This is a genomic window from Sphingomonas sp. GM_Shp_2, from assembly GCF_026540875.1.
GTDB classification, from domain to species: Bacteria; Pseudomonadota; Alphaproteobacteria; order Sphingomonadales; family Sphingomonadaceae; genus Sphingomonas; species Sphingomonas carotinifaciens.
Genome location: NZ_JALNUQ010000004.1, coordinates 1 through 115,343 on the forward strand (window position 1 = coordinate 1; position 115,343 = coordinate 115,343).

Annotated in this window: 87 protein-coding genes, 2 pseudogenes and 1 riboswitch (1 of these 90 running past the window's edge); of the genes and pseudogenes, 49 read left to right on the forward strand and 40 right to left on the reverse strand. The window is 64.3% G+C overall.

The genetic code is table 11. The features are described 5' to 3' along the window. The 5 genes and pseudogenes from OXR08_RS02160 to OXR08_RS02180 form a co-directional block, all read left to right on the forward strand. Nucleotides 1-199: pseudogene (locus OXR08_RS02160) on the forward strand (hypothetical protein); the annotation flags it as partial. Between the two features lie 140 nt (nucleotides 200-339). Continuing rightward, a complete protein-coding gene (rfbB, locus tag OXR08_RS02165; protein ID WP_267347385.1) occupies nucleotides 340-1,410 on the forward strand; it encodes a dTDP-glucose 4,6-dehydratase in 1,071 nt (356 codons plus the stop codon). Between the two features lie 25 nt (nucleotides 1,411-1,435). After that, the gene (gene rfbA, locus OXR08_RS02170) at nucleotides 1,436-2,308 is read left to right on the forward strand and encodes a glucose-1-phosphate thymidylyltransferase RfbA (protein ID WP_267347386.1); all 873 of its coding nucleotides are present in this window, start codon (nucleotides 1,436-1,438) and stop codon (nucleotides 2,306-2,308) included. 150 nt (nucleotides 2,309-2,458) lie between these two features. Beyond that, a complete protein-coding gene (locus tag OXR08_RS02175; protein WP_267347387.1) occupies nucleotides 2,459-9,466 on the forward strand; it encodes an autotransporter outer membrane beta-barrel domain-containing protein in 7,008 nt (2,335 codons plus the stop codon). Nucleotides 9,467-9,586: 120 nt separating this feature from the next. Then, a pseudogene (locus OXR08_RS02180) lies at nucleotides 9,587-10,893 on the forward strand (IS701 family transposase). Between the two features lie 42 nt (nucleotides 10,894-10,935). Here the strand turns inward: OXR08_RS02180 and OXR08_RS02185 are convergent. Next, complete coding sequence (locus tag OXR08_RS02185; protein WP_267347388.1) at nucleotides 10,936-11,973, reverse strand: ferritin-like domain-containing protein; 1,038 nt, start codon at nucleotides 11,971-11,973, stop codon at nucleotides 10,936-10,938. A 27-nt stretch (nucleotides 11,974-12,000) separates the two neighbouring features. After that, nucleotides 12,001-12,891: a ferritin-like domain-containing protein gene (locus OXR08_RS02190; protein WP_267347389.1), complete on the reverse strand. Its 891-nt coding sequence runs from the start codon at nucleotides 12,889-12,891 to the stop codon at nucleotides 12,001-12,003. A 330-nt stretch (nucleotides 12,892-13,221) separates the two neighbouring features. On the opposite strand from OXR08_RS02190, the gene OXR08_RS02195 reads away from it, so the two are divergent. Continuing rightward, on the forward strand, nucleotides 13,222-15,996 hold the full coding sequence (locus OXR08_RS02195; RefSeq protein WP_267347390.1) for a TonB-dependent receptor: 2,775 nt from the start codon (nucleotides 13,222-13,224) through the stop codon (nucleotides 15,994-15,996). Between the two features lie 85 nt (nucleotides 15,997-16,081). On the opposite strand, the gene OXR08_RS02200 is transcribed toward OXR08_RS02195, so the two are convergent. From OXR08_RS02200 to OXR08_RS02210, 3 genes are all read right to left on the reverse strand, one after another. Further along, on the reverse strand, nucleotides 16,082-16,957 hold the full coding sequence (locus OXR08_RS02200) for a DDE-type integrase/transposase/recombinase (protein WP_267347391.1): 876 nt from the start codon (nucleotides 16,955-16,957) through the stop codon (nucleotides 16,082-16,084). Continuing rightward, nucleotides 16,884-17,258 carry a transposase gene (locus OXR08_RS02205; RefSeq protein WP_267347392.1) on the reverse strand — a complete coding sequence of 125 codons (375 nt, stop codon included), beginning with the start codon at nucleotides 17,256-17,258 and terminating at the stop codon, nucleotides 16,884-16,886. Before OXR08_RS02205 ends, OXR08_RS02200 begins: the two co-directional genes overlap by 74 nt. A 1,033-nt stretch (nucleotides 17,259-18,291) precedes the next feature. Further along, nucleotides 18,292-19,638 (reverse strand): BNR repeat-containing protein, encoded by a 1,347-nt coding sequence (locus tag OXR08_RS02210; protein ID WP_267347393.1) that lies wholly within the window; start codon nucleotides 19,636-19,638, stop codon nucleotides 18,292-18,294. A 409-nt stretch (nucleotides 19,639-20,047) separates the two neighbouring features. Between OXR08_RS02210 and OXR08_RS02215 the strand changes: the two genes are divergently transcribed. The 11 genes from OXR08_RS02215 (at nucleotide 20,048) to OXR08_RS02265 (ending at nucleotide 30,375) form a co-directional block, all read left to right on the forward strand. Next, complete coding sequence (locus tag OXR08_RS02215; RefSeq protein ID WP_149683324.1) at nucleotides 20,048-20,368, forward strand: HU family DNA-binding protein; 321 nt, start codon at nucleotides 20,048-20,050, stop codon at nucleotides 20,366-20,368. A gap of 97 nt (nucleotides 20,369-20,465) precedes the next feature. Next, the gene (locus OXR08_RS02220; RefSeq protein ID WP_149683323.1) at nucleotides 20,466-20,723 is read left to right on the forward strand and encodes a hypothetical protein; all 258 of its coding nucleotides are present in this window, start codon (nucleotides 20,466-20,468) and stop codon (nucleotides 20,721-20,723) included. A 142-nt stretch (nucleotides 20,724-20,865) separates the two neighbouring features. Then, the gene (locus OXR08_RS02225) at nucleotides 20,866-21,108 is read left to right on the forward strand and encodes a hypothetical protein (RefSeq protein WP_174236668.1); all 243 of its coding nucleotides are present in this window, start codon (nucleotides 20,866-20,868) and stop codon (nucleotides 21,106-21,108) included. A 139-nt stretch (nucleotides 21,109-21,247) separates the two neighbouring features. Next, entirely contained in the window at nucleotides 21,248-21,439 is a 192-nt protein-coding gene (locus OXR08_RS02230) for a hypothetical protein (RefSeq protein ID WP_267347394.1), read from the forward strand. 169 nt (nucleotides 21,440-21,608) lie between these two features. Continuing rightward, nucleotides 21,609-22,475, forward strand: coding sequence for a TorF family putative porin (locus OXR08_RS02235; protein WP_267347395.1), 867 nt, complete (start codon nucleotides 21,609-21,611; stop codon nucleotides 22,473-22,475). A 113-nt stretch (nucleotides 22,476-22,588) separates the two neighbouring features. Continuing rightward, the gene (kdpF, locus tag OXR08_RS02240) at nucleotides 22,589-22,678 is read left to right on the forward strand and encodes a K(+)-transporting ATPase subunit F (RefSeq protein WP_037531783.1); all 90 of its coding nucleotides are present in this window, start codon (nucleotides 22,589-22,591) and stop codon (nucleotides 22,676-22,678) included. Between the two features lie 13 nt (nucleotides 22,679-22,691). Beyond that, nucleotides 22,692-24,395 carry a potassium-transporting ATPase subunit KdpA gene (gene kdpA, locus OXR08_RS02245; RefSeq protein ID WP_267347396.1) on the forward strand — a complete coding sequence of 568 codons (1,704 nt, stop codon included), beginning with the start codon at nucleotides 22,692-22,694 and terminating at the stop codon, nucleotides 24,393-24,395. A gap of 11 nt (nucleotides 24,396-24,406) precedes the next feature. After that, nucleotides 24,407-26,443: a potassium-transporting ATPase subunit KdpB gene (gene kdpB, locus OXR08_RS02250; protein WP_267347397.1), complete on the forward strand. Its 2,037-nt coding sequence runs from the start codon at nucleotides 24,407-24,409 to the stop codon at nucleotides 26,441-26,443. A 12-nt stretch (nucleotides 26,444-26,455) separates the two neighbouring features. Further along, nucleotides 26,456-27,028: a potassium-transporting ATPase subunit KdpC gene (kdpC, locus tag OXR08_RS02255; RefSeq protein WP_267347398.1), complete on the forward strand. Its 573-nt coding sequence runs from the start codon at nucleotides 26,456-26,458 to the stop codon at nucleotides 27,026-27,028. Then, complete coding sequence (locus OXR08_RS02260) at nucleotides 27,012-29,687, forward strand: sensor histidine kinase KdpD (protein ID WP_267347399.1); 2,676 nt, start codon at nucleotides 27,012-27,014, stop codon at nucleotides 29,685-29,687. The genes kdpC and OXR08_RS02260 overlap by 17 nt, the downstream gene beginning before the upstream one ends. Before the next feature lies 1 nt (nucleotide 29,688). Next, entirely contained in the window at nucleotides 29,689-30,375 is a 687-nt protein-coding gene (locus OXR08_RS02265) for a response regulator transcription factor (RefSeq protein WP_267347400.1), read from the forward strand. Between the two features lie 30 nt (nucleotides 30,376-30,405). Here OXR08_RS02265 and OXR08_RS02270 read toward each other — a convergent pair whose 3' ends face one another. After that, nucleotides 30,406-31,752 (reverse strand): glycoside hydrolase family 27 protein, encoded by a 1,347-nt coding sequence (locus OXR08_RS02270; RefSeq protein ID WP_267347401.1) that lies wholly within the window; start codon nucleotides 31,750-31,752, stop codon nucleotides 30,406-30,408. A gap of 352 nt (nucleotides 31,753-32,104) precedes the next feature. Between OXR08_RS02270 and OXR08_RS02275 the strand changes: the two genes are divergently transcribed. Continuing rightward, nucleotides 32,105-34,900: a TonB-dependent receptor gene (locus OXR08_RS02275; RefSeq protein WP_267347402.1), complete on the forward strand. Its 2,796-nt coding sequence runs from the start codon at nucleotides 32,105-32,107 to the stop codon at nucleotides 34,898-34,900. A gap of 177 nt (nucleotides 34,901-35,077) precedes the next feature. Here the strand turns inward: OXR08_RS02275 and OXR08_RS02280 are convergent, their stop codons facing one another. Both OXR08_RS02280 and OXR08_RS02285 read right to left on the reverse strand, forming a co-directional pair. Then, nucleotides 35,078-35,230: a hypothetical protein gene (locus OXR08_RS02280; protein WP_267347403.1), complete on the reverse strand. Its 153-nt coding sequence runs from the start codon at nucleotides 35,228-35,230 to the stop codon at nucleotides 35,078-35,080. A 106-nt stretch (nucleotides 35,231-35,336) separates the two neighbouring features. Beyond that, entirely contained in the window at nucleotides 35,337-35,882 is a 546-nt protein-coding gene (locus tag OXR08_RS02285) for a sugar O-acetyltransferase (RefSeq protein WP_267347404.1), read from the reverse strand. Between the two features lie 171 nt (nucleotides 35,883-36,053). On the opposite strand from OXR08_RS02285, the gene OXR08_RS02290 reads away from it, so the two are divergent. Continuing rightward, nucleotides 36,054-37,013, forward strand: a complete 960-nt coding sequence (locus OXR08_RS02290; RefSeq protein WP_267347405.1) for a ferritin-like domain-containing protein — start codon at nucleotides 36,054-36,056, stop codon at nucleotides 37,011-37,013. A 30-nt stretch (nucleotides 37,014-37,043) separates the two neighbouring features. Continuing rightward, the gene (locus tag OXR08_RS02295; RefSeq protein WP_267347406.1) at nucleotides 37,044-38,045 is read left to right on the forward strand and encodes a ferritin-like domain-containing protein; all 1,002 of its coding nucleotides are present in this window, start codon (nucleotides 37,044-37,046) and stop codon (nucleotides 38,043-38,045) included. A gap of 227 nt (nucleotides 38,046-38,272) precedes the next feature. Here the strand turns inward: OXR08_RS02295 and OXR08_RS02300 are convergent, their stop codons facing one another. Next, nucleotides 38,273-39,085, reverse strand: coding sequence for a helix-turn-helix domain-containing protein (locus OXR08_RS02300; protein ID WP_267347407.1), 813 nt, complete (start codon nucleotides 39,083-39,085; stop codon nucleotides 38,273-38,275). A 463-nt stretch (nucleotides 39,086-39,548) separates the two neighbouring features. Beyond that, nucleotides 39,549-40,490: a replication initiator protein A gene (locus tag OXR08_RS02305; protein WP_211368549.1), complete on the reverse strand. Its 942-nt coding sequence runs from the start codon at nucleotides 40,488-40,490 to the stop codon at nucleotides 39,549-39,551. 289 nt (nucleotides 40,491-40,779) lie between these two features. Between OXR08_RS02305 and OXR08_RS02310 the strand changes: the two genes are divergently transcribed. From OXR08_RS02310 to OXR08_RS02345, 8 genes are all read left to right on the forward strand, one after another. Continuing rightward, nucleotides 40,780-41,091, forward strand: a complete 312-nt coding sequence (locus OXR08_RS02310; protein ID WP_267347408.1) for a hypothetical protein — start codon at nucleotides 40,780-40,782, stop codon at nucleotides 41,089-41,091. Between the two features lie 46 nt (nucleotides 41,092-41,137). Beyond that, nucleotides 41,138-43,009, forward strand: a complete 1,872-nt coding sequence (locus tag OXR08_RS02315) for a peptidase M61 (protein WP_267347409.1) — start codon at nucleotides 41,138-41,140, stop codon at nucleotides 43,007-43,009. Between the two features lie 98 nt (nucleotides 43,010-43,107). Beyond that, a complete protein-coding gene (locus OXR08_RS02320; protein ID WP_112384093.1) occupies nucleotides 43,108-44,256 on the forward strand; it encodes a zinc-dependent alcohol dehydrogenase in 1,149 nt (382 codons plus the stop codon). 13 nt (nucleotides 44,257-44,269) lie between these two features. Next, a complete protein-coding gene (locus tag OXR08_RS02325) occupies nucleotides 44,270-44,860 on the forward strand; it encodes a hypothetical protein (RefSeq protein WP_267347410.1) in 591 nt (196 codons plus the stop codon). Between the two features lie 64 nt (nucleotides 44,861-44,924). Continuing rightward, complete coding sequence (locus OXR08_RS02330) at nucleotides 44,925-45,821, forward strand: Gfo/Idh/MocA family oxidoreductase (protein WP_267347411.1); 897 nt, start codon at nucleotides 44,925-44,927, stop codon at nucleotides 45,819-45,821. Between the two features lie 74 nt (nucleotides 45,822-45,895). Beyond that, nucleotides 45,896-46,402 (forward strand): GNAT family N-acetyltransferase, encoded by a 507-nt coding sequence (locus OXR08_RS02335; RefSeq protein WP_267347412.1) that lies wholly within the window; start codon nucleotides 45,896-45,898, stop codon nucleotides 46,400-46,402. A 63-nt stretch (nucleotides 46,403-46,465) separates the two neighbouring features. After that, entirely contained in the window at nucleotides 46,466-46,900 is a 435-nt protein-coding gene (locus tag OXR08_RS02340) for an antitoxin Xre/MbcA/ParS toxin-binding domain-containing protein (RefSeq protein ID WP_112384095.1), read from the forward strand. After that, nucleotides 46,897-47,379, forward strand: a complete 483-nt coding sequence (locus tag OXR08_RS02345; RefSeq protein WP_162844023.1) for an RES domain-containing protein — start codon at nucleotides 46,897-46,899, stop codon at nucleotides 47,377-47,379. Before OXR08_RS02340 ends, OXR08_RS02345 begins: the two co-directional genes overlap by 4 nt. Before the next feature lie 9 nt (nucleotides 47,380-47,388). Here the strand turns inward: OXR08_RS02345 and OXR08_RS02350 are convergent, their stop codons facing one another. The 6 genes from OXR08_RS02350 to OXR08_RS02375 all read right to left on the reverse strand — a co-directional run bounded on the left by OXR08_RS02350 (nucleotide 47,389) and on the right by OXR08_RS02375 (nucleotide 52,139). Beyond that, a complete protein-coding gene (locus tag OXR08_RS02350; RefSeq protein WP_267347413.1) occupies nucleotides 47,389-48,168 on the reverse strand; it encodes a hypothetical protein in 780 nt (259 codons plus the stop codon). A 1-nt stretch (nucleotide 48,169) separates the two neighbouring features. Then, nucleotides 48,170-48,799, reverse strand: a complete 630-nt coding sequence (locus OXR08_RS02355; RefSeq protein ID WP_267347414.1) for a hypothetical protein — start codon at nucleotides 48,797-48,799, stop codon at nucleotides 48,170-48,172. A gap of 81 nt (nucleotides 48,800-48,880) precedes the next feature. Next, nucleotides 48,881-49,429 (reverse strand): hypothetical protein, encoded by a 549-nt coding sequence (locus OXR08_RS02360; protein ID WP_267347415.1) that lies wholly within the window; start codon nucleotides 49,427-49,429, stop codon nucleotides 48,881-48,883. Nucleotides 49,430-49,618: 189 nt separating this feature from the next. Continuing rightward, a complete protein-coding gene (locus tag OXR08_RS02365; protein WP_267347416.1) occupies nucleotides 49,619-50,635 on the reverse strand; it encodes a CsgG/HfaB family protein in 1,017 nt (338 codons plus the stop codon). Nucleotide 50,636: 1 nt separating this feature from the next. Next, entirely contained in the window at nucleotides 50,637-51,023 is a 387-nt protein-coding gene (locus OXR08_RS02370) for a curli assembly protein CsgF (RefSeq protein ID WP_205411697.1), read from the reverse strand. A gap of 378 nt (nucleotides 51,024-51,401) precedes the next feature. Then, nucleotides 51,402-52,139 carry an SDR family oxidoreductase gene (locus OXR08_RS02375; RefSeq protein WP_267347417.1) on the reverse strand — a complete coding sequence of 246 codons (738 nt, stop codon included), beginning with the start codon at nucleotides 52,137-52,139 and terminating at the stop codon, nucleotides 51,402-51,404. Between the two features lie 168 nt (nucleotides 52,140-52,307). On the opposite strand from OXR08_RS02375, the gene OXR08_RS02380 reads away from it, so the two are divergent. After that, a complete protein-coding gene (locus tag OXR08_RS02380) occupies nucleotides 52,308-53,078 on the forward strand; it encodes a 2OG-Fe(II) oxygenase family protein (protein WP_267347418.1) in 771 nt (256 codons plus the stop codon). Between the two features lie 14 nt (nucleotides 53,079-53,092). Next, nucleotides 53,093-54,757, forward strand: coding sequence for a putative 2OG-Fe(II) oxygenase (locus tag OXR08_RS02385; RefSeq protein WP_267347419.1), 1,665 nt, complete (start codon nucleotides 53,093-53,095; stop codon nucleotides 54,755-54,757). 64 nt (nucleotides 54,758-54,821) lie between these two features. Here OXR08_RS02385 and OXR08_RS02390 read toward each other — a convergent pair whose 3' ends face one another. After that, the gene (locus OXR08_RS02390) at nucleotides 54,822-57,776 is read right to left on the reverse strand and encodes a TonB-dependent receptor (RefSeq protein ID WP_267347420.1); all 2,955 of its coding nucleotides are present in this window, start codon (nucleotides 57,774-57,776) and stop codon (nucleotides 54,822-54,824) included. 150 nt (nucleotides 57,777-57,926) lie between these two features. On the opposite strand from OXR08_RS02390, the gene OXR08_RS02395 reads away from it, so the two are divergent. Both OXR08_RS02395 and OXR08_RS02400 read left to right on the forward strand, forming a co-directional pair. After that, nucleotides 57,927-58,496, forward strand: a complete 570-nt coding sequence (locus OXR08_RS02395; protein ID WP_267347421.1) for a hypothetical protein — start codon at nucleotides 57,927-57,929, stop codon at nucleotides 58,494-58,496. A gap of 132 nt (nucleotides 58,497-58,628) precedes the next feature. Further along, nucleotides 58,629-58,820, forward strand: a complete 192-nt coding sequence (locus tag OXR08_RS02400; protein ID WP_267347422.1) for a hypothetical protein — start codon at nucleotides 58,629-58,631, stop codon at nucleotides 58,818-58,820. A 66-nt stretch (nucleotides 58,821-58,886) separates the two neighbouring features. Here OXR08_RS02400 and OXR08_RS02405 read toward each other — a convergent pair whose 3' ends face one another. Next, complete coding sequence (locus OXR08_RS02405; protein ID WP_267347423.1) at nucleotides 58,887-59,954, reverse strand: hypothetical protein; 1,068 nt, start codon at nucleotides 59,952-59,954, stop codon at nucleotides 58,887-58,889. Nucleotides 59,955-60,005: 51 nt separating this feature from the next. Between OXR08_RS02405 and OXR08_RS02410 the strand changes: the two genes are divergently transcribed. After that, nucleotides 60,006-60,338 (forward strand): cupin domain-containing protein, encoded by a 333-nt coding sequence (locus tag OXR08_RS02410; RefSeq protein ID WP_267347424.1) that lies wholly within the window; start codon nucleotides 60,006-60,008, stop codon nucleotides 60,336-60,338. A gap of 33 nt (nucleotides 60,339-60,371) precedes the next feature. Here OXR08_RS02410 and OXR08_RS02415 read toward each other — a convergent pair whose 3' ends face one another. Further along, nucleotides 60,372-61,931, reverse strand: a complete 1,560-nt coding sequence (locus tag OXR08_RS02415) for a cryptochrome/photolyase family protein (RefSeq protein ID WP_267347425.1) — start codon at nucleotides 61,929-61,931, stop codon at nucleotides 60,372-60,374. Between the two features lie 71 nt (nucleotides 61,932-62,002). On the opposite strand from OXR08_RS02415, the gene OXR08_RS02420 reads away from it, so the two are divergent. Continuing rightward, nucleotides 62,003-63,295, forward strand: a complete 1,293-nt coding sequence (locus tag OXR08_RS02420; RefSeq protein WP_267347426.1) for an integrase — start codon at nucleotides 62,003-62,005, stop codon at nucleotides 63,293-63,295. Nucleotides 63,296-63,303: 8 nt separating this feature from the next. Here the strand turns inward: OXR08_RS02420 and OXR08_RS02425 are convergent, their stop codons facing one another. Both OXR08_RS02425 and OXR08_RS02430 read right to left on the reverse strand, forming a co-directional pair. Further along, the gene (locus tag OXR08_RS02425; RefSeq protein ID WP_267347427.1) at nucleotides 63,304-65,511 is read right to left on the reverse strand and encodes a TonB-dependent receptor; all 2,208 of its coding nucleotides are present in this window, start codon (nucleotides 65,509-65,511) and stop codon (nucleotides 63,304-63,306) included. Between the two features lie 336 nt (nucleotides 65,512-65,847). Further along, the gene (locus OXR08_RS02430) at nucleotides 65,848-66,510 is read right to left on the reverse strand and encodes an STN domain-containing protein (RefSeq protein WP_267347428.1); all 663 of its coding nucleotides are present in this window, start codon (nucleotides 66,508-66,510) and stop codon (nucleotides 65,848-65,850) included. Nucleotides 66,511-66,921: 411 nt separating this feature from the next. On the opposite strand from OXR08_RS02430, the gene OXR08_RS02435 reads away from it, so the two are divergent. Further along, nucleotides 66,922-69,372 carry a PAS domain S-box protein gene (locus OXR08_RS02435; protein WP_267347429.1) on the forward strand — a complete coding sequence of 817 codons (2,451 nt, stop codon included), beginning with the start codon at nucleotides 66,922-66,924 and terminating at the stop codon, nucleotides 69,370-69,372. A 91-nt stretch (nucleotides 69,373-69,463) separates the two neighbouring features. On the opposite strand, the gene OXR08_RS02440 is transcribed toward OXR08_RS02435, so the two are convergent. From OXR08_RS02440 to OXR08_RS02460, 5 genes are all read right to left on the reverse strand, one after another. Further along, nucleotides 69,464-70,591: an acyltransferase gene (locus tag OXR08_RS02440; RefSeq protein ID WP_267347430.1), complete on the reverse strand. Its 1,128-nt coding sequence runs from the start codon at nucleotides 70,589-70,591 to the stop codon at nucleotides 69,464-69,466. A 176-nt stretch (nucleotides 70,592-70,767) separates the two neighbouring features. Further along, nucleotides 70,768-72,363, reverse strand: coding sequence for an alpha/beta-hydrolase family protein (locus tag OXR08_RS02445; RefSeq protein ID WP_267347431.1), 1,596 nt, complete (start codon nucleotides 72,361-72,363; stop codon nucleotides 70,768-70,770). Nucleotides 72,364-72,545: 182 nt separating this feature from the next. After that, entirely contained in the window at nucleotides 72,546-73,055 is a 510-nt protein-coding gene (locus tag OXR08_RS02450; RefSeq protein ID WP_160146857.1) for an acyltransferase, read from the reverse strand. Between the two features lie 521 nt (nucleotides 73,056-73,576). Further along, on the reverse strand, nucleotides 73,577-75,229 hold the full coding sequence (locus OXR08_RS02455) for a hypothetical protein (protein WP_267347432.1): 1,653 nt from the start codon (nucleotides 75,227-75,229) through the stop codon (nucleotides 73,577-73,579). 290 nt (nucleotides 75,230-75,519) lie between these two features. Next, entirely contained in the window at nucleotides 75,520-76,113 is a 594-nt protein-coding gene (locus OXR08_RS02460) for a transglutaminase-like cysteine peptidase (RefSeq protein ID WP_267347433.1), read from the reverse strand. Between the two features lie 408 nt (nucleotides 76,114-76,521). On the opposite strand from OXR08_RS02460, the gene OXR08_RS02465 reads away from it, so the two are divergent. The 5 genes from OXR08_RS02465 (at nucleotide 76,522) to OXR08_RS02485 (ending at nucleotide 81,858) form a co-directional block, all read left to right on the forward strand. Then, nucleotides 76,522-77,112 (forward strand): polysaccharide biosynthesis/export family protein, encoded by a 591-nt coding sequence (locus OXR08_RS02465; protein ID WP_267347434.1) that lies wholly within the window; start codon nucleotides 76,522-76,524, stop codon nucleotides 77,110-77,112. Nucleotides 77,113-77,283: 171 nt separating this feature from the next. Continuing rightward, nucleotides 77,284-77,721, forward strand: a complete 438-nt coding sequence (locus OXR08_RS02470) for a hypothetical protein (RefSeq protein WP_267347435.1) — start codon at nucleotides 77,284-77,286, stop codon at nucleotides 77,719-77,721. Between the two features lie 27 nt (nucleotides 77,722-77,748). Further along, complete coding sequence (locus OXR08_RS02475; protein ID WP_160146855.1) at nucleotides 77,749-79,047, forward strand: outer membrane beta-barrel protein; 1,299 nt, start codon at nucleotides 77,749-77,751, stop codon at nucleotides 79,045-79,047. Between the two features lie 33 nt (nucleotides 79,048-79,080). Next, nucleotides 79,081-81,225: a polysaccharide biosynthesis tyrosine autokinase gene (locus OXR08_RS02480; protein WP_267347436.1), complete on the forward strand. Its 2,145-nt coding sequence runs from the start codon at nucleotides 79,081-79,083 to the stop codon at nucleotides 81,223-81,225. 15 nt (nucleotides 81,226-81,240) lie between these two features. After that, nucleotides 81,241-81,858, forward strand: a complete 618-nt coding sequence (locus OXR08_RS02485; RefSeq protein ID WP_267347437.1) for a hypothetical protein — start codon at nucleotides 81,241-81,243, stop codon at nucleotides 81,856-81,858. Here the strand turns inward: OXR08_RS02485 and OXR08_RS02490 are convergent. Then, on the reverse strand, nucleotides 81,766-83,205 hold the full coding sequence (locus OXR08_RS02490) for an O-antigen ligase family protein (RefSeq protein ID WP_267347438.1): 1,440 nt from the start codon (nucleotides 83,203-83,205) through the stop codon (nucleotides 81,766-81,768). The two genes, OXR08_RS02485 and OXR08_RS02490, sit on opposite strands and share 93 nt — an antisense overlap. Before the next feature lie 257 nt (nucleotides 83,206-83,462). Here OXR08_RS02490 and OXR08_RS02495 point away from each other — a divergent pair, with 257 nt between their 5' ends. Together OXR08_RS02495 and OXR08_RS02500 are read left to right on the forward strand one after the other, a co-directional pair. Continuing rightward, nucleotides 83,463-84,461, forward strand: coding sequence for a cell wall hydrolase (locus OXR08_RS02495; protein ID WP_267347439.1), 999 nt, complete (start codon nucleotides 83,463-83,465; stop codon nucleotides 84,459-84,461). An 88-nt stretch (nucleotides 84,462-84,549) separates the two neighbouring features. Then, nucleotides 84,550-85,710 carry a glycosyltransferase gene (locus OXR08_RS02500; RefSeq protein ID WP_267347440.1) on the forward strand — a complete coding sequence of 387 codons (1,161 nt, stop codon included), beginning with the start codon at nucleotides 84,550-84,552 and terminating at the stop codon, nucleotides 85,708-85,710. A 27-nt stretch (nucleotides 85,711-85,737) separates the two neighbouring features. On the opposite strand, the gene OXR08_RS02505 is transcribed toward OXR08_RS02500, so the two are convergent. Next, the gene (locus OXR08_RS02505) at nucleotides 85,738-86,235 is read right to left on the reverse strand and encodes a PilZ domain-containing protein (protein WP_267347441.1); all 498 of its coding nucleotides are present in this window, start codon (nucleotides 86,233-86,235) and stop codon (nucleotides 85,738-85,740) included. A gap of 416 nt (nucleotides 86,236-86,651) precedes the next feature. Between OXR08_RS02505 and OXR08_RS02510 the strand changes: the two genes are divergently transcribed. Further along, nucleotides 86,652-88,610, forward strand: a complete 1,959-nt coding sequence (locus OXR08_RS02510; RefSeq protein WP_267347442.1) for an oligosaccharide flippase family protein — start codon at nucleotides 86,652-86,654, stop codon at nucleotides 88,608-88,610. Between the two features lie 172 nt (nucleotides 88,611-88,782). Here the strand turns inward: OXR08_RS02510 and OXR08_RS02515 are convergent, their stop codons facing one another. After that, a complete protein-coding gene (locus OXR08_RS02515) occupies nucleotides 88,783-90,270 on the reverse strand; it encodes a hypothetical protein (protein WP_267347443.1) in 1,488 nt (495 codons plus the stop codon). 372 nt (nucleotides 90,271-90,642) lie between these two features. Here OXR08_RS02515 and OXR08_RS02520 point away from each other — a divergent pair, with 372 nt between their 5' ends. Next, entirely contained in the window at nucleotides 90,643-91,671 is a 1,029-nt protein-coding gene (locus OXR08_RS02520; RefSeq protein ID WP_267347444.1) for a glycosyltransferase, read from the forward strand. Between the two features lie 88 nt (nucleotides 91,672-91,759). Beyond that, on the forward strand, nucleotides 91,760-93,286 hold the full coding sequence (locus OXR08_RS02525) for a lipopolysaccharide biosynthesis protein (RefSeq protein WP_149683347.1): 1,527 nt from the start codon (nucleotides 91,760-91,762) through the stop codon (nucleotides 93,284-93,286). 20 nt (nucleotides 93,287-93,306) lie between these two features. Here OXR08_RS02525 and OXR08_RS02530 read toward each other — a convergent pair whose 3' ends face one another. The 5 genes from OXR08_RS02530 to OXR08_RS02550 form a co-directional block, all read right to left on the reverse strand. Beyond that, nucleotides 93,307-94,179, reverse strand: coding sequence for a glycosyltransferase (locus tag OXR08_RS02530; protein WP_267347445.1), 873 nt, complete (start codon nucleotides 94,177-94,179; stop codon nucleotides 93,307-93,309). A 132-nt stretch (nucleotides 94,180-94,311) separates the two neighbouring features. Continuing rightward, nucleotides 94,312-95,445 carry a glycosyltransferase family 1 protein gene (locus OXR08_RS02535; protein ID WP_267347446.1) on the reverse strand — a complete coding sequence of 378 codons (1,134 nt, stop codon included), beginning with the start codon at nucleotides 95,443-95,445 and terminating at the stop codon, nucleotides 94,312-94,314. 33 nt (nucleotides 95,446-95,478) lie between these two features. Beyond that, nucleotides 95,479-96,153, reverse strand: a complete 675-nt coding sequence (locus OXR08_RS02540; RefSeq protein ID WP_112383685.1) for a sugar transferase — start codon at nucleotides 96,151-96,153, stop codon at nucleotides 95,479-95,481. 246 nt (nucleotides 96,154-96,399) lie between these two features. After that, nucleotides 96,400-97,494: a glycosyltransferase gene (locus OXR08_RS02545; protein WP_267347447.1), complete on the reverse strand. Its 1,095-nt coding sequence runs from the start codon at nucleotides 97,492-97,494 to the stop codon at nucleotides 96,400-96,402. 59 nt (nucleotides 97,495-97,553) lie between these two features. Further along, nucleotides 97,554-98,417 (reverse strand): glycoside hydrolase family 16 protein, encoded by an 864-nt coding sequence (locus OXR08_RS02550; RefSeq protein ID WP_267347448.1) that lies wholly within the window; start codon nucleotides 98,415-98,417, stop codon nucleotides 97,554-97,556. Between the two features lie 358 nt (nucleotides 98,418-98,775). Here OXR08_RS02550 and OXR08_RS02555 point away from each other — a divergent pair, with 358 nt between their 5' ends. Beyond that, nucleotides 98,776-99,795 carry a glycosyltransferase gene (locus tag OXR08_RS02555; RefSeq protein WP_267347449.1) on the forward strand — a complete coding sequence of 340 codons (1,020 nt, stop codon included), beginning with the start codon at nucleotides 98,776-98,778 and terminating at the stop codon, nucleotides 99,793-99,795. A gap of 185 nt (nucleotides 99,796-99,980) precedes the next feature. After that, nucleotides 99,981-100,892: a hypothetical protein gene (locus OXR08_RS02560; RefSeq protein WP_267347450.1), complete on the forward strand. Its 912-nt coding sequence runs from the start codon at nucleotides 99,981-99,983 to the stop codon at nucleotides 100,890-100,892. Nucleotides 100,893-100,956: 64 nt separating this feature from the next. On the opposite strand, the gene OXR08_RS02565 is transcribed toward OXR08_RS02560, so the two are convergent. From OXR08_RS02565 to OXR08_RS02575, 3 genes are read right to left on the reverse strand one after another with little or no spacing between them, the layout of a single operon-like run. Next, nucleotides 100,957-102,471, reverse strand: coding sequence for an efflux transporter outer membrane subunit (locus tag OXR08_RS02565; protein ID WP_267347475.1), 1,515 nt, complete (start codon nucleotides 102,469-102,471; stop codon nucleotides 100,957-100,959). 54 nt (nucleotides 102,472-102,525) lie between these two features. Then, nucleotides 102,526-105,765: an efflux RND transporter permease subunit gene (locus OXR08_RS02570; RefSeq protein WP_267347451.1), complete on the reverse strand. Its 3,240-nt coding sequence runs from the start codon at nucleotides 105,763-105,765 to the stop codon at nucleotides 102,526-102,528. A gap of 2 nt (nucleotides 105,766-105,767) precedes the next feature. Beyond that, nucleotides 105,768-106,988, reverse strand: coding sequence for an efflux RND transporter periplasmic adaptor subunit (locus tag OXR08_RS02575; protein ID WP_112383691.1), 1,221 nt, complete (start codon nucleotides 106,986-106,988; stop codon nucleotides 105,768-105,770). Between the two features lie 119 nt (nucleotides 106,989-107,107). On the opposite strand from OXR08_RS02575, the gene OXR08_RS02580 reads away from it, so the two are divergent. Continuing rightward, nucleotides 107,108-107,743 (forward strand): TetR/AcrR family transcriptional regulator, encoded by a 636-nt coding sequence (locus tag OXR08_RS02580; protein WP_267347452.1) that lies wholly within the window; start codon nucleotides 107,108-107,110, stop codon nucleotides 107,741-107,743. A 19-nt stretch (nucleotides 107,744-107,762) separates the two neighbouring features. Here the strand turns inward: OXR08_RS02580 and OXR08_RS02585 are convergent, their stop codons facing one another. The 3 genes from OXR08_RS02585 to OXR08_RS02595 all read right to left on the reverse strand — a co-directional run bounded on the left by OXR08_RS02585 (nucleotide 107,763) and on the right by OXR08_RS02595 (nucleotide 113,652). Next, complete coding sequence (locus OXR08_RS02585) at nucleotides 107,763-109,187, reverse strand: PepSY domain-containing protein (RefSeq protein WP_267347453.1); 1,425 nt, start codon at nucleotides 109,185-109,187, stop codon at nucleotides 107,763-107,765. Beyond that, nucleotides 109,174-111,300, reverse strand: a complete 2,127-nt coding sequence (locus tag OXR08_RS02590) for a TonB-dependent receptor (RefSeq protein WP_267347454.1) — start codon at nucleotides 111,298-111,300, stop codon at nucleotides 109,174-109,176. The genes OXR08_RS02585 and OXR08_RS02590 overlap by 14 nt, the downstream gene beginning before the upstream one ends. Before the next feature lie 175 nt (nucleotides 111,301-111,475). Next, a riboswitch (cobalamin riboswitch) is annotated at nucleotides 111,476-111,701 on the reverse strand. A 130-nt stretch (nucleotides 111,702-111,831) separates the two neighbouring features. Continuing rightward, nucleotides 111,832-113,652, reverse strand: coding sequence for a DUF6055 domain-containing protein (locus tag OXR08_RS02595; RefSeq protein ID WP_267347455.1), 1,821 nt, complete (start codon nucleotides 113,650-113,652; stop codon nucleotides 111,832-111,834). Nucleotides 113,653-114,026: 374 nt separating this feature from the next. On the opposite strand from OXR08_RS02595, the gene OXR08_RS02600 reads away from it, so the two are divergent. After that, nucleotides 114,027-115,343, forward strand: partial view of a Gfo/Idh/MocA family oxidoreductase gene (locus tag OXR08_RS02600; protein WP_267347456.1) — the 5' portion only. It continues 99 nt past the right edge of the window; 1,317 of the gene's 1,416 nt are visible here — the first part of the coding sequence; it begins with the start codon at nucleotides 114,027-114,029; its stop codon lies off the right edge, out of view.

Below are 115,343 nucleotides of genomic sequence, written 5' to 3' on the forward strand. Positions count from 1 at the left end.
CGACACCACGAACACCCGCTCGGTCCGCCTCTCCTACAGAACCCAGTCCCCCACCACGATCCGCACATCGGCCAACACCGTCTCCACCACCAACCTACCCATTCCAGGCTGCACCAAAGCGCGACAGACGCGGTGCCCGCTGGACGCCTTCGTCAAGACGCTTGTGGCGCGACTTGCCGGTGAACGGATGGGAAATTGAGGACGGCCGCCCGCTCACGACCAATCGGGCGTTCCAATTTGATTATGTGCACACCTGCAATATGTCATGTTTGAAAATATGAACGTTGATTTAATATTCGGTCAGCAAAGAAGGCGCTTTGACATGCGAAAAGCCCCTTCATGACCGTACAACGCATCTTGATAACGGGTGGAGCGGGCTTCATCGGATCTGCGCTTGCACGACACCTGATCAACCATAGCGAACATCAGGTGATGGTTCTTGATGCCCTGACTTATGCAGGGTCGATCACCACGCTGGCCGAGGTAAAGGATCATCCCCGCTTTGCCTTTCGGCATGTCGATATCTGCGACGGACGCGCGGTCGAGCAGACCTTTGCCGATTTTCGGCCAAGCTGGGTTTCCCATCTTGCGGCCGAAAGTCATGTCGACCGTTCACTGGATGCTCCCGACGCTTTCATCCAAACCAACCTGATCGGCACCTATGAGATGCTGAAGGCGGCCCGGTCCTATTGGTCCCGGTTACCTGCCGATGCGCGTACGACGTTTCGGTTCCACCATATCTCGACCGACGAAGTGTTCGGCTCGCTCGGCGATACCGGGCGCTTCGACGAACACACGCCCTATGACCCTCGCTCGCCCTATTCGGCGTCGAAAGCCGGTTCCGATCACCTCGTCAGCGCCTGGGGCCATAGCTATGGCCTGCCGACGCTCATCACCAACTGTTCGAACAACTACGGCCCCTGGCAATTCCCCGAAAAGCTGATCCCGCTGATGATCGGCAAGGCGCTGTCGAACCAGCCGCTGCCCGTCTATGGCGAGGGGCTGCAGGTACGTGACTGGCTTCACGTCGAAGATCACGTTCGTGCGCTCGTGCAGGTGCTAGAGCACGGTCAACCAGGGCGCCGCTATGCCATCGGCGGCGAGGCGGAGCGACGCAACATCGACGTCGTGCACGCCCTGTGCGGCATCCTCGACCGCCTGGCTCCCCGGTCCGACGGGCGTCCTCATGACAGCGGCATCGTGCATGTCGCCGACCGACCCGGCCATGATCAGCGCTATGCGATCGATCCTGAGCGTATTCGCCGCGAACTGGGCTGGAGCCCGCAGCATAGTTTCGAAACGGGGCTGGAGGCGACGGTGCAATGGTATCTCGACCATCGCGACTGGTGGCATGCGCTCAATGCCGCCTATCAGGCAGACACCCGGCGCGGGCTGCTAAGCGGATCGTAACCCGACCCGGGGCATCGTCGGCCGCATGAAAGGCATCATCCTGGCCGGCGGATCGGGTACCCGCCTCCATCCCGCAACCCTTGTCGTGAACAAGCAGTTGCTGCCCATCTACGACAAGCCGATGATCTACTATCCCTTGTCGGTGCTGATGCTCGCCGGCATCCGCGATATCCTGATCATTTCCAGCAGCGACTATCTGCCGCATTATCGGCGGCTATTCGGTGACGGCGACGCACTCGGCCTCTCGATCGCCTATGCCGAACAGCCGCGGCCGGAAGGCCTGCCGCAAGCCTTCACCATCGGACGTGACTGGATCGGAGACAGCCCGGTAGCGCTGATCCTGGGCGACAACATCTTCTACGGCAACGGCCTGGTCGAACTCTGCCGGCGTGCGGCAAGCCGACCGGTCGGCGCCACCATCTTCGGCTACAGGGTCGATGATCCCGAACGCTACGGCGTGATCGGTTTCGATGAGGAAGGGTTTGTCACCAGCCTTGAGGAAAAGCCCGCGCAGCCGCGCTCCAATTGCGCGATGACGGGTTTGTACTTCTTCGATGCCGAGGTGACGCAGATCGCGCAAAGGTTGCGCCCTTCCGCACGGGGTGAACTCGAGATTACCGACCTAGCACGCCATTATCTCGATCGCGGCCGCCTTCATGTCGAGCAGATGGGGCGGGGTTATGCGTGGCTGGATACCGGCACCCATGACAGCTTGCTGGAAGCGAGCGAGTTCGTTCGGACGATCCAGCACCGGCAAGGCATCCAGATCGCCTGTCTGGAGGAAATCGCCTTGCAGCAAGGCTTCATCACGCGGGATCAGGCGCGTGTGGCGGGCGAACGGTTCGCGAAGACGCGTTACGGCCAGGCCATTCTGGCGGCTTTGGACGTGACACGCTAACCTGCCGAGCACCAGCACATATACCGAGCGGCCATGGACGAGATGCACGTGTTGCCGTAACTGCTGCATCACAATTGGGGGAAAACCAGAATGTCGGGAGTGAAGCCGCAGGGTCGGCGCGTTCGTGCGTGCGCGTTGCAGACGAGTGCGATGGTGTTGGCGATGGTCGTCGGGGGACAGGCCTTTGCACAATGCGCACCAGATCCGGCGCAGCCGAACACGACGACGACCTGCACCGGCACCGATACCGACGGACTGACCGTTGCCGCCGGCAATACGCGCGTGATCGTGACCCGCTCCGCCACGGTTCTGTCGGGCGCCGCCAACGCCGCGATCACCAATCCCGTATGGGGCGCCAGGATCACGGTCGACGGCCGCGTCGATGGCGCCGGCAAGCCGGGCATCCTCATTGCCAATCGATCCTCCTATCTGGAACGCTGCCCGGACGATCCTTATGCGGGCGCCTCGGTAATCTTCTGTCCGCCAGGCAGCTCGCAGGTGGTCTATCCATCCGCCAGCGCCTCGATCGAGGTAGGGGCCGATGCGACGATCACCGGCGCCCAGGCATTGCTGCTGCGTCGTGATCCCAATAATGCGTCGGGCGGGGTCAGTGCTACGGTGACCAATGCCGGCGCGATGATCGGCACAAGCGGGCCCGCGATCGTTGCCGATATTGCAACCCAGGGCAGCGTGTTGTCCGTCAACAATCTCGCCACCGGCAAGATCTTCGGCATGCGCGGCGCCGTCGACTGGCTGACCAATGCAGGCACGGTCGATGGTGGCGCGGCGATCGCCGTCGCGACGACGGTCTCGCGCGCCACGATCACCAACACCGGGCGCATTGCCTCGCAAGGCGGCACGGCGATCGACGCGACCGGGGCGGTGGCGCTGACCAACGGCGGCACGATCACGGGATCGGTCATCTCGCGCGCACGCAGCGGTCAGAACAGCATGATCGACACGCTGGCAGGTACGATCAACGGCAACCTCGTGCTGGGCGCAGGCGACGATACGCTGCTCGCGCGGTACGACAATGGCCGGCTGGTGACCGGGATCAGCGGCACGATCGATGGTGGCGCCGGTACCGACACCGTTCGGATGCGCATTGCTGGCGATGCGACGCTGGGGGCGCTTGCACTTCCCACCGGTTTCGAGCGTCTCGGCCTTACCACCAGTTTCGGATCGACCGTCACGCTGGGCTCGGAGTTCGGTGCAATCGGCGGGCTGGTCCAGGTTGAAGGCAGCGGCACCGTGGTGAACCGCGGCACACTGACGGGTGCCGCACCGGTGGTGTCGGACTCCTTTGCGACCGACGGGTCACCGACGTTCATCAATGCTGGTGTCATCCGCACCACTGGCGGGGCCACCGACAGCTTTGCGGTGCAGCTCGGTACCGCCCGTCGCTTCCAGAACGATGGCGACGTGGTGGCGAACGGCAACGGCGTATCGTTCAGCGCGCAAGGTGCCTTCGTCAACACGGGCACGATCACGGCAAACGGCACTGCGGTGTCCTTGTTCGGCCCTAGCTTCACCAACAGCGGCACGATCCGTTCGACCGCGGGTACAGGTGCGATCCTTAACGGATCGTCGGGATCGAACTGGACCAACAGCGGCACCATCGACGGTGCGGTGGCCGGCGTGCGGCTGTCGAGCACACTGGTCAACACTGGCGTGATCACCTCGCCCGGTACCGGCGTCGTGATCGATTCCTATGGCATTTTCGATAATCGCGCCGGTGGGCGGGTACGTGGTGGGATCGCCCCGCAATCGGCGAATGCGTCCGTGTTCAACGCCGCCATCGTCAATGCCGGCACCATCGACGGCAACGTGACGCTGCGTGGCGGGGCCTCGTTCAACGGCAATCGCTTTTTTGCGCTCGCGGGAGGCGTCCTCAACGGCAATCTGACCCTGGGGCAGGGTGGTACGCTGGTCACCGAACTGGTGAACACCGGCACCGGTGCATTTGCCGGGATCAACGGCACCGTCTCGGGCACCGGCGCGCTGCTCCGCTACCGCGTCCGCAGCGATGCCAGCGCCACGATCGCCACGCCGGCATCCTTTGCCGGCGTCGGATACGACCTGTTCGACAATGCGGTCCTGACGCTGACCGGCGGTTCCTCGACGCAATCGCTGACGCTGGCAGGCACGGGCACCGTCGACGTCACCGCCGATATCACCGCCGCGTCCGCCCCGGCGATCAGTGCCGGTTCGGTGATGGTCGCGCCGGGCGAAAGCTATGCCAGCAATGCGCTCACCATCACCAGTCGCGGTGCGCTTTCCCTGACGCGCGGCAACACGCCAATCTATCCCTATTCGGCGGTTGCGCTTGGCAGCAGCGACCGTTTCACCAATGCCGGCAGCATCACCGTGCGTGACCAGTCGGGGCAAAGCTACAGCCAGATCGCGGCCATCGCAGGCGGGCAGGAGGTCACCAACGCGGGCACGATCACGCTCGACGGTGCAGCCGGCGTGCAGGGCGCACAGCGTGTCGTCAATACCGGCACCATCACGCAGATCGCTGGCGGCCGCGCGGCAACCGGCATCCGTGCATCGTACACATCCTTGGCCCTCGTAAACAGCGGCACGATCGACGTCGCAGGGTCGGCGGTGCTGGGCGATTATTACGGCCTGACGGTCGATAACTCCGGGCGTATCGCCAGCGCGCTGGAAGCCGCCATCGCGCTCACCGCCTATGGCACTGCGACTGTCACCAACCGGGCAGGGGGCACCATCACCAGCGCCGCAGGAACGGCGATCCGGCTGTCGGGCGGCTGGCTTTCCAATGCCGGCACGATCGGCGGGACGGTCGATTTCAGCTACAATCCTTATGGGCGCAGCTCGCTCAGCAGCACCTATGTCGCCGATGGCGGTACGGTTACCGGCGATCTCCGCTTCGGCGATGGCAGCGACCAGTTCGTATCGGTGGACGGCCACATCGGCATCAGCGGCACGATCGATGGCGGCGAGGGCAACGACATCTTCGTGCATGCCCTGACCAAAAGCGGCACGATCGCCCTCGGCGCACCCGGCACGATCAATTTCGAGGCAGAGGATGTTCGCGCGCTTGGCGCCGAAACCGTGGCGACCGTCACGGCTGCGGCCCCGATCACCTCCGATCTCTACGTGTCGGGCGATGGCGCCATCATCAACCGCGCCATCGTGGAAGGCGCGGTGCTGGCCGGCCGGGATTTCTACAACACGCCGGACTCCAGCTACGCCGCGCGTAACCGCCTGCTCGCCTCGTTCACCAATGAGGGCGATATTCGTGGCGGCGTTGCCGCCAACATGCGCCGCCTGGTGAACACGGGAACGATCGGTACCGCGACGCTCGAACGGGCGGCCGTGACTATGTCGGGCCAGGGTGATCTCGCATTCGTCAATAACGGCCAGATCCTCGCTGCCGGCAATGCGGTAACGCTGTCGCAATCCGGTGCCGGTACCATCACGATCGAAAATGGCGGCACGATCAATGGCGCCGTTCTTGCGGGCGCCGGAGACTATTGGTTCGGCAGCGATCCGCTTCCTAGTGGGTCCACGGTATCGATCACCACGACCAATACGGGCACGATCAGCGCAGGTGACGCACCCACAGCGCTCAGGCTCAACCTGCGCGCCGAAGAGGGGACGATCGGCGCGATCGCGCTGAACAACAGCGGCACGATCGATGCCGGGGCAGCGGGCGCCGCGGCAGCGTCCCTGAGCGCCTATAGCTATGGCGACACCACGCCTGCCGCGACGATCACGGTCGCGAACAGCGGCACGATCCGCGCCAATGGAGGTGGCACCGAACAGAGCTATACCGACTGGTGGAGCGGGAACGAAATCCGCTACACCAATCCGGCCTCGGCATTGCTGCTCGCCGGCAACGGCGCGACGGCCACGATCACCAACGCCGCCAGCGGCGTGATCGAGGCGACGGGCCCGATCTCCACCGCCATCCTCGCGCGGGGCACGACGCTCGACCTCATCAATGCCGGCACGATCCGGGGCGGGGCAGGCACGGTGCTGGCTGCGGACGACCAATTGTCTGCGGCGCTTGGCACGCCGTATCTCGCGGGCGCCATCCAGACCTTCGGTGAAACCGAGGACCGCATCGTCAACACCGGCACGATCATCGGCTCGGTCGCGCTCGCCATGGGCAACGACCGGATCGAGAATTACGGCCGGATCGAGGGTGACGTCTTCCTCGGCCTTGGCGACGACACCTTCCTCCAGCGCGCCAGCGCAGTGCTGGTCGGCACTGTCGATGGCGGCGAGGGCAACGACCACTTCATCGTCGATGCGAGTGGTGGTGGCGCCATCAATGGCGACCAGTTCATCAACTTCGAACGCTTCAGCCAGATCGGCGAAGGCAACGTCACCTATTCGGGCAATTTCCGTTTCGATACGATCGGCGTCAGCGGGGGCACTGTCACCGTTGCAGCCGGTCAGACGCTGAACAGCGCCGGTGCCGTGACCGTCACCGGCAGCGATGCAGCCGAAACCCTCCTCAACAACGGCACCATCGCAGGCGCGGTCGCCCTGGCGGGCGGCGATGACCATGTGGTCAACATGGGCACGATCCTGGGCCCGGTCTCGCTGGGCGACGGCAATGACAGCTTCGTGGAAGGGCTGAACAGCCGCGTCGCAGGTGTCGTCGATGGCGGTGCCGGCACCGATCTCTACACCGTGCGGCTTGCCGGCGACCGCAGCGGCATCGGCCAGCGTAGCGGCTTCGAGCAACTGGCGGTGGAAGGCCGCGGCACGCTGTCGCTGACGCTCGACCAGCAGTTCGAAACGGTATCGTTGGCCGGCACGGGCCTGAATGTCGCGCTGAACGGCTACACGATCGGCTCGGTCCTTGGCTCCGATGGCGATGACAGCTTCGCCACGGACGGCGATGTCGCGCGCGTCGCGCTCGGCGCCGGCAACGACCTGCTTTCGCTCGGCACTACGCGCGCGTCCGGTCTTTATGCGGGCGGCGCAGGCACCGACACGCTGCGCTTCACCGCGACCGACCCCGTCACGCTGGCGGGTACGGCGACCGGCTTCGAACAGGTCGTGCTGGCGGGCAACGCCCTCACGGTCACCGGCACGCTCGGCACCGTTGGCGCATCGCTGGCGTTCGGCGCGGGGGATCAGCAGATATCCGTCGCCCCGACCGGGACGCTCGCTGGCGTGATCGATCTCGGCGCGGGCAACGATGCGCTGCGCCTTGCGGCTGGGGCCACGCTGAACGGCACCGTCTCGGGTGGCGCGGGCAATGATATCGCCACGCTGGAGCTGGCCGGCGACCGCACCCTCGCCAGCACCACCTTGCGCGATTTCGAGACCCTGGCGACCGAAGGTCGCGGTGTCCTGACGCTCACCGGCGCGCATGTCTATGACCAGGTGCTGGCGGGCACCGACCTGGGTATCGCCGGCGATTCCTCGCTGGCGGCGACGCAGGTCCGCTTCGGGGGCGGCGACAACCGCATGCTGATCGCCGGCCGCTTTGCCGGCGCAGTGGATGGCGGCGCAGGCCGGGACAGCATCTCGGTATCCGGTGGTTCCGCGACCACGCCGGTCGCCTTCACGTCGATCGCCGGTGTCGAGGCGTTCGGCATGACGAGCGGCTATGCGACCATCGCCGGCACCGCTGCACTTGGCGGCATCGACCTGACGGCCGGGCGGCTGGTGGGGCTGGCCGGATCGACGATTACCGCACCGCGGATCGCGGTCGGTCAGGGTGCGACCTTCGGATCGGCCGGTACCGTCAACGGCGACATCGCGGTTGCAGGCACGCTCAGCCCCGGCGCATCGCCGGGCGTCATGACGGTCAACGGCAACGTCACGCTCGCCGGCACTTCGACCTCCTTGTTCGAGATCACGCCGGCGCTCGCCGACAAGCTCGTCGTCAACGGTGCGGTTGCGATCGGCCAGGGTGCCACGCTTCAGATCACCGCGACCGGCGCGATCCGGCCCGGCACGTCCTATGATCTCGTCGTGGCCAGTGGCGGCATCACCGGCAGCTACACCAACGTCCTGAAATCCGACACCTTGTTCGGCTTCGTCGTGCAGCGTGCGGACCGCATTCAGCTCCTCGGCCAGTTCCTGGGCGACCCGCGCTTCACCCCCCAGGTCAGCCGCTCCATCGCCTATGCCAACGCCACCCTCATCACCCAACCCGCCACCAGCACCCTGTTCGCAGCCCTGCCCTCCCTGCTGACCGCATCGGGCACCTCGGACCCGCGCGCCTTCGCGCAACTCACCCCCGAACCCTACGCCTCCGCCACACAACTCGCCGTCGACCATGCATTGACGCTGACGCAGGCCGCGCGCAGCCCTGCGTTTGCAACGACACGTGACGAGCCCGGCGCTTTCACCTTCGCACAGACGGTCGGCCAGTGGCACACGCTGCAGGGCGATGCGGCGCAGGGAAGCGCAACCGCACGCACCCAAAGCTACGGCTTCCTTGGTGGTCTGGGCTATGGTGACCGAGAGTGGTCGGTCGGGGCGTTTGCCGGCTATCTCAACGGCCGGCAGCAGATCGGCGCACTGGGCGCGCGTACCCGCGCCGATGGCATCGTGGCCGGTGTGCACGGACGCTACAGCGCCGACGCGGGCTGGGGCTTCAGCGCGTCGCTGCTGTACGACGGTGGTGAAGCGTACACCGATCGTGCGCTGCCCGGTGCAGGGGGTGCAACTGCCCGTTACAACCTGCATAGCTGGGTCAGCGATCTGGCGGCCTATTACGGACTCGAGGTCGGTAACGGCTGGTCGCTGCGTCCGCGTGTCGGCGTCACCTACGTTCGGACCACGCGTGAGGGGGTCACGGAAAATGGTGGCAGCGCCTTTGCCCTTGCGGTGGCACGAGACCGGCATGTCGCAGGCTTCACGGATGCGGGTGTGACCTTCGCGCGTAGTGAAGCCTCGGACGCTCCGTTCCGCCCGTTCGTGACACTGGGTGCGCGCTACCAGATCGAGGGACAGCGCACGGATGCACGGGCGGGCTATGCCGGGGGTGGGCTTGGCCTGACCGCGATCGGCGCGTCGCGCGCCGAACTGGTTGGCACCGCGTCAGGCGGTGTCGCCTATCGTCTGCCAAGCGGGCTCGACATCTTCGCCACCGCTGCGGCCCAGACCGGGCGTGACGATCACCAGGAGACGATCAGCGCGGGAGTGCGCCTGCGCTTTTGATGCTCCAAGAACCGCATGAGCTGAGAGATCAGACCTAACACTACTTTGGCAGATTGAAGGAACTGGGTGGAATCTTTGTTGATTCCGGTGGCATGAAGGTGCTGACCGGGACGGTGTGCTATGGTGGCGGACGATAGCTGGCGGGAGGATCTGGAGACGTGGCTGGTGCCGTTTCTAGCGGACCTGACGCATCCGTCGCAGCGGCGGATGTGCCCGACCTACATTGCGGGCTTGATCGGTCCGGGTGATCGCAAGAGCATCCAGCCGCTGGCGGCCCGTACGCAGGATGCCGGCTATGACCAGCTCCACCATTTCATAGCCAGCGGGACATGGGACGCGGCGCCGCTCGAGCGCCGGCTGCTGGCGGAGGCAGACCGGCTGGTCGGCGATGCGGAGGGCTTTCTTGTCATCGACGACACAGCCCTGCCGAGAAGGGACGCGACTCGGTTGGCGTGGCGCCACAATATGCGTCGTCGCAGGGCAAGACATCGAACTGCCAGTCGCTGGTGTCGGTGACGCTGGCATCGCGCGAGGTGCCGGTGATGGTGGGACTGCGCCTGTTCCTGCCGGAGAGCTGGACCTGCGATCCGGTGCGGATGAAGCGTGCGCGGGTGCCGGCCGGGCGGCAGGAAGCGATGAGCAAGCCCGACATCGCCATCGCCGAGATCGACCGGGTGATAGGCCGCAGGCGTTCGCTTCGGATGCGTGCTGGCCGATGCGGGGTACGGCTCGGGAGCAGGGTTCCGTCAGGCGTTGAGCGAGCGGGGACTATCGTGGGCGGTGGGTCTGTCATCTCGACAGACCGTCTATCCTGCCGATGTCGAGTTGATTTTCCCACAGGCCCGCGGCGGACGGCCACGCAAATACCACATTCCCGACCAGGCGCCGGTATCGGTCGCAGACATGCTGGCCGGCGAGACGTGGCGAAAGATCGCATGGCGCCGTGGCACGAAGGGGCGGCTTACCTATCTGTTCGCTGCCCGACGCGTCCGGATTGCCGAGGGACACCGACATCGCATGGCCGACAACCGCGTTCAGGCCATGCTGGGTGAGGAAGTCTGGCTGGTCGGCGAACGTCGCTCGGGCGGGGAGCACAAATACTACGTCTCCAACCTGCCGCCCGATACATCGCTGCGCCAGCTTGCCGCCGCCATCAAGGCGCGATGGGCCTGCGAACAGGCTCATCAACAGCTCAAGGAGGAACTCGGCCTCGACCATTTCGAAGGACGATTGTGGCCTGGACTGCACCGACATGCCTTGATGACGATGCTCGCCTACGCCTTCCTGCAATCCCGCCGCCTCAAGGCCGCGGGGCGGAAAAAAAGAGTCGGCGGGCCGCCCCCGCAACCGACCCTGCCGGCCATCAGGCAAGCGATCCTCGACCGAATGGCACGACCGCCACCCACCCAGTGCCCGCACTGTCATAAGCCGCTGGCGAACAACAATAAACCAACCCTGCCAAAGTAGTGCTAGATGGTGTTGGCTCCGCTCTGGCGGATGACACCGTTTATACCGGCCGGAAAAAATCCGCCGGCCGATACGGACCGAGCGGAGGCATACAGCACTCCCAGCGCCTGTTCTGGAGTCCGCCGAAGTGCTAGCCCCTGACCATCGCTCATGGTGATGTTTGCATTGACGAAATTGCTATCGCCTGCGCCGATATCTTGATCAATGCCGCTGGGGCCATCGTATTGGTCGCGTCCCTGCTGCATAGCGGCGGCGCGGCTGAACAGGCTTTCATGCCCGGCGACTGGGGTGGCGGCAAGTGCATCCGCCCGCATGAACAGGGCATTGCGGATGATGGAGTCGGTAGCCGATACGCCGCCGGCGAACCGCAGCAACGGCGCGCGCAGCGTCTCCGTCATCAGTGCCGCCAGGGCGACCACGGCGCTCTTGGCAATGGCCGACAGAGCGGTGGCGCCGAGCAGGAAGTCGTTCTCAGACGCATAGGGATCGAAGAACACCGCGGGCGGCGTGGCATCGGCGGGGTTGGGCCGTGCGATCGCCTGGAACGGACTTCCCTCTCCACCAGCGATGCTGATGGCCGGCTGAGCCATCACCGCGCTGCCCAGCAATTGACGGAGGAAGCCGATGCGATTGACGATATCACCGAGTACCTCGCGCAGCGAGGCGATCAGAATGGGATCATTGATCGCAACCATGCGCCCGCCTGTCACCGTGCCCTCAGCGCCGCTGCCGAAGGTCAGTGATGCGGCGATCATGCCGCCCGAAAGCCCCCGCTCGATGTAGGCCGCGAGTAGATAATGCACCTGCAGCATGAAGTTCAGGCGATCTGCATCGGTGGCAACGTAGCCGGCTGGCACGCTCGTGCCGGTCGGTGTCGGCGTGGCCGACGACACAGGTACCCGTTCCGCTCCGACGACACCATCGTTTTCGCAGGCCGACAACGTCGACAACGCACCAACGGTGACGGCCGTTGAGCCGAAAAGATGCAGGAACCGCCGCCGCGATGCGGCTCCGTCAACAGAAGATGTCTCAACAGCCATTATAAATCCCCTCTATGCGTCTCAGGCTCAGTTGGCCGCGCTTCTAACTGTCGTTCCATTGATCCCGGTTGGAAAGAATCCCCCCTGCGTCACTGCCCCGCTGTTCATGAACAAGACGTTCAGCGCCTGGGCCGGAGTGCGCGCCAAGGCCAGTCCGTCGGCATCAACAAGGGCAAGGCGCGTCAACGGCGGGCTGCCTAACGGCGAGAGGCCACGATCGGTGGTGCCCGTGCCGCTGATCCGGTTGCGCCATGCCGCCAGCCGATCCATCATCGTCAGGGCGTCCGGCTGCGCCTGTGCCCAGGATTGGGACTGGATGATCGAGCGGACGGTGGCTGCATCACTGCAGGCGTTGGCAGCCAGCGCGGCGATCGTATCGCGGGCAAGTTCGTTGGTCATGGTGGGCACCAACGACAGCAGCGCCCCGGCCTGCACGTCAATCAGGCAGTTCGCCGCCAGTGCGCAATTCAGCGGTGACGCATAGGGATTGAACGTCTCTGCCGAATCGATTGCACCCGCGAGACGGAACATCGTCGTGAACGCGGCTGGCGACAGATCGATCAGCTTCTGTGCAGGCGTGTCCGCACGCAGCAGGCTGCGCAGCAGGATGGTCCTCCCCCAGCTCTCGTCACCGATCTCACGCAGTCGTGCGTTGATGCTGCGCGTCTGGCCGAGGAAGGCCACCTGCGACCCTGACGTCATCGGTACGCCGAGCATACCGCCGGTCTCGCCCGCGCGGATCAGATCGGCCGGCAGTTGGCGGCCTGCACCATAGATCGCTACCTGTAGATAGTTGGTCACCAGATACTGGAGATTCAGCGCGAACTGCAGTTGCGCGGTGTCGTAGGACGCCGAAACCTGCGCCGGCGACGCCACGGCGGCTCCCACCATGACGGCACTCGTCATGAGAGCCAGCATCGCGCGGCGCCTAGGTTCCACGCGCTCATCCCCACATTTACGCGGACAAATCGCCATTATTTCCCCTCTCCGTAAAGTTTTTTCTTGTACATTAAATACTTGGCGCGACATAAAATCCAGTGAGATCTCGTAAAAACATGTTCTATCAATTATTTAATTAGATGAGACTACTGGTATCTAGTAAATTATGACTCACTAACCAAATCTTGACAAGTGATTATAGTAGGACATTATGCCCTAAAGGATGATCGTAGGTCGGTCGGGATCAACCCGACGATCGTAGAGGGGGGATGTTTGATGCGGAAAGGCAGACTGGCGACAGGCGTCGCCATGACGGTTCTGACAACTATCCTGCACGTGGACGTTGTTGCCGCGCAGCAGAAGTCGGGTGCGACGGCCAAGGCGCAGAGCGTGCTGACCGGTGAGACGTCGAAGAAGAAGACCAATGGAGCAGCGACGGAAAGCCAGCCGCAATTGTCCAACGAGTCCGGTCGCTTGGAGGGCGACATCATCGTGCTCGGTCTGCGGGAGAATGTGAAGTCGGCGCGCAACGCCAAGCGGCGGGCGCAGCAGATCGTTGATGTGGTTTTGGCGCAGGACATCGGGAAGCTTCCTGACAAGAACGTCCCGGAAGCCTTGGCGCGGGTACCCGGCGTGCAGATCGACCGCAACCGTGGCGAGGGCGGCGAGGTAAAGATCCGCGGGCTGGGGGGAGTGATGACCACCGTGAATGGCTCGCCAACCTTCTCCACGGGTGACCGGACGACGTATCTAAACGACATTTCTTCCGACCTCGTCGCCGGCATTGAGGTGTTCAAGACCCGCACCCCCGACCAGGTGGAGGGTAGTCAGACCGGCGTCATCAATCTGACCCTGCGGCGCCCGACCGACTTCAAGGAAGGAGCCACCTACGCCTTCAGCGCACGCGGCGACTATGCCGACCAAGTCAAGCTGGTAAACCCGTATCTCAGCGCTCTAATCGCCTATAATGCCGACACTGACGTCGGTCAGGTGGGTTTTTCCGTGAACGGCACGTTCAACGACGTACGGTATCGAGAATCTGTCCGGTTCAACGAACTGCCGGTCCGTCCGGGCGACAGCCGGCAGGTCATCCTGCCTTCCACTACACCCGCCAACATCTTCCTGCCGTTCCGCGTGGGCGTGGCCGGTACAGACGGCTGGTCGAAGCGGGCGGCCTTCAGCGCGTCGACGCAATGGAAGCCGGACGACCGTTGGACGGCAACGCTCGAAGGCGGATATGCCAACCAGAAGATGCTATGGGCGGACAACTCGATCTGGATCCCTATCACCTACTCGGACTCCGCGGCCCCACCGCCCCGGCTTTCCAATCTGGTGATGAACGAGGACGGGCGGCTCGTCAGATCCGTCTCCCTCACCGGCCTCGATCCGATCGGACCAGGACGGGAATCCTGGAATCACGAGACGAGCGACTACAACGCCCGCTTCCAAGCAGATTATCGGGACGAACGGATCGAGTTCACCGGCTGGGTCAACTGGCGTAAGTCCGACAACGACTCCGACAATATATTTCACTGGACCCGGTTCGGCAGGCCACCGCAGGTCGACGTCGTCTTCAACAATACCGTCGATCCCAAAGGCGGGCCAACGATCAACTTCAACGGAATAGACCTGACCGATACGAACAACTATCTGTATCTCGACGGTTTCAATCAGAGCAGGAACTACTGGCGCAGCGCCGAAACCGAAATGAAGGGTGATCTGCGGCTGAACACGCTGATCGAGGCGATCGACTACATCAAGGTCGGCTACCGTTACGCCAAGCGCACCTACGATCGCAAGTTCGGAGCACGCGGACAGGGCAATCTACGCCTGCCGATCGCATCCCTGCCCAATTACAAGTTGACCGAAGTCGGCCCTCTGTTCCCGAACTCGGAGGACGTCACGAACGTCAACTGGCTGATGGGCGATCGTGCTTCGATCCGAAACAGTTGGAACGACATACGCAGCCGTATCGTAGGCTTCCTACCTGATTACGACACCTACTACGCGAAGTATCAGCCGTTCGATGCATTTGATGGTTCGGACGCCAGCCATGCATTCTATGGCATGCTGCACTACAACTTGAACCTGCTGTTTCCAATCGAGGGGACCGTTGGCGCGCGAATTGTCAACACACTCAACAATCTGCGCAGCATCCAGCGGACGCGTACGCCCGTCACCGTCGATGGACGTACGGAGATCAGGGAGATCGACACCTTGGTCAGCCCACGTGGCAACTTTCTTGACGTGTTGCCCAGCGTGAACGCAATCGCGCACATCACGCCCAAGCTGCAGCTTCGGTTGGCCTACACCTATGACGTCGGCCGCCCCCCCGCCCAGCAGATCAATCCTCGCCTCTTCCTGGACATTCAGAACGCGGCAGCACCGAGCGCCGCGGGCGGCAACCCGGATCTGGGACCGACGACATTGTCCAAGTACGACGCGTCTCTGGAATGGTACTTCGGTACTACGGGATCGATGTCTGTGGCCGCTTGGCAGTGGAACCAGAACGGGGTGGTATGGGATCGCATCCTGCCCGAGATCCTGCCAAATGTGACTGTGCCGGTACAGGTTAGGCGGCCGTACAATCTGGGCAGCGGCCGACATCGCGGCATCGAGGCACAGGCGACCACCTTCTTCACCTTTCTGCCGGGAGTGCTCAAGTCGTTCGGCGCATCGGCTAACGGCACGTTGAACATCACCCGACAATCGTTTCCAAATTTCGACGGCAACCAGATCGAGACGGTTGTGACCGGGCCCATCCTGAACGTGTCCAAGTACATGTTCAACGTGGTGGGGTTCTTCGAACGCGACGGTCTGAACGTCCGGGTGGCCTACAACTGGCGCTCACGTCGGCAATGGCGGGTCGATACGAACAACCCTTACAACAACCTGTTCGTCGATCCGGTCGAGCGGCTGGATGCGTCGATCAACTACGACATCAGCAAGAACTTCACCGTGGCGGTGGAGGCGAGCAACCTGACCGCCAACGGCGAGCGGAGCTTCTGGGGGACATACGACATGCCCAACGACGTACGATACTTCTCACGCAACTACAGCCTGTCTGTCCGGACGCGCTTCTGACGCTCCGGGCCGCATGCCGTAATCCGTTCGGTCGCCGGCAGCGCCGACGATGGTGCCAGGCGGCGACACGAGATCAACATCGGGCCTAGGTGTTCAGTCCTGGCATCTGGTGGATCGGGTTGACGATGAACCGGTCTGGCTCAGACGTCCAGATCTTGGCGATGTATTCGTACGATGTGAGGCCGCTGAGCGTCTTGAGCCATCGAGCGAAATTGTAGGCTGCCATGAAGTCGGCGAGGTGCGTCCGGAGTTGGTCGTGGCTGTCGTAGTGGAAGCGCTTGACGGTCGCCTCCTTGATGGTGCGGTTCATCCGCTCGACCTGGCCGTTCGTCCAGAGATGGTTCGGTTTGGTGAGCCGGTGTTCGATGTTGTGTGCCTCGCAGATCATGTCGAAGCGCATCTGACGCGACCAGGCGGTGTTGCGGTTGCGCGGCTGCTCGGCGAACTGGATACCGTTGTCGCTGACCACCAGGCACGGCAACCCGCAACGCTCGACGATGGCGGTAATCTCGCGGACGACACGCCGGTCTGACAACGAGGTATCGACGATCCACGTCAGGCATTCCCGGCTGTAGTCGTCGATGACGCGGAGCATGCGGAACCGCCGGCCGCAGGCCAATGCATCCGATACGAAGTCGAGGCTCCAGCGCTGGTTGGGCTCCTGCGGGATCGCCATCGGCGCCCGCGTTCCCAGCGCTCGTTTCCGGCCACCGCGCTTGCGCCCCGTCAGCCGCTCCGCCCGATCCAGCCGGTACACCTTCTTCAGGTTCATGCCCTTGCCTTCACGCCTAAGCAGAATCGCCAGCCGACAATAGCCGAACCGGCGACGTTCGTTCGCGATCTCGCGCATCGGCTCGCGGACAGCATCGTCCTTTCCGCGAAGCGGTTCATATTGCCAAGCCGACCGATTGACCCCGCTCAGCCTGCAGGCGCGACGCTCGGAGAAGCCGTGGTCGGCCATCAGCTTCTCCACCGCAGCGTAGCGATCCACAGACCGGGTCAGTTTTTTTCAGCAGATCCTTCGGCGCCGACACATCCAGCATCGACTCCGCCGGCAGCTTTTTCAGCCACCGGCTTTCGTCCTCCAGCATCCGTAATCGCGCCGCTTCCGATACGGTCATCCCGCCGTACTTCGCCTTCCAGTTGTAGAACGTCGCATCGCTAATCTCGTGCTTCCGGCACAGCTCGGCCGTCTCCACGCCACCCTCATGCTCCAGCAGCACGCCAATGATCTGATTTTCAGTGAAACGGCCTCGCCGCATCGCTCATCTCCGTCTGACGAGCTAATTTACCAATGGCATGATTTCCAGGGAGGACGTCATTCAGAGAGGCTCCGCAAGCCGAAAGAATCCAGTCCTGTATCCAAGCCGGAGGGCATGCAACGAGCCGGTCAGATCCTACCAGCGCCAACCGGCGGCGCAGCGGCGGCGAGATCCTGTTTGGCCGTCTGAGAGAATGACGCCGGCGCGCCACACGCACGTCACATTGTGCTGCTGCGATAGCTCGGTGCCCTCCCCCCTCGGGATTTATAGATTCAGATGCTGCAACCGCCGTGACCCCACAGCGAAGGCGTTCCAAGGGTGGCTAGCGAGGATCATGCACTTGTAGCCGCTTCTTTGACATCTGCATAATTGCCATAATATTTCATTATCGATATTGAGTTTTACGGCTGATATCGATGGTTGGCTGATCACGCCATTGCTGTTCGGCAGCCGCGTGTGCGTTGCACTGTGATGGGTAGCGGATCGCTGATCCTCGCTCCCGCCCACTGGCTTCCGTAAGAACCGAGTGCGAAAGGTACGCGGATCGCCAGTGATCTGATCGCGGAAGTTCGTGCTTTTGACGACACCGTGTAAGGGCGTCGGCGTATATCCGATGATGCGGCGTCGGCTCTGCTCGGCATAAGCCTCGCGCAAGCGGTCATCCTCCGTACGCGGCCTCTGCGGTTCGTCGACGCAGCAGAAAATCGCCATCAGTGCGTTGAACTCGTCCTCGGGCAGGTGCGGACCATGCTGATCGAGGCGGCTGGGGCCAGCCTACGGGCTACCTGCTAAGAAAGCGCAGCCCTACTAAGACCGCGTGAGGGATCTGGCGGACCATATCCTGGCAATCGGCTGGACGGCGCAGATTCGCCGGTTCCAGCAGTTTGCCGTTTGGGGCGTTTCGGATGGCAATCATGAGAGCGTACGCTGACAAAGTGATTCTGCGATGACCCCACGAACCATCCGGAAGCCGTATGCTGTGCCGGCCACAGCGTGCCTTGGCAGACACGTAGTGCGCGACACGTCGCCTGCCTCAACGCGGCGTCGCTTCCTCCACCAGCCGCAGCACGGTCGGAGCCGTGATGTCTTCGTCCGGCCGATCGCGGTGCGGCGGGCGGCTGGGCCAGGCAAGCGCCACGCCGCTGCCACTCGGGTCCTCCAGCGTGTTGAGCACCATGCCTTCGGGCACCGCGATCACGCCGCGCAGGCGATCGGCAAGACGGTTCGCCGGCCGCTCCTCGATCCGCTTGAGGCTGGCGGCATCGAGGAGGAAATCGATCGGCTTGCCGTCCCGGATGACGGACACGCGGATGCGATCGCGGCCGACCGGTACCGGCCCCTCGACAAACAAACGACTGTCGAGCGATCCTCCACCGCGGAAGTCCCAGCGAAAGCCCTGCCAGTCGCTGACCTGCTGCGTCCGCCAGCGATCGCCCTCGCGCCGTGCGACGAAGATCTGCGTGTTCCCGGCCTTGTCGAACTTGTGATAGGTGATCATCACCCGCCCGCCGGGGTCGAAGCCGATCACGGTGTTGTTGTTGATCATCCCGCCCTCGACCGGAACGGGATCGACGATTTCGGCGCTGGACAGGCGGATCGGCAGTGTCAGCGGGGTGCCGTCGGCCCGCGTCCAATGCACCAGATCGCGGCTCTTCGCATAGGACAGGTCGTGGTTCGTCTCGGCCATCGGGCTTTCGCGCCAGACCCAGGCGAGATGGAACCAGCCATCCGGGCCCAGTCTTGGCCCGACGAAATAGGCGTTGCGTCGCCCTTCCCCATCGGTCAGCGGTGTCGACAGCAGGTGGCGCCACGTCCGGGTGGCCGGGTCATAGACGTTGTAGATCTCGTTGCCGTTGCCGCTGCGCCCATCGCGATATTTCATGACGAGCCGCCCATCGGCATCGTGCAGGAATATCGGATAGGTCATGCGCTGTTCGGCCGCGGGGTCCACCATCACCGGTACGCGCGCCAGGGTACGGACATCGCCCGCCTGCGTGGTACGGTAATAGACCAGCGGATCGCCGTGCAGATTGCCGACGACATGGATCTGTCCGGCCGCATCCAACGCCATCGCGAGGTAATTGTGGCTGTCCCATCCGGTCCAGCTGTCGACCTTGTGATAGACCCAGGCCGGGGCGCCGCGCGGTCGCGAGGCGACGGTCAGTTGCCGGTTGGCATCATAATAGGCGACCACGATCATCGCATCGGTGACGACCATCGCATAGCCGACCCGGTGGCTGGACCAGACCCGGTCGATTGCAGACAATGTCGGAGTAGCGACCACGATCGGCGCCTGCATCGCACCTGTCGGCGCCCCGCTCGAAAGGACCACCCCGGCGAGGAGCACCAGGACGGAGGTGGAAAGCAGCGAAGGGGGCAAGTGCTTGATCCTCGTCAAAAGGCGACGCGTTCACCGATCTCATAAAGGTCGCCAGTTACATCCGCATACCACTGCAGGTTTATCTTGGATTTATATACTCATGCATGAGCATTATTCAGGTCTAGTGGCATAAAACTGTGAAAGCAGCGGCATAGCACCGGTCCTTGCTGGCATGACCACTAAAACTTCCAACCGCCAACGCTTTGACGGATCTATAGGAGCCAATCAGGTTCGGTTTGGAATGTGCATATGTCACACCGGAAGGCTGCCACGTCGCGCCTGTCCGTACCCTCCCCCTCGTGCCCGAAATAGGTCGATTGTAAAGCATTACACAGCGCATTGGGCATATTCAGAAATTGATCCTTATCAGGTAAACGATTGTAAAAGCTTGCGAGCAGGAGGGTGTGCCGTGTTGCGATCCGAGTTGGTGCAGATGATCAAGGAACGGCATGCCGATTTCACGACGCGCGAGGCGGAGCTCATCGTCACCGCGTTTTTCGATGCCATCGTCAGGCAATTGCAGGCCGATGGCCGGGTCGAATTGCGCGGGTTCGGGATGTTCACCACACGAGCTCGTGAAGCCCGGCAGGCGCGCAATCCGAGAACCGGCGAAGGTGTGAAGGTGCCCGCAAAGCGCGTCACCTATTTCCGGCCCGGCAAGGAACTGCGCGAGCGGCTGAACGCGGATGCTCCTGCCGATGTCGAGTATGACGACGTCCTGGCTGCCTGACCGGTCGGCATTTTCGGCATCGGCGTCATTACCGTGTAGACAATGCTGGATTTCTTCGCGACACGTGACACCGCTGTCAGCGCGAGGAAGGGACAAGGTGACGCGATCCGATCTGATTGCCCGGTTGACCCTGGACGATCGCGGATTGACGCCAGACCAGATCGATCAGTTCGTCGACCGCTTTTTCGGCCTCCTGCAAGATCGGTTGCACGGCGACACCGTCATTACCGTCTTCGGGCCCGTCCAGCACCTGCAGCTTCAGTCCACCCGCACCCATTCGGCCAGCAGGACCGGGGTCGATGTCGAGGCGTCGCTGATACCGGCGACACCACCGCCCGGTAGCCTGTTGTCATAATTCGCGCGAGAGCTCGCGAACGCCGGTAATCCCGTCCCCGATGCTTCCATGCAGCTAAATGCCTGAAAACTTTGTTCATCGTTAACGCCTCGACCTTAGCGAGGGGGCCGGGCATAGGGGCCACTCACCAAGGGAGATTACAATGATCGCAAAGTTCCTCGCCGCAGCAGCGGCCACTGTTCTGGTTGCCGCTCCGGTTGCCGCTGCTCCTGCGAACCCGGCTGCCAGCCTGTCGGTCGCCAAGTCCGCCCGCGCCTCGGCACCCGCCGCCAAGTCGAACAAGCTTGCCGGCGCCGGCATCGCTGCTGCGGCCATTGCCGCCGGCATCGCGGCGATTGGCGTGATCGCGATCGTGAAGAGCGACGACGACTCCGACAGCAACTGATCGGACCGGCATTCCTGCCGCAAGGAAGGGGGCCTTCACGGCCCCCTTTTTCGTGGTCATGTCTCAGGGGCAGCACCGAGCCATCCGATACCTCTTCTGAGTTATTATCCAGATCAGTTTCGATCGATATAACACCATAATGGTTGCAAGAGCGCGCTGGCGGCAGGCGGCATCCCTGATCGCCGATGATGCCGACCGCGATGCCATCGACCACCGATTGGCGACCGAGGTTGCGCGCTGCCTGTTCGCCGATGATGCCGTGTGTATCGAGCATTGGCGATCCATCGGGCAAATGGTGGAAACCATTCTCGCACCTGACTGTCTCTGCTGATCCGGGCGCGGCCCTGCCGACAGGCAATGCCCAGGAATATTTGCAAAACATATGCGCGCTATATGCGTTTGCCCCCGATCGATCTCGAATTGCTACGCGCACCAGGCCTAATCGCGCACCCCTGAAGGCGATCGTCACGGGACGGTCGTCGCTCCGAAGGGGTGTGACAATGAAGTTCCGACAGGCGGCCGCGATGGTCGCGTTCCTCGGCATGCCGCTCGCCGCACAGGCGCAGTCGACGCCGGATGACAAGGTCCGGGCGACCGACGCTCCCGCGCTCACCATCAGCGGCGCCGCCACGATCGCCTCCGACTACCGGTTCCGCGGCGTGTCGCAGTCCGACCGGAAGATGGCGGTGCAGGCGGGCATCACCGCGGCGCACGACAGCGGGTTATATGCCGGGATCTGGGCATCGAACCTTGCCGGTTGGGGCACCTTTGGCGGTGCCAACATGGAGCTGGACCTGATCGGCGGGTACAAGGCTTCGCTCGGGCCGAACGCCGCGCTCGATATCGGCCTCACCTGGTACATGTATCCGGGCGGTGCCGACAAAACCGATTTTGCCGAGTCCTATATCAAGCTGACCGGCACCCGCGGCCCGGCCACGCTGACCGCCGGTGCCGCCTATGCGCCCCGGCAGCAGGCGATCGGCAAATGGTACAACACCGGCGCGGATGCGGCGAACGGCACCTACACCGATCCCGGCGACCGGGGCGACAATCTCTATCTGTGGGGCGACGCGGCACTGGCCGTGTCCACTACGCCGGTCACGCTGAAGGCGCATATCGGCCATAGCCGGGGCCAGGACGGGCTGGGGCCGAACGCCACCGCCATCGCCCCGACCGGTGCCTATTGGGACTGGTCGCTCGGTGCCGACACCAGCTACCGGAACCTGACCCTGGGCGTCAGCTATGTCGATACCGACATCTCGACCGGGCGCGCAGCCTATCTCCGCCCGAGCTTCAGCAAGGGCCAGGACGGCACCGGCACCATTGCCGGGGGCACCGTCCTGGTCTCGCTGACCGCCGCCTTCTGACCCTTGGAGGACATACCCGTGCAGGACCTGCTGTGGATCGCGATCATGGTCGGATTGGTGGCGCTGACGCTCGCCTATGTCCGCCTTTGCGACAATGCGTGAGGGGAACGGCGATGACCCTCGACCTCTGGCTGGCGGCGCTGACCGCGCTCGGCCTTCTCGTCTACCTGGTGGCGGTGCTGATCCGCCCCGAACGCTTCTGAAGGAGGCGAACCGATGACCGCTCAGGGCTGGTTCCTGATCCTCGGCTTTACCGCCATCCTCCTCGCGCTCGCCAAGCCCTTGGGCCTGTGGCTGTTCGCCCTGTACGAGGGGCGGCGCACGCCGCTTCACCGCCTGCTTGGGCCCGCCGAGCGCGGCTTCTACGCGCTTGCCGGAGTCGATCCCGCCCGGGAACAGGGCTGGCGCCGCTATGCGGTGCACATGCTGGTGTTCAACGCGGGGCTGATGCTCTTCACCTATGCGGTGCTGCGCCTGCAGGCGGTGCTGCCCGGCAATCCGCAAGGGCTGGGCGCGGTCGGCGAGCATCTTTCGTTCAACACCGCGATCAGCTTCACCGCCAACACCAACTGGCAAAGCTATGGTGGTGAGGGCACCATGTCGAACCTTTCCCAGATGCTGGGGCTGACGATCCACAATTTCCTGTCGGCGGCCACCGGCATCGCGCTCGCCTTTGCGCTGTTCCGCGGGTTCGCGCGGGCAGAGACGAACACGATCGGCAATTTCTGGGCCGACATCACCCGGATCACCCTGTATCTGCTGCTGCCGCTCTGCACGCTGCTGACCATCTTCTACATCGTCAGCGGCGTGCCCCAGACCTTGGCCGGCGTCGTCGATATCCGGACGCTGGAGGGCGCGCGCCAATCCATCCTGCTCGGCCCCGTCGCCAGCCAGGAAGCGATCAAGATGCTCGGCACCAATGGTGGCGGCTTCTTCAACGCCAACAGCGCGCATCCCTTCGAAAACCCCACCGCGCTGACCAATTTCGTCCAGATGCTGTCGATCTTCGCGATCGGCGCGGGGCTGACCTGGTGCTTCGGCAGGGCGGTCGGCAACACCCGTCAGGGCTGGGCGATCCTGTCGGCGATGATGATCCTGTTCCTTGCCGGCACCACGGTCACCTATTGGGCGGAAGCGGCGGGCAATCCCGTCCTGCACCAGCTCGGCGTCGCCGGTGGCAATATGGAGGGCAAGGAAGCCCGCTTCGGCATCGCCGCCTCCGCGCTGTTCGCGGTGGTCACCACCGCGGCATCCTGCGGCGCGGTCAATGCGATGCACGACAGCTTCACCGCGCTCGGCGGCCTCATCCCCCTGTTCAACATGCAATTGGGCGAGGTCGTGATCGGCGGGGTCGGTGCCGGCATCTACGGCTTCCTGCTCTTTGCCATCCTGGCGGTGTTCGTCGCCGGGCTGATGGTCGGCCGCACGCCCGAATATGTCGGGAAGAAGATCGAGGCGCGCGAGGTGAAACTGGCGGTGCTGGCGATCGCGGTGCTGCCGCTCGTCATCCTCGGCCTCACCGCGCTTTCCTCGGTGCTGGCCCAGGGCCTGGCCGGGCCGCTCAACCAGGGGCCGCACGGCTTTTCGGAAATCCTCTACGCCTTCACATCCGCGGTCGCCAACAACGGCTCCGCCTTTGCCGGCCTGACCGCCAACACGCCTTATTATAACGGGCTGCTCGGCGTCGCCATGTGGCTCGGCCGCTTCTTCGTCATCATGCCCATGCTGGCCATCGCCGGCAGCCTGGCAGCGAAGCGCTACACGCCGGAAAGCGCGGGCTCGTTCCCGACCACCGGTGGCCTGTGGATCGGCCTCCTCGTCGGGATCATCCTGATCCTGGGCGGTCTCACCTTCCTGCCGAGCCTCGCGCTCGGTCCCATCGCCGATCATCTTGGCATGATCCGCGGCCAATTGTTCTGACGGGGGCCATCATGGCGAAACCAAGTCACAAGAGCCTGTTCACGGCCGACCTCGTCGTGCCCGCGGTCAGGGCATCGTTCGTGAAGCTGAACCCGGGCGAACTCGTCCGCAACCCGGTGATGTTCGTCACCGCAAGCGTGGCGGCGCTGATGACGGTCCTGCTCGTGATCGGGCAGGACGATCTTTCCACCGGCTTCAAGCTGCAACTCGCCGTCTGGCTGTGGCTGACGGTGCTGTTCGGCACCTTTGCCGAGGCGCTGGCCGAGGGGCGCGGCAAGGCGCAGGCGGCATCGCTGCGCGCCGCCAAGGCCGAACTCACCGCCAAGCGGCTGAAGGGCGATGGTCGGGCGTGGGACGACATCCCCGCCAGCCAGCTCAAGGTCGGCGACATCGTGCTGGTCGAGACGGGCGACCTGATCCCGTCGGACGGCGAGGTGGTGTCGGGCGTCGCCTCGGTGAACGAAGCCGCGATCACCGGCGAAAGCGCCCCCGTGATCCGCGAGGCGGGGGGCGATCGCTCGGCCGTGACGGCGGGCACGCGCGTCATTTCCGACGAGATCCGCGTGCGCGTGACGGTGGAGCCCGGCAAGGGCTTTCTCGACCGCATGATCGCACTGGTCGAGGGTGCCGAGCGGCAGAAGACCCCGAACGAGATCGCGCTGACGCTGCTCCTGGTCGGGCTGACGATCATCTTCCTGATCGCGGTCGCCACCATTCCGGGCTTCGCCGCTTACGCAGGGGGCAGCATTCCGGTCGCGATCCTGGCCGCCCTGCTCATTACGCTGATCCCGACGACCATCGCGGCGCTGCTGTCGGCGATCGGCATTGCGGGCATGGACCGGCTGGTCCGCTTCAACGTCCTCGCCAAATCGGGCCGCGCGGTCGAAGCGGCCGGCGATATCGACGTGCTGCTGCTCGACAAGACCGGCACCATCACCATCGGCGATCGCCAGGCCTCCGCCTTCCGTGCGGTCGGCGGGACCAGCGAGGCGGCTCTGGCGGAGGCGGCACTGATCGCCAGCCTGGCCGACGAGACACCGGAGGGTCGCTCGATCGTCACCCTCGCGCGCGACACGTTCGGCGTCACCACGGCCCGGCTGCCTGCGGATGCGGAGGTCATCCCCTTCACCGCACAGACCCGGATTTCCGGCGTGCGGGTGAACGGCTCGCTGATCCAGAAGGGCGCGGTGGACTCGATCCTGCGCGCCAGTGCGGGCGCCGGCGCGACCGCGGCCGCGACCGAGTTGCGCCGCATCACCGACGAGATTGCCCGCGCCGGCGGGACCCCCCTTGCCGTGGCGCAGGACGGGCAGCTGCTCGGCGCCATCTTCCTCAAGGATGTGGTAAAGGCCGGCATTCGCGAGCGTTTCGGCGAACTCAGGACCATGGGCATCCGCACGGTGATGATCACCGGCGACAACCCCCTCACCGCCGCGGCGATCGCAGCCGAGGCAGGCGTCGACGATTTCCTCGCCCAGGCGACGCCGGAGGACAAGCTGGACCTGATCCGCCGCGAACAGGTGGGTGGCAGGCTGGTCGCGATGTGCGGCGACGGGACGAACGATGCTCCCGCGCTGGCCCAGGCCGATGTCGGCGTGGCGATGAACACCGGCACGCAGGCCGCGCGCGAGGCGGGCAACATGGTCGACCTCGACAGCGATCCGACCAAGCTGATCGAGGTGGTGGGTCTGGGCAAGCAGTTGCTGATGACCAGGGGTGCGCTGACCACCTTCTCCGTCGCCAACGACGTGGCGAAATATTTCGCGATCATCCCGGCGATGTTCGTCGCGCTCTATCCCGGCCTCGGCGTGCTCAACGTCATGGGGCTCGGCTCCCCGCAATCGGCGATCCTGTCGGCGATCATCTTCAATGCGATCATCATACCGCTGCTGGTGCCGCTGGCGCTGAAGGGCGTGGCCTATCGACCGATGGCGGCCGGGCCGCTGCTCGCCCGCAACCTCGCCATCTACGGTCTGGGTGGCCTCGTCGCACCCTTTATCGGCATCAAGCTCATCGACCTCGTGGTCGGTGGCCTCGGCCTCGCCTAAGGAGTTGAATATATGGGCAAGGATTTCTCCTCCGCATTACGGCCTGCGATCGTCATGATCATCCTGTTCGCCGCCCTTCTGGGACTTGGCTATCCGCTGGCGATGACCGGCATCGGGCAGGCGCTCTTTCCGGTTCAGGCGAATGGCAGCCTGGTGCGGGATGCAGGTGGCCAGGTGATCGGCTCGACCGTGATCGGCCAGCCGTTCACCGCCGATCGCTATTTCCAGACGCGACCGTCCGCGGCCGGCAAGGGCTATGACGGGCTCGCCTCGTCGGGCTCCAATCTCGGTCCGGCCGCCCATGCGCTGGTCGACCGGGTGGCAGCCGATGTGGGCAAGCGCCGCGGCGAAGGCGTGCACGGTCCGGTTCCCGCCGATCTCGTCACCGCCAGCGGCTCGGGGCTCGACCCGGACCTGTCGCCCGCCGCGGCATTGGCGCAGGCGCCGCGTATCGCCCGTGTGCGCGGCATCTCCACCGATCGCGTCCGCGCGCTGGTGACCGGGCGGACGCAGGGCTCGGTGCTGGGCGCCCCCCACGTCAACGTGCTGGCGCTCAATCAGGCGCTCGATGCCGGTCTCCGGTAACGGCCGCCCCGACCCGGACGCCCTCCTGCGTGTCGCCGCGCAGGAGGGGCGCGGCCGGCTGAAGATCTTTCTCGGCGCCGCACCGGGTGTCGGCAAGACCTATGAGATGCTGTCCGAGGGTGCGGCCCGCCGGCGCGACGGCGTCGACGTGGTCGTCGGCATCGTCGAGACCCATGGCCGCGTCGAAACCGACGCGCTGACCCGCAACCACGAGATCATCGCGCGCCGCGCCGTGCCCTATGAGGGCCGCACGCTGCGTGAAATGGATCTCGACGCGATCCTCGCCCGCGCCCCGCGACTGGTGCTCGTCGACGAGCTCGCCCACACCAATGCCCCCGGCAGCCGCCATCCCAAGCGGTATCAGGATGTCCAGGAGCTGCTGGCGGCCGGGATCGACGTCTATTCGACGATCAACATCCAGCATGTCGAAAGCCTCAACGACGTCGTCGCCAGCTTCACCCGGGTGCGGGTGCGCGAAACGGTGCCCGACAGTATCCTGGAAGCGGCCGAGATCGAGGTGGTCGACATTCCGCCCGACGAACTGATCGAGCGGCTGAAGGCGGGCAAGGTCTATCTGCCGCAGGAGGCGACACGCGCGCTCGGCCACTTCTTCTCCAGATCCAACCTCTCGGCGCTGCGCGAACTGGCGCTGCGCCGTGCCGCGCAGGCGGTCGATGCCCGCATGCTCGACGATGTGCGCGCCCTGGGTCTGGGCGGAACCTGGGCGGGCAGCGACCGCATCGTCGTCGCGATCAACGAACTGTCCGGCGCCGACGGGCTTGTGCGTGCCGCCAAACGCGTCGCCGACAGCCTGCGCGCGCCCTGGACGGCCCTGTTCGTCGAAACCCCGCGCGCGGCCCATTTCACCGACGAACAGCATGCCCGCGTCGCCGCGGCGATGACGCTGGCGACCCAGCTTGGCGGCGCGGTGGCGACCGTTCCCGCCGCAAACGTCGTGGAAGGCATCCAGACCTTTCTTCGTGACGCGCGCGCCACCCAGCTCGTTCTCGGCAAGTCGCGCCGGTCGCGCTGGTTCGAGCTTCGCCACGGCTCGGTCGTCGATCAGGTGATCCGCAACACGCCGGACGTGACGTTCCATGTCCTGCCCGTGCCTCCCGGCAGCGATGCCGGCGGGCGCGGCCGGCGCCGCCCTGCCCGGTGGGGCACACCATTCGGCTATACGGCGACGACGGCGATGGTCGCAGCCGTCACGGGCGCCGCCAGCGCGCTCTTCCACGTGCTCGACCTCGGCAACGTCGCACTGCTCTATCTGCTGCCGGTGATGGCGGCGGCCAGCTTCTTCGGACTGCGCACCGGCCTTTATGCCGGGATCGCCTCCAGCCTCGCCTACAACTTCGTGTTCCTGCCCCCGGTAGGTACGCTCAGCATCAGCAATCCCGAAAATCTGATCTCGGTCATCGTCCTGCTCGGCATCGCCTTTGCCACCAGCCACCTGATGTCCCGCGTCCGCGCCCAGGCCGATCTCGCCGCGGCCAGCGCCAGGACCAACGCCACGCTCGCCGGGTTCCTGCGCCAGATCGCCGGCGTCAACGATGCCGAAACCGCGGCGCAGATGATCTGCGACGATGTCCGGCGCCTGCTGGGCGTGCAGGTCATCCTGCTCGGGCCGGTGCCTGGCGCGACGCTGGAAATCCTCGCCGCCAGCGACCCCGCCTACCGGCTGGGGACGATGGACGATGCCGCGGCGGGCTGGGCGTTCGAAACCGGCAGTGCGGCGGGCAAGGGATCGGCGACGCTCGCCGCCTCGGAATGGCTGTTCCAGCCGCTAAAGGCCGGCGACCGCATTCTCGGCGTGCTGGGCGTCGCCAGCGAAACGGGTGCCGATCCGGTACGGCCCGACCAGCTGCCGCTGCTCAGCAGCCTGATCGACCAGTCCGCGCTCGTCCTCGAACGGCTGCGTCTCCAGGCGGAGATGCGGGATGTCGATGCCGTCCGCACCCGCGACCGCCTGCGCGCGGCCCTGCTCTCCTCGGTCAGCCACGACCTGCGCACCCCCCTCACCGCCGTCATCGCCGCGGCCGCGCAACTCCACCACGGCACCACCCCCGACCTGATCGCCACCATCGAAAGCGAAGCCGCCCGCCTCCACCGCTTCGTCACCAACCTCCTCGACATGGCCCGCGTCGAAGCAGGCGCCATCCGCCTGAACGTCGAGGCGACCGATCTGAGTGATGCCGTGACCGGCGCCGCACATGACGCCCGGCGTGCGCTGGAGGGTCACGGGGTGCGGTTGGATGTACCGCCCGATCTGCCGCTCGTCCGGGTCGACCCGCAGCTCCTTCATCACTGCCTGCTCAACCTGCTCGACAATGCCGGCCGCTACGGCGATCCGGGCACCGAGATCGTTATCGAGGGCCGCAACCGGTTCGGCGAAGTCCGCCTCGCGGTCCTGGATCTCGGCCCCGGATTGCCAGCGGGCCGGGAGTCGCAAGTGTTCGAGACATTCACCCGCCTCGAAGGCTCCGACCGCGCCATTGGCGGCACGGGACTGGGCCTTGCCATCGTCAAGGCGTTCGCCGAGGCGATGAACATGACCGTCGAGGCGACGAACCGCGCGGACGGCATCGGCGCATCCTTCGCCCTGATCTTCCCGCCCGCCCTGATCGTTCGCGACACCCCGACCGAAGGCTTGTCCTGAAATGCCCGCAAAAATCCTCGTGGTGGATGATGAAGCCGCCATTCGCCGCCTGCTCCGCAACACGCTGGTCCGTGCCGACTACCTCGTCGTCGAGGCGGAGGATGCGAAGAGCGCACTGCATCAGGCCGCCGCCCAGCAGCCGAGCGCCATCCTGCTCGATCTGGGCCTGCCCGATCGCGACGGTCTTTCCCTCATCCCGCTGCTGCGCGCGAAAGCCGATGCCGTCATCCTGGTGGTGTCCGCCCGCGATGCCGTCGACGAAAAGGTCGCCGCGCTCGACCTCGGCGCCGATGATTTCGTCGGCAAGCCGTTCGATACCGAGGAGTTGCTCGCCCGGCTGCGCGTCGCGCTCAGGCATCATGGCCGATCGGTGACGACGCCGCAGGTCGTGCAGCGCGGCGATCTCAGCATCGATCTCGATCGCCGCATCGTCTGCCGCGGCTCCACCGAGGTGCATCTCACCCGCAAGGAACATGACGTGCTGGCACTGCTCACCCGTCATATCGGCCGGATCGTGACCCATGAACGCATCCTGTCCGCCTGCTGGGGCGGCGAGGAAGATCCGCGCATCGAATATCTGCGCATCGTCATCCGCAACCTGCGCCAGAAGCTGGAGGCGCCGGCGCCGGTCGGCAGCGTGATCGCCAACGAACTGGGGGTCGGATACCGCCTGCGCACCGACGCCTGACGCGGCCGGCCCCCGCCCCCATCACCAGCTTCAGGTCAAACGGTAGAGCGCGGCGCCATGCGAGGGCACGGTGCGCGTGACATGGCCGCTTGCGGTGCCCGCGTCCTGACCCGTCCACAGGTCCCGCAACCGGACCGTGCCGGTCTTGCCCAGTTCGCGCAGGGCGATGCCCACCTCCTTGGGTTTGTCGGTGGTATTGAACAGCGCGAGATAGCGGTCCTGGCTCCCCTCCGGCCGGGCCGACCAGATGCGCGTGCCGTCCTCGACGAAATGCGGCTGGTTGTCGGTCGAGGCCTGGTTGACCGCCAGCACCGCGCGATTGGTGAGCAGCGCCAGCGTCGGCGCATCCAGGTGGCGCAGGTCGCCCCCCATGATCAGCGGCGAGCGTGCGATCGACCACAGGGTCATCAGCGTGCGCTGCTCGTCGGGCGTGAACCTGGTGTCGCGCTTGCCCAGCGCCAGCAGGCCGAGCGGCAGCATGTCGGCATCGGGCCAGGCACCGGGGCGGCGGTGCGGGTTCCAGTTCTCCAGCCGGGTGAATTGCGCCTCCAGCATTCCCCAATCGTCCCAGAAATCGTCCGAGATCCGCCACATCTGCGCATATTGGCGGACATGGTCGCCGCGGATCACGGGCGTCTCGCCCGGTGACAGGCTCAGCATCATAGGGCGGCCGGTGTTTTGGATCGCCTTGTGCGCGCCCTCGATCTCGGGCGCGTGCGCGTCATAGGGGCGGCTCATGTCGTCCATCTTGACGAAGTCGACGCCCCAGTCGGCATAAAGCTTGAACACGCTGTCATAATAGGCCTGCGCGCCCGGCTTCGTCATGTCGACGCCGTACATGTCCGGGTTCCACGAACAGATGCTGTTCGTATCGGCGATGTCCTGCGCGCGGTACGGCGTGCCGAGCACCGGCAGGTTCTTCTTCACCGCCAGGCGCGGGATGCCGCGCATCAGGTGGATGCCGAACTTCATTCCCATCTTGTGGACATCGGCGGCCAGGGGCGCGAACCCCTTGCCGCCCGCGCTGGAGGGAAAGCGATTGGGCGCGGGGATCAGTCGGCCATAACCGTCCATCGCCGGCACCGGCTCGGCATTATATTCGTAGCTCGACGCGGCGGGCTCATACCATTGGATGTCGACGGTGAAGATGTCGTAGCCGAAGGGCAGCAGCTTTGCGCGCATGATCGCGGCGGTTTCGCGCGCCTGCGCCTCGGTGATCGTGGTCGCAAAGCTGTTCCAGCTGTTCCAGCCCATCGGGGGCCGCGGCGCCAGCAATGCACGCGACGGGTCCTGCGCTTTCCCCGTCCCCGATAGCGTCACCGATGCTGCCATTCCAGCAACACCGGACGCGAGAATATTCCTGCGGCTTATCTGCATGCCTTCATGCTCCCTCTCGGCGACGCTCGCCTGGCGACGGTCTTGTTGTTTAACGACGATCTGATTTGCTCATACATTACAGGCATACGCAACTGCCTTCCTCCGGCATGGTCTTCGCAAAATCCCGCCACGAAATTTCAAACATCTAAAATTAATCACTTTTCTGAGAGCAACGTACTTCTCCGTTGCAGGAAAGCGTCACCATTCATTATTTTCAGGAATTATATTGACCGACAATTACTCTTACAGGAAGCTGATCGCACTTGCTCGAAGAAGCGTACATGAGGAGGGGATTATGAAGGCTCGTCTGCTTGCCGGCGCGACGTGTTGGGCGTTGATTGCAACATCCGCCATGGCTCAATCAAACGCCAATTCCGTTGCGACCACCGGCACGCCGCAAGCGGACACTCCTGCCGAAGCGCGCGGACCATCGGAAATCGACCCCCAAGAAGCCGACATCGTCGTAACCGGCATTCGCAGCAGCCTGCGTTCCTCGGTCGCGACCAAGCGCAATGCCGAGAACATCGTCGACTCGATCTCCGCGGAGGACACCGGCAAATTTCCCGACAACAACGTGGCGGAATCGCTCCAGCGCATCACCGGCGTCGCGATCGACCGTTCGGGCGGCGAGGGTCAGTTCATCACCGTTCGCGGCCTGGGACCGGAATTCAACACCGTGCTGGTCAACGGCCGGATCATGGCGACCGACAATGACGGCCGCGAATTCTCGTTCGACGTGCTGTCGTCGAACATGATCCAGCGGACTGATGTCTACAAATCGTCGCTGCCGCAGTTGCAGGAAGGCGGCATCGGCGCGACCGTCAACGTCGTCACCGCCCGGCCGCTCGATGGCAAGTCCGGCTTCCACATCGCGGGTGCGGCCGGCGGCATCTACGACACGCTGGCGGACAAGCTGAGCCCCGACGTGTCGGGCGTTGCCTCGTGGACGACCGACGACAAGACGTTCGGCGTGGTGCTGTCGGCGTCCTATACCGACCGGCGCAGCCAGAACGACAACGTCAACATCGGCGGCTGGATCCTGGGGCCGGAGGGGCTCATCAACGGCACGGCATCATCGACCGGTCTGACCGGCACGTCGCTGATCAACAGCGGCGACGTCCATACGCCGCGCGACACCAACTTCAACCGTGAGGACAATCGCCGCGAACGCATCAACGTCGCCGGCGCCATCCAGTCGCAGATCAACGACAGCCTGCTGCTGACCGTCGACGGCATCTATTCCAAGTTCAACGTGTCGCAGAGGACGCGGCGCTTCGGCCTGTTCTACACGCCGCGCTTTATCGGACTGCAAACCAATGCCAATGGCACCGTGACCGGCTTCAACCGTCCGGGATCGCAGTTCCTCGCGGCGAATCCTGGCCTTACCGATCCGTCGCTGGCAGATCAGCGCGTCACGCTGTCGCAGAACGACAACATCGTCTACACCTACGACCGCGATACCGAGAGCTACCAGTTCGGCACCAACCTGGCCTGGGACGTGAGCGACCGGCTCAAGCTGAAGTTCGACGCCTCTGCCACGCAGGCGACGCGCCGCCAGCCGCACCAGTTCATCGTGGTCGGCACGCTGGCGCAGACGTCGCCGCGCTTTGACCTGACCGACAACGACATTCCGATGGTATCGAACCTGGGGCCGATCACCGACCCCAACATCCTGCGCGCGCATTATGCGCTCAACCAGCTGATCGACGTCCGCGACAAGGGGATCGAGTTCCACGCGGACGGCGAGTGGAAGGTGGACGACGGCATCTTCAAGTCGCTGATGTTCGGTGCCGCCTACAATCAGCGGCGCAAGACCCGCAACCTGGCCGACAATCAGGATACGCTCTGTACCTATTGCGGCTATGACATCAGCATACCCGCCAATCTGGTCACGCCCTACACGCTCGACGGATTTCTCGACAAGGCATCGGGCAGCGACCTGATCCCCGCCAATTTCTTTACCTTCAATCCGGCCGACATCCTGTCCTATATCTCGCAGCCATCGGTGCTGGCACAGCCGCGACAGGGTCGCACCGCAGCCGAGCAGGCAGCCGAAGCGGCGCGCATCCTCGCCATCCCCGGCGGACCCTATGGGCTGCGTAACCGCCCGAACGCACGACTGGACGTGCAGGAAAAGGTGGTCGCCGGCTATCTCAACGCCAATTTCGGCGGCGACACATGGTCGGGCAACATCGGCGCACGCTTCGTCAGCACGCGCGTCACCTCGCGCGGCTTCCAGCAGCCGATCCTGAGCATCACCGTCAATCCCGGCGACGATAACCTCAACTTCAACTTCGGCCCGGCGCAGCCGGTGGCGATCCGCAACAGCTACACCGATTTCCTGCCTTCGGCGAACCTCAAGTACGAGCTGACGCAGAACATGTTGCTGCGTGGCGCGGTGTCGAAGACGGTAACCCGGCCGACGCTCACCTCGCTGGGTGTCGACAACAGCTATGGCGGACGCATCACCAACGCGACGTCGGGTGGCGGCAACCCGCTGCTGCGTCCGTTCCGGTCGACCAACTACGACCTGTCCTACGAATATTATCTAAGCGACGTCAGCTATGTCAGCGTGTCGGGCTTCTACAAGCAATTCACCGACTTCCTTGAGAGCCAGACCCTTCCGGTGCGACTTGCAGGATTCGACTTCCTCGACACCCGCACGCGCAACGGCCAGTCCGGATCGATCGCGGGTGTCGAGGTCGGCGGGCAATATACGTTCGACCAGCTGCCGGGTGCACTGTCAGGCTTCGGCGTGGCGGGCAATTATACCTATGTCACCAGCAACGTGGAGCGCGCGCAGGGCGCCACCACCAACATTTGCGGGTATAACGGACTGTCGCCGCATTCCGCCAACGGCAGTGTCTTCTACGAACAGTACGGCATTCAGGCGCGCGGTTCGTACAACTGGCGCTCATCGTTCCAGCGCGCCTGCTTCGGCGCCGCGTCCCGGCCGGAGAACCGCGCGGCTTACGGCCAGCTCGATTTCAGCCTCGCCTACGACATCGATGAGCGTTTCCAAATTTATGCGCAGGGCGTGAATATCACCAACCAGTATGTGAACGACTATTCGGTGCTCGAAGAGCGGTTGCTGCTGCTCCAGAACACCGGTGCCCGCTACCTGTTCGGTGTGCGCGCACGTTTCTGACCTCCCCCCTCCCCGGCGATCTTTGCCGGGGATTGTTTTTCGGTCCGATGCAGGGCGGCGCGAGACAACAGGTTTCGCGCCGCCTTGACCGCGTGGACGGCACCACGCCCTTGACCTGAACCGTTCGTGCTTGGCTCAGGCCGATCGGATGGTGCAGCAGGTCTTGCGCACGATGCTTCAGTTCTGGTGGGCGAGGTCCGCTTGCGGCGCGGGTGCTGGCTCGGCGGGCACGACCGGCTTTGCCTCCATCGCGCCGATCGCACGCGCGAGCACGAGCCCGGCCGTCACCGACGCGACGATCCACGCAACCGCAAGAAGAAGGATGAGCACCGCGCTTATGCTTTCGGATAAAGTGATTACACCGCGCTTATGCCACGGATCACCTTATCAGAACATTGATAAACACGGCACTGAGTGATCGATTATGGCACTCTTTTCAGCCTCTTGGCCGTGCCGGGTTGCCCATCACCGTGGCCCCTGCGGCCACATCGCGGGTAACCACGCTGCCCGCGCCGATGATCGCGTCGTCGCCGATCGTCACGCCCGGTACGATGATCGCGCCACCTCCGATCCATACATTGACACCGATCCTGATCGGTCGGCCGAACTCCAGCATCTGCCCCCGCGTGGCGGGATCGCGGGGATGATCGGCGGTCAATATCTGCACGGCCGGCCCGATCTGCGTCCCCTCGCCGATATCGACGCGCACCACATCCAGGATCGTGCACCCGAAGTTCAGGAACACGCCCCGCCCCAGATGAATGTTGTAGCCATAGTCGCAGTGGAACGGTGGCCGGATCGTCGCCCCCGTGCCGGCGCTGCCCAGTCCCTCCACCAGCATCGCATGCCGATCGGGGGCAGGCGCCGCCAGCATCCGGTTGTAGCGCTCCAGCCAGCGCATCGCCCGCGCGGCATCGGCCGCCAGTTCGGGATCGTCGGCGGTGTAGAGTTCGCCCGCCAGCATCTTGTCTTTCTCGGTCATGCGCGCCCCGTCTCCATGGTCGTTGCTATTCCGTCCCGCGACGCGGCCGGAAAGACAATCCAGATCAAGAAACACGCTCAAAACACAAGTATTTTACGTATGCGTATCAATAACTTGGAACATAGGGGTTCGTTCGGGAGCTTCGCGACCATCCTGATGGGAGGTTCGCACATGACACAAAGCGATCAATTGCTCGAAGCGTTGGAAGGACAGGCACGACGCCGCGAAGGGCGCCGCGCCTTTTTCCGCGCCGCAGTGGGGGCGGCCGCGATCGGGGCCGGCTCGTTCCTGGTCGCCAACCGGGCGGCCGCACAGACGCTGACCGATGCCGATGTGCTGAACTTCGCGCTCAACCTGGAATATCTGGAAGCGAATTTTTATTCCTATGCGGTGTTCGGCACGCCGATCGCCGCGACCTCGGTGGGCGGCACCGGAACGCCGGGCGCTGCGACCGGCGGGCGGGCGGTACGCTTCTCCGACCCGATCGTCGCGCAGCATGCGCGTGAGATCGCGCTGGACGAGATCGCCCATGTCAATTTCCTGCGCCAGCAACTCGGCGCTGCGGCCGTCGCCCAGCCGGCGATCGATGTCGGCACCGCAGCGAGCGGCGGGTTCAGCAGCGCGGCCCGCGCAGCGGGCGTCATCACCGGCGCGGATGCGACCTTCGACCCTTACGCCTCCGACGAGAATTTCCTGCTCGGCGCCTTCCTGTTCGAGGATGTCGGCGTCACCGCGTACAAGGGCTCGGTCGGGCTTCTCACCAACAAGACCTATATCGATGCCGCAGCCGGCATCCATGCGGCCGAGGCCTATCATGCCGCGATGATCCGCACGACGCTGGACCAGAAGGGCATCGCCACGCCGACGCTGATCGCCAATACCGAGGCGATTTCCAATGCGCGCGACCGGCTCGACGGCAGCGCCGACATCGACCAGGGCATCGCCCGCGTGTCCAGCGCGGCCGGCGACGTCGCCAACATCGCGCCCACCGACGCCAATGGCATCGCCTTTGGCCGGACGGCGCAGCAGGTGCTGAACATCGTCTATCTGAACGCGGCCGCGGTCACCGCGGGCGGGTTCTTCCCGGCCGGCGTCAACGGCACGATCCGCTCCAGCGCGCTTTCCGCCTGACCTCCTCGCTTATCCCAAAGGGGACACAGCATGATCGATCATGACAGTCTGCTTGAAGTGTTCGAACTGGCGGAAAAGCGCCGGGCGGCGCGACGTCGATTCCTGAAGTTCGCCGGCACCGGCGTCGCTGCCGTTGGCGGTGCCGCAATGCTCAGCGCGTGCGACGATGACGAGGAACAGACGATCATACCCGGCCCCTCGCCCACGCCCACCCCGACGCCGGCCCCAGTCGGCGCGGCCGATGCCGACATTCTGAACTTCGCGCTGAACCTCGAATATCTGGAGGCGAACTATTACCTGTCCTCCGCCCTCGGCACCTCCCTCGCCTCGTCCCTCACCACCGGCACCGGCACGCAAGGCGCCGTCACCGGCGGTCGGCGCGTCAATTTCGGCGACAACAGCATCGCCGCCTATGCCCGCGAAATCGCAGCCGACGAAAATGCGCACGTCACGTTCCTGCGCCAGCAGCTCGGCAGCGCCGCGATCGCCCAGCCCGCGATCAACATCGATGGCGGTGCCAACGGCGCCTTTACCGCAGCCGCGCGCTCGGCCGGGGTGATCGGCCCGAACGAGACGTTCGATCCCTATGCGTCGGACGAGAACTGGTTGCTGGGTGGCATGCTGCTCAGCGATGTCGGCGTCACCGCGTACAAGGGTTCGGCCGCGGCGATCGCCAGCCCGGTCATCCTGGAGGCGGCAGCCGGCATTCTGGCGGTGGAGGCCTATCATTCGGGCCTGTTGCGCACGATGATCTATCGCAAGGGTCTCGATCTGCCGGTGCTGCGCACCAACGCCGGCCGCATCTCGGATGCGCGCGACAGCCTCGACGGTCCGGCCGATCTCGACCAGGGCGTGACGGGCGATGCCGATACCTCGAACATCGTGCCGGCCGATGCGAACGGCATCGTCTTCGGCCGTACCCCGCAACAGGTGCTCAACATCGCCTATCTCAATCGTGCCGCGGTGACGCAGGGCGGGTTCTTCCCGGCCGGCGTCAACGGCAATGTCCGGTCGAGCGCCGCGAACGGCTGATAACGCCGGCGGCCATGACGTGTAGGATTGTCGACCTCCCGACACTTCCACACGTCATGGCCGCGAGGGGACCGGTCGCCATCTCTCGCTGCGGCCAACCGCCTGCTTCCACCGGGAAGCATCCGCGCCGGCATGGCCGGTGCGTCGACCGTTCCCGTTTCGACTTCCTTCGTTGTTCTGGTCGTCTGTTCCGCGTTCGGCGCCGCCAGGCGTGTGTCGTCGGCCAGCTAGGCCGACACCGTCAGGTTCATATGCATAGACTCTGAGAGCGGTTGAGGATCCTTTTGAGACTCGCACCCCTGTCGATCGAGGGTCGCGCCCAACCGGGCTAGGACCTTGCCGAGCGGACCACTGACCGTCACTTTGGCCAGGTCACGGCATGAAAGCGTGCCGAGCATGTCACGCATCGTCTCGGCGCGCTCCGCCTGATGCTGCGCCTCGTCATCGGGCAGCGGCGCAGGCCGCATCCAGCGCGGCAGATAGGCCTCGACCGATGCCGGCATCAGCGCCCGGTACACATTGGAGGTCTGCGCATAGCGCGCGCTGCCACCTTCGCTGCCGACACGCCGGAAACGCCGCTGCCGCACCAGAAAGCCGATGCCCTCCAAAACGGTCAGGGCGCGCGCCACGGTCGCCCGTCCCATCCCTGTCGCTTCCGCCAGATGGTCATAGGAGGGATAGACGCGGCCACGGTTAAGGCGCGCCAGCGTCAATAGCTCTTCGAAGATGCGCACCGCTCCCGCGCTCAGCCGCACGATCCACCGTTCGCGCGCACTCAGCGTCCGCATTCCGGCCCGTGCGTCCCGGCGCAGCCGGCGGGCCGCGTCCAGCGTGCGCCGCGCGACATGGAGCAGGCGATCGGTCTCGCCCTTCGCCGGCACCGCAAAGAACGCCTCCTCGAAGCTGCCCGCTTCCAGGCTGCCGCGCAGCACCGGCGCGCCGGTGCGATGCACCGCGCCCGATCGCGCAGCTTTGCGCGCGCGCATGTTACCCAGCGCCTGAAGCGAGGCCGCTCCAACCGTGATGATCGCCATCGTCATGATCCCCATGCGGGACATGCTCGGGCAAAGGAATGATGTGGCGCGAAACGCGCATCCTTGCGGGAAGGGGCAGGATCATGTATCCGGAGATCACGAGTGAGGTGATCCCGCACACGCTTGCCGGCGTGTCGATATGAACCTTGGATGCCCGGCCTTCGTGCCGGGTTTCCTTTATCCGGTCATGGTGGTCCCTTTTTCGTCCCCGGCCGCGGGGTCATACCCGCCACCACCCGACCCCTGGCCTGTGCCCGGCATCATCAAACCGCCGGCTGCACATACCTGAATCGCGCAAGGGTCATCATTGCCGCCAAAGCGGTTTTACCCAAGCGCATTGAATCGTGCTTTCACGCGGAAAACCTCAACAAAGATTCGTGCTTTCACGCGGAAAACCCCCCGTTCGAGCGCCGATCATGGTCCCCATCGGCGCCGTGCGCGCAAAATCGCCTGCCAGGAGGATGGATCTTTACGGATTCGTGCTTTCACACGGAAAATCCGGCTCCGCGCCCTCCCCGCCGATCTCGTCCATGTCACCGCTTTCATCCGACAGCGGCCTGGGCCGCGTCCGGAAGCTGACCAGCGTGCGCACCCGCGGGCGTCCGCCGCGTGCCGAGGGCATCTTCTCCTCATCCAGCATCACGGTATATTCGGGCAGCGGCTGCTTGTCGGCGACGTCGCGCAACTGCTTCTTCAGATATTCCAGCCCGCGCTTGTCGGTCGCGCAGCCGACCCGCGTCGCCAGCGCCTCCAGATCGATGGTGAAGCCGGCCTCGTCGTCGATGCAGTTGAACTTGGCCAGCTCGTACAGGCGGCGTTCGATCGGCCCCAGCTTGAAGAAGTCCAGATGATAGGCCGCGATCCGCCGGTCGGTCAGGATCGCGCGGTACAGCCAGTCGCACACCATCACCTCGACCCGCTTCACCCGGCGCTCGCCGGACGGCAGCTTGGTATATTTGATGTCCGCCTTCAGCAGCCAGGAAAAGGCGCTGTCCGACCCCTCCCCGCCCGTCTCGATATTGGTGATGATCTGCGTGCCCTGCAGACGGTTGAGCGATGCTTTCAACGAGGTGTAGGACCGCGCCGAGGCATTGGTGCCGGTCACCCGGAACAGGTCGTTGGCGGTAAAGCTCATCACCCGCTCGACCTGTTCGCCCTGCTCCATCCGCGCGGCCATCAGGCTGGCGATGTAGAGCAGGATCTCCTTGTCGTAGATCGTCGCGACGCCCGTCTTGCTGGGATTGATCTCGATCCGCGCATCACCGCTCTCGAAGATCATCGGCGTCATCTGCGCCTTCTTGGTCAGCGCGAAGAACGGAAATTCCGCAACGGTCCGCTCGCCCTGAACGTCGCCGTAGAGCGGGCTGTCGAGCGGAAACAGATCGTCTTGCCGTCGTGAAATTTCGCCCATCGTCCCGCCTTCCCGTCGGGCCGGAGCATGTGGCGATCCCCGCGCCTTGTCCACATCGCCGGGCGGCGCGAGGGGGTTTTCCGCGTGAAAGCACGAATATTCGTCACCCGCCCCTGCCCTTGGGGGCGAATTGCTTGGAAAAACCCGTATTTCCGCCGCCTGGACGCCGTCACCGGCGAACGGACCTGTTTTCACGCGGAAAACGCGAGGGGCCTGGCCCTCCACGGCCCGCGATCGCCCGCCCCATTCGTGCTTTCACACGGAAAACCCCCCTTTGCTCCCGCCCGGCATGGGGGCCGCCCACAATCGTGATGATCCGGATCAAGCCCGGGAACGGCGGACCTGCACGTTCGATTATCGGATTATGCGACTGTATCTATTAGCTTTATTTGACCAGTCGGGTCGCATCGTCGACCATCGCAGGCTGCAGGCCGCCAGCGTCTCGCTGGCGCTGGCCCATGCCAATCGCCGGCTGTGCAGCCTGCTCAAACGGGCCGGACGCAGCAGGATCGACCCGCGCGGACGCATGGACGTGCTGGACGAAAACGGCATGCCCGTCGCGCGCGTCTATTGCCGCGATGCGCTGCACTCGATGTCCTGACGCGCCCGTTCCGGTCTCCCCTCCCGCCTGTTGCCGGAGCTTTCCAGTGCACAACATCGCCCCGCCCCTTCACCTGCCGCATCCGCTGCCCGATCCGCCCGGTATCCCCGAACCCGTCGATCAACCCTATTGCGGGGTGCTGCACCTCGCCGTGGATGCGACGGACGTCGATCGCGGCATCTTCCGCGTGCGCGAAACCATCCCGGTCACGGGCGCCGGCGAGCTTGTGCTGCTATATCCCAAATGGCTGCCGGGCTTCCACGCCCCCCAGGCGCCGATCGAGCTGTTTGCCGGGTTGTGCGTCCATGCCGGCGGGCGCGACCTGCGCTGGCGGCGCCATCCGGTGACCGTCAATGCCTTTGCCATCGACGTGCCGGACGGCGTCGATGCGATCGAGGCGGAGTTCCAGTTCCTGTCGCCCACCGATCCGGCGCAAGGCCGGGTGCTGTGCACCCCCGATATGCTCTGCCTGCCCTGGAACACCAGCGTCCTGTATCCGGCAGGCCATTATGCGCGCGGCATCATGGTCGATGCCAGCCTGACGATACCACCCGGCTGGCAGGCGGCATGTGCCCTGGCCGTGCTGGATCAGGCCGATGGCACGATCCGGTTCGAGCGCACCGCGCTCGACACGCTGGTGGACTCGCCCGTGCTGGCCGGGCGCCATGTTCGCCACGAGGCGCTCGACGATCAGGTCAGCCTGACCATCGTCGCGGACGAGCCGCATCTGCTCGGCGCGACGCCCGAACAGATCGACGCTCACCGCGCGGTGGTCGAACAGGCCGACCGGCTGTTCCGCTCGCGCCCCTTCGACCGGTTCGAGATGCTTCTGGCGCTCAGCGAAACGCTGACGGGTGTCGGCATCGAACATCATCGCTCGTTCGAGGCGGTCAGCATCCCCGGCTATTTCCGCGACTGGTCGGACAATGCCGCACGGCGCGACACCGTGCCGCACGAATATGTGCATAGCTGGAACGGCAAGCATCGGCGCGGTGCGGACTCCTGGACGCCCTGTTTCGAAAAACCGATCCGCAACAGCCTGATGTGGGTCTATGAGGGGCAGACCCAATATTGGACGCATATTCTGTCCGCCCGCTCCGGCCTGTGGTCTGCGGAGCAGGCGCTGGGCGCGCTCGCCTTTACCGCCGCGCGCTACGATGTCCGCGCCGGCAGCCGCTGGCGTCCCACCATCGACACGACCCGTGATCCCATCATCGCCGCCCGCGCGGCCCTTCCCTGGACGAGCTGGCAGCGCAGCGAGGATTATTACGCCGAAGGGGCGCTCATCTGGCTCGATGTCGACACGCGGTTGCGCGAACTGTCCGGGGACACCCGTTCGCTGGACGATTTCGCCCGCATCTTCTTTGCCGCCGCGCCGGGGGACTGGTCGACCCACACCTATGAATTCGACGAGGTGGTCGACACGCTGAACGGCATCGCGCCGTTCGACTGGCAGGGCGTCTTTGCCGCACAACTGACCGAAACCCACGAGCATGCGCCGCTCGCCGGGCTGGAGCGGGGCGGCTACCGGCTGGTCTATCGCGATCATCCCAGCGCCTATCAGACGTCGTTCGAAGGGGTGTTCGACCAGATCGACCTGACCCATTCGATCGGCCTCGCCGTCACGCCGGAGGGCAAGATCGCCGACGTACTTTGGGAGGGCCCGGCCTATCAGGCCGCCCTCACGCTGGGCACTAGGGTCGAGGCGGTGAATGGCCGTCGCTTCACACCCGACCGGCTCCGCCAGGCGGTACGGGCATGTGCGGCAGGCGACGGGATCGAACTTGCCGTGTCGCATGGCACGCGGCACCGCAAGGTGCAGGTCGGGGTGCCCGCAGGCCTGCGCTATCCGCATCTCGAAGCGATTGCCGGCGCGCCGCCCCGGATCGACGCGATCCTGCAACCGCTTCCACGGTAAAACCTTACTAACCCACGATAAACAAAGGAACTTCACCCTTCCCTTACGCTTCATCCCCTGACGCGGCGACACCGCCGGACTATGCAAGGGAGCAGCGCATGCTGGCGATGAACTACCGCGGGCCATACCGCGTCAGGGCCGATGAGAAGCCGATGCCGACCATCCTCCATCCCGAGGATGCGATCGTCCGGGTGACGCGCTCATGCATCTGCGGATCGGACCTGCACCTGTATCACGGCATGGTCCCCGACACGCGCGTCGGCATGACCTTTGGCCATGAATTCTGCGGCATCGTCGAACAGGTCGGCCCCGCGGTGCAAAATCTGAAGGTCGGCGACCATGTGCTGGTGCCGTTCAACATCGCCTGCGGCAAATGCCATTTCTGCCAGCAGGGGCTGTTCGGCAATTGTCACGAATCCAATGCCCAGGCGACCGCGGTCGGTGGCATCTTCGGCTATTCGCACACGGCGGGCGGCTATGACGGCGGGCAGGCGCAATATGTGCGCGTGCCTTATGCCGATGTCGGCCCGATGGTGATCCCCGACTGGATGGACCCCGACGATGCGGTGCTGATGACCGATGTCGTGCCGACCGGATATCAGGCGGCGGAGATGGGCGGCATCCGCCCCGGCGACACGGTGGTCGTGTTCGGTGCCGGACCCGTCGGGCTGATGGCGGCGCGCTCCGCCTGGCTGTTCGGCGCCGGCCGGGTGATCGTGATCGATCATATCGAATACCGGCTGGATTTCGCCCGGCAATTCTGTCCGGCGGAGGTCTATAATTTCCGCGAGATCGACGATGTCGTCGTGTTCCTGAAGAAGCAGACGGACTCGCTGGGCGCGGATGTGTGCATCGACGCGGTGGGCGGCGACGCTGCGGGCAACGCACTGCAATATCTGATCGGCACCAAGCTGAAGCTGGAGGCGGGCAACGCCATCGCGCTCCACTGGGCGATCAATTCGGTGAAGAAGGGCGGGATCGTCTCGATCGTCGGCGTGTACGGGCCGACCGGCAACATCGTGCCCATCGGCAATGTCGTGAACAAGGGCATCACCATCCGCGCCAACCAGGCGTCGGTGAAGCGCCTGCTGCCCCGCCTGATCGACCATCTGAAGGCCGGGCACATCAATCCCAAGGCGATGATCACTCACCGCGTGCCGCTGACCGACATTGCGGACGCCTATCACCTGTTCTCGGCAAAGCTCGACGGCTGCATCAAGCCCGTGCTGCTGCCTCATGGCGCATGAAGGAGCAAAGGGCATGAGCAAGTCTCTGGTCGACACCTCGACAATTCCGGGCTGGGGCGTCGATGCCGATGCCCGGAACGACCCCACCTATCCGATGCGCCATGTCGAGGATCAACAGACCCGCGGCCTGTCTTGGACGCGCCCGCCCGAGCAGCAGCCCGATGTCGAGGTGCTGCAATCGATCGAGCATAACCGCCTGCCCGCGGTGATCGGCACCTCGACACCGCCCAGCGGGGTGAGCGGCATGATCCGCCGCTATGCCTTTCGTCGCAGCGAGTCCGACTGGTGGCACTGGCTGCTGCTGATGGGCGCCGACCGGATCAACGTGGTCGAGGGCGTGGTGGAGGATCTCGGCCGCGGCATCATCCCCAACATCCCCGGCGAGATGGGCGCCCGCGCGGAATGGCAGCACAACAAGAAGGGGCTGGCGATGAAGCTGGCTGTCGGCGCCGGCCTGTCGCTCGGCCTGTTCCTCGCCCTTCGCAAGCCGCGCCGCGAAACGCCGCCCGCCCCCATCCCGATAAAGCCGATCACGATCGAAACCCGCGAAACCGCGCTTGGCGACAATCTGCGCAACCAGCCGGGCGAGGTGATCGTCGGCTAGCGGCATTTCCTCCATGCGCCTGTCCGGGTATCGCACCGCCACGGACAGGCGCGGGGACGGGCACATGCGGGTATTGATGGTCGGACTGGGCGATATCGCGCGCAAGGCCTATCTGCCGGTGCTCGCCGCGCTGCCCGATATCGAACTGCACCTCGCCACGCGCGACGCCGGCGTGCTGGATGCCGTTGCGGCCCGCTACCGGATCGCAAACGCCCATGTCGGGCTGGACGCGGCACTGGCGTCGGGTGGCTTCGACGCGGCCTTTGTCCATGCCGCGACGCCGGCGCATCCCGGCCTCGTCACGACGCTGCTGGAGCGCGACATCCCCGTCTTTGTCGACAAGCCGCTTGCCGACAGCGCGGACGAGGCGGCACGGCTGGTCACGCTCGCCCAGAACCGGGATGTGCTGCTCGGCGTCGGTTTCAACCGCCGCTTCGCACCCGACTATGCCGCGCTCCGCCAGACCCCGCGCAGCCTGATCCTGATGCAGAAGCACCGCCACGCACAGGCCGACACGCCCCGACGTGTCGTGTTCGACGACTTCATCCATGTCGTCGATACCCTGCGCTTCCTCGCCCCCGCACAGCCCATGCGCGAGACGATCGAGACCGTTGTGCGCGATGGACGGCTGGAGGCGGTGACGCTGACCCTGGCAGGCGATGGCTATCACGCGATCGGCACGATGCACCGCGCCTCCGGTCTGGACGAGGAGCGGATCGACATATTGGGCGGCAACGGCAAGCGCGCCGTCGTCAACCTGGCCGAACGGATCGAACAGGACGGTACCGAGCATGTCCGCCGGCGCGGCGACTGGACGCCGGTTGCCGAACAGCGCGGCTTTTCCGCCATGTGTGCCGACTTCCTGGCCGCGGTGCGCGCGCGGCGGCCCACCGCGGGAGACGACATCATGGCCACCCACCGGCTGTGCGAAGCGATCGTGCAGCACGCCGGGGGTCGATGACGGGCCCACCGAAGCGGAACCAATCCACCCGGTGGAACGATGACCGGGCAGACCGCCCGACAAAGGACCATGCCATGACCGAACAGCCGCTCGTCACGCGGACCGGCATCCGCCTGGTGGTACGCACCGCCCGGCCGGACGATGCCTCCGCGCTTGCCGCCTTTTTCCGCGAGGTCTCGCCCGAGGATCTCCGCTTCCGCTTCCTGACCGCGGTGCGCACCGTCGGCGCGGCACAGATCGCGGCGATGGTCGCCCCCGATCATGATCGGTCGGAGGCGTATCTCGCCCGCGATGCCGACAGTGAGGAAGTGGTCGGCGCCGCGATGCTGGCGACCAGCGACGACGGCAGCCGCGGCGAGGTCGCGATTTCGGTGCGCGCCGACCTGAAGAACCGCGGCATCGGCTGGACCCTGCTCGATCATGTCGCCACCCGCGCCAAAGCCAAAGGCGTGCAGACGCTGGAATCGATCGAAAGCCGCGACAATCGCAGCGCGATCGAACTGGAGCACGAGATGGGCTTCACCAGCGAGCCGGTTCCCGGCGACAGCACACTGGTCCTGCTGCGCCGGCACCTCGCCTGATCGCCAAAACTTGCGCCGATCTCAGTTGAGGCATATATCAGCCTCAACTGAGAAGAGGCAGATATGGCGACCCAACCCGCATCGATCGAAGCGCTGCTCGGCGTCACCGCCGGCCTGCACGCCTCACGCCTCGCCCTGGCCTATTCGATCGAGAAGGGGTTGCCGGTTACTGCGCTGGACCGGCTCGCCGACAGCGTCGCGCCCGACGATGCGCGCTTCAAATTCCGCCTGATTCCCAAGGCGACGCTGGAGCGTCGCCGCAAATCCGCCTCCAAGCGGCTGACCAGCGAGGAGGGCGACCGGCTGGCCCGGCTGGCCAAGGTGTTCAGCTTCGCCCTGTCCATCTATGGGGAGCCGGAACGCGCCCGCGCCTTCCTGACCCGCCCGCACGCCATGCTCGACGGCAAACCCCCGCTCGACGTCGCCCTCGCCACCAGCCCCGGCGCCGACCTCGTCATCAACCTGCTCGGCCGCGCCGCCTATGGCGGCGGCGCGTGACGAAAGGCCACCGCACCGATCGCGTCCTGACCGCGTATCGCATCGGTGACCCTCACGGTGCCCATCCCATCTACGACAGCGAAGGCGCACGGCTTTATCCGGGCCGCTGGAACACGGCGCTCAGCCCGGTCATCTACACGTCCGAGCATTATTCGACCGCGATGCTGGAAAAGCTGGTCCACGCCAATGGCGTGCTGCCGCCCAACCAGCATTATATCCGCATCACCATCCCCAATGGCACCAGTTACGAGATTTTCCAGACCGCCGCCCATCCCGGCTGGGACGGCAAGGATGAAGGTCTGTGCAAGACGTTCGGTGCGGACTGGTTCACCGCCCGGCGCAGCGCGCTGCTGCTCGTTCCCTCGATCCCGGCGCGGCTGGAACGCAACATCCTGATCAATCCCGCGCATCCGGATGCGGCCGCGATCACCTATGATCTGCCGGAGCCGGTCTGGTGGGACGAACGGCTCTACGGTTAGGTCCGCCGGTCAGCGCGATCCTGCCGATGTCTGGTCGATCACCGCGTTCAACAGGTCGTTCACGATTACCGGATCGCCCGCTTCAGCTGTGCTCTCGGCTGGAACAGGATCGGGCACCGGTTGTCCCAACACGACGGTGGCAAGCGCTTGCGTGTCGACTGAGCTGGCGTCGACCTGGTCGCGGCCGACGCGCTGCACCTCGGCAAGGATCCCGCGCTCCTGCTGCGGCGTATAACGCTCGACGAGCAGTCGCTCCTCTGGCGACAAATCGGGACGCTCGGTCGCAAAGCTGTCGGCGCGTGCCTCGATCACCTGCTGGCAGACGGATGAACCCGAAGCAGCCGGATTTTGCGGGTCACAGCGATCGGCGCCGACGACGCGCGATGTCGCCACATTGCGACTTTCCTTCGGCTGGGTCAGCCGCTCGCCCGCCTGCACCGAACGATCGCCGCGCGACGCCTGTGGCGTCGAGACCAAAGGCGATGCCGGTGCGGAGACCTGGGGAAGCGGCATTCTGCGGTCGACCGGGGCGATCTGGGCGGCCCCGCTCAGCGGTGCGGCACGCTCGGGCTGCTGCACGGTTGCGGGCCGGTCGCGTTCCGGCGCGATCTGCGGCACCGTCTGGACGTCGCCGGTACGTGCATTGGAAATCTGACCGCCCGGTGGGGTCGTGCGATCCCGATTCTGCGCGGCTTCAACAGGCACGGCAAGCAGAACGGACGCGACCATGACACCGGACATCACAGACCGACAGGAGATGGGGCGATCGATCTGCGGCAACCGGATCATATCAGGGTTTGCCGTAGCCAGCCGTTTGCATGATCTGCACCGAAGCACCGCCGGACTGGGTGATTTCCAGATCGGGAAGCTTGTTACCCTGTTGATCCCAGACCAGCATGTTGCGACTACCAAGCTGTGTCGCGGTCATCGCGTTGTCGTCGCCGGTTTGGGTCAGCTTCGCCTGGTTGTCGCTGCCCGACTGGGTCAGCGTGGCGGTGTTGCGGTCGCCCATCTGTGACATCACCGCGGAATTGATGCCCGCGCTGCCCATCTGGGTGGCGGCCATCTGGTTGCCGACACCCTGCTGGACCATTGCAAGCGACAGAAGACCTTGACCGGCCTGCGTTGCGGATGCGCTGTTATTGCTGCCAGACTGGATCATCGTGACGCTGGCGCGCGCGTTGCCATCGGTACGAATGGAGGCAACGTTGCGATTACCCGATTGATGCACGATGCTCTGGCTGCGGTCGGCATTCTGCCGGACCGTGGCTATGTTTGCTTCGCCGATCTGGGTGACAAAGGCGCTGGAAGCGGACGATATCCGTGCATCGGCGCTGCGCTGCGCATGTGCAGGAAGGCCGGGTGCCGCGATCAGTAGAGCCGCCATGGCGCCATATAGCCATATGCTCATCGTGCTCATGTCCTTTTGTCCGGAAGCCGATCGGCTCGCACCAAAGACAAAAGGTGCGCTCGCATCGCTGCGAGCGCACCTTCCTGCAACTTAGTGCTGCGTAACGGTCGCGGCGTTGCCGAGGCCGTTCTGGCCGACATACGAGTAGTTGTTGGAGCTCATCTGGAACACCGAAGCGCTGTTCTGGTCGAACTGCTGGGTGATCAGCGACTCGTTGCTGTCGCCGTTCGACGTGTAGTCGGCGAAGTTGCCGGCGCCGTCCTGGTTGATCATCGACACCGAGTCGGCCGAGGACGGGCTGAAGGTCGTGTACGACACGTTGTTCGCGCCGCTCTGAACGACATAGTTCTTGTCGCCGTTACCCGACATGCGGTTTTCGCTGCGGTTGCCGCCCTTGACGAACTCGGTTCCCTGCTGCAGCACGATCGAGTCGTTCAGGGCACCGTTCTGCTCGACGAGCGCGGTGTCGTTGCTGCTGAGCTGATGGATGGCCGACTTCTGGATGCCGCTGTTCTGGTCAACGGTCGAAGTGTTCACATTGCCGATCTGCTGGACGAACGAAGCGTTGTTGTAGTCCTGCGCCATTGCGGGCGTGGCGAAAGCGAGGACCGAAGCCGAAGCGAGAACGAGAATCTTCATGGTTGTCATTCCTTAAGGTTTGAGGTGATAACCATGCCGTCGTGCCGGTTGGCGCCGGCTGGATGACATGATCGTTGTTTTTCCACGGCAACGTTCCTTCACGGCGGGGTTACCGCCCCGTCGTGAAGACCCCCGGTTATTGTTCGTATGCCGCGGGGGTACGGCCATCAGGGTCGTTTGGCGGTCCGCTTAAAGCGCGCCTCCCGATCCGGATGATTCCTTTGACGACCCGTCCTTGCGGCCGGATGCGGGCTCGTCCCGGTCCTTCAACCGGTCCCGCGTCGCCAGGATCTTGAGCGGCGGGGCAGCATCGGCCGCCTTCATCGCTGTCTGGACCTGTTCGGGGGCGAATTGCCCGTCGCGCTCGACCTTGTAGTCGCGCAGCAACGGCGAGCCCGCCGCAGGGTCCTTGAAATCCCAAAGCTTGAGTTCGACACCCTCCATGACCAGGCCGTACACCGCCTTCTCGATCGCCTGGCGCAGCGCCAGCTGATCGGGCTCGTTGGTGGTGATGCCCATTTCGGCCTGGAGCAGCTCCTTGAATGCCACGTAACGGAACGTGCTGGCGTTCAGGGAGCGGGAAGCGATCGTCTTGGAGGCGGTTACCGTGGTCATCACCTCACCGGTCCGTACGGACACGGCGCGCAGATAGACGGTTACCGTATCCTGGCGATACTGGGTGTGCGCTCCGATCCCCAGGAATGCGGCGCCCGCGCCCCCGGTGACGGTGTTGGTGTCGTACCCGATCACGCCGCCTTCCAGCAGCACGCCGGCGAACAGCAATGCGGGCAGCGCCTGCGGATTGACCGCGGTTTCACCCAGATAGCGCTCGCGCATCTCACGGATCACCTGCCGTTCGCTCAGCAGGTTCTTGAACTGCTCGCGCTCCACCACGGTGAACCACTGGCGATTGCCGGCATCCTGCAACGCCTTCATCAGGATCGAGCCGGCCCCCTGCGTCACCGCCCGCGACAGCGTCTGGCCGGTTTCGCTGGGCTTGAACTGGCCCGTCTGATCCCCGAAGCCGTACACCGCGACCGCAACCTGGCGTGCCGGCGACGGCAACTGGTTCAGGCGCAGTTCGGTTGGCGTCTTGGCCGGAACATAGGCCTGGGGATTGTAGCGCGACGGACCGACATCATAGGCCGCGCATCCCGACAGGCTCGGGGTCAGGCCGGTCGCCATCAGAAGGAGAGAAGCGCGCATCTCAGCTCGCCTTCACCAGCGTGGGGATGGAGATCACGGTTTCCTTGCCCGTGGACTGATCGGTGATCCGAAGCGTCACACTGTCCAGGCCGCGATCGAACTGGATCGTCTGGCCGCCGAACTGAATGGTGCCGCTCTGCTGCGGGTCCTTGCCGAAGATCGCATCAACAACCTGCGACGACAGCGAGGATAGAAGGCGCGACTGAAGTTGTTGCGCAAATATATCCGCCTGGCTCTGGTTGGACCGATCGTTGGGATCGGTATATTTATTCTGTGCGTTCGCCTCACCAAGCAGATGGTTGGAGTTGAAAGGATTACCGCCAAATCGTGGATTGATCGGCTGGTAGGAAAGGTCCTGCGCAGACGCGCAGATCGGCGTCAGCATCATGCAGGTGCATATTGCAGCACTGAATGTTTTCATACTGATCACAGGAGCCTTGCTCCTACCCCCCGCATTGCCATCACTTCCGATGACCAACTGCTATGCGAATCACTTGGCGTCGTGAACAGCCAATCGCTCCGCCTCCAAGGCTCATTGTTCCATTTTAGATCAGATATTAAGTGTATTTACTTACAATGCTCAGAGTTCTTGTCCATACAGTATATCGGCTGATCCGTATCTTACTGGCTAAGAATATAGAAAGTCCTGCTAATTATTTACACTATGCCGTCCGATCGCCTTCTTCCGCCTGGTTGGTGATCCGCAGCGATTTTCTTGATTTCGCCCGTTCCGGCCCCCTTTTGGTTAATCGCGGGCATCCGGACATCAGAAATGTGCGGTGTACCCGCCATCTACGGCCAGCACCTGTCCGGTGACATAGGATGCCGCGGGCGACGCCAGGAACAGCACCGGGCCGACGATCTCTTCCGGTCGCCCCCAGCGGCCAAGCGCCGTGCGCGTCGCCAGGTGCGCGGCGATTGCCGGATCGGCACGCATCGCGGCATTGGCTTCGGTCGCGAAGAAGCCGGGTGCAACCGCGTTCACGGTGATGCCGAGCGGCCCCAGTTCTGCGGCCAGGGCGCGGGTCAAGGCATCCAGCCCGCCCTTGCTCGCCGTATAGGCCGCATCGCCCCCGCGCGCGATCTGCCCGGCGATCGAGGTCACGTTGATGATGCGCCCCCCCGCCCCCATGCGCGGCGCGAGCAGCCTTGCCAGGTCGAAGGGCGCAACCAGGTTCACCTCCAGCATCTGGCGCAGCGCCTCCCGGTCCAGCGCGCCCAGCGGCCGGCGATCGCGCCGCCCGGCATTGTTCACGACGATATCGATACGCGGCCAGGGCTTCAGCGCCTCGACCACCGCCGCCCCGTCCGCCAGGTCGACCACCAGCGGCCAGGCCACCCCGCCTGCCGCCCCGATCGCTTCTGTCACCTCTTCCAGCGCCCCGGCGCGGCGCCCCTGCACGATCACCGCCATGCCCCCGGCCGCCAGCCCCTGCGCGATCTCCCGCCCCAGCCCCCCGCCGGCCCCGGTCACCAAAGCAACCCGCACCCCCTGTGTCGACATGCACCCAACCTTCCATGACACCATTATAAATTTGTCTACGTGCATACCTGTCGACACGACGACAATTCGGCGCTTGACAGGTATCAATCGACTTTGCCCAAGGGGACGAAAAAATCGATCTTGTCGCGTATAGTTCCAAGGTCCAAATACATGTTTGGACAAAGCGTGATGCTGCGTCCGATCATCAACAAGGGCATCGGTCGGGTGATTGAAAGCATTCTTGATCTCAACCCAGCGCTCGATATGGATGCAATCGGCGACCGTTTCAGACGGGATCGGCGCGTACAGATCCGTGATCTTCTAACCCCTGCTGCCGCAGATGCGATCCATAATCTTCTGGCACATCACACGCCTTGGGGCTTGGGCTGGCGAGCAGGCGAAGATGGCCCCCATGCACTCGATGCCGCAGCGCTCGCTGCCCTTCCCATGGAGGAACGCAATGCTGTTGCTACACGCATCTTCAAGGCAATGCAAAGCACCGGGGAATACGCCTTCTCTTATGCGCGCTATCCTATCCTTGATGCATACTTGACGCAGGCACATCCAGATAGTCCCTATGACATCCTCTTCGAGCATCTAAACGACGCCCCCTTCATGAACTTCATTAGGAAGATCACGGGGTTGCAAGAACTTCACAAGGCGGATGCGCAAGCCACGCTGTTTGCTCCCAACCAGTTCTTGCCACTCCATGTAGATAGTCATGCCGCCGAAGGGTGGCGGGTCGCTTATGTATTAGGCATGTGCCGCGAAGAATGGCGTCATGATTGGGGCGGCTACCTCAATTTCTTTGACGAAGATGGCGATGTGATCGCTGGCTATCGGCCAAGATTCAACACGCTCAGCCTGTTTGAAGTGCCCACCCCCCATGCTGTCAGCTATGTGCCACCCTTCGCGCCGATCGGGCGCTTCTCAATCACCGGCTGGTTCCGCGACCGTTGACGAACGCAGGTGACTTGCGCAACCGCGCCTTGGCAGCTGCCCGCGCGGGTCATGTGGCAGAAGCCGCCGCCTTGTTCGAACAGGCTGCCGAGCGGTTCCCCGGCGACGGCGCATTGCTCAACAGCATCGGCAATTTTCACGCCACGCACGGAACAAGCAACGATGCGCTGATGTGGTTTGAACACGCTACTGCCGTGGCGCCGGCTGCTGCCGAGCCGATCGTCAATCGTGCCATCATCTTGACCCGACTTGCGCGTGCTGATGAGGCGCTGGAACTTCTGCAGACGCGGCACAGTGCGGCGCAGACACATCCTCGCTACTGGACCGCGCGCGGGGCAGCAGAGTTGGAGGCGGGCGACCTCGCAGGTGCTCAGTGCAGCTACACCGCCCTTCTCCAGCGTGATCCGAACCACCCCCGCGGGCTGCAAGGTCGGGCACAAGTCGCACTTCGCCGCGGCGCTTCTGATGCCGTGGCTTGGCATGAGCGCGGATTGGCGGCGGTACCTGGTGATCGCCACGTCATCGCTGGCTTGGCGCAGGCGCTACTTGGCCAAGGCCGGTTGCAGGAAGCGTATCGTTATACCGAGGCTTTGGCGACACAGGTGCCCGACTGGATCGAGGGGCTCGAGGGTCACGCTGCCGTGCGATGGGCAAATGGTGAGCATGCTCACTTTGCCGATCATTATGCCGCTGCGGCCAGCTACGCTCCATCACCGGCATTGTACCAATCCTGGGCGACAACCCTGGCGGGGGTGGATCGCCATCTTGATGCAGCCGCCATTGCAGCAAAGGCGCGGAGCCTGTGGCCATCCGACAGGCAGTGCGCCCTCCTGGAAGCCGTATATGCGGGTGCGGCTGGCGATCATGACCGGGCCAATCGTCTGTTCTCCGTCCAGCCCATTCCAAAAGAATGGCGCGTGCATGTCGCTCGTCATCGCATTCGCATGGGCGATCCGGCTGTGGCGGATACACTGCTGGCGCAGGTGCTCGTCGATGAGCCTGAGAACGTGGCGGCATGGGCGTTGCGCGACGTTGCATGGCGCCTGCTCGGCGATCCCCGTCATCAATGGCTTTCCGGTCAAGAAGGGCTCGTACAGGAACTGCCGCTAAGCCTTTCCTCCATCGATATGGGCGAGATCATAGCGTTGCTGGAAAGCCTGCATGATCACTCCACCATGCCGATCGGCCAATCGGTCAAAGACGGTAGCCAGACCGTAGGGGCACTGCTGGAACGTATGGAGCCTGCAATCGGCATCCTGTCCCGCACGGTCGAGAAGGTCGTTGCACAATATCGTGCCGCGCTGCCTGGATATGATGCTGCGCATCCGCTGCTACGTCACCGTGATGCAGCGTGGCAAGTCAAGGGAAGCTGGTCGATCCGCCTGCTGGGCAGCGGCCGGCACGCCTCGCACATCCACCCGCAAGGCTTGCTGTCGTCAGCTGCCTATTTTGTCGTTCCCCCGCAGGTGGACGACGCCGATCGATCGGGCTGGCTCGATCTTGGGCGACCACCCGCGGACCTCGGCACGCACCTGTCGCCAATGGCCACCATCCGTCCTCGCCCGGGTTACTGTGTGCTGTTTCCCAGCATGCTGTTTCATGGCACCCGCCCGATCTTTGGCGGAACGCGGATGAGCATGGCGTTTGACGTTGCATCTCGAAGGACGCGGCTGCCTTAGCCTCACGACAAAAAAGGGGCGGCGAATTACTTCGCCGCCCCATAGCTCACCTTCGCTGTCTATTTTAGAGGCGCACGCGCGCCGACACGAAGAAGTCACGACCCAGAACGTCGTAGAAGCTGGGCAGCGTATTCGACTGCTCCTGCGCAGCGCCTAGAATAGGCGGCTGCTTGTCGAGCAGGTTGTTGACGCCGATGCTGAAATTCAGGCCGTCATTGACGTCGATGCTTGCGGTCAGATCGAAATAGTTGGCAGCACCGATATAGGCGTTGGGCAGGATTGCCGGATCGGTGCCGACCCGCGTCGTGCCCAGGAAGACGTTCTCGATACGGTTGTCTTGCCCCTTGCCCTGATAGCGCCACCGGAACGACAGTTGTGCCTTGTCGACTCCGGCAGTCAGACGCGTGGTATGCCGATACTTCGGCAAGCCGATCGTACCTTCACTGATGTTCACGCGGTCCGGGAAGGCGGCATTGGCAACCGTCCGATACCTGTGAAGATACGTGCCCAGATAGAAGAACGAAACGTTCACGTTTCCGAAGTTACGGTTATAGTCGACCTGCATATCGATGCCCTTGGTCAACAATCCCGCGGTATTGTCCGTTACAAAGTTCGGGTTCGTTCCGCCTTGTGTTTGACCTATACCGCCCGTTGATCCACGCGAACCATTGAAGGTAGCGCAGACCGGGTCATTGATGTTCTGCGCCACCAGATAGCATAGTTCCAACGCTGTGGCGGCACCACCAAAACGCGTTCCGATGGCATCCCTGACGTTGATGTCAAACCAGTCGATCTGAACATTCAGGCGCGGAATGAAGGTCGGCGAAAAGACGACACCTGCCGTCCAGGTATCCGACACTTCCTCACGTACATTCGGATTGCCGCCCGTATTGACCTGAATTTGAGCCGATGGCTGCACGGCGCGAGTAAACACGTTTGCCGCTGGAACACCTGAGGCGACGCACAATGCCCGAATGGCATCTGTTCGCGCGTTGGCAGGGCCACGATCCGAGCAATAATCGATAGCTGCCGGGAAGCCCGTGGCATTGCCACCGAACAGATCCTGTACGTTCGGAGCGCGAACCGAACGGGCATATTGGCCGCGGAACGTCACGTCACGCACGGGTGCGAACTCGACACCACCCGTATACGTCCACACTCCGCCGATGCTGCCCAACGAATAGTCGGAATACCGTCCTGCACCGTTCAGATCGAGCCGATGAAAAAGACGATCGCGCAGTACAGGCACCCGCAATTCGCCGAACACTTCCTTGACGTTATAGCCGCCCGAAGTCGGCAGGCCCGCGTTGAAGCCGGCAACGTCGCCCGACGCCAGGAAGGTATCCGGTGTGTAGCGGGATTCGGTAGCACGATATTCCCCGCCAACGGCGAAACCGATCTTCTCGGCACCCAGGCCCAGATCGAACAACTCGCCAGACAGCGACGCCACTGCGTTCTTCAGGGACGAAACTTCAAGATTGGTCGAGTTGATCGTCACATAGTTGATCGCAGCCTGGCTGGCCTGTGCCAGACCAAAGGCGTTGAGCGGAACGCAACCCGCCGCTCGCGCCGATGCATCACGGCAGCGCAGCGTCGTCGTGCCGGGGGCAAATTCTGTGTTCAGCGCTGCGGCAAAGCGGCTGCGCGAGATATTGCCCTGCTGGAACTGCGTGTTCTGCGTGCGCGAGTACAGGTAATAGGCGTCATAGTGCAGGCTGGGCGTGATATCGCCACGCAGACCGCCGAGGATGCGGAAAGCATCACGCTGCTGGTTCACGTTACGCGGCCCGGATTGGTTGAAGCGGAAGCCGACCGTGCTGGTCACGTAACCGTCGCCATCCGTGTCCAGCGGACGCAGCACGGCACGGGTCTGATCGTTGAAGAACGGGCTGGCAATCTGCAGCGATACGTTCTGACCGATGGGGGTTGGCGCGAGCTCCTGTGGAACCGAATTGTTGACGTAGCTGACCTCGGTATAGGCCTCGACATGGTCCGTGACCTCATAATTGGCGAAGCCCCCGAACAGGTAACGCTCTTGCGGCAGCATGAGGTAATTGTCGGGCGCGAAATTGTAGAGATCCGCCGGGTTCTGGAAAAGACGCGAACCGCCGCCCGTGGGATTGAAGATGAAGGTGTCTACGCCGCGCGTGAAGGTCGCGATCGGAACCGTGGCCGACCCTTGCGGAATCAGACCGATTTCACCACCGCGTGCAGCGCAGGTTGCAGGCGTGATACCTGACGGAAACGGCGTTCCAAGACGTGTTGTCGAATTGGTGCTGCCTGGCACGATACAACCGTCACCAGCGGCATTGCGCGAGAAGCTGCGCGCCCCCTGGAAAATTGGCTGACGGCGCATGTAATTGCCGTAGACGGTGACGTTGCCGCGGCCATCGGCGAAGTTCGAACCCATAGCCAGGTCGAAGGTATAGCGCGCGCCGTCCCCGCGCTCGGTCAGCGAATAGTTCGCGCCGCCTTCGATACCGTTCAGGTCGTTGCGCAGATTGAAGTTGACGACGCCGGCGACCGCATCCGAGCCGTAGATCGCCGATGCGCCGCCAGTGACGACTTCGGTATTGCGAAGCAGGAAGACGGGGATCGTGTTGAGATCGACGGTCTGGTTGGTGTTATAGAACATCCAGCGGCGGCCATTGACCAGCACCAGCGACCGCGTCTCACCCAGACCACGCAGATTCAGGGTGGAGGCACCATTGCCCGGATTGTTCGAGAAACCTGTCAGACCCGGGATGACCTGAGGCAATGTGTTGAGCACCTGCTCGACATTGGTCGCCCCCGACAAGGCAAATTCTTCTTCAGAAACAACAGCGATGGGGCTGCTCGAGGTCAAATCCGGCCGGCGAATACGTGATCCGGTGATCACAATGTCCGTTTCCGTACCATTTTCGGCCTGCGTACCGGCTTCGGCTGCAGGAGCGGTGACCTGCGCAAAAGCAGGCATAGCGAGCAAGGAAGTTACTGTAATAACAGTATTTGTGAGAAGGCGCGACTTAAGCGTCCCCATGGAATTTTTCCCCTATTCCATACCGCAAAGCGCACTATTGCGTCTTTTAGGTAAATATATGCGACGTATTACTGTGATAATGCGTCGATATGTTTCATCCTAAGAACGCCGAAGCGTTAGGGGCAAGCGGGTGCTGCAATCGATCACAGATTGATGTATGATGTTGCATACACATCACATGTGTTCGCTGGTCAGATGGCTGAAGAAGGATCGTGCATGAAGCCAAGGTGGCTTGGGACGGCAATCACGACAGCGGCACTGTTATCAACGGTGGCTGCTGCCCAAGCCGGTGATGGCGAATGGCCCATTACGGCCAAGGCCTGCCGCACCATGACCAACCCTGTTCAGAAAAGCGTTTGCTATGATACAGCTTTTGATGCCGCATCGAAGCCTTCCGGCCGCGCCAATGTTCCTGAATCCAGACGGAACGAGAACCCCCAAAAGACTTTCGGCTTCCCGGTCGGACACCGCGAGGATGTGAAGGCTCCAACGGCAACACCCGAGATCAAAGAGATATTCTCGTCTATCGCTCGCCTATCCCCAGTCGGACGAGGTGTCGCAGTGCTGACGCTGGCGGATGGCAGTGCATGGCGCACCCTCGATAGCCCGCGTATCATGCCGGACGCCGGGCAGAGCATCAGAATCCGCCGGGGTATATTGCATGGATATTTTGCCAGCGTCGGCAACACGCGATCCTTCAGGGTCCAGCGGATCAAGTGATGTACGTTGGTAGGTTCCTGTCACCGATAGGGGACATGGTCGGCTAAGGCGGAGCAGCAGCGCAGCCTATCCTGTATTCGAACCCTATCCTTTCCCAAGCGTTTCAGGGCACGCATCAGGAAAGGCCGGCTCATGTCCACTCTCGATCAGGCGACAGAAAGACTGCAAGGTTTTCGGAGCCGACACGCGGCGGGGCAGCCGATCGACCGTGACAGCGGCCTGACGGGCGAGGACATCGACATCATCCTTCAGCATCTGCGCCGCCCCACCGATCTGGAACCGGGCGGATCACTGGGCGCGGACGATCTCGGCAATCTTGCCTGACGATCGCTCGGGGGGATGATCGACGCGCCGACGCGAGAACATGTATGCGTGTCGACAAAGGCTGAGCTACGCCTCTTTTTGTTTTTGTCTTTCATACAAGTGAGCAATCGCCGCCAGATCGCGATCGATCGCCTCGACCGCATGCGCCAGCGACGAAGCATCCGTCGGTGCGGGCGGTCCGGGCTCCGGTAAGGCGTAATCGATGACCCCGCCGGGCTGCAGCGTCGCCAGTCCGGCTCCGGCCAGCGCACGCATCTGCATGTCCGCTCCACCGCGCGAAAGCGCCAGCGCGTGCGCCAGTTGACGGCGGGTGAGCATTTGCAATGCCGCAACCACGCCCCAGGCATCACGCGCGCGCGCATTGCGCGACAGATGCGCCAGCGCCGCCCCCCCGCGCGCCAGTTCGTCGTTCAGCGTCAGCAGGCGTCGATAGGTCCGCTCGCCGGCCGAAACGGCATCCGTCATCAGTTGACCGGCAACCGCATCCGCGTCGGCAAGTCCATGAAACAGCGCACGGCTGACGATGCCGATGGGGGGCGGCGCGCCCCCGGTCACCCTGGGGTCGGCCAGCATCGCGAGGTTCAGCGCCCAGGCGGCACCGGGCGAAGGGGCCGCCACCCGGTGCCGTACCGGAGCACCGGCCAGAGGCCGAACCAGACCACCATCCTCCGCTTCCAGAAAGTCCGGCACGACGCGCAACCGGTCGACCGCACCCGCAACCGTGGTGAGCATCATGCCACTGTCCGGCCCCAATGCGGCGGTCACCGGCCCCGCGACTGGCGCCGCCAGCGCGCCGCCCGCCACCTCCAGCAAGGCCAGATCGGCCGTGCCGAACCGGGTTTCGGCATCCACCATCCGCGCCATCCAAGCTGCAGCCTCACGCAGCACCGGGGCGGCATGATCCGCCAGCCAGAGCAGCACGGCATCCCGCCGCGGATCCTCGGTGAACAGGATATGGGTCGAGCTCGCCTCGTGCGCGGGCCCGACATGGCCCGGCCCGGCATCGCGCCGAACGATGTCCCAGACATCCCGGATCAGCGCCAGCGCTGTGAAGCGGCGGAGATCGGCCGAGGCGAAACGCCAGCCGGCATCGATCCGACCCAGCATATGCGCGAAACGGAAAACAGGCGTCATGCCCGCGGCCTATATCAGCGGATGCGACGCCGTGGCAGAACCCGCCACACGATGACCGACGCCCCACCGCTTCCCAACCTGTTCGCCGATATCCCGGCACCCGCCGGGCATGAAGAATTTCGCGAGATCCTGTCCCGCCCCGGCTGCCGGATCGAGCGTATCGTCTCGCAGGGGCAGGTCACGCCGGCCGATGCGCCCTATGTCCAGGATCATGACGAATGGGTGCTGCTGCTGGCGGGAAAGGCGGTGGTCGCGCTCGCCGACCGCGTGATCGTGCTGGCACCGGGCGATCACCTGATGATCCCGGCCGGTGCGGTCCACCGCGTGACCTTTACCGACCCCGCCGCCCCGACCATCTGGCTGGCGATACATTTCGATCGATGATCACCGCTGTCGACACGTCGACATGCCGGCATGTCATGTCGGGGCCTTGCTCCATCCCTGATCGGCGGGTGCCAGGCCGTCCAGAAAGGTCGCTGCACTGTCGCGACAGGCGGTTCGCTGTGCCGCATCGAACCGGTCCCAGGTGGCGTACATGCCGCGCATCCGTGGATTGCCGCGCAGGCGCCGCTCATGGCGGGCCAGGAAATCCCAATATAGCGCGTTGAACGGGCAGGCGTCCGGTCCGGTCCTGGCCTTCACGTCATACCGGCATCGCCCGCAATAATCCGACATGCGGTCGATATAGGCGCCGGTCGAGGCATAGGGTTTGGATGCGATGATCCCGCCATCGGCGAACTGGCTCATGCCGATGACGTTGGGCAGCTCGACCCATTCATAGGCGTCGAAATAGACGACCAGGAACCAGTCCGAGATCGCCTGCGGCGCCACTCCGGCCAGCATCGCGAAGTTGCCGAGTATCATCAGCCGCTGGATATGATGGGCATAGGCCTCGCGTCGGGTCTGCCCCACCGCTTCGGCAAGGCAGCGCATGTCGGTGTCGCCGGTCCAGTAGAATTGGGGCAGCGGCCGCGTCGCCCCCAGCGCATTGCGCGCGCCAAATTTGGGCATGTCCCACCAATACATGCCGCGCATATATTCGCGCCAGCCGATGATCTGGCGGACGAAGCCCTCCACCGCGTTGATCGGCGCCGCTCCCTTCTCATAGGCGGCGACCGCCGCCTCGCACACTTCCAGGGGCCCCAGCAGCCCCAGGTTCAGGCACAGCGACAGGCTGCTATGGTACAGATAATCCTGCCCCGCGATCATCGCGTCCTGATAGCGCCCGAAATCGGGGAGCGCGGCCGCGATGAAATGGTCCAGCGCCGCCAGCGCCTGTTCGCGGGTGACCGGCAGGCCGAACGGCACCAGATCGCCGAAATGCCCACCGAACCGGTCCGCGACCAGCGCCAGCACGCCTTGCGTGATCGCATCCGGCGCAAAGCGGGCGGGCGCCGGATAGTTCAGCCCGCGGGGCGGCGTCTCGCGATTGTCCTTGTCGAAATTCCACTGCCCGCCGACCGGCTTGCCCTGCGCCGTCATCAACAATCCGGTGCGACGGCGCATGTCGCGGTAGAACCATTCCATCCGGTAATCGCGGCGCCCCCGCGCCCAGTCATAGAAGTCGGGCAGAGGGCAGACGAAGCGATCATCCTCCATGATCTCGACGGGCAGGCCGGTGCGCGCCGCCCAGTCGTCCTGATCGCGCCGCACCCGGTATTCGCCGCCTGCCACCACCCGGATCGCTTCGGCCCCGTGCCGCTGCGCGGCGCGCGCCACCTCGCCGGCAAAGCTCTGGCTGTTCCCGTCCGCATCCAGCGTCACATAATCGACCGTCCAGCCGTCACCGCGCAGCGCCTCGGCGAAATGGCGCATCGCCGAGAAGATCAGCGCAATCTTCTTCTTGTGATGGCGCACATAGGTGGCCTCGTCCCACACCTCCATCATCAGCACGACGGCCCGCGCCCGGTCGACCCCGCGCAGGCTGGCCAGCGTCATCGACAATTGATCGCCCAGCACCGGGATAAGCAGCGTCATGCCGCCCACAACGCGCGATCATCCTGGATCGACGCGATTTCGCTGCCCCCCGGCTCATGGTAGGAGGCGCCATGCGTTTCGAGTTGAAGGAAGGCCGCGCCCAGGCAAAGGCATCCCCGGTGCCCGCAGGCGAGATCATCGTCCACCGCACCGATGGCGAGGCGCTGCCGATGCGCGGTCGCCGCACCCGGCCGGAGCCGGTCGACGCCCGGCTCGCCCGCGTGCTGGGCGCGCTCGTGCCACCCGGTGCCGCACCGGTCAGCGCGATCGGCTTCGACGCGCAGCTGACCGCCATGGCGGAGGCGAGCAAGGCCGCACTCGCCGCGGACCTGACCTGCTATGGCGCATGGTGCGCAGACGATGGCTGTTCGCCCTTTCCCGCCGATCCGGAGGCGCTGGTGCGCTATCTGCGCCATCTCGACACGAACGGCTCCAGCCCCGCGACGCTGGCGCGCCGCCTCGCCAGTCTCGCGACCGCGCACCGGTTGATGGGACTGGCCGACCATGCCGAGCTGCCGACGCGTCACGCCATGGTGCGTGCCGCGTTGAAGGGGGTGCGACGTCGAAAAGGCGCCGCACCGCGCCAGGCCGCGCCGCTGCGCTTCGGGGCCGCGCTCGATCCGCATGCCGGCAAGGGGGTCACGCTCAGCGCGATGCTGACGGCGTGCGGTACCGATCTTCAGGGCCTGCGCGACGCCGCCCTGCTCTCGCTCGGCTATGATGCGGGCCTGCGCGTCAGCGAGCTCGTCGCGGTCGAGGAGCGCCATATCGATCCCCAGCCCGACGGCACCGCGACACTGTTCATCCCCTCTTCCAAGACCGATCAGGAGGGTCAGGGCGCCTGGGCGTGGCTGTCCGCCGACACCATGCGCCGCGTCGGCCTCTGGCTGCAGGCCGGCGGGATCACCAGCGGCCCGCTTTTTCGGCGGGTCGGCGTCGACCGGCGCCGCGCCCGCGCCGAGGCGGCACCGCTCGCCTATGCCGCGATCCCCGGCCACACCCGCCAGTGGCGGGAGAAACTCGCCGGCCAGCCCGCCCAGTCCGCACGCATCACCTACACCGTCGGCACCACCGCGCTCAGCCGGCAGGGCGTCTGCCTGATCTATCGCCGCGTCGCGCTTGCCGCCTGGGATGCCGGTCTGGTCGATCTGCCCGCGTCCGACATTGCGGAGGCGGTGCGCGCGCTATCCACCCACTCGCTGCGCGTGGGGCTGACCCAGGATCTGTTCGCGGCCGGCGAGGACGGCGTCGGCATCGCCCAGGCGCTGCGCTGGACCTCTCCGGCCACCGCGCTGCGCTACGGCCGCAAGCTGGCCGTGCGCAGCAACGTCGCCGCCCGCGTCCTGTCACGGGTCCGGGGATAGGAAGACGGTCAGAAGTCGACGTTTACCGAGACATATACCCGACGCGGCTCCTGGTTGTTCGCATATTGCTGCGCATACACCGTGGCGCCGCGCTCGGTATAAGGCAGGTAGCGCACGAAGTTGCGGTCGAAGACATTGTACAGCACCGCGTTCAGCGTGATGTTCTGCGCCAGTGCCCAGTTCGCGCCCAGATGAAACACCTCGAACCCGTCGAAATCCCCCAGCGCCGCCTGCGCCGTGTTGGCGCCCCGGTAGCGGCTCGACTGGATCTGGCCACGTGCCCATAGCGACAGGTCGTCCAGCGCCTTCCACCGCACCTGCGTGTTGAACATGTGGCGCGGCGTACCGATCAGCGGCTGGCCCTGCTCGCTGCCCGATCGCTGCACGCTGTCGGTCAGCGTATGGTTCGCGGTCAGGGTGAGGCGCGGCGAGAAGACGAAGCGCAGCGCGGTCTCGATGCCGCGCGTCCGCGCCTGATCGACGTTGATCTGCTGGCCGAACAGGTCGACGTTCGGGAAATTGCCGACATCAATGCAGCCCGGCCGGTCGCGCGCCAGCCGGAACGCGCAGTTGGGGATACCCGGGCCCGCCGCGATCTTGTTGTCGAAATCATTGTTGAAGACGGTGACGTTGCCCGAAATGCCGGTGAACGTGTCGAAATACACGCCCAGTTCGCTCGATGTCGTCGTCTCCGGCCCCAGGTTCGGGCTGCCGATCTGCGGGATCGTGCCCTGCCCGCCGAAACCGACGATGCCCGGCGTGATCTGGTTCAATTGCGGCGTCTTGAACCCGCGCGACACGCCGCCCTTCACCGTGATCCCGCGCGTTGCGTTCCACACCGCATAGCCGCGCGGGCTGAACTTGCCGCCAAAGGTGGTGTGTTCGTCATAACGCCCGCCTGCGGTCAGCGTGAACGTTTCCGCGATCTTCCAACTCGCCTCCAGAAAGCCCGCCCACTGGTCGAAGGCATAGTCGCGCGGCGCGACGCCGTCGGTCATCCGCGCCCACCAATATTGCCCGCCTGCGGTAAAGATCACCGGCCCGACCTCGGAAATCAGGCGCGAGTCCAGGATGGTGTTGGTCGCGCGCAGCGCACGCTCGTCACCGGGCGTGCGGCCCGGCGTGCCGGGCGGGATGGTGCGGCCGAACGTCTCGGTGGCGTTGCGCGTCACCGTCGTCTCCAGCGTACCAAAGCCTGCCCGCCAGTTGTGCGCGGCGCTATACTGGTCGCGCACGAAGCGCATTTCGGGGCCGTAACCGCCCTGCACCGTGCCCGTGCCCAGCTGCGAGTCCGCATTGTCGTAGCGCTGGTGCGACCGGTCATATTCCAGCCACAGGTCGTGGTTCGACGCCGGCGTCACCGACAGGCGCCCGCCAAAGGTATAGATATCCGCCTCGACCGGGCTCGGCCCCCGCGCGCTCACCTCCACCGGATTGCCGTTCACGTCGGTATAGTTCAGCGAGGAGGCATCGCGCCGCAGATAGCTGCCGCGCACCGACAGGCCGATCAGGTCGCGGACCAGCGGCCCCTGTGCAAAGGCATTGCCCGAATAGGTGTTGCCGAAATCGCCATCGCCCTGGATCGTCGCGTCCGCGGTCGCGGTGCCGACCCAGCGGTCCCCCACCTTGCGCGTGATGACGTTGATGACGCCGCCCATCGCGTCCGACCCGTACAGCGTCGACATCGGCCCGCGCACCACCTCGATCCGCTCGATCGCCGACAGGGGCGGCAGGAAGCTGGTCGACGTCTCCCCGAACCCGTTGGGCGTCACGTTGCCCGGCGCGTTCTGGCGCCGCCCGTCGAGCAGCACCAGCGTATAGTCGCTCGGCATGCCGCGGATCGACACGTTCAGCCCGCCCGTCTTCCCCGCGGTGCCGCCTACATCGACGCCTTCCACATCCACCAGCGCATCCGCCAGATTGTTGAACCGCTCGGTCTCCAGCTCGTCACGCCGGATGACGCTGATACTCGCCGGTGCATTCTCGATCTTCTGTTCGAAGCCTGCGGCGGTGACGACGATCTCGCCCGACTGGCTGGACGGTCCGGTCGCGCGGATGTCGCGCTGCGCGGTGCTGGCGGGTGCCTCGCTGTCCTCGCCACTGCGCTGCGCGGTGACGGGTCCGCCTTGTGTCCCGGCTTGCCCCGCCACCTGCGCCACCGCCATCGCATGACCGGACGCGGCCAGCATGATCGCCGTCACGACGAGCGTCTTCATAGTCCCCCAACCCCTGATATTGCTAATTACTCGCAAGCGCGATTGGGGCGTGGGTCGTGAGGGGTCAAGTTACGAAGTGTTGCTGGGTGGTTGATCGGAGACAGGCTGCCCGGCCGGACCATGACTTGTGGAGCCGGACATCAAATGCGGTTCCGCCAGACGGAGATACGCCGGCGGTCCGCTACCCGGCCGCCTGCCGGCTGGCGACGCCGACAACCGATATGGCCGGTGGATCCACCAGACCGAGCAGCGCCGCGAAGGCGAAGCGACGGCAAGCCATGCTGCTCGCACGGCTGGTGCATGCACCAGAATGGCTTGCCGCGCCCGCCCCCCTGGTCAGCGTGGCAGGGGAATGATCTCGAAGCCGCCCTTGAGCGTGCGCATCTGCAGCCCCGTGCCATTCAACATGGCCTGCAAGGCCTCGATCGGCGTCATCGTGCCGACAACCGGCCGCGAACGCTTGCCCTTGGCAAGTTCGGTGCCCGAGATGGGGCAATGCGTAGCGATGCGAAGCTGGTTGAGCGCGTTGTCGAGGCGGTCGCCGGGAATGGCGATCGCGATCGGATCGTTCTGGCAGTTATAGCGGAACTCCGGCGCCTGGTTGCCGCTCCCGCCTGCTACGGCCATGCCATGTCCGTTGCTACGTGCCACGCCGCCCCGGTCGAGTACGCCATCGATCGTACCCAGGGTCCGGTTATAGGAGGCAAGTTCCGCGGCACTTACGAAGCCTTGTTGGCGATTGAGCCGGGTCATGCTCGCTCGCGTCTGCGCAACCTGCTGACGCAGCGCGGCGGCACGGGCGCGCGTAATCGCGCCACTGCGCTGGCCCTCGGCAATCCGCTGCTCCGTCGCGCCGAGCCGCGCGCGCAGATCGGCCGTGGCCCGAAGGTTCGCCGATCGCTGTGCCTGCGTCCCCTGTGACTGGGCGATGGCGTGGCCGGGAAGACCAACCGTCGTGATCGCGGCCGCAAGCGCGAGCAAATTACCTTTGAACTTCATTATGATACAAGTCCTGGTGTTTGGGAGTATGGTGTAAAACGCGTGATCAGGCAGCAGTTTCCTGACACAGCCCTGATGATCGCCGTATGAACACATGCAGCCGGAGCCGCTTTTCTGGCGAACTTGACGCCTTTCACGCTTCAAGACATTGATTTTATGGAACCATGTCGAAAATCATGCGCTGGATCATGGTAGTGGATATGACCGATATTTAATCGGGTTCCGCACGTCGTGGACAATCGCCGGACCGCTATCCCCCGCACATTGCGGCTCGGGGTGCAGGCCGATCGCTCGCCTGTTTGCCCTTCCACGACATGTCGCGGGCAGTATGAAGCGATCCGCATGCGCGCCCTGTGCGCCCCATGCACAACAGGCTAGAAGCGCCCCTCCTCCAGATCAAATGGTCCACGCGTGAACAACCCGGAAGCGGTAACCAGACAAGAAGCGCTCGCGACCGAAAACGCGCGGCTGCGCGCGCTTTTCAACAGCGCCATCGACTTTGCCATGGTGGTCACCGATCCGGACGGGATCATCGTGGACTGGAACCCGGGCGCCGAACACGTGATGGGGTGGAGCGCGCAGGACATGTGCGGCAGCGACGCCGCCCGCTTCTTCACGCCCGAGGACCGCGCCGACGGCCGCCTCGAACACGAGATGCAGCAGGCGCTTCGCCATGGCCGGGCGACCGACGAACGCTGGCACCTGCGCCGCAATGGAGAGCGGTTCTGGGCATCGGGCGAGATGATGCCGCTGTTCGACGGCGACACCCATCTCGGCTTCGTGAAGATCCTGCGCGACCGTACCGAGGAGCATCTGTCCGGCGCCGCCTTGCGACAGGCGCAATCGCGCTTCCAGACGATCACCGAGACGATCGATGCCGCCTTCGCCATCGTCGAGGTCAAGTTCGACGCCGAGGACCGGCCGATCGATTATCGCTTTGTCGAGGCCAACCCCGCCTTCGAACGCCAGGCCGGGGTCAATCTGCGCGGCAAATGGGTGACCGAGTTCGCGCCCGATCTGGAACAGTTCTGGTTCGACACTTACGGCCATGTCGCCAGCACCGGCGAGCCGGCCAATTTCGAAAGCTATGCCGAGGCGTTCGGCCGCTGGTTCGACGTGCGTGCGGTCCGGGTCGGCGATGCCGCGGACCGCCAGATCGCGATCCTGTTCAACGACGTCACCGCCAGGCGCGAGGCGGCGGAACGTCTGCGCATCAGCGAGGCACTGGCGCGCGAGAATGTCGAGCGCGTGCAGCTTGCGCTGGAGGCCGGTGCGATCATCGGCACCTGGCACTGGGACCTGCCCAGCGACCAGTTCACCGTGGACGAGGCGTTCGCCCGCACCTTCGGCCTGGACCCCGCGCTCGGGCGCCAGGGCATTCCGCTCGCCCGGATCGTGGCCACGGTGCATCCCGACGATCAGGCCGGGCTGGCCGAAGCGATCAACGCCGTCATCGCGCGCGGCGGGGCCTATGCGCACCAATACCGCGTCCGCCGCGCCGATGGCCGCTATTACTGGATCGAGGCGAACGGACGCGTCGATCACGGCCGCGACGGCACGCCGCTCAGCTTTCCCGGCGTCCTGATCGACGTGGAGGAACGCCGCGCGGTCGAGGCGGAGCGCGACCGCGCGACGGCCGCCCTCCGCGCGCTGACCGATACGCTCGAACAGCGCGTGGTCGAGCGTACCGACGAGTTGATGCAGGCCGAGGAAAAGCTGCGTCAGTCGCAGAAGATGGAGGCGGTCGGCCAACTCACCGGCGGCCTGGCGCACGACTTCAACAACCTGCTCGCCGGTATTTCGGGCGCGCTGGAACTGATGGAAATCCGGCTTGCGCAGGGGCGCCTGACCGATCTCGACAAATATATGGCCGCGGCCCAGGGTGCGACAAAGCGCGCCGCAGCGCTCACCCACCGGCTGCTCGCCTTTTCGCGCCGCCAGACGCTCGATCCACGGCCGACCAATGTCGATACGCTCGTGGAGGGCATGATCGACCTCATCCAGCGCACCGTGGGGCCCGGCATCGCGGTGGCGACCGCGACGGCACCGTCCTTGTGGCCGGCGCTGGTCGATCCCAGCCAGTTGGAGAACGCCCTTCTCAACCTGTGCATCAACGCCCGCGACGCCATGCCCGATGGCGGCCGCATCACCATCGAGGCCGCCAACCAGCATCTCGATGGACAGGCAGCGCAGGCCTATGACATGCCCGAAGGCCAGTATCTGTCGCTCAGCGTCAGCGACACCGGCACCGGCATGCCGCCCGAGGTGATCGCCCGCGTCTTCGAACCGTTCTTCACCACCAAGCCGCTCGGCCAGGGTACCGGGCTGGGCCTGTCGATGATCTACGGCTTTGCCCGCCAATCGGGCGGGCAGGTCCGCATCCACTCGCATGTCGGCCAGGGCACCACGGTGCGGCTCTACCTGCCACGCTACGAAGGTACGGTGGCCGACGAGGAGAAGATAAAGGACGCCACCCTTCCCAGCTTTGCGCAGGCGGGGCAGACGGTGCTCGTCGTCGATGACGAGGAAACCGTGCGGATGCTGGTGACCGACGTGCTCGGCGATCTTGGCTATAGCGTGATCGAGGCAACCGATGGTGTCGCCGGCCTCAGGATCCTGCGCTCCGATACCAGGATCGATCTGCTGGTCACCGATGTCGGCCTGCCCGGCGGAGTCAACGGACGCCAGATGGCCGATGCCGGCCGCGCGGTACGCCCCGACCTGCGGACGCTGTTCATCACCGGCTATGCGGAAACCGCCGTCATCCGCAACGGCCAGTTAGAGCCGGGTATGCAGATCCTGACCAAACCATTTGCCGTCGATGCGCTGGCTGCACGCATCCGCGAGTTGATGAAGGATTGAGATGCGGGCGGGCGGCGCCTGTCCGGCGCCGCGCCGACATCATGACGGAACATCCCCGCAAGCGTTGCACGACACAAGAAAGACTCGATCGTCAGGACACTGCCTTCACGGCTCCGTCGCAGGGATGGTCGTTGCCCGTGTCGATACGATCGACCTGATTGATCATCGACCGGCGACAGGTATTTCGCTCGACCGCCATTGCCACGAAATGTTTCAACCTCTGCACGGCGACACCTTCGATATAGGGCGCCACGATCAAAGCTGCTGCCACAGGCAAGGTCAGGATCGCGAGAAACATCGGCACATCCTCTCCGGCACGCAAACCGGCATGATGCATGACGATGATGATCGGCCAATGTATCAGATACAGGCTGAAGGATGAGCCGGCGAACATCCTGGCTGCATGACGCACTGCTTCAGGCACCCGAAGGTCGTTCGGTAAAAGCACTCTACCGAAAATGAACATACACGATATCAGAAATGCGAGCAGCGCATCGGTGAAGGCATAGGAAGAGAATCTCCATGCTTCCACATCAACGCTTATCCCGCGCAACATGCCATAGAACCGATAATGCACCTGAAAAGCACAGAATGCTATAATCGATATTACACAAGCAATAAAGATGAAGATGGTTCGAGACGATTTGGACACTTTTACCTTGGCCGCCATAACCCCCATTAGCCACGATGGAAGCATGATGGTAATCTGCCATCCTGCCAGGCAAAGACACAGGATCGCCGCGATAATCCGCCAAGGGCCGCTTGAAAAAACAACGGTGGCGAAGAAGATATAGAACCATATCTCGTAGGTCAGCGACCAAAGCGGTGGATTATAAATCGGGGAAACCGACGAATTATACTGACCGATAAACAGAGCGGTTCTGACGATCTCGACTATCGACAGGGATTGCCCGTCTTCGGCTATGGCCGGAAGCACGGATCCGATACATGCATATACCGCAACGCTGAACAATAGACATAATATGGTTGCAGGTATTATTCGACAAAATCTTGATACAATAAATTCGGTCGGTCCCGCATGTTTTTGCAACGAATTCGTGATCAGGATGCCGGATAATACGAAAAAGACGATAACGGCATTATGCTGCAACGAAAACTCGAACGGCCAAGGCCCCGAGTATATGCCGAGCTGAACCGCATGCCCGATCAGCACGGCAATCGCCGCCATTCCTCTGACGATGTCCAAAACGATCGACATCGGTCGACTGATCAAAGGGTCCGGCGCCATAAGCGGCGTCTATGCAATCCCCGTAAAGATTTTGCTGCCTGTCAAATGCAGGCCATACCGGTTCAAGTCGTTGCCATCGGCCCAGCCCGCGTCACGCCGCACCAGAAGCAGCCGCGAATGCCCCGCTCCATCATGCCACATGCCTTTTATGATGATCTCGCCAACGCCTCCATTTCGATGCGCCGTGCGAGATGCCGCTTCAGCCGGGCCAGTCCAGGCGGTGTCCATCCCTGCGGCTGGGTCACCGCGGTCCAGGCATCGACATAATGCTCAGGGGCATAGACATGGCCGTGCCCCATCGGCGTCGTCGTCGCGATCGCCATGTCCAGTCCCAGTTGCAGGAAGGTCACCAGCGGATACCAGCGCAGCGACGCGGATACGTCCGGCCCACGCGGCCCGCTCAACCAGGCCGGGGGGCGAAACGCGGACCGTGTCTCGAAAAAGGTGATCGGGTCGCTGGCATATTGCAGATAGACGATCCGCATCGGCCCCCAGGGTGCCGGTGCCTCTTGCACCGCGTCGCCCTGTCCGGTGAAGCGGATCACCGATCCGTCGCGAAACCGCGGCAGCCAGGCGGGTGATCCGGGCACACGCTCCCGCGTCGCCTGCAACCATGTCCGGCTCTGGAAGGGCGGGCCGCTCCACAACGCGCCCTGGTGCGGATCGCCGATCACGTCGAACAGATCGGCCGACAGGTCCGAATTGAGAGCGCCCAAGCTCAAACCGTGCAGGTACAGGCGCGGCCGGCGGTCCCGCGGCAGGCGGTGCCAATGGTCATAGACCTTGCGGAACAGCGCACGGGCGGTGTCGGCGCCGTAGGTCGGCTCGACCATCAGTGCCAGCCAGCTCGGCAGATAGGAATATTGCACGGCCACCGTCGCCACGTCGCCGCGGTGGAGATATTCCAGCGGCATCTGGCTTGCAGGATCCAGCCACCCCGTCCCCGTCGGCGTCGTCACGACCAGCACGGAGCGCTCGAACGCCCCGACCCGCTGCATCTCGGCCAGGGCCAGCGCGGCGCGGGCCTCAATCGTCCCGGCGGATTGCAGGCCGACATAGATGCGCAGCGGCTCCCTTGCCGGCTGCCCGGTGAAGTGCGCGATCTGCGCGCCCGTCGCCCCGACCGAGACGGCTTCGCGCCCCATACGCCCAAGGTCTGCCCAGCGCAGCAGCGAGGCATCGCTGCCGGTCTTGCGGGGATCCACGGGCTGTTCCAGCCCGTCCTCGACATGCGCATCGAGCTGCCGATAGGAGGAGTCGAGCGCACGAAGCCCCGCACGCAGCAACACCCCGTTGCCGATCGCCCAGAACAGCATCAGCGCCACAACGATCCCGGCGATCGCCGACACCCGGCGCGGCGCCACGCGGTCCAGCAGATGCGTGACGCCGCGTGCCATCGCCTTGAACACCCGCGCCAACAGGATCGCCACGACCGCGATCGATGCCGCCACGCCCCCGACCAGCATCGGCCGCGCGCTATCCACCGCATCCATGCCCATCGGCAGGCGGACGGAATTCTGCCACGCGGATGCATGCCACAGGAAAAATCCGGCGATCACGACGCAGACCAGAGCAGCCCCGACCTTGGCCCACCGCCCGATCCGGCTCTCGTCCCATGCCGGCAAATGCAAAAACCGCCACCCCGCCCTGAGCGCCACGCCGATGCCGTATCCAAGTGCAAAGGCAACGCCGGACAACAGCCCCTGAAGCAGCGCCCCACGCGGCACTAGGCTCGGCGTCAACGAAGCCGCAAAGAACAGCGTGCCCAACCACAGACCCGACCCGCACAACGAAGAGAGGAACCGCGCGGGCAAGCGGTGTAGAGCGTCAGGCATATCCATGACGCTTCCTAACCGTCATGGTCCATGATGACGATCGTCGAGCCGCAAGGATGGCGGGATCGCCATCCCCCCGGCCATGATGATCAGTTTACGACCGAAAGCTGTACCGGTGCCGGCACCCTGCCGACGTGCGCGTCCACCTTTCCGACAGGCAAATCCTTGTAGCGCCTTGCGCGTACCGCACCACCCGGGCTTGCCATGTTCAGGTACATGCCATGCGGCTCGGTATCTTCCACCACCAGCGCCTTCGCGCCGATCATGCACCCTTCGGCAATCGTCACGCCCTGGTTGATCGTCACGTCCGCCATCACCCAGGATCCTTCCTTGATGGTGATGGGCGCCACGATGATCAGAGGGGAGGAACGGCGCTTCCAATCACCAAAAGGATGAGAACTGGTGGTGAAAGTGACACCAGAGGCGACACGGGCATTGTCTTCAATCGTCAACCGGGCCGAGCCGTCATAGCGGGCAAAGCTGTTGAGCATTGCATTTCGACCCATGACCACATCCGCCGAGGCCAACCAGCATGAGTGGCGAACCGTCGCCGTTGGGTGGATCTTTGCGCCAATGAAATTCAACAGGAACCGACGCATGCGATCAGAAAGGAAGCGCGACCCCTGCACACGCAGGACTACAGAGCGAAATTTCGTCCGCTTCCAACCTTCACCAGACATTTTACAAAACTCTCCCTAGCTTCATCCCCTAAATGCCTGTTTACGTTTCATTAAGCATTATCAAGCATCAAATCACGATAGCGTGATTTCGGTCGCCACGACTTGCCGGAAAGCGTCCGGATCGGAACCAACCGTGCGTTCGCGTTTCGCGCGGCACCCCCACGTCACAACCCTGAAATATGTTACCGGCGGCCTCTTGCACCCCATTCCCGAATTGGTACGTTAACCATCCAAGGCGAAAACGCTGGGAGAGGACAGGATGCGCATTTTCAATTACCCTGATGCTGAACAGCATCCCTTTGGCGCACATGGCGTGCTGCTGGCGCTGCCGATCGCGGCGGCGCTGTGGGCATGCATCATCGCGACGATTTTCTGACGCCTTACCTGCAGGAACGGCACCACCGGGTTTGATGCGATCTCCCCGGTGGGCATCATCGCCGTTACGAGGTCCGGTATATCTTGATCCGGTATTTCGTCGTGTCGGTTCCAATCGCATTCTTGTTCGGCCCGACAACGACCGAGACGATATCCCCCTGTTTGATCGACAGGTTCTTCAGGTTCATGTCGTAGTGGCGGGCAACCGTCGTTGCGAACACGGTTTGCGCATTGACCTGAACCTGCAGGTCTATGCCGTCATCCGACGTTTCCACGACGTCCCAGACCGCTTGAATGTCGAAGCGCCCCTCATGCGGCGACGTATAGCGCAGCACCGCCTTGTACGCGTCGGGTGAGCCCCCGGTGTTATAGTCCACCGGACCTACCGTATTGGCGTTGATGTTGAACGGTCGCAGCCAGTCGATGCCGATATAGGGCATCCAGTCGGAACTGCTGATCTCGCCTCCGCCCTGGGTATAGGCCATGTCATAGGCCTGGCGGCGCACGGCATAGGAAAAATAGGACCAGGGCCCCTCGAACCGGGTTTCACCAGACAGGGAATTGGTGAAGTCGAACTGGTCATAGCTGTCCGCAACCAGCCTGATATCGCCGAAACTGACATTCTGGCCGTAAGCCAGAGGCTGGTCGCTGACGATGATGATCGGCGAACGCTGCTCGATCGCGGCAGGTGAGGCGATCTCCAGCCCTTGCGCATTGTAGAAGCGCGCCGGAACCTTCACGCTCAGCGAACGCGGTTCGCCCCATACCACCATCGCATTCTGGCCGAATTGATAGGCATAGGTGAAATCGTCCACCGCGATCCGGCGTCCCGCACCTTTGGCGAGAACCTGTTGCGACATCACCTTGAACGCCTGCCCCGGGGGCAGAAGATCGCCGGCAAAGCTCGCCAGAGCGACATTCTTGTACCAGATGTTGGACGGGCCACCCTGTTGGCGAAGTGCATACCAATCGGCTTCCGCCACACCCGCGCTCGCCATGACGGCGATACTCTTCACCAGATAATTGGCGGTGTCCGGTATGCTGTCGAGTTCCTGCGCAAACTCGGTGACATGGATCGGCTTGGCTGCGGAACCCATTGCTGCGCGCAGAACGCCCAGTTGCTTGGCAAGCTGCTCCGGATCGGTGGTATAGGGATGCACGACGATGCCATCCATGTAATCCAGCGCACCCATGCCGAACAGCGGCTTGAAATAGCCCACCGGTATGGCCATCCCCGCGCCGCCCAGGATCTTCACGTCGGGATGCGATGCCTTGACCGCGCGGTACACCGTCTTGAGCGTCTCGAAATAATAACGCTGCCTGGCGCCATAGCCTTCGTCGCGCACAGGGCCGCTGACGAAGTTGAAAGCGTTGTATTCGTTGCCGATCTCGATCGTCTTGACCTTGGGAAAGCGATCCAGCGTCGCGACGATGTACTTGGCATAGGCCGCCCGGCCCTGATCGGTATGCGGCGTCTTGCCGGCATCATAAAGCGGGTTGGTGTCGTCGAACAGCAGCGTCACGGGGAAGCCGTTGTTGATGACCGTTTCCATCCATTTCGACCCTGGCGAGGTGAACTGGTACACACCCGGCGTCTTTTCGATCTCGGTCCAGGCAACACCGTCGCGCACTGCCATGACGCCGATCGAACGCGCCGTTTGCAAGATCGAGAAATCCCAGGCCTGCTGCCCGAATGCCGTCGCCGCGCCCAGAACCATCGTGTTGGGTCCGACCGGTGTCGGAGCGGCAGGCGCGGGTGTCGGAGTGGGAGCGGGCGCAGGTGCGGGCACCACGACGACCCCGGTGGGGTCTGCCGCAACGTCCTCCTCGGCGCCGCTTCCACCGCCGCACCCGCCAAGCAGGAGGAGGCCAAGTATCCCAAAAGCCGGTCGAAGGTTACGCATTGATAATCCAGCAAAGATTGCTGGATCAGAATTAGGCCCACGTGTTTAAGATAGCGTTGACAATGCATTGCCGCAGATACGGCGGCATGAGCCGTAATTTATGGTCAGGAAAGATTGTCGATCCCGAACCAGCGCAACGGCTCCTGCCCGGACTGCGCGCCTATCCAGGTATAGGGCACGTCGCGCCACGACCGGATCGCATCGGCCCGGCTGTCCAGAACCAGATCGCCGGACGAGGTGCGCGCCACAAGCACGACATGCAGGCCAAGGCGCCGGGCATGCACCACTCCAAGAAACAGTCGATCGGCAGGGAAGCCCGCCTTGATGAGCTGCTGCCGCTTTTCGATCGCGATGTCTTCGCAGTCGCCGACCGGCTTGGCATGCGCTCCCGCCGGCATCCAAAGATCGGCACGGCCATAGGTGCGGGTGTCCGCTTCCTGCCGCACCACACGGTTCGTCCGGCGGTTGATCCGGTCCAGGACATGCAGATTTTCGAGGATGCCGTCATCGATGCCGGCCCCGGCATGGATCGACCCGGCATTGGTGCAGAGTTCGGGCTGCGCTCCGCACATCGCGGCGAAACCCCTGGGCGGGGTAATCTCCTGCGCAAGCGCCATGAAAGAAGCCTGCGGCCCGCGCGCCGTGGCGGGAAATACCCACAGGCCGATCAGCCCGGCCGCGAAAGCGACCGATCGCATGGTCCGGCGGGGCAAAAGCCCTCCGCTGGATCGGTGTCCCCGACGCGTTGCCGCGCCTGTTGCCAGGATGTTGCAATCGCTCATGATTGCCCGAGCGTATCGGCTGGAGGTTACCGAAGCGTACCGATCGACGGTTAGCGTCAATGGTTACCAAGTCGTTCCTGTCCCAAGGATGGACAGAGCAGCGGGCTTTGGCCTTGCCGCCCGCTCGACAAGGATGATAAGAACGTGAAAAATCACATCATATCGGATTGTGAAAACCGGTTGCCTCCCCGTCGGGCGCTGGTTGCTTGCTGCGATCAATAATGGCGCGTCACTCAACGGAAGCTTTTGCGTATGCGTATCTTGATGGCCTTGGTCGCACTAACGAGCCTGGCGAGTGCACATCCTGCGCTCGCATCCGGTCAGATGACCGCGCCGCGCACGGCAACGCCCGGCACCACCACCGCCGACCCTGCCACCACCACCACCGCCGCCAGCCCTGCCCGTGCAGCGGTGGCGCGCGCAGAAGCCGGGCAGGCCACGCCCGTTTCGGCCGGTAACGACTACACGCTCGGCGTGGCGGACAAGGTTCGCGTCATCATCTTTGACGAACCGTCGCTCTCCGGCGAATTTTTCGTCAATGCCAATGGCCGGTTGTCGCTGCCCCTGATCGGCGACGTCGATGCAGCAGGCGTCAATACCACCAGTCTTGCCGCCACCATCCAAGAAAAGCTGGCCGATGGCTATCTTCGCCAGCCGCGGGTCAGCATAGATGTTCTGACGTTCCGCCCCTATTACATCCTTGGTGAAGTCAACAAGCCCGGTGAATATCCCTATTCTTCCGGACTGACCGTGCTCAATGCCGTGGCGACCGCCGAAGGATTTACCTACCGGGCAAGCAAGAAGTCCGTCGTTATCAAGCATGCCGGAGAAAGCACCGAGGAAAAGGTAGATCTTTCTCCGGATCTGCGAGTGCGTCCCGGCGACACTATTCGTATCCGCGAGCGGTTGTTCTGATCGATTATTTTACAGGCGGCGTTTCCGGGAACTATTAGCAGGGAACTTTTAAGTCGCTTGCGCACTTTATGAACGGGGTTCTTCCGTTCCAAAATTGGACGAAATCACAACTCGTTGAGATTGTGGTTTGGTTCGATGTGTGGGAGGGGCTGCTGAAATAGGGGACTAGCCATGCGTAAGTTTTTCCTGGGAATGGCGGCCACGATGTCCGTCATCGGGGGCAGTGGTGCCGCGCAGATTCCGGTTGCACCTGCGTTGCCGGCACTGGCCGCGAATGATCCGAACGTCATCGCATTGTACACCGATATCATGCGCACCATCGCAGGCGTTCCCACGGCGGCAGGCCGCGAACAGGCGGAAGCGCAGATCGCCTATACGGTCGATCAGAGCGAGGAAAACTGCCGTGTGGTGGTGGCGGCACTCCGCCAGGCACTGGGCACGCCGCGTCAGGCAAAGCCGATCACGCTGGCACTTCGTGACGTACTCAGCCGGGCGATCCGGTGCGATCCCTATGGTACTGCTGCCCCCGGGGGCAGTGCAGGAACCCTGGCGCAGGGTCCGGTGGTGGGTATCGGTGGTGGTGGCACCTCCAACTACTCGACCTTCTGATCCATGCCTTTCATGACAGGTAATTTGATGCGGCTGCCCCTTGTTGCCCTGATGGGCGTGTTGACCATGCCGCTCGCCCTCGGTGCAGCACAGGCGCAAACGATCGAGGACAATCTGATCCTCCCCAACCTGCCGCTCGAATATGATCGCGGCCGGAACGTCAGCGTCCTTCAGCGCGAACGGCCGGAATATCAGGCACAAGGGATTCGGGCCGGATCGTTCCTGGTCTATCCGCGTCTCGAACTGAGCGGCGGTTTCACCGACAACGCCTATCAGATCGAGAATGACAAGCAGAGCGATGCCTATGCGATCATCGCGCCGTCGGTTGCCGCCAACAGCAACTGGGCCACGCACGAATTCAATCTCAGCGCCGGGGCGCGGCTGCGCCGCTTCGCCAGCGAGACGCCCCGGAACGAGACCAACTACACGATCGATGCCAATGGCCGCCTCGATGCGACGCGCACGCTGACCTTCAACGGCCTGCTGCGCACCGCCCGCGCCACGGAGCCGCGTTCGTCTGCCGCCTCGCCGCAGGATGCCGCGGAGGCGATCCAGTTCCAGCAGACCACCGCCAGCGTCGGCAGCGCCTTTGCCGGATCGCGGATTCGCGGTCAGGTGGCGGTCACGGTCGACGAGTTCAGCTTTTCCGACGTGCGTGCCTTTTCGGGTGCACGGATCAGCCAGGCCAATCGTGATCAGACGCTGTTCCGCACCACCGCCCGCGGCGAATATGCGGTGTCGCCCGATACGTCGGTGTTCCTCCAGGGCGGTTTCGTCGATACCGATTATCGCCGCCCGCTGTCTATCGGTGTCGCCAATCGCGACTCCAAGGAATTCAGCATCATCGGCGGGGCCAGCTTCGACCTGTCGTCGCTGATCCGTGGCGGCATCGGCATCGGCTATGTCAGCCGTAACTACGATGCCCGGATCTACCAGGATATTTCGGGCCTCGCGGCCGAAGCGCGTCTGGAATATTTCATGACGCAACTCACCACCATCGGACTGAACGTGCGCCGCACGGTGCAGGACAGCTTCTTCGGCACGAGCAGCGGCTTCTTCGCGACCGCCGCGGCGCTGCGCGTCGACCACGAACTCTACCGCAACGTGCTGTTGAACGCACAGATCGGCTATGAGCAGGACGATTTCGTCAACAACAGCGGCAAGTCCAAGATCCTGCGCTACAGCGCGGGCGGCCGGTATCTGCTCAACCGCAATGTCGGTCTGGGACTGCTGGTCGGCCGGGACAACCGCTCCACATCGGGTTCGGCCGCGCTGCAATCGTTCGACGAGACGCGCGCGCTGTTTTCCGTCGTTCTCCAGCGTTGATGCTGGCGTCGCCCAAAGGACCTTCGCGACCGTATGAATAGACATTCCCCGCAGGCCGAGCACGACGATGCCAGCCGCTTCGACCAGTCACGTCATCTGGGGCGACGTGCGGTCACCTTACGGTCGGTGGGTGATGCCATCCGGCGTCGCTGGATCATCGTGGTCGCCTGCGCGCTGACGGTTTTTGCGATTGCGCTGGGCACGGCGCTGATGCTGACGCCCAAATACGACGCCTTTGCCAAGGTGCGGATCACGCCCAACGCGGCCTCCCCGCTCGACTTCGGCAACGGCACGGAACAGCCCGCGGATCAGACCGCGGTCAATACCGAGGTGCAGGTGATCGGATCGCGCAACACGGCGCGCCAGGTCGTCACGCAGCTCGACCTGAACCGCGATCCGGAATTTGCCGGCGAAGGCCCGGCCGGAACCGCGATCGAGCGTGCGACCAGCAACGTACTGGACAGCCTCAAGATCAATCGCGACGAGAAGAGCTATCTCGTCCATATCGGCATCCGCTCCGTCGATCCCACCAAGGCCGCCAAGATCGCCAACACCTATGCCAGCACCTATGTCGCTGGCACGGCAGACAATCTGATGGGCACGGCGGCCAAGCAGTCGACGTCGATCCAAAACCGGCTGCGCGAACTGGGTGCCGAGGTACAGGCCGCCGATGCGCGTCTGGCCGCCTATCGGGCGCAGAGCGGCATCAGCCAGACCGGCCAGGCCGGCACCATCACCGACCAGCAGATCGCGCCGCTGTCGATGCAGCTCGCCACCGCGGAGTCCGAGGCCGCTGCGGCTCGGTCCGCCCTGTCGGTGGCCGAACGGCAGAGCGCGACCGGCGGTACGGACGCAATTTCGGCGGTGCTGTCGTCCAGCGTCATCGCCGATCTCCGGCGCCAGCGTACCGAGGCGGAGAAGCGGCGTGCCGAACTGAGCGCACGCTATGGCCCGCGCTATCCCTTGTCGGTGCAGATCGCCCAGCAGATCGAGTCGCTCGACGAACAGATCAAGCAGGAGGCGCAGCGCGTCGTTGGCGGGCTGCGCAGCCAGGCACTGTCGGCGGAAGCCCGGGCCAACAGCTTGCGGGGCCGGTTGAATACGTTGCAGCGGGGCGTGGCACGCGACGATCAGGCCTCCGTCATGGCGGGCAGCCTGGAGCGTGATGCCGAGGCGAAACGTACGGCCTACACCCGTCTGGCGCAGGCCGCGCAGCAATCGACCCAGGCGCAGCGCGTATCGGCACCGCAGGCGAGCATCGTCGAAAATGCGACGGTTCCGACACGTCCGACCTTTCCGAAGGTGAAGGCGTTCGCTGCGGCGGGGCTGTTGATCGGCATCGTTGTCGGTCTGGGCGCGGTGCTGTTGTCCGAGGGCCTGAGCTCGACCATCCGCAAGCCGGAGGACATCGAGACGCTGCTCGGCCTCTCGTTCGTCGCCTCCATCCCGCGGCTGCCCGGCCGGTCGCGGCTGCGCGGCAAGCGCACCTCCAACCCGGCCAGGACGCTCGTCTCCAAGCCGATGACCGTCTATGCCGAGGCTTATCGCGCAGTGCGCTCGTTCATCGCGACGACCGACCAGGCGGAACCCGCGCGGGTGATCGCACTGGCCTCGACGTTGCCCGGCGAGGGCAAGACCACCAGTTCGCTGTCGCTGGCACGCGTCATGGCGATGAGCGGGGATCGCGTCCTGCTGATCGACTGCGACGTGCGCCGCGCCGGGGTTCTGCGCGCGCTGGACCGCACGGTGGAAACCGGCCTCACCGACGTGCTGGAAGGCCGTACCACCATGGCAAAGGCGGTGGTGCGCGACGAGGTCGAGGGGCTGGACATGCTGCTGGTCCAAGGATCGTTGTTCACCCCCACCGACCTGTTCGGCAGCGGCCGGATGGAAGCGCTGCTGGCCGAGGCACGCGCCGCCTATGATTATGTCATCCTCGACACCCCGCCGCTGCTGGGCATTGCGGACGCGCGTACGCTGGTCGGTCTGGCCGATGCGGTGATGCTGGTCATCAAGTGGAACGCGACGCCGATCGCCGCGGTCGACGCTGCGCTTGCAGGGCTGGAGCATGGCCAGGGTCATGTGCTGGGCGCGGTGATGACGATGGTCGATCACCGGTCGGAGGCGATGGGCGGCCTGTATTATTCTGCCCGCTACTCGTCCTATTACAACGAATAGGAAGGCGCAGGCGCGGTGCAGGTCCTGAAGACCGCCTGTCTGGCCGCTGTGGCGGTCACGCTGGTCGTATCAGGTCTGTCGATCGCGGCGGAGCGGCGGGTCGCGACGGTTGCCCTGGCGGCCGATGGCGACCCACCCGCACGTGATGCGATGCTGGCGGAGGCTCGCACCTGGGCGCCGGGGTCGATTCCGGCACGGGCGGCGATCGGCCTGACCGCGCTGTGGCTGCGCAAGGCAGGCGAAGCCGCCGCACCCGCACCCCGGCAGAATGCGCTGGCCCAGGCCCGCGCCATGCTCGCCATCGCCGATGCGGGTCGGCCGCATGCGGCCGCGACGTTGCTCCTCCATACGCAGCTCGCACTGGTCGAGGGGCAAAACCCCAGCCGGCGCGCGACCCGCGCCTTTGCCGCCAGCTATGCCGCGGCGCCCTTTCTCACCTCGGAAGGGTTCTGGCGCACGGCCTATGCCGCGAATTACTGGAAGACCCTGTCCCCCGCGACGCGCGATGCCGCGATCGAGGAAGCGGTCTGGCTGGCAGGACTAGACGGTCGGTTCAACGATCGGCTGGCCGCGATCCTTGGGGGATCCCCGATGGCGGTGCGCTACGCGCTGCGGACGCGGGCGCCCCACTGACCTCCGGCGAAGCGATGCGCGCCGAAGCGAAACGTGCCCGGCCAGAGCCGAACCCCATAGCGCGCCCACCAGCACCGCGAACAGCGCAGCGATCGCCGGCACGTTCAGGGCGATGTCGATCATCGCGCTCCCGCCGATCGCCCCGATCGCACACAGGACCGCGACCGACGACCAGTCGCGCCGGACGGTGAACACCTGCCGCGCCATGATGGCCAAACCGATCAGCAGCAGCGCCAGGCATGGCAGCCCTGCTTCCATCACCAACTGGATCGGTGCGTTATGCGCAGCGCCGAAATTCCAGTAGACCGGTGCGGTGCCGGGCGTCAGCGTCTGGAGGTTGATCTCGAAGAAACTGCCAAGGCCGTAACCCCAGACGGGGCTGCTCCACGCCACCCCGGCATAATGGCGGATGCTGTCCCAGCGCAGGCCGGCATCTGCGGCAAGGTAGCTTGATCGATCGGCCATCGGTGTGATCAGGGCAACGATCGTCACCAGCCCCAGCAGGGCGACGGCGCCGATCGCGACGACACCGATCGGCGGGGCCGCGCCATCGCGCCGTATCAACCGCAACGCCAGCATCACGCCTCCGAACAACACGGCCAACAGCACCGCGCTACGGCTGCCGGTCATCGCGCAAAGGATCAGCGCCACGGCACAGCCTGCCAAAGCGGTGAGGCGCAGCGCCCTGCCCTCCGTGCCTTCCCCGCCCGGCGACAGGACGACACCGCCCGCCAGCAGGGCGACGACCGCAAAGACGATGCCGGCCGCATTGGTGTTGCCCAGCGTTCCGGCATAGCGCGTGGCATGCGCCGCATCGTACAGCCAGTCGATCGCGTCCACTGCGGCATACAGGATGTAGACGATCCCGAAGATCGTGAGCCACCGCACCAGCTTGGCGGGCGAGCCCGACCGATAGGCGAGCAGCGCTGCGGCGACGAGCAACAGCGTCGTTGCCAACGCCTTCGCCAGCGCCAGCCCGAACAGGTCCGCCGCAGGCCGCACCGACACGGGCACCACCGCGGGCAGCGCACTCCACAACAGCGCCCCCCCGAATAGGCAGAGCGGCACCCGCGCCCGCCCCCAGAAGCGCGATTCCCCAGGCGACCGGTACAGAACGAACCCCGCCACCAGCGCGTTCGCAAAGGACGCCACCCCGCTCGACACCCCGTCATTCGCCCCGCCCAACGCCAGCTCCATCATCAGCAGCGCCGCGATCAACGGCGTTGCCCATGCCAGCCCGCCGCTATCTCGCCCGAGCTTGTGGTCGGGCACGGCCCCCGCCCGGTCGCGGGTAGCGCTCCGCAGCGCATTGGCGTCTTGGTCTTGAGAGGTGCCGGGGCTGCGCATCACGGATCATTCACATTCTGCCGGCCCATGGCGTGCCGGTCGTCGCGCGATGGAATACCCAATAGCGTCAGATCACGCCAGATTGGCGCCGTGTCCCGAAAACATACGATGTGGCTGCATCGACAATAACTTAAAGAGGGACGGCTGCTGACCACGGGTTTATGGACGGCGGCGATTACGCGACGTCCAAGGACCAATTTGTGCTGCTTTCCCACTCCCATAGATCAACCCTATGGGGGCTGCTGACGATAGCATTGTTGATCGGCCTGGGTGTTGCATTGCTGACCATGGACGACGACCGGGAATATCTCGATGTCATTCCGATGGAGGCCCCCAAGACCGCAGTTACGCCCACCGAACCGGCGGAAGACGACATCGCACTCGACGACCTGATACCGAGCGCGGTCCTCGAATTGTCGCCGCAGGACGCGTTGACCCGCAACCTCGCGCTGCCGCTCAGCCGCGCCAGCAATCCGCTTGCCCCGCCCTTCGTCGCGGCGTGGCTGGGTGCGGATCTGGAGCGCTCGACCACCTGCCTGGCAAACGCGGTCTATTACGAAGCCAATGGTGAGCCGATCGCCGGCCAGCGCGCGGTTGCACAGGTGGTGCTCAACCGGTTGCGCCATCCCCGCTATCCCAAGACGATCTGCGACGTCGTCTATCAGGGGTCGGATCGGCCGACCGGGTGCCAGTTCAGCTTCACCTGCGACGGGTCCTTGGCCCGCGCGCCCAATCCGGTGCGGTGGAAGAACGCGGTGCAGGTTGCCGAGGCCGCTCTGGCCGGCTGGACCTCCGCCGAAGCGGGACAGGCGACGCATTACCACACGCTGTATGTGTTTCCGAAATGGGCGCCGACGCTGCTCAAGACCGGCATCGTCGGCCAGCATATCTTCTATCGCCTGCCTGGCCGCTTCCACGATTACTCGGCCTTCCGCGCCGCGACGCCCCCGGCCGAAGTTGCTCCGCCGATGATCCTGGCGCCGACGATCCCGGACGATACCGGCGTACTGATGGCGGGAGCGGAGGGCGGTACCCGCCGTGCGGAGGAACAGCCCGTGGCTGGTGCCGTTCGCGTCGGGGTAGGTGGCGGCACGCCTGAAACGACGGTGCGGGCCGAACCGCCCGCCATATCCGCCGTACCTGCCGCCCCGACGGTTGCTGCCGCCCCGAACCCAGTGCCGGCGGCAAAGGCCAAATCGGAGGATTATTTCCCTAACCGTCGGAAATCGCGTTCACATCTCCCCCTGACGCAATAAGAGCCGCTTTAAACATATGCGCCGGGCAGCAATGCCCTGCGGGCCGATCTGGTCCGGAATGTTGCGGCCGATCTACAGGATTGCACCCATGAATGTTGTGACGATACCAAGCGAAGCCGAAAGCCGTCCGGCACGCAAGGTCGCCATCATCCATTACTGGTTGGTGACGATGCGCGGCGGGGAGCGCGTGCTGGAGCGGATCTGCGATCTTTATCCCGATGCCGACATCTTCACGCATGTCGTCGATGAAACGGTGTTGTCACAGACGCTGAAGCGGCACCGCATCTTCACCACATCGATCGCGAAACTCCCCTTTGCCCGGTCGCAATATCAGAAATACCTGCCGTTGATGCCACGCGCGCTGGAGACGCTGGATCTCAGCGCCTATGATCTGGTCATCAGTTGCGAGGCCGGGCCGACCAAGGGGGTTATCACCCGCCCCGACGCGGTGCACGTCACCTATTGCCACTCGCCGATGCGCTATATCTGGGACCAGTATCACGCCTATCGCGCAGCGAGCGGTCGGCTGGCGAAGCTGTATCTGCAAATGGTGGCGCCGCGGATGCGGGCGTGGGACCGGATGAGTGCATCGCGCCCCGACCTGATCATGGCCAACAGTCAGTTCGTGCGCCGGCGCATCGCCAAATTCTGGGGCCGCGAAGCCAGCGTCGTCTATCCGCCGGTCGAGGTCGATCTGTTTCAGCAGAACGACGCGGTGACCGACGAATGCGTATGGATCAGCCAGCTCGTACCCTATAAGCGGCCCGATCTGGCCGTCGATGCCTTTACCCGCACCGGCCGCAAGCTGCACGTGATCGGCGATGGCCCGATGCTGGAGGCGCTGAAGGCGCGTGCCGGGCCGAATGTTCGCTTCACAACACGCATGCGCTTCGACGAGCTGCGCGCCGCCTATGCGCAGGCGCGCGCGCTCATCTTCACTGCCGAGGAGGATTTCGGGATCATCCCGGTGGAATCGCAGGCTGCGGGGCGGCCTGTGGTCGTCTTCGGACGCGGGGGCGGCACTGAAACAGTGATCGACGGCGCGACGGGCATCCACTTCCACGAACAGACGGTGGACTCGCTGGTCGAGGCCATGGACCGCTTTGACGCATGGTTGCCCAGCTTCGACCCTGCCGTGGCGATCGCCCACGCCCGGAACTTCGACCGCGCCCGCTTCATGCAGGGCTTTGTCGCAGAAGTACGCCGGGCCGAGGCATTGGTCGCCGCCAATACGGCGCTGGCGGATTAAGCGGTAGCGCCGCGACGGGACGCCGACTTATGCGACCGAGAGGTATAATCCGATCGCGGCCGCCCATGCCGCCACGGCTGCGATCGCCGCGATCGTCAGCTTGGTGCGCGGGGCATAGGGCTCGACATAAGGTTCAGGCGCATCGCCAAGCTGCAACGGTTCCGCAATCGACGCTGTGGCCCGCATGCCGTCGGACCGTGGCGCTCCTACCGCCGGCGGAAAGGCGATCGGTGCTTCGATCGGCGTGTGCAAAGCCATGTGCAACATGTCCTGCGTGATCGGCGTGATAAACTCACAGCCATATATATCTGCATCCCGGCGCATGATGCGCGCCTGGTGCGTGCCGATGCCCGCAAAGCCGATGGATATGGGGGCACCGACCGGCAGATCCGGTGCGCCACTCAGACGAAAACCGGTCAGCGAAAGATCCTCGATCGTCACATCATGCGGGCGCGTGATCTTGTCCCGCAACGTGGCGTTCAGATCGACCGTAAAGCGCGCGAAACCGCGATCGTCGCTCGTCATCTGCGCAGCAATTGGCATGTCGTTCCCCAGTCGTTCCAGGCAGCAATGCAGAGGAAAGGTAAAGGGGCCGTAAACATATCTACCGCCGCTTAGCTTGGCGGGCATACAAAAACAGCGTCAATATTTAGTTACTTCATACGCTTAACGAATTTATTCGAACAGGTACGCGCAAACTGACGGAATATGATGGCGGTATGTAGAAATATCACGCGCTACGACGCAACATCGCCCAACTTCATGATGATGTTCATGCAAGTGGATGCGTCGCATACGCATGCACGTTACCCAGCATTGCGGGGATGCTCTCCTGTCACGATCACGTTTCTTGTCGCCGATGATTTGCATGGTGCGCCGGGATGGTTGGAAACGCAACGTCATATAGCTGCCAATAGCTGCCGCTGGGGGCAGTATAGCGCATGACGGCTGCGACGGGCACGGCCACGGCGTCGCACCGGACGGCGCTGGCCTCGATCCTGACGGTCGGGGGGCGATTGCTGTCGCGGGTTATCGACCTGCTGGCGTTGATCGTGCTGGCGCGGTTGCTCACGCCTGCCGATTTCGGCCTGATCGGTATCGCGATGAGCCTGATCTTCATCGTCGAAGCGATCATGGAGCTGCCAGTGTCGCAGGTGCTGCTCGTCGAACGCGACATTACGCGCCCGATGATGGACACTGCGTTCACGCTCAGCCTGCTGCGCGGCATCGTACTGGCGATCGTGATCGGTGCCATCGCCTGGCCATTCGCGGTCGCCTATGGCGACATGCGCCTGTTGCCGCTTGTGCTCGCCCTGTCGATCGCGCCTGCCGTTCGCGGGATCAGCAATCCCCGGCTGGCGCTATATTGCCGCGACCTGGATTTTCGGCGCACCGTCGCCACCGAGATTTTCGGCAAGCTTGGCTCGCTCGCAGCATCGAGCGCGGTGGCGCTGGCGACGGGCAGCTACTGGGCACTGGCGATCGGCACGATCGCTTCTCCGGTAATCGCGGCTGGCTTGTCCTTTGTTCTGGCACCCTATCTGCCCACGCTCTCGCTGCGGGAATGGCCCATGTTCCGGAACTTTCTGGGATGGCTGAGCGGTGCGCAGCTCTTTTCCGCCTTTGCATGGCAGATCGATCGGCTGGTACTGGGCTGGCTGGCGATCCCTGCGGTCGTCGGTCGCTTCACCATGGCCGACAATCTTGCCTCCATTCCGGGCCAGGTGCTGCTCGGGCCGATCCTTGGACCGTTGTCGGCCGGGCTCGTTGCCGTGCGGGAAGATCCCAAGAGGCTGCAACAGGCCTATCTGAAGACGCTGTCGGTAGTCACCCTTGTCGGCTTCCCCGTTCTGACCGGCACCGCGTTGCTGGCACAGCCGCTCGTCGGCCTCGCACTGGATGACAAGTGGCGCAGTGTCGCGCCCGTGCTGCAATGGCTGGCGCTGGCGGGCATACCGGGGCTGTTGTGGACGCCGCTCAACGCGCTGGCGCTGGCATTGCGACGGTCCAACCTGATCTTCAACCGTCAGTTGACCGATTTCCTCGTCAAGGTGCCGCTGGTTATCGCGGCAGGCTGGCTGTTTCTGGTTCCCGGCATCGCGGCCGCGCGTGGGATAGCCGCACTGGTATTGGCCGCCCTGGCCATCGATGCGGCGCGGCGCCTGTCCGGGGTAAGCGCCTGGGCACAGGTCAAGGCCATCGGCCGGCCCGCTATCGGCTGCATGGCCATGGCTGCAGTCGTTCTCCCCGCCCTGCAACTGGCCCCGCCCGGACTGTCCAAGATCGGACTGGTCTTGGCCATCGGTCTGCTCGGGGGTCTGGGCGCGCTGATATTTGCGGGGACCACCCTGCTGCTTTGGCATGGGCGCGGCCGCCCTGATGGCGCGGAGGCGATGCTGCTGGGCCTGATGGGCAAGATGGTGCTGCGCGGCCGTTTTTCACCACGCGCCGCGCCCCGGTCGGATGCGCCGCTCAGCACCGCCGAAACCCGCGACCGCATGTTCGCGATTGCCACGGCCAGCAACAAATCAACCGCCGATCCGGCTGCCTCCAGCGTTTACCGCATCCTCGACATCCTGACGCAGGCCAATCTGGTGCAACCGGTACATCCTGCCCCCGTACCGGCGGTCCGTCATCGCGAGACCATCCGTCTCACCTGCTTGAGCTGCAAGAAATCCCTTTCCCTTGAAAGCCCTATCGCGTTGAATGCGATCCACGGCTCGGCGCGGGCGGCAGATTTCCGGATGGCGGCGGAATTTATCGACGTTGCCGGGCATTGTGCATCCTGCCGGCCGCATCGCGCGCCGATCGGGGCCGTGCACGTCGATCGGCAGACAGACCCACCGGAGTTTCAGAGCATCCTCACCCAATCCCAAATCACACGCCGCAAGAGGTCTTGACGCATCGTGACCGTTACCAATTCAACCCTCACCGTTACGGCGATTGTCGCAGTCCTGATCGTGGCGTTTCTGCTGCTGAAGTGGCGCTCGAAGAACCGCAGGCGCCGCATGTACCGGAATTACTTCCGGGATTGAGACAGGGGTTCGATTTCGCCCGCTTCCAAACGGCCGCTCAGGTACGAACCGGACGCACACGGCGCTGCTGGGTGCGGCGTCGACCGCGATGGCTGGGCTGACCTTGCGCAGGCGGCGCTGGCGTCGAGCCCGTACCGGGTGCCGGATGCATGGCCCGGCGGGAGCGACGGATCGGCTGGCCGACGGCACTCAGGAAGGGCAGCGCAACCGTGATCGCGAACAGCGCGGCATTATAGGCGCCGAAATCGACCAGCGTGCCGGCAACCGCACCGGGCACCATGCACACCAGAATGCTGTAGCGCGCGCCAGTGACGACCCGGCGTATCTCATGGCTGGCACCGCGCAGCGAAAGCGTGAAAATCCGCAGGAAGAACAGGATCATCAGCAGGGCACCGACGATGCCGGTGCTGCTGAGTACCGCGACCGGCCAGGAGGATGCGCGCGTCGATCCCACCCCGACGCCGTAACCGCCCGTGGCGAACAGCCCTTCCAGGCTGACGGTGTTCCAGCTGCTCCGCTCCGAGAAGGAGCTGCTCGAAGTTTTGTTCAGCACGGTCTTGTCGACCAGATCGAACAACCCGCCGAACAGGCTGGGCGTCGCGATGATCAGCGCGATGCAGCACAGGATCGCGGCGCCGATGAACAGCAATTCGATGACCGCGCGCTTCTCATCCGCACCGTGCCGCAGCGCCAGCACGTTGCTGCCGACCGCGATCAAACCGAACACAGCCAGGCCGAGAAACGCGGCGGACGATGTCGACAGCACGGTCAACAGGACCAGCATCAAGGCCAGCGGCATCTCCAGCTTTGCATAGACACCGCCCAGCGCCTGGCCGATCTTCATGAAATAGATCATCGAGGCAAAGGAAAGCACCAATGCGCCATAACCCGAAGCCTCGGTGTTGAAGCCGATCACCCGGCGCATGCCGCCGACATCGTCGCCGTCCATGATCACATAGGTCGCGGTGCGCAGCGGAGCGAGCAGACCTGTGCCGGCGGTTGCCATGTCGAGCAGGCCGGCGAACATCGCCACGACACCCCCGACGAAGATCGCCTTGTAGACCAGCCGGCGCGTGTCGGTCTGCAACAGCAGCTGGTAGATCGATATGGTGATCGCAAAGGACGACAGCAGGTACAAAGGCTGGGTGATATTGCCCGAACCGAAACCCAGTGCGCTGCGCCGGATGTTGTTCAGACCCATGACCGGCGCCCCGCTGAACAGGAAGGGCGCGGTGTAGGTGACCGCCAGTGCAAAGGCCATGAACGCGGTCAGCAGGCCCAGCTTGTTATAGTCGATCAGCCCGTCGACCAGCAGATGGGGCCGACCGGATGCCAGAAAGGCCTTGATGCACAACAGCCCTGCGCAGGCGGTCAGGGGCAGGAACGTCGTACCCCCCGTCAGATTGACGGGCAGGATCGCCAGCGATCCGAAAGCGAGGCTGCTGAAGAACAGGTACAGCGTCCATCGGACATCCGCGATGGCCGCGGCAAAGAACAGCAGCCAAAAAATTCCGAGAACGACCATTGCAGCCCCTGAGTTCGGCCCGATCCCGGCCGCGATTTCCGTTTGTGTTCGGCGTCACGCCGATCGCCCGGCGGCCAAAGACAGGCATTGGATCGATTTCACCAACGATCTGCCGACGTAATTCTTTGCGAGGTCTCGATAATAGCATTGCCTCCCGCGCAACGCCATCCCGACCGGAGGTGGCTTGATAGGCGATGCTGCAGGAAAAAGCACATTCAGCGTATCATTTTCACACAGGTCACGAAATCTTGACCTCCCGCCATCACAAGCAACATGGCTAAGCATCGGTAAAGCTGCCGTTTGCACCGCGGTAACCGCCCGCCATGCAAGCCTCTCGTATTTTCAGCCGCTGCGCCAAGCAGGAGTTTTATCGTGGACAACCTGCCCCTGGGTACGCCCGAATGCAATCGGCAGGGCATCGACCGGGTCATCACCTTCGTGACCGACCGCGGCTATCTGGTGCAAAGCCTGATCGCCGCATCGCAACTCGCTGCGCAGCCCGATGTCGTCGCGATCGCCGACATCATCATCTACCTGATCGACATACCCGATGACGAGCAGGCCGCGATCCGAACCGCACTCGGCGCATCGCGTTTCAACTTCCGGTTTCTGGACAGCAGATCCTTCATCCCGGACAGCGCGGACCGTCTGCCCTCGCTGCATGTTCCACGTTCGACGCTGGGCCGGCTGGTGCTCGACGCGCACATCCCGGCGCAGTACGACACAATCCTCTACATGGACGGCGACATCCAGATCACCGGTTCGGTCGCGCCCCTGGTTGCGCATGACTGCCCCCCCGGCAAGGTCCTTGCCGGCTGCGACCGGCTGAACAATGGCGGCAAATATGCCAACCCGTCATCCTATCTCAGCCGGCTCGGCATCATGCATCCGACCGATTACGTGAATGCCGGCATCATGTTGGCATCGCGTGCCGCATGGCGCGAATATACCGGCGAGGCGCTTCGTTTCCTGACGAACCATCCAGAATGCTGCAAGCATCACGACCAGAGTGCGCTCAACGCGGCGATCGGCGAGCATCGCATACGGTTTGGCCCGGAATACAACTACACGACATGGTTCCAGGCGGCGGACGGCCAGCATCTCGTCCGCCCGAGGATCGTCCATTTCACCGGTCCGGCCAAGCCGTGGAACTCCCTAAAGGGGCCTTGGGGCACTCGCTATCGCAAGGTCTATGCGGATTTTCTGGCAGCCCACCCCTATTTCACACGCTACCTGACGCTGACCGACAGCCGGGACATCGATCCGAAATATGCCGATCCCTCACCCGTCATGCGGGCGAGACGCGCGCTGAAATCGGTGAAGGCGGCAATCGACAGCCGCTGGCATTCCGTCCTACTGCGCAGGTTCCTGCATCGGGCACCGTTCAAACGTCTCGATTGATTGGGTAGTTGAAGTTCGCCACGCAGTCGCCGGGCGGCCGCCATGGTTTGCTGGACCATGAGCGTTTGGAATCGGGATAAGGCGGGCGATGACGGCAGTTACAGAAACGGAAAAGGCGGTGCCCGAGCAGCCGCGCCCTGGCGTTGGCCGGCGTACGGCGGGCAGCGTGGCATGGTTGATGGCGTCCCGCCTGGCGGCGCGGGGGATCGACTTCACGACGCTGATCGTCCTGGCGCGTACCCTGTCGCCGCAGGATTTCGGGCTGATCTCGGTGGCGATGACGTTGATCTTCATCGTCGAAGCAGTGTCGGAACTGCCCATCTCGCAATCGATGGTGCGGCTCGACCGTGTCGGCCGCAGCCATCTCAACACCGCCTTCACCATCGGGTTGATGCGCGGCGGCCTGCTGGCGCTGGTGATCGCGCTGGCCGCGGTACCGTTTTCCTATGCCTATTCGGATTCGCGGCTGGTGCCGCTGATCCTGTTCCTGGCGCTCGCCCCGATCACGCGCGGTCTGCAAAGTCCGGCCATGGTGCAATATGCCCGGCGCATCGATTTCCGGCGCGATCTGGTGATCGAGATCGTCAGCAAGTTGTGCGGCTTTTCGGTCGCCACCAGCCTTGCCATCGCAACCCATTCCTATTGGGCGATTGCGATGGGAACGGTGGTCACGCCGGTTGCCAGCATGGTGCAATCCTACTTCTTTGCGCCCTTCCGGCCACGGCTCAGCCTTGTCAGGTGGCGCAGCTTCGCCGGTTTTCTGGGCTGGGCCAGCCTCGCGCAGGCGCTCGGCGCCCTCAGCTGGCAATCCGACAAGCTGATCCTGGGCCGCTTTATCGGCAAGGCCGATCTGGGCCACTTCTCGATGGCGGCCGACCTGTCGTCCGTGCCCGAACAGGTGCTGGTGGCGCCGGCGATGCGGCCGCTGATGGCCGGCTTCGTGACGATGAAGGACTCATGCGAACGCATGGCGCGGGCCTATCAGCGCATATCGCTGACGCTGCTGACCATTGCGGCGCCGGGCATGGTGGGGCTGAGCCTGATCGCGGATCAGGTCGTGCCCGTCGTGCTGGGGCCGAACTGGATTACCGCGATCCCGATGCTGCGCTGGCTCGCGATCGCACCGATCTTCGTCGTCTGGGTATCGCCGCTCGACCCGATGGCGATGGCGATGGACCGCACCTCCATCTTCCTGCGACAGCGCCTTGTCGAAGTTGCGATCAAGATCCCGTTGCTGATCGGCCTGATCTGGACATTCGGCGTCGCGGGTGCGGTCATCGGCCGCGTGGCGACCAACGCGATCCTGATGGTCGTGACGATGGGCTATGTCCGCAAGCTCGTCGGCCTGCGCATCATCGCGCAATTGATCGCCCCTTGGCGCATCGCCCTGGCGACAGCCGGCATGGCGGCCGCCATCCTGCTGCTGCCGGATGCCCTGCGCCAATCGCTGTCGATCCTCGCGGTCGCCGCCACGGTCATCGTCGGGGGCGTCACCTACATCGCCATCCTGCTCCTTTCCTGGGCCCTGGTCGGACGCCCGGAAGGGATGGAAACCATGGGGATGAAGCTTTTTGCACAGTTGCGAGGCAAATTGTTCAGGCACCGGGCGGCATAGCATCCGGCCCGGCAGGCGCATCAGAACTCCAGAATGCGTTCCGGTTGCAGGCGGCCGGTGACCAGATCCTTCAGGGCCCGCCAATTACCCTCGGCACGCCCCTTGCGATCGATCCAGGGTTCGGGCCTGAATGCCTTGGCGTGGTTGCTCGCCATGTTGCGCGTCATCAACCACAGTGCGTCACGGGCCGGCATCGTCCCCTTGCGGATCAGGTACAGGGGGTTGGCAATCTGCGAGTACCCGAACTTCTGGCCGGCGGTACGCCCTCCCTTGACGCCCTGATGGACGCCAACAAATGCCTCGGTCCGTGCCACAACGCCGTGATCGCGCAGCCGGCGCGAGAAATCGACATCCTCCTGCCAGGCGTAAAGCGGCAGCCGTTCGTCGAAGCGGACGTCCTTCACCACCGACCAGCGGAACGCCATGTTGCAGCCATAGGTGCCCAGCGTCTCGTTCAGCGCGAGGTTGGGTGCGGCATCCTCCGCATCGAAGCGCGCGATCATCGCGGATGCGGTTTCGAAGTCGATGCCGGCGCTGTGAATGCCGTCGGCGAGCAGCCGGCCGGTAGTGCCGACCAGTTCCGGATGCGCCTCGAACACGCGGGCGATCCCCTCCAGACAGCGTCGGCTGGGCACGTAATCGTCATCGAAGAAGGCGACGACATCCGGCGCGCTGGTGAGCGCGTTCAACCCGGAATTGCGCTGGTGCGACGATCCCTTGGGGCCTCGCAGAACGGTAACGGTGTTGTCGTGGAAGCCTGCGGGCAGATCCGCATCGGACGCGATGGAAAAGACGATCTCGCAGGGCGTCAGCGTCTGGCGACGGCAATGATCGGCCCAGCGCGCCAGTTCTTGCGGCCGGCCAACGCTTGCAATGACAATAGCGACCTTCATCGTACCAGCCCGTTTCCCTGCAATTCGATGCAACCGTTGATACGATTACGCATTCCCCACCCCGACACGCCTATCAAAGGGTTAGGTGTCTGGACACTCCATCGACGCTCACCGCGTACCATTCTGCGCCACCTACTGCCGCGAACAGCGCCGCAGCGTCTCGATCAGAACGTCCCCCGCCCTCTCCCATGTGAAGAGCCCCGCCTGCACCTTCCCCTTGGCCTTCATCGCCTCGCGCAACCCGTTGTCGTCACGCAAGGCACGCATCTGCGCCTGCCAGACGTCCGGCCGGTCGGGCGCCGCGTATAATGCACCCTCCCCACATGCCTCCGGCAGCGCACCGCAAGGCGCGACGATCGCCGGCGTACCCAGGATCATCGCCTCGAGCGGCGGAAGGCCGAACCCCTCGGTCGTGGACGGCATTGCAAAACATAGCGCCTGTTCCAACAGGCCGCGTAGCTCGGCATCGCTGATCGCGCCGGTGAACAGGACGTCGTCGGGCATGAAGGGATAGGCCGCCTTCATCTCCGCCGCGCTCGCCTTGCCGAGCAGGACCAGCTTTACATCCCCCATCGCGCCATCGGCAAAGGCGCGCAGCAGCACGGCGATATTCTTGTGCGGCTGCGTCGTCGCCAGCGCGACGACATAGCGGCCCGCTGCCAGCTTCAGCCGATCGACCGTCGCCATGTCGCTGGCAAAGCCGAGCACGTGATCGCAACCATTGGGTATGACGGTGATGCGCGCTTCGGGGGCTACGCCATAGCTGACGAGTTGCTGCTTGGAGAAGTGCGACACGGTGAGCACCTGCACGTTCCGGCGTCCCAGACGCGGAAGCAGGAAGCGATACCAGCGTACGAACGCCTTCGAATAGGATTGCGGCGCGGTATAGACCTGCGCATCGTGGATCATCGTGATGCCGCGCGCAGCCGCCAGCGGCCCGACATTCGACAAGGACAGGATCAGGTCGTCCTGGCCTTTCCCACGTTGCCGTGCCTGTCGTGGCAGGCTGACCTGCTCCCAGAGCTGCCCGCGAACGCGTCCCGCCTTGTGTACGGCCACGCCGGCGATCGACGATGCCGCATCGCCGGGGGGCGCCTCGACCTGTATTCCGCCCGGGAACACATCTTCCAGTTCGTGCCGGCGCGCACCGATCTGATGCAGCAAGGCCATCGAGACGCGCTGGACGCCGGTCGGGCGGGCATAAAGGAAACGCCCGTTGACGAGCAGGCGCCCGCCCCCGCTCTTGGATGCACGATCACGCGGCAATAGCTTCAACCCTTCCTGCCTGCCCACGCAGGATCAGCGACTGCCCTTGGCGGCCAGGACCGCAGGCACGGTCATCGCCATGATCTTCAGGTTCAGACCCAGCGACCGATGGCGTGAATAGGCGACATCCAGCGCGACACGGCGCCGATACGTGGTATCGCTGCGCCCGCTGACCTGCCAAAGCCCGGTGATGCCGGGGCGCACGCTGCAATATTCGTTGAAGCGACGACCATAGCGCACGACTTCCGCGGCAACGATCGGTCGGGGGCCGACGATGCTCATCGTGCCGTTGATGAGGTTGAAGAACTGCGGCAGCTCATCAAGGCTGCTCTTGCGCAGGAAGGCGCCCAGCGGGGTGATGCGCGGATCGTTGCGCAACTTGTGATCCCGTGCCCATTCCGCCCGCGCCAGCGGATCGCTCGCCAGAAGCTGCTCAAGCCGTTCGGTGGCGTCGACCACCATCGTCCGGAACTTGAAGCACCGGAACATGCGACCGTTACGCCCGATCCTCGGCTGTGCGAAGATCAGCGGCCCCGGGCTGGTGATGTAGATCGCCAGCGCAAGACCGATGAGCAACGGCGCGAAAACGACAACGGCGATGATCCCGACAAGCAAGTCCAGGACACGCAAAAGAGCTTCGCCGGCATTTTTGTCCTTGGGGGTATCGGAGATGCTGATTTCGCCGATCCTTCCTTGTGTCAGGTACATGATGCCAGCCCCTTTCCAGCCAAACAGCGTCGCAGTTTCACGCAACGGAATTGGATTGGATGTGTGTTTTGCCGCATCGCTTCAGCATTGATCGAGTTTTTTACAACTTCTTATCATGCGACGCGAAACTGACACTTCCCCTGAAGCATAAATTCAATGTTTGCAATAAGATTGGTCAATTGCTTCACCCATATTGGGACGCTTTTTTGCGGTGGACCGGGCGCAACCTTCTTTGGCGACAGGTGTTTAGCGGCCGCCCAGAACGCGTCTTGAAATCTCGACGTGGCGCTTGGCGAAGGCATAGGAACTCAGGCCCTCGGCCCCCATTCGTGCCTGCGCCGCAACCGCCCGATCATAGCGCAATGCCGGGTTCGCCAGCAGGCGCTCGATCGCGGTCTCCAGCGCCGTCACACTGCTGCTCTCGACATAGGTGACTTCCGTATCGTCGAAATAGTCGCGCAAACCGCCGACATCGGTTGCAATGGTTGCGACCCCGTTCAGCGCAGCTTCCTGCAAGGCCGTGATGCCCGAGGCATGGGCGTTTGGCAGCAGAGGGACGATGGCGATCGCCGATTGCCGGTAGAGACTTTTAAGCCCGGCATTGTCGCCTACTCCGGCGATCTCGACATTCGCAACGCCTGCCGCCAGTGACTTCGAACAGGTGGTGGACACGATGCGCAGCCTCCAGTCCGGATGCCTGGCAACCGCCTTGATGAGGGTCGACCAGTCGCGGTGCACGTCATTGCCGACCGCAATGATCAACGTCGATCCCGCGGCGTCGTCGCGAACGGGAGCGACCCTGTCGGAGGCGTTGATGCCGAACAATACATGTTCGCTTTGCGCATCGGGGAGGCGCGTCCGCGCCATGGTTAGATTCTCGCGCGAATGAAAAGTCAGCACATCGGCGTGACGAAGCAGCCGGCGGTAATATGCGCGGCGCACCTTGGACAATCGGTCCCAACGATCCATCAGCCAGACGCTTTGCGCCAATAGCTTGGGACGCGCCTCTTGATCCAAGCGCTTCACCTTGAACATCTGACTGATAGCGAGATGCTGGGATTCCGTATGCGTCCATACGACGTCCGCGGCGCAGATCGCCGCACGGTTTCGCCAGGCGTGCACGAAATCGAATCCCAGAATGGCGCGCGCGCCCAGCCGGATCAAACGCCCCAGCCTGCCTTCCGCATGATCTTTCGACGATGTCATCGCAGCCACCATCGGTGCCGCGTGACGATACCCATAGGGATCACGCTCGTTGATGCCGATCAGGCTGCCATCGTCGAACTTTCGCCCCCACACGGCCGGGTCATAGCCATAGGCTAGATGAACATGGACTTTCATGCAGTGCCATCCTGTTAACTGCGCGGCACATCCGCCTTGATGATCGGATGATGCCGGATCTATTTTCTTACATAGGCCCTGACGTAATCGACCTTCATCTCGCGGTCGTCCGGCATCTTGTCGATCGGCCAGCCACCGCCGGCAGCAAGATTGAGCAGGATCATCTTCGGCTGCAGATAGGCCGGCGCTGAATGGAAACAGGCAACCGACCGACCGTCCAGAAAGACGTTTATCGCGTCCACTTCGACGCTGACTCCGAACCGGTGCATTGCGGTGGTCAGTGACTGTGCCGGAACCCGCACCACCTCCGGCCCCTGGTCGACGCTTTTGCCGTCGGTCCACAGATGGGTCGTGGTGACATAGGTCGCGGGATCATGGCCATAATATTCCAGCACGTCGATTTCCGGAGAGGCCTGCCCCTTCTTGCCGATCGAGCCCAGCCAGAAGGCGGGCCATACGCCGTCACCCTTGGGCAGCATGGCGCGCATCTCGAAATAGCCTGTGCGTTGCATAAAACCACGGCCTGCGGCGTCGCTCGACGATAAAAGGCCCGAGCGCCACTTTCCGTCGGCTCCGCGCTTCATCCCGATCGTCAGAATGCCGTCCTTGACGGAGAATGGGAAATTGTCCCCCGGGTCGACAAAGGCGGACTCCCCGAAATCGCCGTTCCATGGCGTATGTGCGGTCCAGCGCGTATTGGGGCCATGTGCAGACACATCCAGCGTGTCGAACGCCTCATCGAACGTCACACGATAATCCCGCAAGTTGATCGTTTTTGCACATTTAGGCGGAAGCGGGGTGCAGGCAGCCGTAGTGCCCAGGCTCAATCCTGCACCAAGGCTCAGCCACCAGGACATGCGACGACGATCGCTCATAACAGGCTTGTTGATGTCAATCTGCCGACACTGCCGGATCGCTGCCATGGGCTTACAGCACCTCGAAAGGAGTGAGCATCCACCCGTCCCGAGGCATGTGGGCTGGTGGATGCGTGTTGTTCCGCTCCCGTATCGCCGTTTTGCCTTGGCGGCATTTTTGGCCAACATATCTTTGTGATCGCTGGAAAAACCATGCGATACGAGACCGTCTAAACGGCATGTCCACAAAGAGCCACCCCGACGTAAAAGCTTATATCTGAGTACTTTGTGCCATATCGGCATACATTAGGGGGTTGCGGTGGCAAAATCCCGCGATCTAGGCCCGAATAGGCCATGCCGCGCGGCATGGTAGCGCAATTGACAAGCGGCATCCTGATAAGCAACGGGAATCCGCTGTTTTTCTATCATGGAAGACGATGTATGCGTGATATCCGACTGGTCCCATTACGCGCATCCACGCCGCACGACGCATGCAAAAGGAATTTCCGTGGCTGTTAATTCTTCATCGCGACGAACATGCGTGTGTTACATCGCCAATGAGGGGTATCTTTTTCAATCGTTGGTCAGTGCCATCCAGGCCAGGAGAATGTCGCCTGCGCATTGCGATGTCATCCTTTTCGACCTGACGGCCGTTCGCGGTGCAGAAAGCGCCGATATCGAGAGCGTCTGCATCCAGAACAACATTCTCTACATTTGGGAAAGCCCGGCGTTCTTGGGCAACCTGCACATCATGAATGCCCGTCTTTTTCTCGATCAGATGCTGGCACCGGATTATTCCGAAATTCTCTATCTGGACGGCGACACGCAAGTAGTCGGCGATCTTACGCCATTGCTCGAATTCTCGCCTAGAGACGGCCATCTTTGCGCGGTGCGCGATCCGATGGTCTATCTGAATGGCATCAAACGATTGCCGGACGGGTTCGAGGCCGAAATTCGTCCATTTGGCGAAGATTACGTCAACAGCGGTGTCTTCAGGGTCAATCGGCACAGCTGGGCGGACATATCCCGTGAAGCTCTGGCACAGATCGGGACCGCAACCAGCGCGCTGCACTTCGAAGATCAGACGATCATCAATCGCGTCACCGAGGGTCGTCGCGATTATGCCTCGATACGCTGGAATTTCCCCGGCTTCATCCTTGGCTACGGCCTGGAGGATATTGCGCAGCCATCGATCGTCCACTTCATGTCCAATCCCCGGCCATGGCAAGGATCCTATGCCCCCTGGGGCCGCTCCTGGCACCAGCCCTATGCCGACGTTGCCAGGAAATTTCCGGAAATCCGGCAATATTGCGACGCTTTGGTATTTCGCAAAAAGGCGGCCTACAAGATCAAGCAAATCGCCAAATCATATGTCGAACGCAAGCTCTGGCTATCGCCGGCTATTGTCGATCATATGAAGACGCTGGAAGGATCATCCTCGATTTAAGCGTTGTTATGATTTTGGTGCGACGTACCACGACCTGTGGATCCGGAGAGTTTGCCATGAAAAAAATTGCCGGATTTACCGATAAGGTATCGCTCCCGATTTGCGGAAACGCACCGACATCGATGGGGCTATGGCGTGGCCGTCGCGATCACGGTGACGTCATGCACGCTATGGATGCGCGATAAATGCTAGGGCCGGCCACATCACGAAATCTCGTCATCACGAGGGCAGGCGCAAACAGCCTGCATGAGCGCTGGCTCGATCCCAGCGGCGGACGGGATTTCGATCTGCTGGTGGCGTCCTTCGTCTCGGGTGACCCGGGTCCGGACACCCACCCCGGTATCTTTCACATCCATGTTCCGGGCTCAAAGATCCAGGGCTGGAAGGTCACACTTGCACAGCATTCGGACTTTATCGAGCAGTATGATTTCGTTGCCCTGATCGACGACGATATTGACACGAATGCCACCGATCTCAGCCGGCTGTTCGCGATGGGCCAGGAATATGGCTTCAACATCTTCCAGCCGAGCCTGACCTGGGACAGTTTCTGTACCTATGCGGGCACGATCCAGAACCCGTTCTTCAGGTTCCGCTGCGTCAATTATATCGAGATGATGGCGCCCTTCTTTTCGCGCACCGCGCTGAAGCACGTGGCCCCGCTCTTCGAATATGGTTGGGAAAGCGGCATCGATCTGATCTGGGGCAGCGTCCTGCCGCCCGAGTTCCGCCGCTTTGCGATCATCGATGCCATTCCCATCCGGCACACCCGGCCCGTCGGCGTGCTGAAGGAGGCGAATGGTTTTGTCGGACGGACCTACGAGTCCGACATCATGGCCTCGCTCGATCACTTCGGCATGACCTGGCCCAGCCTGGTTGCGTCGTCCGGCCTGACCAGAAACGGGCGATGGGTTGGCAAGATGGGTGTGTCGCTACGCTCAGGCGCCTTGCTCGCGCTGCCCTTCTACTCGCCGGGCCAAGGTGCCCTGCGTCGATCGTTCGACCATATCCGGCATCAATTCTTCCGGAATCCAAAATATTCGGAGGACGCCCGGCACATCCTTGCCCGGGACGTCGTTGCTAGGTCGGGAAACACGTAAACTACCTCGCGCTCCTCGCTGGACCGCAAGCGGCCCGGCACCGTCATGCGCCGGGCCGGTGCCGTTAGCGGGGCGGTGTTGTTTCGTCCTGTAGGCCGCCGCCCAGGGCGCGGTAGAGTTCGACCGTATTGCTGGCGCGGGTGAGGCGGGCACCGACGAGGGTCTGTTCCGCGGCATAGGCGGTGCGCTGTGCGTCGAGGGTGGTGAGGAAGGAGTCGACGCCGGCGCGGAAGCGGGCGTCGGACAGGCGTGCGGCGACCCGCGCGGCATTGGCCCGCGCCGATTGTGCCGACACCTGCTCGCCGATCGTGCCGCGCTGCGCCAGCGCGTCCGCCACCTCGCGGAACGCGGTCTGGATCGTCTTTTCGTAGGTGGCGACCGCCACCTGCTCGGACGCCCGCGCATAGTCCAGATTACCGCGACGCCGACCGCCGTCGAACAGCGGCAGGGCGGCCGCGGGGCTGGCATTGTAGGTAAAGCTGCCCCCGTTGAACAAACCGGACAGCGCCGTGCTGATCGTCCCCAGTGTCGCGGTCAGCGAGATGGTGGGGAAGAAGGCCGCACGCGCCGCGCCGATATTCGCGTTCTCGGCGAGCAACTGATGCTCGGCCTGCAGCACGTCCGGCCGGCGCAGCAGCGCCTGCGACGACAGGTCGCTGGGCAGCGAATCCAGCGTGTAGGTCTCGCCACCCAGTTCGCCCGGCAGCATGGTTGCGGGCACGGTGGTGCCGACCAGCAGGTTGAGCGCGTTCTGGTCGCGCGCGATGGTGGTACGCAGCGCCGCGATGTCGTTGCGCGCCGACTGGTAGTTCGTCTCCGACTGGCGCACTTCCAGTTCGGAGCCGACCCCGATGCGGAACTGCGCCTGGGTCAGGTCCAAGGTCTGCTGGAAGGTCTTCAGCGTTTCCTGCGACAGGCGCAGTTGCTCCTGGTCGGACGCCATGGTCAGCCACGCGCTGGCGATCTCGGCGATCAGGCTGATGCGGGTCGAACGCTGCGCCTCCTCGGAGGCGAGTACCTGCTCCTGGGCCGCGCGGTTCAGGTTGCGCAGCCGGCCGAACAGATCCAGCTCGAAGTTGGAAAAGCCCGCATTGACCGCATAGGCCTCGATGTTCGAGGACTGCTGGCCGGTCCCGACACCCGCGCCGGTCCCACCGGAGCCGCCCCCGGTTCCCGTGCCGCCACCTGTACCGGTGCCACCGCCCGTGCCCGCGCCGGTCCCGGCACCGGTTCCACCCGTGCCACCCCCGGACGCACCTGCCGCACCGAAGATGTTGTTGGTGTAGATGCCCGTGCCGGACACCGTGGTGGTCGGCACGATGTTCGAACGCTGGACCCGGTACTGCGCCCGCGCCTGAAGCACGTTGGCAGCCGCCACGCGCAGGTCGCGGTTATTGGCCAGCCCCATGTCCACGACCTGGCGCAGGCGCGGGTCGAGGAAGAAGTCGCGCCAGCCGATCGCGGTGATGTCGCGGGCATCGGTCGCCGCGGCCGGATAGGCGCCGCCCTGCGGCAACGTCACGGGGACGGCGCCGACCGGGCGGACATATTTGGGGGCAAGGTTGCACCCGGCCAGCATGGTGCCGGCCGACAATGCGGCGATCAGGAGAGACTTGTTCACGACGCTCACGCTCTACGCTCCCTGCGGCGCGATGCCGCCACCTGATGACTGCGGCGCTGCGCCGCCACCTGACGACCGGTTGCCACCATCGGGTGTCACGTCGGAGGACGCGGACGGGTGCGCACCGGATGTGTCGTCATGCTTGCCGTGCCCGAACAGCCGGCTGACGACGACGAAGAACATCGGCACCAGGAAGATACCGAAGACGGTCGCGGTGAACATGCCGCCCACCACCGACCGGCCGATCGCGTTCTGGCCGCCTGCGCCCGCGCCCGTCGACAGTGCCAGCGGCAGCACGCCGAAGATGAAGGCGAGCGAGGTCATCAGGATCGGCCGCAGACGCAGCCTTGCCGCCTCCACCGCCGCCTCGAACACGCCCATGCCGGCACGCACGCGCTCCTCGGCGAACTCCACGATCAGGATCGCGTTCTTGGCCGCCACACCGATCGTGGTGATCAGGCCCACCTGAAGGTAGATGTCGTTGTTGAGCCCGGTCAGCGTCGCCGCCAACAGCGCACCGACCACGCCCAGCGGCACCACCAGCAGCACCGCGATCGGCACCGACCAGCTTTCATAAAGCGCGGCGAGGCAGAGGAAGACGATCAGCAGCGACAGCGCATAAAGTGCAGGCGCCTGACCACCGGACAGTTGCTCCTCGTACGACAGGCCGGTCCATTCCAGGCTGGTGCCGGGCGGCAGCTTGCCATGGATCTCCTGCATCGCCTCCATCGCGGCACCCGTGCTCTGCCCGGGCGCAGGCGCGCCTTGCAGCTGCATGGCCGGCTGACCGTTGTAGCGGGTCAGCTGCACCGGCGCCTTGGTCCATTCCAGCGTCGAGAAGGCCGTGAACGGTGCCATCGCGCTGGAGCCGCCGCGGACGTAGAAGTCGCCCAGGCTTTCCGGCGACATGCGATACGGCGCATCCGCCTGGAGATAGACGCGCTTCACCCGGCCACGGTCGATGAAGTCGTTGACATAGGCACCACCCCAGGCGGTGGAGATGGTCGAGTTGATGGTGGCGATGTCCAGGCCCAGCGCGCGCGCCCGGTCCTGATCGACATCGACCTTCAACTGCGGCGCATCCTCCAGGCTGAGCGGGCGGACCTGCGCGACGCGCGGATCCTGCATCGCCATGCCCAGCATCATGTTGCGCGCCTGGACCAGCTTTTCATGCCCGATCCCGCCGGTATCGACGAGCTGGAGGTCGAAGCCGGTGGCATTGCCCAGTTCCTGCACCGCGGGCGGCACCAGGGCGAAGATCATCGCATCCTTGAACTGCGAGAACGGCCCCATGGCACGGCCCGCGATCGCCTGCGCCTTGTTCTCGGCGCCGGAGCGATCCTCCCACGGCTTCAGGTTGATGAAGGCGAGACCCGCATTCTGGCCCTGCCCTGCGAACGAGAAGCCGCTGATCGTGAACACGCCCTGCACGCTGGCCGCTTCCTTCTGGAGGAAGTGGTCGCGCACGACACCCAGCGCCTTGTCGGTGCGCGCGGTGGAGGCGCCGGCCGGCCCCTGCACCAGCACGAAGACGCTGCCCTGATCCTCTTCGGGCAGGAAGCCCGTGGGCAGGCGCCAGAACAGGAAGCCCATGCCCAGCACGATCATCAGATAGATGACCGCCGACCGCTTCCAGCTCCGCGCGGTGCGCTTCACACCGCCTTCATACTTGTTCGTGCCCCGGTCGAACCGGTCGTTGAACCAGCGGAAGAAGCGGGCCAGCGGGCCGTTGCCCTCATGCTTGGTCGGGTCGTGCGGCTTCAGGATCGTGGCGCAGAGTGCCGGCGTCAGGATCAATGCGACCAGCACCGACAGCACCATGGCCGACACGATGGTGATCGAGAACTGGCGATAGATCACGCCGGTCGACCCGCCGAAGAACGCCATCGGCAGGAACACCGCGGACAGCACCAGGCCGATGCCGATCAGCGCGCCGCTGATCTCGTCCATCGACTTCCTCGCCGCTTCCTTGGGGCTCAGCCCCTCGGTCTGGATCAGACGCTCGACATTCTCGACGACGACGATCGCGTCGTCGACCAGCAGGCCGATGGCCAGCACCATGCCGAACAGGGTCAGCGTGTTGATCGAATAACCGGCAACCGCCATCACCGCAAAGGTGCCGAGCAGCACCACCGGAACCGCGATCGTCGGGATGACCGTGGCGCGCCAGTTCTGGAGGAAGAGGAACATCACCAGGAAGACCAGGATCACCGCCTCGACCAGCGTGTGGATCACCTGCTCCACCGACAGGCGCACGAACGGCGTGGTGTCGTACGGATAGATGACCTGCACGTCGGCCGGGAAGCCCTTGGCGATCTCCTCGGTCCGCGCCTTTACCGCCTCGACGGTGTCGAGCGCATTGGCGCCCGGCGCCAGGCGGACGCCGAAGCCCGATGCGGGCTTGCCATTATATTCCAGCTTGAACGCGTAATTCTCCGCGCCCAGCTCGACACGGGCCACGTCGCCCAGCCGCACCACCGCGCCGTTCGGCGTGGTCTTCAGGCGGATATTGGCGAATTCCTCGGGTGTCTGGAGGCGCGACTGCACCGAAACGGTGGCGTTGAGCATCTGCTCCTTGGTGGCGGGCTGCGCCCCGATCTGGCCGGCGGAAACCTGCGCGTTCTGCGCCTGCACCGCGCTGCTGATGTCGGCCATGGTCAGCTGATAGCTGTTCAGCTTGACCGGGTCGGCCCAGATACGCATCGCATATTGCGCGCCGAACACCTGGAGCTCGCCGACGCCGTTCACCCGGCTGATCGGGTCCTGCAACCGCGAGAAGACATAGTCGGCCAGATCGTTGCCGTTATGCGATCCGTCCTTGGAATACAGACCCACGACCAGCAGGAAGCTGGCGGCCGACTTCGCCACCTGGATGCCCTGGCGCTGCACTTCCTGCGGCAGGAGCGAGGTCGCCGCCTGCAGCTTGTTCTGCACCTGCACCTGCGCGATGTCGGGATCGGTCCCCTGCTCGAAGGTGAGCGTGATGGTGACCGTGCCCGCCGAGGACGAGGACGACGAGAAATAGCGGAGGTTGTCGATACCCCTCAGCTGCTGCTCGATGATCTGGGTGGTGGTGCGTTCCAGCGTTTCGGCGTCCGCACCGGGATAGGTGGCATTGATCGTCACCTGGGGCGGTGCGATCGAGGGGAACTGGGCGATCGGCAGGCTGCGGATGGCCAGGCCACCCGCGAGCATCAGGATCAGCGCGATGACCCATGCAAAGATGGGTCGGTCGATGAAATAGCGGGCCATGATTACTTACCCTGTGCTCCGGCCTTTTGCTGGCCGGACGGCTGGGCGCCCTGCTGGGCGCCCGCCTGATTGCCGGGCTGGCCGCCCTGCTGACCCGCATTCTCGCGGTACGGCACGGCCTTTACCGGCGTGCCGGGCTGCAGGTTCTGCGCGCCCTCGACCACGACCTTGTCGCCGGCCTTCAGACCGCCCGTGACCAGCCAGTTCTGCCCGACGGTACGCGGTGCGGTGATGACCCGCTGGGCCAGCTTGCCATCGGCGCCCACGACCAGCGCGACCGCCTGGCCCCGCTCGTCACGGGTGACGCCGCGCTGCGGCACGACCAGCGCATGGGCGCGCGTGCCCTCGACCAGCTCGGCACGCACGAACATGCCGGGCAGCAACAGACCGCGCGTGTTCGGGAAGACGGCGCGGATCGTCTGGCTGCCGGTGGCGGGATCGACGGTCACGTCGGCGAATTTCAGCGTGCCTTCCTGCGGATAGGTCGATCCATCCTCCAGCTTCAGGCGGACGCGCGCGGCACCGCCCCCGCGGGCGAGCTCGCCCGACATGATCTGCTGGCGCAGGCGCAGCAGGTCGGCGCTCGACTGCTGGATGTCGACATAGATCGGGTCGAGGCGCTGGATGGTGGTCAGCGGATCGGTCTGCGACGCGCTGACCAGTGCGCCGGTGGTATAGACCGAGCGGCCGATCCGGCCGGAGATGGGCGCACGCAGCGTGGTGCGGTTCAGGTCGATCTGCGCGGTGCGCAGGGCGGCCTGCTGGGCCGCGACGTCCGCCTGCGCCTGTTGCGCGCTGGTGGTCGCATTCTCCAGTTCCTGGCGCGAGATCGCGTTGATCTTGACCAGTTCGCCATAGCGGCGGGCCAGCGCCGCGCTCGATGCGATCGCGGCGCGCGCCCGGGCGACGCCGGCGCGGGCATTGGCGACCTGCGCCTGATACGGGGCCGGATCGATCCGGTAGAGCGGCTGCCCCTCGCGCACGAAGTCGCCTTCCTGGAACAGGCGCGCCAGGATCAGGCCGTTGACCTGCGGGCGCACGTCCGACGTCTCGAACGGGCTGGTCCGGCCAGGCAATTCGGTGGTCAGCGTCACCGCCTCGTCCCGCACCTCGACCACGCCGACCTGCGGTGGCCCGGCGGGCTGCTGTTGCTGTTGCTCACCACCCCCGCCGCATCCGGCAAGGATCAACGCCAAACCGAGAGCCGGTACGATGTTTTTCATGGAATCCGCCTGCAAGAGACACTAAGTGTGAGTGATCGATCACTCACATTTTTTGCCCCTGTAATCGGGGCGAACCGAGATTGGCAAGAGATAACAAGTAAGATGAGAGGATTGCACGCGTGACCCTGGCGCTTCCCCCCTGCTGTTCGCGCCGCACACCACGCGCGGACGAACGACGCCGTCACCTGCTGGATACGGCGAGAACGCTGTTCGCCGACAATGGGTTCCATCAGACCGGCATGGCCCAGATCGCGGCCGCATCCGGCATCAAGGTCGGGCAGATCTACCGCGACTTTGCCAGCAAGGAGGACATCATCGCCGCGATCGCGAGCGAGGATGTCGAGGCCTGGCTTCAGGAGGATTGCGTCCGTGCCGCGATCGCCCGCGACGATCATCAGGCTATTCGCGACTGGATCAACCGCTTCCACGCCTGTGACGAGCCGGTCGAGGAATGCCGGATGATGACCGAGATCATGGCGGAGGCGGCCCGCAACCCGCGCGTGGCCCATATCTACCGCGACATCGACAACCGCGTCCGCAGCAGCCTGCACGCAGCCCTCGAGGCCCTGGGCGTCGACTGCGTCGGGATCGTCGACCGCGAGGTGCTGGTGGATCTGGTGCTGGCACTGGGTCTGGGCAGCATGATGCGCCGGATCATCCATCCCGAAACCGATTGCCAGAAGCTCGCCGAATCCTTCCGGGCATTGATCGATACGCAACTCGCTGCGCGAATGGAGACGTCATCCACGGCCTGATCGGCAGGTGCGGCGATCCCTATCGCAACAGGCGCCGGTAGCCGAGCCACACGCCGCTGACCGATACGACCAGACCAAAGGCGGACATCAGCCAGATCACCAGATCGCGCACCGGCCGCGATGCGACCAGCCACAGCCAGTCCCATGTATGCGGCAGGTCGAACATCCAGCGATACAGGCGGCGGGCCCGATCCTGTCGCTCGACCACGTCGCCGGTGGCCGGATCGATATAAAGCCAGGTTCGCGCATGATTGTCGAACCGCAGCCGCAGGATCGGCAAGGGTCTGGTCAGCCCCCAATAGGCATCCGACCGGGTCAGCCGGTCGATCCGCCAAAGAGCGCCACCGGCCACCAGCGGTGCGCTCGCCTTGACGATGACGGCCGTCGCATCGCCTGGGTGCGCCATGGTTCGTGCGTCGAGAAAGCGGGGATGATCCGATGCCCGGTCGACCACGACCCGCGGCAGGCCGGCCGCGTTGGTGATCTCAATGGTTCGGGCATCCGGTGCCACCATTGCCAGCCGGGCCGGCGCGAGGCCGGTGTCGCCATCGATCGCACGGTAGCGGCGAAGCGCCTCGACCGGTGCCGTCCCTCCGGCGAACAGCCGCCCCGGATCGACAGACAGCCATCCGCTGACGATCCAGCCGAGCAGGAACACCCCGCCAACAAGACCGCTGACATGGTGCCACAGCATCCAGCCGCGATACGGGCTGATGCGCCCTGCCTTATATCGCCGCTGCCCCGGACGCAGGCGCAGGATGCCGATCCATATGCCGGTCAGGGCGACCGCGATGCAGGGGCCGGACACCCACATCACCGCCTGACGCCACGCCGCATTGTCCTGTCGCAGGACCGTCGGATACAGCCAGTGCGGCACCGACCCCAGCCAGTTCCAGATCCGCTGCACGCGTTTGGTGCGCTGGACAGGCAGTCCGGTTGCGGACGAGACATAGATGTCGGTGCCCGCGGCATCGCCGAGCGCGACCCTCCACAAGGGGCGATGCCGGTCGAACCCACCGGCGACGGTCCATTGGTCGTGCATGACCTGATCTGCCCGGATGGCACGCGTTCCGGAAAAGTTCGCCGCCACCCGCCGGGCATAGCCATGATCGACGGCCGGCAGCACCGCGCCGTTTCGTGCGGGCACGGTATCGATGACGCCGTCATCCCGCTCGATCCGCCATACCGGTTCGGTATCGCGCATTTCCAGCAGCAGCCTCCCCTGCCCGGTCGCGAGCGGCGCCGGCACGTCGACCCTCGACCAGTCGATCGGCGCCGCCCCGGCCCAGCGCGCGGCCGGCGACAAGGCTGGATAGGGCATGTAGAGCATCACCAGTCCCGAGGCGAACCACATCCCGAAGAACAGGCACGCCGCGATCCCCGCCCAGCGATGGGTGAGGAACAGCCAGCGTAGCGCCACCCGCCCGATGTCAGAACGCGGCACGAAGCGCGATATCGAGCGAGTGCGGGCGGCCGAGGATCCACTGCCCCTCACCATAGCTGGTGACCGCATAATCCTTGTCGAGCAGATTATAGCCGCGCAGGTCCACCGCCACATGATCGGTCAGCGCATAGGAGATCGTCGCGTCGATGGTTGCATAGCCGGGAATGCGGAAACGATTGGCATTGTCCGAGAAACGCCGGCCGACATGGCGAAGGCCGCCACGCAGCTGAAGCCGGGGTGTCGCATCCCAGCGCAGCCAGACATTGGCCATCGTCTCGGCAATGCCCGGCGGTGTCCTGCCGTCGAAGCGGATGCCGTCCGACAGGAAATCGTCGAACCGCGCATCCAGCATCGACCCGTTCGCATCGATCCCCAGCCCATGTGGCAGCGCAAAGGCCACCGCCCCCTCGATCCCCCTGGCCGAACGCTGCCCGACCTGCTCGATCGGACTGGACACCGTACGCTGCGCCAGCAGCCCCTTCTTCACGATGCGATACGCGGCCAGCGTCGCCGTGCCGCGCCCTTGCGCAAACACCGCCTTCACCCCGGCCTCGACCTGATCCCCGCGCGCATTGCCGAACGCCACCTGCCCCGTGCCGACCGTCGTCAACGTCCCCAACGGATCGACCCCCGTCGCAAATTGCGCATAGAGCGACACTGTGGACACCGGTTGCCACACCGTACCCACACGCCACGTCGTGTTGCGAAACGTCCGGTCGAACACGAAGGTGTCGGCACGGTCGCCGCCCGGATAGGCGATCGCCCAGCGCCGCACGCGATCCTCTTCATGGCGCAGGCCGCCAATGATCGACACGCCGCCCCCCAGCGTCACCCGGTCCTCCGCAAAGACGGCGAATGCCTCCGTTCTTGTGCGGTAGCGGGGTGCGATCCCCTGCGTGTCGAGGAACAGGCCGGGGTTGAAGGCGAAGGGATCGATCGTGTCGCCCTGTGGGTCCGACCCGAAGTTGTTCGCATGCGTGAACTTTACCAGATTGGCGTCGACCCCGATCACCAGGGCATTGCCGATCGCATCCGAGATCGGGGTCTTCAGCGTCATGCTGGCCTGATCGCCCCATTGCGTCTGATCGTGGCGGATGCCGAAATTGTCGCCGCGGCGGATCGTACCCGCGACCCAGCGATAGCTTTCCAGATTGCGCCAGAACCGGTCGCTGGTCAGCCGATAGGCGATGTTGGAGAAGTGCAGCGTCTCGCTTGGCATCCAGTCGACCTGCAGCGTCGCGCGATCGTCGCGAAAGTGCATCCGGGCGTCGGCGACATTGTAGTTGGTCGTGCGGTTGCGCGCATCCAGCCGACCGTCGATCAGCGGCGTGCCGAAATAGGCCATGGGACGCTGATCACCGTGATCGCCGCGCAGCGTGATCGCCAGCGTCGATGCAGGCGTCCAGCGCAGCGTGCCGGACAGCGCGAGGCTGCGCGAGCGGCCGCGATCGACATAGCCGTCCGAGCGCCACCAGCTGCCATCGACGCGGTAGGCGAGCGCTTCGTCGATCGGCCCGCCGATCCCGCCCGCGGCGCGAACGCTGTTTTGCGCACCATAGCCGACCTCGCCCTCGAACCCGGTTCTTGTCGCATCGGGCTGGCGCATGACGACGTTCACCGCGCCGCCCAGCGCCCCCTGTCCGTACAGCACGGACGCCGGACCGCTCAGCACATCGATCCGCTCGACCATCCACGGATCGGTGGGAAAGGTGATCGTGCCCGCAGCCGGGAACAGCCGGACGCCGTCGATCAGTTGCAGCACCGATCCCTGGCCCGAAAAGCCGCGCGCAGCGAGCGCGGTGCCGCCATTGCCCGGATCGGCAACGCTGGTGATGCCGGGTGCGCGCGTCTGCGCCTCGACGATCGACCGGTCACCGCGGGCACGGACCGTATCGCCATCGATGCTGGCGATGCTGGCCGGTGTTTCCAGCGGCGTCAGGTTCAGCCTGCTGGCGGTTGCGTTGGGCGTGGCGAGACCGGTCCTGTCCTCGTGCCCGATCACGAGAATAGCAGTTGTATCGACCTGTTCGGGTTCGGCGACCTGTGCCGTAGCAGGTGCTGCGACGATGACGAGCAGCGCCCCTGAGCGTGCGCGCGAAGTGATGAGTGACATGGCCCGTATCTTTCCGGCGTCTGACGCACACCGGCGGGGGCCTTCCGCACGCGCGGCAACGACCATGCCCACCGGACGCCTCCGGCAGCGAACACACCCGTCCATGCGGCCCCTGCCGCACTGTTGGCGTCGCTCGTCGGATAGACACCGTGCCTCGGCCATCCCCTGGACCAGGCAAGAGCGACCAGACGCCGGCAGGTCTCCTGGCTCACGGGTCGTCGCTTGAGACGCAGCCTTCCCAGGTCACCCCAGTGGCTTCGCCGGACGTGAAGGCCCGGCGCATGCGCCTCTCGCTCGCCGCTTACAGTTGCAGGGACAGCCCCGGATTTCGGCGACCGCTCGCCTTCACCGGATTCCCTTTTAATCCCCCTTCCGGGGGAACCGACGCGATCATGACGGAGCCGAAACCCCGTCCCGGCCGGTGATATGGCGGCAGGCAGCGGATCACAAGATCGCACTGCGCAGATTTCAGTCGATAGCCCAACCGCTTACGCAGGCGAGCCGAGAGGCGATGCGCGTACACTCCCCCGCTCAGGCGCAGGGCCGCCCCCCCTCCTTGTTGCCGGACAGCGTGTAGTTGCTGGTCCATGTGCCCGGCGCCGCGTTCGCGTCGCAGGCGTCGACGGAGCCGGTGCGCGGCGTGGCACCTTCGATCTTCACGCGGTAGGGGAAACGGGTGCCCTTTACCGGTTGACCGTTTTCCTGCCAGCCGAGCGTCTCATAGGCATAGGGCGTGGCGGTGACCGCAAGATAGAGCTTCGTGCCGGATGGCGGGGTCAACATCGTCGTGCCGCTCCCCTGCCCCTCGGCGATACCCAGCGGTGCGTAATGGGGCGTGCCGTTCGGCTCGACCGCGACGATCGAGAAGCGCCAGGCGGCGCGGTTGGCGGTGGTGGCGCCGGTCAGGGTCACCTTCACCTGCCGGCCATCGCCGGTGAGCGGGACGATATGGGTCCCCCATTGCAGCAAGGCGCGCTGCGACGGGGGATCGTAGAGCGTCGCGTCCCCGCCTGCGACCGGAACCAGCGGCGTAGTGAAATGCGCCAGCCAGCTGGTCGTGCGCGTCGGGCGCAACTGGTCGAGCATCGTCCGCTGGTTGAGGAAGTCCATCGCCACCAGCCGCGCACCGTACCAGCCCGCATCGTCGGCGAACGAGGCAAAGCCGTTCGGATAGACGCCCGCGTCCTGCGCCAGCCGGACAAAGGCGGGCAGATAATCCTCCTGCGTGGCGCCATTCGCATCGCGACGGTTGCGAAGCCAGGTGCCGAACACCAGCGCGCGGGTGGCATCCCGCTCGTACAGATAGGTCATGATCGGATGCGCGCCGTAGCGCGCGACCGAGAAGAGGAAGCCGTTTTCCAGCTGGTTCAGGTAATCGCCGCTGGCCGCGTTGAAGACGGGATTGACGGTAAAGGCGTTCCACTCCGCGCCGGTTTCCCAGATCATCCCGGCATCGCCCTTGTCGCGAAAACCACCAGTGTAGAACTGGATCATGTGGCCGAATTCATGGACCAGCACGTTCGAGCCCTTGGCGACGCCCCAGGCGGAAATCCCCATCGTCTCTGCGGCACTGGCCCCGCAGCCTTCCAGATCATCGCCGTCCCGGATCGGCCGGCCGGTGCCACACAGGAAGATATCGAGCTTCTGCCGATCGGTGCCATCGGCAAAGGGCATCGGCGCTTCCAGCACGTCGCGATTGATCAGCCACTGCTTCTCCAGCCACTCGCCGGTTTCGCGAACCACCTGCTCCATCGACCGGCCCTGCTGCGCGATCGTCCGGTAGAACTCGCCCGCGGTGTTCGTGCCGTACCAGATGGAAAAATGCTGGGTGGTATGAAGCGCCAGCTTTCCGCCCTGCACCAGTTCGGGTGAGGTCATGCCCGGGCGATAGTTGATGCGGTAGCTCGCCGGATCGGCCACCGACGCCCGCGCGGCGACCTCGCGGTCGATCAGCGTGCGATCGGCATCGGAGAAGGATTCCCCGCGGAACTGGCGCCGGCAGCCATCCTCCCATTCCAGCACGACGGTGCGGCGTGCCTCTCCATAATCTTCGCCATACGCCTGAACCAGGCGTGCCGGGAATGGCGCACCGCTGGCGGTGCCCGGTGCCGCCTCGGGACGTTCGGCCTCTGCCGTGGATCGTGGCGTCCACGTCCTTAACGCCGCCCGCCCCCAGGGATAGCGGGTCGACCGGCTCTGGCATCCCAGTGCCGCGGCTGATTGCGGCACGTTGGTGACCGGGGGTGCGGCGACGGTCGGCGTGGTGGGGGCAGCCGGTTCGGCATCCTCCTGACCGCAGGCGCCAAGCGACACGGACCATGTCGCTGCCAAAAGGATCACCGAACGCTTCACCCATACTCTCCCGCCTGAACCGCAAGGGTCCATCATAGAAGAGTGAGCTTCACACGGCACCATTATTGATTATGGCGGCGCGCCATCGCCTTCTTATGAAAGTTCATTGCAGCATTATCTTTGCATGACAGGTACTTATGCACGGTTCTCGGCAATCATGCTCTTGGTCGCGCCGGATGATGCCTGCATGTGCCTGGAGTGGGCACGCCGAAAGTCTTGGCGAACGTGAGGGAATCGGTCGCCATCGGCCAGTTTCTTCGAGGCGGCCGATGCCGGCGGGTGTCCCGGCAAACCCGATCCGGTTCGCATCGCGCTTGCAATCCCGGCTGGATTTGCAACGTTCGCCGATCGCCAAGGCTTTGGGAAAGAAGACAATGATCGACAAGAATACGTCCCCAAGCCGGCGGACATGGCTGGGCGGGGCCGCGGCCAGCGCAGGGCTGCTCGCCTTGCCGGGCCGGGCGTTCGCGCGCCGCATCGCCGCCAGCGACCGGGTGAACGTGGCGGTGATCGGCGCCGGGGGCATGGGCGCCCAGAACATGGCCAAGCTGACCGGCCAGAACATCGTCGCCATGGCCGATGTCGATCTCGCCCATGTCGCCAAGGCCTTTGTCGATGACAAGGGTGCCGCGCGCCCTGATCTGCAACCGCTCAAGGCCGCCTATGACCGCGCCGCCAAGTTCGCCGATTATCGCCGGATGTTCGATACCCGCCGCGACATCGACGCGGTGGTGATCGCCACCCCCGACCATCATCACGCCGTGGCCGCCAGGATGGCGATGGAGCGCGGCATCCACGTCTATGTGCAAAAACCGCTGACCTACACGGTGCGCGAGGGCCGGGTGCTGCGCGATCTGGCACAAAGGAACCCGAAGCTCGTGACCCAGATGGGCAATCAGGGCCATTCGGGGGACGATGGCCGGCGCGTGGTGGAATTGATCCGCGGCGGTGCGATCGGCCAAGTGGGCGAGGTCCATGCCTGGACCAACCGCCCGCTATGGCCGCAGGGAGAGGCCCGCCCCGCGCCCGTGGCGAAGCCCGCCAGCCTCGACTGGGACGTCTGGCTCGGCCCGGCAGCCGTCGACTGGGGCTATCACCCCAATTACGCCCATTTCAACTGGCGCGGCTGGGTGCCCTTCGGGATCGGCTCGCTGGGGGACATGGGCGCGCATCTGGTCGACTTCCCCTTCTGGGCGCTGGAGCCGGGCCTGCCGACGCGGGTCGAGACCCGGCACAGCCGCTGGGGCGGCGACGACAATATCTGGGACGGCAAGCCGCCCGCCGATCTGGGCAGCTATCCGCTCGCCAACATCACCACCTATCGCTTCGGCAATGCCAAAGGCGGCCCGCTGACAATGACCTGGTATGACGGTGGCCTGATGCCGCCCACGCCGCTGGCGATGCCGGCGGGCGCGCGGATGAACCCCGATGGCGGCGTGCTGTATGTCGGGGACCGCGGCATGCTGATGCACGACACCTATGGCGAGAAGCCGGTGCTGATCGGCGACGGCGTCGAGGCGCGCGCAGCCGCCATTCCCGTCACGCTGCCGCGTATCCTGGGCGGCCGGGAGGGGCACGAGATGAACTGGATCCGCGCGATCCGGGGAGAGGAAGCGATCTCCTCCCCCTTCGCCACCGCGGTGCCGCTCAACGAAACCATGCTGCTCGGCATGGTCGCGATGCGCGCGGAC

Excerpts from the sequence above, each read along its gene's own strand:
- OXR08_RS02400 (WP_267347422.1), top strand. The coding sequence starts at position 58,629 with ATGTCCACTCTCGATCAGGCGACAGAAAGACTGCAAGGTTTTCGGAGC.
- OXR08_RS02350 (WP_267347413.1), bottom strand. The coding sequence starts at position 48,168 with ATGATCCGGTTGCCGCAGATCGATCGCCCCATCTCCTGTCGGTCTGTG.
- OXR08_RS02420 (WP_267347426.1), top strand. The coding sequence starts at position 62,003 with ATGCGTTTCGAGTTGAAGGAAGGCCGCGCCCAGGCAAAGGCATCCCCG.
- OXR08_RS02415 (WP_267347425.1), bottom strand. The coding sequence starts at position 61,931 with ATGACGCTGCTTATCCCGGTGCTGGGCGATCAATTGTCGATGACGCTG.
- OXR08_RS02310 (WP_267347408.1), top strand. The coding sequence starts at position 40,780 with ATGGGGGCCGCCCACAATCGTGATGATCCGGATCAAGCCCGGGAACGG.
- OXR08_RS02195 (WP_267347390.1), top strand. The coding sequence starts at position 13,222 with ATGACGGTTCTGACAACTATCCTGCACGTGGACGTTGTTGCCGCGCAG.
- OXR08_RS02225 (WP_174236668.1), top strand. The coding sequence starts at position 20,866 with ATGATCGCAAAGTTCCTCGCCGCAGCAGCGGCCACTGTTCTGGTTGCC.
- OXR08_RS02510 (WP_267347442.1), top strand. The coding sequence starts at position 86,652 with ATGACGGCTGCGACGGGCACGGCCACGGCGTCGCACCGGACGGCGCTG.
- OXR08_RS02565 (WP_267347475.1), bottom strand. The coding sequence starts at position 102,471 with ATGCTGGCCGGGTGCAACCTTGCCCCCAAATATGTCCGCCCGGTCGGC.
- OXR08_RS02590 (WP_267347454.1), bottom strand. The coding sequence starts at position 111,300 with ATGTCACTCATCACTTCGCGCGCACGCTCAGGGGCGCTGCTCGTCATC.
- OXR08_RS02190 (WP_267347389.1), bottom strand. The coding sequence starts at position 12,891 with ATGCTGGCTCTCATGACGAGTGCCGTCATGGTGGGAGCCGCCGTGGCG.
- OXR08_RS02185 (WP_267347388.1), bottom strand. The coding sequence starts at position 11,973 with ATGGCTGTTGAGACATCTTCTGTTGACGGAGCCGCATCGCGGCGGCGG.
- rfbB (WP_267347385.1), top strand. The coding sequence starts at position 340 with ATGACCGTACAACGCATCTTGATAACGGGTGGAGCGGGCTTCATCGGA.
- OXR08_RS02410 (WP_267347424.1), top strand. The coding sequence starts at position 60,006 with ATGACCGACGCCCCACCGCTTCCCAACCTGTTCGCCGATATCCCGGCA.
- OXR08_RS02505 (WP_267347441.1), bottom strand. The coding sequence starts at position 86,235 with ATGACGAGCGACGATCGCGGTTTCGCGCGCTTTACGGTCGATCTGAAC.
- OXR08_RS02295 (WP_267347406.1), top strand. The coding sequence starts at position 37,044 with ATGATCGATCATGACAGTCTGCTTGAAGTGTTCGAACTGGCGGAAAAG.
- OXR08_RS02355 (WP_267347414.1), bottom strand. The coding sequence starts at position 48,799 with ATGAGCACGATGAGCATATGGCTATATGGCGCCATGGCGGCTCTACTG.
- OXR08_RS02575 (WP_112383691.1), bottom strand. The coding sequence starts at position 106,988 with ATGAAAAACATCGTACCGGCTCTCGGTTTGGCGTTGATCCTTGCCGGA.
- OXR08_RS02325 (WP_267347410.1), top strand. The coding sequence starts at position 44,270 with ATGAGCAAGTCTCTGGTCGACACCTCGACAATTCCGGGCTGGGGCGTC.
- OXR08_RS02175 (WP_267347387.1), top strand. The coding sequence starts at position 2,459 with ATGGTGTTGGCGATGGTCGTCGGGGGACAGGCCTTTGCACAATGCGCA.
- OXR08_RS02285 (WP_267347404.1), bottom strand. The coding sequence starts at position 35,882 with ATGACCGAGAAAGACAAGATGCTGGCGGGCGAACTCTACACCGCCGAC.
- OXR08_RS02455 (WP_267347432.1), bottom strand. The coding sequence starts at position 75,229 with ATGGTTCTGGGCGCGGCGACGGCATTCGGGCAGCAGGCCTGGGATTTC.
- OXR08_RS02230 (WP_267347394.1), top strand. The coding sequence starts at position 21,248 with ATGGTTGCAAGAGCGCGCTGGCGGCAGGCGGCATCCCTGATCGCCGAT.
- OXR08_RS02545 (WP_267347447.1), bottom strand. The coding sequence starts at position 97,494 with ATGAAAGTCCATGTTCATCTAGCCTATGGCTATGACCCGGCCGTGTGG.
- OXR08_RS02525 (WP_149683347.1), top strand. The coding sequence starts at position 91,760 with ATGACGGCAGTTACAGAAACGGAAAAGGCGGTGCCCGAGCAGCCGCGC.
- OXR08_RS02200 (WP_267347391.1), bottom strand. The coding sequence starts at position 16,957 with ATGGCCGACCACGGCTTCTCCGAGCGTCGCGCCTGCAGGCTGAGCGGG.
- OXR08_RS02375 (WP_267347417.1), bottom strand. The coding sequence starts at position 52,139 with ATGTCGACACAGGGGGTGCGGGTTGCTTTGGTGACCGGGGCCGGCGGG.
- OXR08_RS02270 (WP_267347401.1), bottom strand. The coding sequence starts at position 31,752 with ATGCAGATAAGCCGCAGGAATATTCTCGCGTCCGGTGTTGCTGGAATG.
- OXR08_RS02290 (WP_267347405.1), top strand. The coding sequence starts at position 36,054 with ATGACACAAAGCGATCAATTGCTCGAAGCGTTGGAAGGACAGGCACGA.
- OXR08_RS02450 (WP_160146857.1), bottom strand. The coding sequence starts at position 73,055 with ATGCGTCGGTTCCTGTTGAATTTCATTGGCGCAAAGATCCACCCAACG.
- kdpB (WP_267347397.1), top strand. The coding sequence starts at position 24,407 with ATGGCGAAACCAAGTCACAAGAGCCTGTTCACGGCCGACCTCGTCGTG.
- OXR08_RS02365 (WP_267347416.1), bottom strand. The coding sequence starts at position 50,635 with ATGCGCGCTTCTCTCCTTCTGATGGCGACCGGCCTGACCCCGAGCCTG.
- OXR08_RS02320 (WP_112384093.1), top strand. The coding sequence starts at position 43,108 with ATGCTGGCGATGAACTACCGCGGGCCATACCGCGTCAGGGCCGATGAG.
- OXR08_RS02380 (WP_267347418.1), top strand. The coding sequence starts at position 52,308 with ATGCTGCGTCCGATCATCAACAAGGGCATCGGTCGGGTGATTGAAAGC.
- OXR08_RS02540 (WP_112383685.1), bottom strand. The coding sequence starts at position 96,153 with ATGTACCTGACACAAGGAAGGATCGGCGAAATCAGCATCTCCGATACC.
- OXR08_RS02360 (WP_267347415.1), bottom strand. The coding sequence starts at position 49,429 with ATGAAGATTCTCGTTCTCGCTTCGGCTTCGGTCCTCGCTTTCGCCACG.
- OXR08_RS02235 (WP_267347395.1), top strand. The coding sequence starts at position 21,609 with ATGAAGTTCCGACAGGCGGCCGCGATGGTCGCGTTCCTCGGCATGCCG.
- kdpC (WP_267347398.1), top strand. The coding sequence starts at position 26,456 with ATGGGCAAGGATTTCTCCTCCGCATTACGGCCTGCGATCGTCATGATC.
- OXR08_RS02370 (WP_205411697.1), bottom strand. The coding sequence starts at position 51,023 with ATGATGCTGACGCCGATCTGCGCGTCTGCGCAGGACCTTTCCTACCAG.
- rfbA (WP_267347386.1), top strand. The coding sequence starts at position 1,436 with ATGAAAGGCATCATCCTGGCCGGCGGATCGGGTACCCGCCTCCATCCC.
- OXR08_RS02470 (WP_267347435.1), top strand. The coding sequence starts at position 77,284 with ATGCGTAAGTTTTTCCTGGGAATGGCGGCCACGATGTCCGTCATCGGG.
- OXR08_RS02515 (WP_267347443.1), bottom strand. The coding sequence starts at position 90,270 with ATGGTCGTTCTCGGAATTTTTTGGCTGCTGTTCTTTGCCGCGGCCATC.
- OXR08_RS02275 (WP_267347402.1), top strand. The coding sequence starts at position 32,105 with ATGGCTCAATCAAACGCCAATTCCGTTGCGACCACCGGCACGCCGCAA.
- kdpA (WP_267347396.1), top strand. The coding sequence starts at position 22,692 with ATGACCGCTCAGGGCTGGTTCCTGATCCTCGGCTTTACCGCCATCCTC.
- OXR08_RS02480 (WP_267347436.1), top strand. The coding sequence starts at position 79,081 with ATGAATAGACATTCCCCGCAGGCCGAGCACGACGATGCCAGCCGCTTC.
- OXR08_RS02305 (WP_211368549.1), bottom strand. The coding sequence starts at position 40,490 with ATGGGCGAAATTTCACGACGGCAAGACGATCTGTTTCCGCTCGACAGC.
- OXR08_RS02260 (WP_267347399.1), top strand. The coding sequence starts at position 27,012 with ATGCCGGTCTCCGGTAACGGCCGCCCCGACCCGGACGCCCTCCTGCGT.
- OXR08_RS02405 (WP_267347423.1), bottom strand. The coding sequence starts at position 59,954 with ATGACGCCTGTTTTCCGTTTCGCGCATATGCTGGGTCGGATCGATGCC.
- OXR08_RS02460 (WP_267347433.1), bottom strand. The coding sequence starts at position 76,113 with ATGCGATCGGTCGCTTTCGCGGCCGGGCTGATCGGCCTGTGGGTATTT.
- OXR08_RS02430 (WP_267347428.1), bottom strand. The coding sequence starts at position 66,510 with ATGAAGTTCAAAGGTAATTTGCTCGCGCTTGCGGCCGCGATCACGACG.
- OXR08_RS02265 (WP_267347400.1), top strand. The coding sequence starts at position 29,689 with ATGCCCGCAAAAATCCTCGTGGTGGATGATGAAGCCGCCATTCGCCGC.
- OXR08_RS02570 (WP_267347451.1), bottom strand. The coding sequence starts at position 105,765 with ATGGCCCGCTATTTCATCGACCGACCCATCTTTGCATGGGTCATCGCG.
- OXR08_RS02390 (WP_267347420.1), bottom strand. The coding sequence starts at position 57,776 with ATGGGGACGCTTAAGTCGCGCCTTCTCACAAATACTGTTATTACAGTA.
- OXR08_RS02475 (WP_160146855.1), top strand. The coding sequence starts at position 77,749 with ATGCGGCTGCCCCTTGTTGCCCTGATGGGCGTGTTGACCATGCCGCTC.
- OXR08_RS02300 (WP_267347407.1), bottom strand. The coding sequence starts at position 39,085 with ATGACGATGGCGATCATCACGGTTGGAGCGGCCTCGCTTCAGGCGCTG.
- OXR08_RS02335 (WP_267347412.1), top strand. The coding sequence starts at position 45,896 with ATGACCGAACAGCCGCTCGTCACGCGGACCGGCATCCGCCTGGTGGTA.
- OXR08_RS02500 (WP_267347440.1), top strand. The coding sequence starts at position 84,550 with ATGAATGTTGTGACGATACCAAGCGAAGCCGAAAGCCGTCCGGCACGC.
- OXR08_RS02465 (WP_267347434.1), top strand. The coding sequence starts at position 76,522 with ATGACCGCGCCGCGCACGGCAACGCCCGGCACCACCACCGCCGACCCT.
- OXR08_RS02555 (WP_267347449.1), top strand. The coding sequence starts at position 98,776 with ATGGAAGACGATGTATGCGTGATATCCGACTGGTCCCATTACGCGCAT.
- OXR08_RS02425 (WP_267347427.1), bottom strand. The coding sequence starts at position 65,511 with ATGAAGACGCTCGTCGTGACGGCGATCATGCTGGCCGCGTCCGGTCAT.
- OXR08_RS02330 (WP_267347411.1), top strand. The coding sequence starts at position 44,925 with ATGCGGGTATTGATGGTCGGACTGGGCGATATCGCGCGCAAGGCCTAT.
- OXR08_RS02340 (WP_112384095.1), top strand. The coding sequence starts at position 46,466 with ATGGCGACCCAACCCGCATCGATCGAAGCGCTGCTCGGCGTCACCGCC.
- OXR08_RS02490 (WP_267347438.1), bottom strand. The coding sequence starts at position 83,205 with ATGCGCAGCCCCGGCACCTCTCAAGACCAAGACGCCAATGCGCTGCGG.
- kdpF (WP_037531783.1), top strand. The coding sequence starts at position 22,589 with ATGACCCTCGACCTCTGGCTGGCGGCGCTGACCGCGCTCGGCCTTCTC.
- OXR08_RS02550 (WP_267347448.1), bottom strand. The coding sequence starts at position 98,417 with ATGGCAGCGATCCGGCAGTGTCGGCAGATTGACATCAACAAGCCTGTT.
- OXR08_RS02205 (WP_267347392.1), bottom strand. The coding sequence starts at position 17,258 with ATGCGGCGAGGCCGTTTCACTGAAAATCAGATCATTGGCGTGCTGCTG.
- OXR08_RS02560 (WP_267347450.1), top strand. The coding sequence starts at position 99,981 with ATGCTAGGGCCGGCCACATCACGAAATCTCGTCATCACGAGGGCAGGC.
- OXR08_RS02440 (WP_267347430.1), bottom strand. The coding sequence starts at position 70,591 with ATGTCGATCGTTTTGGACATCGTCAGAGGAATGGCGGCGATTGCCGTG.
- OXR08_RS02530 (WP_267347445.1), bottom strand. The coding sequence starts at position 94,179 with ATGAAGGTCGCTATTGTCATTGCAAGCGTTGGCCGGCCGCAAGAACTG.